This is a genomic window from Nocardiopsis sp. iso_186, assembly GCF_056173365.1.
The window spans coordinates 2239323-2353589 of the sequence record NZ_CM149670.1; the positions used below are offsets into that span (position 1 = coordinate 2239323).

General features: G+C 68.7%; 99 protein-coding genes, 3 pseudogenes and 5 CRISPR repeat arrays (2 of these 107 running past the window's edge). Of the genes and pseudogenes, 72 read left to right on the plus strand and 30 right to left on the minus strand.

Annotated elements, in window-relative coordinates:
* A protein-coding gene (locus AC0VYP_RS09995) for a pyruvate dehydrogenase (protein ID WP_475473644.1) crosses the window boundary here: on the plus strand, positions 1–1125 show its 3' portion. The gene continues 618 nt to the left of window position 1, outside the view; the window shows 1125 of its 1743 coding nt (coding positions 619–1743); its start codon lies beyond the left edge, outside the window; the stop codon is at positions 1123–1125.
* A 90-nt stretch (positions 1126–1215) separates the two neighbouring features.
* Here AC0VYP_RS09995 and AC0VYP_RS10000 read toward each other — a convergent pair whose 3' ends face one another.
* Complete coding sequence (locus tag AC0VYP_RS10000; RefSeq protein ID WP_285760227.1) at positions 1216–1854, minus strand: trimeric intracellular cation channel family protein; 639 nt, start codon at positions 1852–1854, stop codon at positions 1216–1218.
* Between the two features lie 426 nt (positions 1855–2280).
* On the opposite strand from AC0VYP_RS10000, the gene AC0VYP_RS10005 reads away from it, so the two are divergent.
* The 8 genes from AC0VYP_RS10005 (at position 2281) to AC0VYP_RS10040 (ending at position 10664) form a co-directional block, all read left to right on the plus strand.
* Positions 2281–3330: an ABC transporter substrate-binding protein gene (locus AC0VYP_RS10005; protein WP_475473645.1), complete on the plus strand. Its 1050-nt coding sequence runs from the start codon at positions 2281–2283 to the stop codon at positions 3328–3330.
* The gene (locus AC0VYP_RS10010; protein WP_475473646.1) at positions 3330–4178 is read left to right on the plus strand and encodes an ABC transporter ATP-binding protein; all 849 of its coding nucleotides are present in this window, start codon (positions 3330–3332) and stop codon (positions 4176–4178) included. The genes AC0VYP_RS10005 and AC0VYP_RS10010 overlap by 1 nt, the downstream gene beginning before the upstream one ends.
* Positions 4175–4975, plus strand: a complete 801-nt coding sequence (locus AC0VYP_RS10015) for an ABC transporter permease (RefSeq protein ID WP_475473647.1) — start codon at positions 4175–4177, stop codon at positions 4973–4975. The genes AC0VYP_RS10010 and AC0VYP_RS10015 overlap by 4 nt, the downstream gene beginning before the upstream one ends.
* Positions 4976–5036: 61 nt before the next feature.
* A complete protein-coding gene (locus AC0VYP_RS10020) occupies positions 5037–6554 on the plus strand; it encodes an aldehyde dehydrogenase family protein (RefSeq protein ID WP_475473648.1) in 1518 nt (505 codons plus the stop codon).
* 41 nt (positions 6555–6595) lie between these two features.
* Positions 6596–7615, plus strand: a complete 1020-nt coding sequence (locus AC0VYP_RS10025; RefSeq protein WP_475473650.1) for a membrane dipeptidase — start codon at positions 6596–6598, stop codon at positions 7613–7615.
* Position 7616: 1 nt separating this feature from the next.
* Complete coding sequence (locus AC0VYP_RS10030; RefSeq protein WP_475473651.1) at positions 7617–9227, plus strand: phytoene desaturase family protein; 1611 nt, start codon at positions 7617–7619, stop codon at positions 9225–9227.
* A 12-nt stretch (positions 9228–9239) separates the two neighbouring features.
* Positions 9240–9566 carry a muconolactone Delta-isomerase gene (locus AC0VYP_RS10035; protein ID WP_285760220.1) on the plus strand — a complete coding sequence of 109 codons (327 nt, stop codon included), beginning with the start codon at positions 9240–9242 and terminating at the stop codon, positions 9564–9566.
* A gap of 21 nt (positions 9567–9587) precedes the next feature.
* Positions 9588–10664 carry a LacI family DNA-binding transcriptional regulator gene (locus AC0VYP_RS10040; protein ID WP_475473652.1) on the plus strand — a complete coding sequence of 359 codons (1077 nt, stop codon included), beginning with the start codon at positions 9588–9590 and terminating at the stop codon, positions 10662–10664.
* Between the two features lie 2 nt (positions 10665–10666).
* On the opposite strand, the gene AC0VYP_RS10045 is transcribed toward AC0VYP_RS10040, so the two are convergent.
* Positions 10667–11539, minus strand: coding sequence for a LysR family transcriptional regulator (locus AC0VYP_RS10045; RefSeq protein ID WP_475473653.1), 873 nt, complete (start codon positions 11537–11539; stop codon positions 10667–10669).
* Positions 11540–11617: 78 nt separating this feature from the next.
* On the opposite strand from AC0VYP_RS10045, the gene AC0VYP_RS10050 reads away from it, so the two are divergent.
* Together AC0VYP_RS10050 and AC0VYP_RS10055 are read left to right on the plus strand one after the other, a co-directional pair.
* The gene (locus tag AC0VYP_RS10050; protein WP_285760217.1) at positions 11618–12589 is read left to right on the plus strand and encodes an aldo/keto reductase; all 972 of its coding nucleotides are present in this window, start codon (positions 11618–11620) and stop codon (positions 12587–12589) included.
* 72 nt (positions 12590–12661) lie between these two features.
* Positions 12662–13525 (plus strand): aldo/keto reductase, encoded by an 864-nt coding sequence (locus AC0VYP_RS10055; RefSeq protein ID WP_475473655.1) that lies wholly within the window; start codon positions 12662–12664, stop codon positions 13523–13525.
* Between the two features lie 246 nt (positions 13526–13771).
* Here the strand turns inward: AC0VYP_RS10055 and AC0VYP_RS10060 are convergent, their stop codons facing one another.
* Positions 13772–14434, minus strand: coding sequence for an alpha/beta hydrolase (locus AC0VYP_RS10060; protein WP_475473657.1), 663 nt, complete (start codon positions 14432–14434; stop codon positions 13772–13774).
* Between the two features lie 515 nt (positions 14435–14949).
* Between AC0VYP_RS10060 and AC0VYP_RS10065 the strand changes: the two genes are divergently transcribed.
* From AC0VYP_RS10065 to AC0VYP_RS10085, 5 genes are all read left to right on the plus strand, one after another.
* Positions 14950–20748 carry a type I polyketide synthase gene (locus AC0VYP_RS10065; protein ID WP_475473658.1) on the plus strand — a complete coding sequence of 1933 codons (5799 nt, stop codon included), beginning with the start codon at positions 14950–14952 and terminating at the stop codon, positions 20746–20748.
* 3 nt (positions 20749–20751) lie between these two features.
* A complete protein-coding gene (locus AC0VYP_RS10070; RefSeq protein WP_285760213.1) occupies positions 20752–21240 on the plus strand; it encodes an acyl-CoA thioesterase in 489 nt (162 codons plus the stop codon).
* 3 nt (positions 21241–21243) lie between these two features.
* Complete coding sequence (locus AC0VYP_RS10075) at positions 21244–21813, plus strand: flavin reductase family protein (protein ID WP_475473660.1); 570 nt, start codon at positions 21244–21246, stop codon at positions 21811–21813.
* Positions 21814–21858: 45 nt separating this feature from the next.
* A complete protein-coding gene (locus tag AC0VYP_RS10080) occupies positions 21859–22902 on the plus strand; it encodes an NAD-dependent epimerase/dehydratase family protein (RefSeq protein WP_475473662.1) in 1044 nt (347 codons plus the stop codon).
* Positions 22903–22991: 89 nt separating this feature from the next.
* Positions 22992–24536 (plus strand): acyl-CoA carboxylase subunit beta, encoded by a 1545-nt coding sequence (locus AC0VYP_RS10085; RefSeq protein WP_432707496.1) that lies wholly within the window; start codon positions 22992–22994, stop codon positions 24534–24536.
* Between the two features lie 27 nt (positions 24537–24563).
* On the opposite strand, the gene AC0VYP_RS10090 is transcribed toward AC0VYP_RS10085, so the two are convergent.
* Complete coding sequence (locus tag AC0VYP_RS10090) at positions 24564–25220, minus strand: TetR/AcrR family transcriptional regulator (RefSeq protein WP_285760209.1); 657 nt, start codon at positions 25218–25220, stop codon at positions 24564–24566.
* Between the two features lie 788 nt (positions 25221–26008).
* Here AC0VYP_RS10090 and AC0VYP_RS10095 point away from each other — a divergent pair.
* The 12 genes from AC0VYP_RS10095 to AC0VYP_RS10150 all read left to right on the plus strand — a co-directional run bounded on the left by AC0VYP_RS10095 (position 26009) and on the right by AC0VYP_RS10150 (position 39865).
* Complete coding sequence (locus tag AC0VYP_RS10095; RefSeq protein ID WP_285760208.1) at positions 26009–26824, plus strand: helix-turn-helix transcriptional regulator; 816 nt, start codon at positions 26009–26011, stop codon at positions 26822–26824.
* Positions 26825–26902: 78 nt separating this feature from the next.
* A complete protein-coding gene (locus tag AC0VYP_RS10100) occupies positions 26903–27874 on the plus strand; it encodes a DUF1702 family protein (protein WP_475473663.1) in 972 nt (323 codons plus the stop codon).
* Positions 27875–28114: 240 nt separating this feature from the next.
* The gene (locus AC0VYP_RS10105) at positions 28115–29047 is read left to right on the plus strand and encodes a DUF1702 family protein (RefSeq protein ID WP_432707487.1); all 933 of its coding nucleotides are present in this window, start codon (positions 28115–28117) and stop codon (positions 29045–29047) included.
* A 1-nt stretch (position 29048) separates the two neighbouring features.
* The gene (locus AC0VYP_RS10110; RefSeq protein ID WP_285760205.1) at positions 29049–30395 is read left to right on the plus strand and encodes a cytochrome P450; all 1347 of its coding nucleotides are present in this window, start codon (positions 29049–29051) and stop codon (positions 30393–30395) included.
* Positions 30396–30445: 50 nt separating this feature from the next.
* The gene (locus AC0VYP_RS10115) at positions 30446–31015 is read left to right on the plus strand and encodes a DUF5987 family protein (RefSeq protein ID WP_285760204.1); all 570 of its coding nucleotides are present in this window, start codon (positions 30446–30448) and stop codon (positions 31013–31015) included.
* Positions 31012–32667, plus strand: a complete 1656-nt coding sequence (locus AC0VYP_RS10120; protein WP_285760203.1) for an FAD-dependent oxidoreductase — start codon at positions 31012–31014, stop codon at positions 32665–32667. Before AC0VYP_RS10115 ends, AC0VYP_RS10120 begins: the two co-directional genes overlap by 4 nt.
* 44 nt (positions 32668–32711) lie before the next feature.
* Positions 32712–33767 (plus strand): carboxymuconolactone decarboxylase family protein, encoded by a 1056-nt coding sequence (locus AC0VYP_RS10125; protein WP_475473665.1) that lies wholly within the window; start codon positions 32712–32714, stop codon positions 33765–33767.
* A gap of 312 nt (positions 33768–34079) precedes the next feature.
* Positions 34080–34883, plus strand: coding sequence for a TIGR03084 family metal-binding protein (locus tag AC0VYP_RS10130; RefSeq protein ID WP_285760201.1), 804 nt, complete (start codon positions 34080–34082; stop codon positions 34881–34883).
* An 82-nt stretch (positions 34884–34965) separates the two neighbouring features.
* Positions 34966–36288 carry an RNA polymerase sigma factor gene (locus AC0VYP_RS10135; RefSeq protein ID WP_475473666.1) on the plus strand — a complete coding sequence of 441 codons (1323 nt, stop codon included), beginning with the start codon at positions 34966–34968 and terminating at the stop codon, positions 36286–36288.
* A 130-nt stretch (positions 36289–36418) separates the two neighbouring features.
* Positions 36419–37486, plus strand: coding sequence for a glucose-1-phosphate thymidylyltransferase (locus AC0VYP_RS10140; protein WP_285760199.1), 1068 nt, complete (start codon positions 36419–36421; stop codon positions 37484–37486).
* Positions 37483–38478, plus strand: coding sequence for a dTDP-glucose 4,6-dehydratase (gene rfbB / locus AC0VYP_RS10145; protein WP_475473667.1), 996 nt, complete (start codon positions 37483–37485; stop codon positions 38476–38478). Before AC0VYP_RS10140 ends, rfbB begins: the two co-directional genes overlap by 4 nt.
* Positions 38468–39865 (plus strand): NDP-hexose 2,3-dehydratase family protein, encoded by a 1398-nt coding sequence (locus tag AC0VYP_RS10150; RefSeq protein WP_285760197.1) that lies wholly within the window; start codon positions 38468–38470, stop codon positions 39863–39865. The genes rfbB and AC0VYP_RS10150 overlap by 11 nt, the downstream gene beginning before the upstream one ends.
* A gap of 58 nt (positions 39866–39923) precedes the next feature.
* On the opposite strand, the gene AC0VYP_RS10155 is transcribed toward AC0VYP_RS10150, so the two are convergent.
* Both AC0VYP_RS10155 and AC0VYP_RS10160 read right to left on the minus strand, forming a co-directional pair.
* Positions 39924–40556 carry a hypothetical protein gene (locus AC0VYP_RS10155; protein ID WP_475473669.1) on the minus strand — a complete coding sequence of 211 codons (633 nt, stop codon included), beginning with the start codon at positions 40554–40556 and terminating at the stop codon, positions 39924–39926.
* A 69-nt stretch (positions 40557–40625) separates the two neighbouring features.
* Entirely contained in the window at positions 40626–41336 is a 711-nt protein-coding gene (locus tag AC0VYP_RS10160; protein ID WP_285760195.1) for a DUF2306 domain-containing protein, read from the minus strand.
* 216 nt (positions 41337–41552) lie between these two features.
* Between AC0VYP_RS10160 and AC0VYP_RS10165 the strand changes: the two genes are divergently transcribed.
* The 14 genes from AC0VYP_RS10165 (at position 41553) to AC0VYP_RS10230 (ending at position 57400) form a co-directional block, all read left to right on the plus strand.
* Complete coding sequence (locus AC0VYP_RS10165; RefSeq protein ID WP_475473670.1) at positions 41553–42836, plus strand: activator-dependent family glycosyltransferase; 1284 nt, start codon at positions 41553–41555, stop codon at positions 42834–42836.
* A 204-nt stretch (positions 42837–43040) separates the two neighbouring features.
* Entirely contained in the window at positions 43041–43463 is a 423-nt protein-coding gene (locus AC0VYP_RS10170; protein WP_475473671.1) for an SgcJ/EcaC family oxidoreductase, read from the plus strand.
* A 28-nt stretch (positions 43464–43491) separates the two neighbouring features.
* Positions 43492–44901, plus strand: coding sequence for an NAD(P)/FAD-dependent oxidoreductase (locus tag AC0VYP_RS10175; protein WP_285760192.1), 1410 nt, complete (start codon positions 43492–43494; stop codon positions 44899–44901).
* A gap of 10 nt (positions 44902–44911) precedes the next feature.
* Positions 44912–46072: an epoxide hydrolase family protein gene (locus tag AC0VYP_RS10180; RefSeq protein ID WP_285760191.1), complete on the plus strand. Its 1161-nt coding sequence runs from the start codon at positions 44912–44914 to the stop codon at positions 46070–46072.
* A gap of 81 nt (positions 46073–46153) precedes the next feature.
* Positions 46154–47764: an FAD-binding oxidoreductase gene (locus tag AC0VYP_RS10185; protein WP_285760190.1), complete on the plus strand. Its 1611-nt coding sequence runs from the start codon at positions 46154–46156 to the stop codon at positions 47762–47764.
* A gap of 131 nt (positions 47765–47895) precedes the next feature.
* Positions 47896–48258 carry a YciI family protein gene (locus AC0VYP_RS10190; RefSeq protein WP_285760189.1) on the plus strand — a complete coding sequence of 121 codons (363 nt, stop codon included), beginning with the start codon at positions 47896–47898 and terminating at the stop codon, positions 48256–48258.
* A 237-nt stretch (positions 48259–48495) separates the two neighbouring features.
* The gene (locus AC0VYP_RS10195) at positions 48496–49827 is read left to right on the plus strand and encodes an acyl-CoA dehydrogenase family protein (RefSeq protein WP_475473673.1); all 1332 of its coding nucleotides are present in this window, start codon (positions 48496–48498) and stop codon (positions 49825–49827) included.
* A 78-nt stretch (positions 49828–49905) separates the two neighbouring features.
* Positions 49906–51018, plus strand: coding sequence for a DegT/DnrJ/EryC1/StrS family aminotransferase (locus AC0VYP_RS10200; protein WP_475473674.1), 1113 nt, complete (start codon positions 49906–49908; stop codon positions 51016–51018).
* Positions 51019–51067: 49 nt separating this feature from the next.
* Complete coding sequence (locus AC0VYP_RS10205) at positions 51068–52315, plus strand: methyltransferase domain-containing protein (RefSeq protein WP_475473676.1); 1248 nt, start codon at positions 51068–51070, stop codon at positions 52313–52315.
* 92 nt (positions 52316–52407) lie between these two features.
* Positions 52408–53019 carry a dTDP-4-dehydrorhamnose 3,5-epimerase family protein gene (locus AC0VYP_RS10210; RefSeq protein ID WP_285760185.1) on the plus strand — a complete coding sequence of 204 codons (612 nt, stop codon included), beginning with the start codon at positions 52408–52410 and terminating at the stop codon, positions 53017–53019.
* Between the two features lie 20 nt (positions 53020–53039).
* A complete protein-coding gene (locus AC0VYP_RS10215; RefSeq protein ID WP_475473677.1) occupies positions 53040–53957 on the plus strand; it encodes a putative sugar O-methyltransferase in 918 nt (305 codons plus the stop codon).
* Positions 53954–54943, plus strand: a complete 990-nt coding sequence (locus AC0VYP_RS10220) for an NAD-dependent epimerase/dehydratase family protein (RefSeq protein WP_475473678.1) — start codon at positions 53954–53956, stop codon at positions 54941–54943. The genes AC0VYP_RS10215 and AC0VYP_RS10220 overlap by 4 nt, the downstream gene beginning before the upstream one ends.
* A 139-nt stretch (positions 54944–55082) precedes the next feature.
* Complete coding sequence (locus tag AC0VYP_RS10225) at positions 55083–56702, plus strand: MFS transporter (protein ID WP_475473680.1); 1620 nt, start codon at positions 55083–55085, stop codon at positions 56700–56702.
* Positions 56703–56728: 26 nt separating this feature from the next.
* On the plus strand, positions 56729–57400 hold the full coding sequence (locus AC0VYP_RS10230; RefSeq protein WP_475473682.1) for a DUF899 domain-containing protein: 672 nt from the start codon (positions 56729–56731) through the stop codon (positions 57398–57400).
* Between the two features lie 61 nt (positions 57401–57461).
* Here AC0VYP_RS10230 and AC0VYP_RS10235 read toward each other — a convergent pair whose 3' ends face one another.
* Together AC0VYP_RS10235 and AC0VYP_RS10240 are read right to left on the minus strand one after the other, a co-directional pair.
* Positions 57462–58478 (minus strand): alcohol dehydrogenase catalytic domain-containing protein, encoded by a 1017-nt coding sequence (locus AC0VYP_RS10235; RefSeq protein ID WP_285760180.1) that lies wholly within the window; start codon positions 58476–58478, stop codon positions 57462–57464.
* Between the two features lie 64 nt (positions 58479–58542).
* Positions 58543–59781: a cytochrome P450 family protein gene (locus tag AC0VYP_RS10240; RefSeq protein ID WP_475473683.1), complete on the minus strand. Its 1239-nt coding sequence runs from the start codon at positions 59779–59781 to the stop codon at positions 58543–58545.
* A gap of 326 nt (positions 59782–60107) precedes the next feature.
* Between AC0VYP_RS10240 and AC0VYP_RS10245 the strand changes: the two genes are divergently transcribed.
* From AC0VYP_RS10245 to AC0VYP_RS10265, 5 genes are all read left to right on the plus strand, one after another.
* Complete coding sequence (locus AC0VYP_RS10245) at positions 60108–61289, plus strand: acyl-CoA dehydrogenase family protein (RefSeq protein ID WP_475473685.1); 1182 nt, start codon at positions 60108–60110, stop codon at positions 61287–61289.
* A gap of 337 nt (positions 61290–61626) precedes the next feature.
* Positions 61627–63531 (plus strand): FG-GAP repeat domain-containing protein, encoded by a 1905-nt coding sequence (locus AC0VYP_RS10250; protein WP_475473687.1) that lies wholly within the window; start codon positions 61627–61629, stop codon positions 63529–63531.
* Complete coding sequence (locus AC0VYP_RS10255; RefSeq protein WP_475473689.1) at positions 63528–64547, plus strand: enediyne biosynthesis protein UnbU; 1020 nt, start codon at positions 63528–63530, stop codon at positions 64545–64547. The genes AC0VYP_RS10250 and AC0VYP_RS10255 overlap by 4 nt, the downstream gene beginning before the upstream one ends.
* Positions 64548–64604: 57 nt before the next feature.
* Positions 64605–65186, plus strand: a complete 582-nt coding sequence (locus tag AC0VYP_RS10260) for a hypothetical protein (RefSeq protein ID WP_475473691.1) — start codon at positions 64605–64607, stop codon at positions 65184–65186.
* Positions 65183–65722, plus strand: coding sequence for a hypothetical protein (locus AC0VYP_RS10265; protein ID WP_285760174.1), 540 nt, complete (start codon positions 65183–65185; stop codon positions 65720–65722). Before AC0VYP_RS10260 ends, AC0VYP_RS10265 begins: the two co-directional genes overlap by 4 nt.
* A 238-nt stretch (positions 65723–65960) precedes the next feature.
* Here AC0VYP_RS10265 and cas3 read toward each other — a convergent pair whose 3' ends face one another.
* The 3 genes from cas3 to AC0VYP_RS10280 all read right to left on the minus strand — a co-directional run bounded on the left by cas3 (position 65961) and on the right by AC0VYP_RS10280 (position 71685).
* On the minus strand, positions 65961–68867 hold the full coding sequence (gene cas3 / locus AC0VYP_RS10270; RefSeq protein WP_475473693.1) for a CRISPR-associated helicase Cas3': 2907 nt from the start codon (positions 68865–68867) through the stop codon (positions 65961–65963).
* A gap of 177 nt (positions 68868–69044) precedes the next feature.
* Positions 69045–69556: a CRISPR direct-repeat array (repeat unit 29 nt; unit sequence GTGAGCCCCGCGCACGCGGGGATGGACCG).
* 33 nt (positions 69557–69589) lie between these two features.
* Positions 69590–69916: a helix-turn-helix domain-containing protein gene (locus AC0VYP_RS10275; protein ID WP_285761553.1), complete on the minus strand. Its 327-nt coding sequence runs from the start codon at positions 69914–69916 to the stop codon at positions 69590–69592.
* A 1172-nt stretch (positions 69917–71088) separates the two neighbouring features.
* Positions 71089–71685, minus strand: coding sequence for an HDIG domain-containing metalloprotein (locus AC0VYP_RS10280; protein WP_475473694.1), 597 nt, complete (start codon positions 71683–71685; stop codon positions 71089–71091).
* Positions 71686–72439: 754 nt separating this feature from the next.
* On the opposite strand from AC0VYP_RS10280, the gene AC0VYP_RS10285 reads away from it, so the two are divergent.
* On the plus strand, positions 72440–73456 hold the full coding sequence (locus tag AC0VYP_RS10285; RefSeq protein WP_475473695.1) for a hypothetical protein: 1017 nt from the start codon (positions 72440–72442) through the stop codon (positions 73454–73456).
* 129 nt (positions 73457–73585) lie between these two features.
* Here AC0VYP_RS10285 and AC0VYP_RS10290 read toward each other — a convergent pair whose 3' ends face one another.
* Entirely contained in the window at positions 73586–73723 is a 138-nt protein-coding gene (locus AC0VYP_RS10290) for a hypothetical protein (RefSeq protein ID WP_285761549.1), read from the minus strand.
* A gap of 134 nt (positions 73724–73857) precedes the next feature.
* Here AC0VYP_RS10290 and AC0VYP_RS10295 point away from each other — a divergent pair, with 134 nt between their 5' ends.
* From AC0VYP_RS10295 to AC0VYP_RS10310, 4 genes are all read left to right on the plus strand, one after another.
* A complete protein-coding gene (locus AC0VYP_RS10295; protein WP_285761548.1) occupies positions 73858–74007 on the plus strand; it encodes a hypothetical protein in 150 nt (49 codons plus the stop codon).
* Positions 74008–74023: 16 nt separating this feature from the next.
* Positions 74024–75682 carry an NAD-dependent malic enzyme gene (locus tag AC0VYP_RS10300; RefSeq protein WP_475473697.1) on the plus strand — a complete coding sequence of 553 codons (1659 nt, stop codon included), beginning with the start codon at positions 74024–74026 and terminating at the stop codon, positions 75680–75682.
* Positions 75683–75873: 191 nt separating this feature from the next.
* Positions 75874–76635 (plus strand): MerR family transcriptional regulator, encoded by a 762-nt coding sequence (locus AC0VYP_RS10305; protein ID WP_475473699.1) that lies wholly within the window; start codon positions 75874–75876, stop codon positions 76633–76635.
* Positions 76636–76744: 109 nt separating this feature from the next.
* A complete protein-coding gene (locus AC0VYP_RS10310) occupies positions 76745–77722 on the plus strand; it encodes a lysostaphin resistance A-like protein (protein ID WP_475473700.1) in 978 nt (325 codons plus the stop codon).
* Between the two features lie 227 nt (positions 77723–77949).
* Positions 77950–78466: direct repeats of the CRISPR family, unit length 29 nt; unit sequence GTGCTCCCCGCGCACGCGGGGATGGTCCC.
* A 381-nt stretch (positions 78467–78847) separates the two neighbouring features.
* Here the strand turns inward: AC0VYP_RS10310 and AC0VYP_RS10315 are convergent.
* A complete protein-coding gene (locus AC0VYP_RS10315; protein ID WP_475473702.1) occupies positions 78848–79036 on the minus strand; it encodes a DUF397 domain-containing protein in 189 nt (62 codons plus the stop codon).
* Positions 79033–79701, minus strand: coding sequence for a DUF5753 domain-containing protein (locus AC0VYP_RS10320; RefSeq protein WP_475473704.1), 669 nt, complete (start codon positions 79699–79701; stop codon positions 79033–79035). The genes AC0VYP_RS10315 and AC0VYP_RS10320 overlap by 4 nt, the downstream gene beginning before the upstream one ends.
* On the opposite strand from AC0VYP_RS10320, the gene AC0VYP_RS10325 reads away from it, so the two are divergent.
* From AC0VYP_RS10325 to AC0VYP_RS10345, 5 genes are all read left to right on the plus strand, one after another.
* Complete coding sequence (locus AC0VYP_RS10325; protein ID WP_475473706.1) at positions 79589–79825, plus strand: Scr1 family TA system antitoxin-like transcriptional regulator; 237 nt, start codon at positions 79589–79591, stop codon at positions 79823–79825. The genes AC0VYP_RS10320 and AC0VYP_RS10325 overlap by 113 nt on opposite strands.
* Positions 79826–80134: 309 nt before the next feature.
* A CRISPR array of direct repeats spans positions 80135–81384; the repeat unit is 29 nt; unit sequence GTGAGCCCCGCGCACGCGGGGATGGACCG.
* Positions 81385–81832: 448 nt separating this feature from the next.
* Positions 81833–82045, plus strand: a complete 213-nt coding sequence (locus tag AC0VYP_RS10330; protein ID WP_475473707.1) for a hypothetical protein — start codon at positions 81833–81835, stop codon at positions 82043–82045.
* Positions 82046–82120: 75 nt separating this feature from the next.
* A complete protein-coding gene (locus tag AC0VYP_RS10335; RefSeq protein WP_285761543.1) occupies positions 82121–82594 on the plus strand; it encodes a hypothetical protein in 474 nt (157 codons plus the stop codon).
* Between the two features lie 352 nt (positions 82595–82946).
* Positions 82947–84875, plus strand: a complete 1929-nt coding sequence (locus AC0VYP_RS10340; RefSeq protein WP_475473709.1) for a S9 family peptidase — start codon at positions 82947–82949, stop codon at positions 84873–84875.
* Between the two features lie 537 nt (positions 84876–85412).
* Positions 85413–85748: a hypothetical protein gene (locus AC0VYP_RS10345; RefSeq protein WP_475473710.1), complete on the plus strand. Its 336-nt coding sequence runs from the start codon at positions 85413–85415 to the stop codon at positions 85746–85748.
* Between the two features lie 160 nt (positions 85749–85908).
* Here the strand turns inward: AC0VYP_RS10345 and AC0VYP_RS10350 are convergent, their stop codons facing one another.
* Entirely contained in the window at positions 85909–86571 is a 663-nt protein-coding gene (locus AC0VYP_RS10350; RefSeq protein WP_475473712.1) for a class I SAM-dependent methyltransferase, read from the minus strand.
* 332 nt (positions 86572–86903) lie between these two features.
* Here AC0VYP_RS10350 and AC0VYP_RS10355 point away from each other — a divergent pair, with 332 nt between their 5' ends.
* Entirely contained in the window at positions 86904–87578 is a 675-nt protein-coding gene (locus AC0VYP_RS10355) for an ANTAR domain-containing protein (RefSeq protein ID WP_475473713.1), read from the plus strand.
* A gap of 268 nt (positions 87579–87846) precedes the next feature.
* On the opposite strand, the gene AC0VYP_RS10360 is transcribed toward AC0VYP_RS10355, so the two are convergent.
* Positions 87847–88533, minus strand: a complete 687-nt coding sequence (locus AC0VYP_RS10360) for a TetR/AcrR family transcriptional regulator (protein WP_475473715.1) — start codon at positions 88531–88533, stop codon at positions 87847–87849.
* A gap of 208 nt (positions 88534–88741) precedes the next feature.
* On the opposite strand from AC0VYP_RS10360, the gene AC0VYP_RS10365 reads away from it, so the two are divergent.
* A complete protein-coding gene (locus tag AC0VYP_RS10365) occupies positions 88742–89689 on the plus strand; it encodes an NAD(P)-dependent alcohol dehydrogenase (RefSeq protein ID WP_475474215.1) in 948 nt (315 codons plus the stop codon).
* Between the two features lie 115 nt (positions 89690–89804).
* Here the strand turns inward: AC0VYP_RS10365 and AC0VYP_RS10370 are convergent, their stop codons facing one another.
* Positions 89805–90851 carry an alcohol dehydrogenase family protein gene (locus tag AC0VYP_RS10370; protein ID WP_475473716.1) on the minus strand — a complete coding sequence of 349 codons (1047 nt, stop codon included), beginning with the start codon at positions 90849–90851 and terminating at the stop codon, positions 89805–89807.
* Between the two features lie 207 nt (positions 90852–91058).
* On the opposite strand from AC0VYP_RS10370, the gene AC0VYP_RS10375 reads away from it, so the two are divergent.
* From AC0VYP_RS10375 to AC0VYP_RS10385, 3 genes are all read left to right on the plus strand, one after another.
* The gene (locus AC0VYP_RS10375; RefSeq protein ID WP_475473718.1) at positions 91059–91676 is read left to right on the plus strand and encodes a TetR/AcrR family transcriptional regulator; all 618 of its coding nucleotides are present in this window, start codon (positions 91059–91061) and stop codon (positions 91674–91676) included.
* Between the two features lie 28 nt (positions 91677–91704).
* Complete coding sequence (locus AC0VYP_RS10380) at positions 91705–92277, plus strand: hypothetical protein (RefSeq protein ID WP_475473720.1); 573 nt, start codon at positions 91705–91707, stop codon at positions 92275–92277.
* Between the two features lie 178 nt (positions 92278–92455).
* The gene (locus AC0VYP_RS10385) at positions 92456–93052 is read left to right on the plus strand and encodes a TetR/AcrR family transcriptional regulator (protein WP_475473722.1); all 597 of its coding nucleotides are present in this window, start codon (positions 92456–92458) and stop codon (positions 93050–93052) included.
* Positions 93053–93259: 207 nt separating this feature from the next.
* Positions 93260–93715: direct repeats of the CRISPR family, unit length 29 nt; unit sequence GTGAGCCCCGCGCACGCGGGGATGGACCG.
* Between the two features lie 11 nt (positions 93716–93726).
* Here the strand turns inward: AC0VYP_RS10385 and AC0VYP_RS10390 are convergent.
* The 6 genes and pseudogenes from AC0VYP_RS10390 to AC0VYP_RS10415 all read right to left on the minus strand — a co-directional run bounded on the left by AC0VYP_RS10390 (position 93727) and on the right by AC0VYP_RS10415 (position 98544).
* On the minus strand, positions 93727–95247 hold the full coding sequence (locus AC0VYP_RS10390; protein WP_475473723.1) for a tyrosine-type recombinase/integrase: 1521 nt from the start codon (positions 95245–95247) through the stop codon (positions 93727–93729).
* A gap of 2 nt (positions 95248–95249) precedes the next feature.
* Complete coding sequence (locus tag AC0VYP_RS10395; protein ID WP_475474217.1) at positions 95250–95444, minus strand: helix-turn-helix transcriptional regulator; 195 nt, start codon at positions 95442–95444, stop codon at positions 95250–95252.
* A 311-nt stretch (positions 95445–95755) separates the two neighbouring features.
* Entirely contained in the window at positions 95756–97294 is a 1539-nt protein-coding gene (locus AC0VYP_RS10400) for a replication initiator (protein WP_475474218.1), read from the minus strand.
* A 220-nt stretch (positions 97295–97514) separates the two neighbouring features.
* Positions 97515–97703: a DUF397 domain-containing protein gene (locus tag AC0VYP_RS10405; RefSeq protein WP_475473725.1), complete on the minus strand. Its 189-nt coding sequence runs from the start codon at positions 97701–97703 to the stop codon at positions 97515–97517.
* A 170-nt stretch (positions 97704–97873) separates the two neighbouring features.
* Positions 97874–98010: pseudogene (locus AC0VYP_RS10410) on the minus strand (helix-turn-helix domain-containing protein); the annotation flags it as partial.
* Positions 98011–98040: 30 nt separating this feature from the next.
* On the minus strand, positions 98041–98544 hold the full coding sequence (locus AC0VYP_RS10415; RefSeq protein WP_475473726.1) for a hypothetical protein: 504 nt from the start codon (positions 98542–98544) through the stop codon (positions 98041–98043).
* Positions 98545–98674: 130 nt separating this feature from the next.
* Here AC0VYP_RS10415 and AC0VYP_RS10420 point away from each other — a divergent pair, with 130 nt between their 5' ends.
* Together AC0VYP_RS10420 and AC0VYP_RS10425 are read left to right on the plus strand one after the other, a co-directional pair.
* Positions 98675–99625 carry a XamI family restriction endonuclease gene (locus AC0VYP_RS10420; RefSeq protein ID WP_475473727.1) on the plus strand — a complete coding sequence of 317 codons (951 nt, stop codon included), beginning with the start codon at positions 98675–98677 and terminating at the stop codon, positions 99623–99625.
* The gene (locus AC0VYP_RS10425) at positions 99618–101390 is read left to right on the plus strand and encodes an Lsr2 family DNA-binding protein (protein WP_475473728.1); all 1773 of its coding nucleotides are present in this window, start codon (positions 99618–99620) and stop codon (positions 101388–101390) included. The genes AC0VYP_RS10420 and AC0VYP_RS10425 overlap by 8 nt, the downstream gene beginning before the upstream one ends.
* A gap of 55 nt (positions 101391–101445) precedes the next feature.
* On the opposite strand, the pseudogene AC0VYP_RS10430 reads toward AC0VYP_RS10425, so the two are convergent.
* The 4 genes and pseudogenes from AC0VYP_RS10430 to AC0VYP_RS10445 all read right to left on the minus strand — a co-directional run bounded on the left by AC0VYP_RS10430 (position 101446) and on the right by AC0VYP_RS10445 (position 103543).
* Positions 101446–102213: pseudogene (locus tag AC0VYP_RS10430) on the minus strand (transposase family protein).
* 78 nt (positions 102214–102291) lie between these two features.
* Positions 102292–102594 (minus strand): Scr1 family TA system antitoxin-like transcriptional regulator, encoded by a 303-nt coding sequence (locus AC0VYP_RS10435; protein ID WP_475473730.1) that lies wholly within the window; start codon positions 102592–102594, stop codon positions 102292–102294.
* Positions 102552–102737: a DUF397 domain-containing protein gene (locus tag AC0VYP_RS10440; protein ID WP_475473731.1), complete on the minus strand. Its 186-nt coding sequence runs from the start codon at positions 102735–102737 to the stop codon at positions 102552–102554. The genes AC0VYP_RS10435 and AC0VYP_RS10440 overlap by 43 nt, the downstream gene beginning before the upstream one ends.
* Positions 102734–103543: a helix-turn-helix domain-containing protein gene (locus AC0VYP_RS10445; RefSeq protein WP_475473733.1), complete on the minus strand. Its 810-nt coding sequence runs from the start codon at positions 103541–103543 to the stop codon at positions 102734–102736. Before AC0VYP_RS10445 ends, AC0VYP_RS10440 begins: the two co-directional genes overlap by 4 nt.
* A gap of 349 nt (positions 103544–103892) precedes the next feature.
* Here AC0VYP_RS10445 and AC0VYP_RS10450 point away from each other — a divergent pair, with 349 nt between their 5' ends.
* The 7 genes from AC0VYP_RS10450 (at position 103893) to AC0VYP_RS10480 (ending at position 108189) form a co-directional block, all read left to right on the plus strand.
* Positions 103893–104354 carry an ATP-binding protein gene (locus tag AC0VYP_RS10450; protein ID WP_475473735.1) on the plus strand — a complete coding sequence of 154 codons (462 nt, stop codon included), beginning with the start codon at positions 103893–103895 and terminating at the stop codon, positions 104352–104354.
* Complete coding sequence (locus AC0VYP_RS10455; protein ID WP_475473737.1) at positions 104342–104641, plus strand: hypothetical protein; 300 nt, start codon at positions 104342–104344, stop codon at positions 104639–104641. Before AC0VYP_RS10450 ends, AC0VYP_RS10455 begins: the two co-directional genes overlap by 13 nt.
* 251 nt (positions 104642–104892) lie before the next feature.
* Positions 104893–105351, plus strand: a complete 459-nt coding sequence (locus AC0VYP_RS10460; RefSeq protein WP_475473738.1) for a helix-turn-helix domain-containing protein — start codon at positions 104893–104895, stop codon at positions 105349–105351.
* Positions 105348–105575, plus strand: a complete 228-nt coding sequence (locus AC0VYP_RS10465) for a hypothetical protein (protein ID WP_475473739.1) — start codon at positions 105348–105350, stop codon at positions 105573–105575. Before AC0VYP_RS10460 ends, AC0VYP_RS10465 begins: the two co-directional genes overlap by 4 nt.
* A complete protein-coding gene (locus AC0VYP_RS10470) occupies positions 105568–105837 on the plus strand; it encodes a helix-turn-helix domain-containing protein (protein ID WP_475473741.1) in 270 nt (89 codons plus the stop codon). Before AC0VYP_RS10465 ends, AC0VYP_RS10470 begins: the two co-directional genes overlap by 8 nt.
* Positions 105838–106364: 527 nt before the next feature.
* Positions 106365–106544, plus strand: coding sequence for a hypothetical protein (locus tag AC0VYP_RS10475; RefSeq protein ID WP_475473742.1), 180 nt, complete (start codon positions 106365–106367; stop codon positions 106542–106544).
* A gap of 1096 nt (positions 106545–107640) precedes the next feature.
* Entirely contained in the window at positions 107641–108189 is a 549-nt protein-coding gene (locus AC0VYP_RS10480; RefSeq protein ID WP_475473744.1) for an EF-hand domain-containing protein, read from the plus strand.
* 522 nt (positions 108190–108711) lie between these two features.
* On the opposite strand, the gene AC0VYP_RS10485 is transcribed toward AC0VYP_RS10480, so the two are convergent.
* The 3 genes and pseudogenes from AC0VYP_RS10485 to AC0VYP_RS10495 all read right to left on the minus strand — a co-directional run.
* Positions 108712–108909: a hypothetical protein gene (locus AC0VYP_RS10485; RefSeq protein ID WP_285761531.1), complete on the minus strand. Its 198-nt coding sequence runs from the start codon at positions 108907–108909 to the stop codon at positions 108712–108714.
* Positions 108910–109630: 721 nt separating this feature from the next.
* Positions 109631–111784: an RNA polymerase recycling motor ATPase HelR gene (helR, locus tag AC0VYP_RS10490; protein WP_475474220.1), complete on the minus strand. Its 2154-nt coding sequence runs from the start codon at positions 111782–111784 to the stop codon at positions 109631–109633.
* A gap of 943 nt (positions 111785–112727) precedes the next feature.
* Positions 112728–113383: a CRISPR direct-repeat array (repeat unit 29 nt; unit sequence GTGCTCCCCGCGCACGCGGGGATGGTCCC).
* Between the two features lie 33 nt (positions 113384–113416).
* Positions 113417–113647 (minus strand): annotated as a pseudogene (locus AC0VYP_RS10495) (NUDIX domain-containing protein); the annotation flags it as partial.
* Between the two features lie 508 nt (positions 113648–114155).
* Between AC0VYP_RS10495 and AC0VYP_RS10500 the strand changes: the two are divergent.
* Positions 114156–114267: the 5' portion of a substrate-binding domain-containing protein gene (locus tag AC0VYP_RS10500; protein ID WP_475473746.1), read on the plus strand. 875 nt of this gene lie beyond the right edge of the window; 112 of the gene's 987 nt are visible here — the first part of the coding sequence; the start codon lies at positions 114156–114158; its stop codon lies beyond the right edge, outside the window.

Genomic DNA, 114267 nt, shown 5'->3' on the forward strand with positions numbered 1-114267 from the left:
CTGCTGTGCGGGGCCGGGTGCGCCGGCGCACACGACGAGGTCGTGGCGCTCGCCGAACGGTTGTGCGCTCCTGTCGCCCACGCGCTGCGCGGCAAGGAGTACATCCAATGGGGCAACCCCTACGACGTCGGGATGAGCGGCCTTCTGGGCTATGGCGCGGCTTACGAGGCCATGCACGGATGCGATCTGCTGCTCATGCTCGGCACGGACTTCCCCTACGAGGAGTTCCTTCCCACGCGCGCCCGCGTCGCCCAGGTGGACATCCGCCCCGAGCGGTTGGGGCGCCGCTCCCGACTGGACCTCGCGGTGTGGGGAGACGTGGGTGCCACCGCGCGGGCGGTGACCCCCCGGATCGAGCAGCGCACCGACCGCCGCTTCCTGGACCGGATGCTGCGCGCGCACGCCGAAGCCCTGGAAGGGGTGGTGGACGCCTACACCCGTGACGTCGAGCGGCACGTCCCCGTCCACCCCGAGTTCGTCGCCGACCAGTTGGACGCGGTGGCCGCCGACGACACGGTGTTCACCGTGGACACGGGCATGTGCAACGTGTGGGCGGCACGCTACATCACCCCCAACGGCCGGCGCCGCGTCATCGGTTCGTTCAAGCACGGCTCCATGGCCAATGCCCTGCCGCACGCGATCGGCGCCCAACTCGTCAACCGGGAGCGCCAGGTCGTGGCGATGTCGGGCGACGGCGGGTTCGCGATGCTGATGGGCGACTTCCTCACCCTGGTCCAGCACCGCCTCCCGGTGAAGGTGGTGCTCTTCAACAACTCCTCCCTGAGCATGGTGGAGCTGGAGATGATGGTGGCGGGGCTGCCGCCCTACGGTACCGACAACGTCTCCACGGATTTCGCCGCGATCGCCCGCGCCTGCGGGGCCGGCGCCGTCCGGGTCACCGAACCCGCAAAGGTGCGCGGGGCACTGGAAGAAGCGTTCGCGACACCGGGGCCGTTCCTGGTGGACGTGGTCACCGACCCCAACGCGCTGTCGGTGCCCCCCAAGATCACCGGTGCGCAGGTCGGAGGGTTCGCGCTGTCGATGTCCAAGACGGTCCTCACCGGCGGGGTGGGCCGCGCCCTGGACATGGCCCGGTCCAACCTGCGCAACATTCCCCGCCCCTGAGCGGTCGCGCGGCACGGACGGCGCCCGACCGTTCGGGGAACCGCTCGGCGGTCGTCGGACGGGCCGCGGACGATGCTCCGATCCAGAAGGTCATCCCCCGTTGTCGGTGCCGCGCGGTGCGGGCGCGCGCCAGCGGTAGCGCAGCCCCACGGTGCGCAGGGTGAAGCACACCAGGGCGCCGGCGACCGCTCCCACGGGGCCGTACCCGCCCAGTGTCGTGACCGTCCCCACCAGGATGCAAGCCCCGGTCAGGGCCGGGATCGCGTACAGGGTGCTGTCCCGCGACATCACCGCCGGCACCCGGTTGATCAGCACGTCGCGCAGCGTCCCCCCGCCGACCCCCGTGATCGCGCCCAGCAGCGCGGCCTGGAGCGGGCCGAATCCGAACTCCAGTGCCTTGGCCGCACCCGTCACGCAGAACAGGCTCAGCCCGGCGGCGTCCAGGAAGGTGATCGCTCCGCTGAGGCGTTCCAGGTGGCGGCTCAGGAAGAAGGCCAGCAGCGCGCCGACCAGTGCCGTCATGACGTAGCGCCAGTCCTGGAAGGTGGCGGGGGTGGCGCCCAGGAGCAGGTCGCGGATGATGCCGCCGCCCAGTGCGGTGATCACCCCCAGCGTGATCACTCCGACGATGTCGATGCGCGAGGACCGTATACCGACCAGCGCCCCGTCCACGGCGAACGCGAGCACCCCGGCGAGGTCCAGGACGAGCAGGATCGTGGTGGTGGACACCCAGGTACGGTAGACGATTCCCGCTGCCGGGCGACCACCGCCACGGCGGTTGCGGCAGGCCCGCGCCTTCGTTTCCGCGTTCGTCCCCACAGCGCGCAGTACGGCGGGACCGCTGTGGGGGCCGCGCGATCCACGCTGCGCCGTCGGTCGCGTTCGCTCGGTGCGGGGCTGGCGCGCTCCGCCCCTCGTTAATCGATTCTTCACAAAGCCGTCCGATGCCGCTGAAGCCCGTCGGAGAGCCCGGTGCCGTCTCCAACTGGGGTTATGGGTGAGTGCCCAGGCGGCGCGACGGCGGTAGATGAACTCTTGACGTCTGTCGAGAGGCGCCCCTACTCTTCGATGAAGACGTTTTCATAGATCTCTCGCAGCACCGCGCTGAACGATCGCCAAGGCGTCAAGCACCTCCACACACTCTGCGAGGAAGCCATGTCCACACCCAACGCACGCCACATCCCCTGTCGCCGTTCACTGCCGCGCGCACTGGCCGCAGCGGCGCTCGCCACGGGACTGGCCGCCTGCGGCACCGCGGGCGGCGCCGCAGGGACCACCGACGCCGACGGGAACCGGGAAGTGCGCGTCGCGCTCGACTGGAACAGCTACGTGGCCTACCACGCGCCGCTGGTGATCGCACAAGAGAAGGGCTTCTTCGACGAAGAGGGGATCACCACGACACTGCAGCTCACCGCGGGCTCCAAGGACGGTGTGCTGGCAGTTGGCACCGGAAAGGCCGACATCGGCTGGGTCAACCTTTCCACCGCGGCGGCCTCCATGATGTCGGGCCTGCCCGTGGTGTCGGTGGCCACCGTTCAGCACAAGAACGCCACCGGCCTGACCGTCCTGGAGGACTCCGCCATCCAGGAACCCGACGACGTGCGGGGCCTGCGCATCGGCAGCACCCCCGGCGGGTCGGACTCCACCCTCGTCCCGGCCTTCCTCAGCGCCAACGACATCCCCGAGGACGACGTCACCATCGTCAACCTCCCCGCGAACGGAAAGATCGCAGCCCTGCTCGCCGGCAAGGTCGATGCCATCAGCGGCCAGGGATACTACGCCCAGAGCGCCATCGCTGACGCAGGCGAGGAGGCACGCACCCTCCTCTATTCCGACGCCGGGGCCGACGTCCTCGACCACGGATTCGTCGCCGGGAACGCCCTCACCGACGGCGACGGAGAGACGATCACCGCGTTCCTGCGCGCCTATCGCAAGGGCCTGGACTACACAGAGGAGAACCAGGAAGAGGCGTGCGAGGTCCTCGCGGCGGAGTCCGACGGAACCCTGACCGAGTCCTTCTGCACCAGCCAGCTCTCCGGTTGGCTCGAACTGGTCCCCGCCGCCGACACCGACGCCCCCTGGGGCAGCAACAGCGAGTCGGCCTGGGCTGACACCATCGACATCCTGCAGACCTACGGTGGGGTCGAGGGCGACACGGCCGTCGCCGACATGTACACCAACGACTTCCTGCCGGACGGCCAGTGATGGCGGCCCCGGGCCAGGCCGCCGCTCCCGCGTCGGGGCGGGCAGCCCGGATCGGCATCAGCGGTGTCGAGCGGGTGTACGCCTCCACGCGCTCCTCGGTCACCGCGTTGCACGACCTCACCACCGAGGTCCCCGGCGGACAGTTCCTCTCCCTGCTGGGCCCCAGCGGCTGCGGAAAGAGCACCCTGCTGCGCCTCATCGCAGGGCTGGAACACCCCACTTCCGGAACGATCGAGGTCGGCGGCACCACCGTCACCGCCCCGCACCCCGACCTGGGCATGGTCTTCCAGGAAGACCTGCTCATGCCATGGCGCACCGTCATCGACAACATCCTTCTCCAGGCCGATGTCCGGCGCGCCGACCGCAAAGCCATGCGGGACCGCGCCCGCGAGCTGCTGGCGCAGGTGGGACTGGAGGCTTGCGAGAACAAGTACCCGCGGGAACTGTCGGGAGGAATGCGCCAGCGCGTCGGCATCTGCCGGGCGATCCTGCACGACCCCCGGCTGCTGCTGATGGACGAGCCCTTCGCGGCACTGGACGCCATGACCCGCGACCAGATGGCCGTCAACCTGGCTGACATGGCCGCCCAGCGCGACACCACCGTCGTCTTCGTGACCCACTCCATCAGCGAGGCGGTGTTCCTCTCCGACCGGATCCTGGTCATGTCGCCCCGCCCCGGCCGGGTCGTCGCCGACATCACCGTCAACCTGCCCCGGCCCCGGGGACTGCACGTCCGGGAGACCCCCCGGTTCGCCGACTACGTCGGCCAGGTGACCGAGGTCTTCGAGGACCTCGGCATCCTCCGCGACCGCCGCCCCGCCGGCCACCACGAGGGGACGCAGCGATGAGCCACAGCACCGCGCCGACCGGTCGGGCCACCGCGCCCCGCACCGGACTGCGCCGCCTCGCCGGAGCACCGGGGTTCGCACCCCTGGTCATGCTCGTGGGCCTGGTCGCCGTCTGGCAGGTGTGCGTCCGCGTCCTGGACGTGCCCTTCTACCTGCTGCCCGCACCCAGCGACATCTGGACGGCAGGCGTCAACAACTGGGGACTTCTCTGGAGCAATGCCCTGGTCACCCTCGCCGAGACCCTCGTCGGGTTCGCGCTCAGCGCGGTCGTGGGCGTCCTGCTGGCTGTGGTCATGGTCGCCTGGCCGCTTGCCGGGCGCGCGCTCTACCCGGTACTGGTTGCCTCCCAGGTCATCCCCAAGGTCGCCATCGCCCCACTGTTCGTGGTGTGGATCGGCACCGGCGTCACCACGTCGTCGCTCATCGCCTTCGTCATGGCGTTCTTCCCGGTGGTCGTCAACGCCACCCAGGGGCTCAACTCGGTCAGCGAGGGTTCCCTGCACCTCATGCGCTCCATGGGCGCCTCGCAATGGCAGGTTTTTCGCTACCTGCGCCTGCCCAGTGCCCTGCCTTTCATCATCACCGGCCTTCAGCTCGCGATCGCGTTCGCGATCGTGGGCGCCATCGTCGGGGAGTTCGTCGGCAGCGACTCCGGCCTGGGCTATCTCCTGATCGTCACCCAGGGCAACCTCATGACCGACACCCTCTTCGCTGCCCTGGTCGTTCTGACCGCCATGGGCCTGCTCCTCTACTACGGCGTCGAGCTGCTGGGCCGGCTCGTCATCCGCTGGAAGTGACATCCACCCGACCCGTTCCGGCCCGTCAGGGCCGGAACGGGTCGCCGAAACGGGGTTTCTCATGAACACACCGACCACAGCACCGCGTCGCTCGCCGCAACAGCGCGTCTCCTCGACCACGGTGCGCTCCCACATCGCGGGCGAACCCGACCACGAGGACGGCACCGCGGTCCCCCTCGTCAACCCGGCCACCGGCGCCGTATGGGGCGAGGCGGTGGTGAGCCCCGCGGCCGTCCACCGCGCGGTCGCGGCGGCCGAGCAGGCGCGCGCCACCTCTGGCTGGGCCCAGCTCCAGGGCTGGCAGCGAGCCGAGGTCCTGCGCCGCCTCGGTGCGCTGATCGCCCGAGACGCAGCGGACCTCGCCGAGTACGAGACGCTGGCCAACGGCAAGCCGCTGCGTTCCACCACCGCGGAGATGACCGTCCTCCAGCGCTGGTACGACTTCTTCGCCGCGGCGGCCGAGACCCACACCGGGTCCTACCGGTCGCTGTCGCCCACCCGCGACGGCGTCGTCGTCGAGGAGCCCGTCGGTGTCGTCGCGGCGATCACCCCGTTCAACGGTGCGCTGTCGCTGGGCTCGTGGAAGATCGCCCCCGCCCTGGCCGTCGGCAACAGCGTCGTGGTCAAGCCTCCGGTGCACGCGGCAGCCTCCACCGCCCGCCTGGCCGAACTGGCCCTGGAAGCCGGCCTGCCACCGGGCGTGCTCAACGTCGTCGTGGGCGGTGCGGAGGAGGGGGCCGCACTGGCCGCCGATGAACGGGTGGACCTGGTGTCCTTCACCGGCAGCACCGCGGTCGCCCGGCGCCTGGGCGCGGTCGTGGCCGGGCGGCTGGGGCGCTTCGTGTGCGAGGCGGGCGGGAAGTCCGCCCACATCGTCATGGACGACGCCGACCTCGGCTCCGCCGTCATCGCCGTGGCCCAGGGACTGTTCAGCGCTACCGGCCAGACCTGCGTGGCGGGCTCGCGCATCCTCGTCCACGAGGCGATCGCAGCCGAGTTCACCGCTCGGCTGAAGGCGCACGCGGCCCACATCGTGGTGGGCGACCCCTACGAGGGCGGCACCCACTTGGGGCCGGTGGCCTCCTCCGCCCAACTGGAGCGCATCGAAGGCTTCGTCAACGACGCGCTGGCCCGGGGCGCGCAGCCCCTGTTCGGCGGCACGCGCGTCGAACCCGGTGCGGAACTGGCCGGCGGCAACTGGTTCCCGCCCACGGTGCTGGAAGCCACCACCGAGGACATGGCCGTGTGCAGCGAAGAGGTCTTCGGGCCGGTGGGCGTCCTGCACGTCTTCGGCTCCGCCGAGGAGGCACTGGAGATCGCCAACAGCGTGGAGTACGGCCTGGCCGCAGGGGTGTGGTCGGCATCGGCCGACACCGCCCACCGCATGAGCAGGGGACTGGCAGCAGGGACGGTGTGGGTGAACACCTACCGCGCCATCGACTGGCGCATGCCCTTCGGCGGCTACAAGCAGTCGGGCTTGGGCCGAGAGAACGGCCTCGAAGCAATGCGCGAGTTCACCCAGGTCAAATCGGTTGTGCAGGACTACGGGCCGCACCCCGACCCGTTCGCCATCGCCTGACCGACCGCACTGTCCCCATGAAGAGAAACGGAGCCACCATCGTGTCCAGCCCGGTCGCCGACCCGCTGCCCTTCACCGTCAACTGCCTTGAGTACAGCAAACCCGACCGCGCCCGCTTCGAGGAGTGGCGGCGCGGCAGCGTCGGATGCGTGCACGTCACCATCGCGGTGTGGGAGACCGCCCGAGAGACCCTCTCGGTCATCGGCGAGTGGAACGACCTCTTCGCCGCCAACTCCGACCTCATCGAGCAGGCCCACGGCGTCGCGGATATCACCCGCATCAACGCCGCGGGCAAGACCGCCGTCCTCTTCGGGTTCCAGAACACCACCCCGTTGGAGGACGACATCCGGCTGGTCCGGGTCTTCGCCGACCTGGGGGTGCGCATCATGCAGCTCACCTACAACACGCAGAACAGCATCGCCGCCGGTTGCTGGGAGGACGACGACAACGGTGTCTCCAAGCACGTGGGTGCCAACTTCATCAAGGAGATGAACGACGTCGGTGTCCTCATCGACCTCTCACACTGCTCCGAGCGCACCTGCCTGGACACCATCGACATGAGCGCGGCGCCCGTCGCCGTGACGCACGCCAACCCCATCGAGTTCGTCGGCGACGGCGTGGAGCTGAGCCGCCGGCCCAAGTCCACCGAAGTCCTGCGCAAGCTCGCCGGGCGCGGCGGAGTGGTGGGCCTGAGCCCCTATGTGCGGATGCTACGCGACGGTGCCGCCACCACACTCGACAGCTTCGTGGACATGACGCTGTGGACCATCGACCAGTTGGGGGTGGAACACGTCGCCTTCGGCACCGACTTCTACACCGGCTACGACGCCAGCATGGTCAAGTGGTGGCGGGCCGGCCGGTGGGGCCGTGAGAGCCCCATCCCCATCGGCGACGGCCCCGTGGTCGAGTGGCCGTCGTGGTTCAGCTCGCCCGAGGCGTTCCCGGGCGTGCTGGAGGCGCTGGTCAACCGCGGACTGAGCCGCGACGAACTGGCGCTGGTCGCCGGTGGCAACTGGATGCGGCTGTTCGAGCAGGGCTTCCAACCCGCGGTGCGGGCCTGACATGGCCGTTCAGGCAGCGCCGGACCCGCGCGACGTGGTCGTGGTGGGCGGGGGCCACAACGGCCTGGTCTGCGCGGCCTACCTGGCGCGCGCGGGCCTGTCCGTCACGGTGGTGGAGTCCAGGACGGTCCTGGGCGGGCCGGTCGGCACCTACGAGTTCATGCCCGGCTACCGGACCGCTTTCACCAACTCCCCGGGTTCCTTCGAACCCACTGTTCTGCGCGAGCTCGACCTGACCGCCTTCGGGCTGCGTTTCGTTCGTCCCGACCCCACGCTGTTCCACCCTTTCGACGACGGCGCCTTCGTCGGCTGGCGCGATCCAGCGGCGGTGGACCGCCAACTGGAGGGGTACGCGCGGGGCGAGGCGCGGCGCTACCGCGCCCTGGTCGCACGCCTGGACGACTTCGGCCGTGCCCTGGGCGCCTCGGTCTTCGAACCGCCGCCGGACCTGTCCGCGCTGGTGGCCGGGCTCGGAGCGGAGCCGGACCAGGAGATGTTCGCCCGGCTCTTCCTTGGCGGTGTCAAGGAGCTGCTCGACGAGCACCTGCGCTCCGATCAGGCCAAGGCGATCCTGACGATGCTGGCGGTCAACGGCAACCTGTTGGCCCCGGCAGCGGCGGGGTCTGGAATCGGGCTGCTCCTGCGTCCGCTGTCCAAGGCATCGACTGCGACCGAAGACCCGAACGACCCCAACCGGTCCCCGATCCGCGGATCGGTGGGGCTGCCCGTCGGTTCCATGGGCGCGATCATCGACGCGTTGGAGCGCTGCTGCCGCAGCGCCGGGGTCGAGTTCGTGACCGGTGACCCGGTCGCACAGGTTCTGACCGACGGGGACCGCGTGACCGGGGCGGTCACGGAGTCGGGGCGCGCGATCGCCGCGCGCACGGTCGTCTCCGCGGTCAGCCCCGACACCCTGGTCCGCCGGCTGCTGGACGAGCCCGGTCGCGTCGCGCTGTTGGACGGACGGCCTCCTGCGGCCAAGCCCACCGGCTCGGCGTTCAAGATCGTTCTGGGGCTCGACGGGCTTCCGGGCGTGCGCGCCCTCCCGGAAGGGGCAACCGCCGAGCAGATCCTGGGCGTGCAGTTTCGCGTGGGCCCCTCGCCTGAGTACATCGAGCGCTCGATCCTCGACGGGCTGGCCGGCGTCCCTTCGCGGGAACCCATCATGTGGGGTCTGGTGCCGTCACTGACCTCTCCCGGCCTGGCCCCGCCCGGGCGCCACCTGATGAGCATCAACGTCTGGCACGCGCCCTACACGCTGCGCGAAGGCGACTGGGAGACCGAACGCGACGTGTTCGGCCGTCGGTGCCTGGCGGTACTGGACCGCCACTTCCCCGGCCTTTCCGAGCGGGTGGTGGACCACCGGTTCATGGATCCGGTGCAGTTGGAGACGGAGTTGGGTTTGCCCGGCAGCAACATCACCCACGAGGACATGACCCCCGGAAAGCTGTTCGGCTTCCGTGCGCCGACCCCCGGCGGGGGATATCGCAGCCGGATCCCCGGACTTTTCCTCACGGGAGCCGGAACCTGGCCGGGAGGTTATGTCACCGGGGTCCCCGGTCGGAATTCCGCCCGCGCGGTCCTGGCCGAATTCACCGATTCAACGAAGTAGGAAGCAGGGCATATGGAGTTCCTGATCAATATCACGATCAATTGGGGACCGGATATGGACGAGGAGAAGAAGTCGGAGCTGTCGGTCCTGGAACGGCGTATCGCCGCCCAGCACGCCGAGGATGGCCACCTCGTACGAATGTGGCGGGTACCCGGGCGACAGGAGAACTGGGGGTTGTGGCGCGCCTCCGATCCCACGGAGATGCACCGGATCATTTCGTCGTTGCCGGTATGGCCGTGGATGGACGTACGGGTACACTGTCTCGCGGATCATCCGGTTGACCCTGCGGGGGGCACCGGGGGCGGGGCGGTCGCCGCACGAAGAAACGCCGACCAATAAGTGATTGAAAGAGGTCCGGGCGTGCCGAAGCGGGATTTGGGAAAAGACCCCGAAACGCCGCGGTCGAAGTCCACTTCGCCACGCCCGGGGGCGGCCAATATCGTTGACGTCGCCCATAGGGCCGGTGTCTCGGTTGCCACCGTCTCGCGGGTCATGAACCGTCCGGAACTCGTTTCCCCGGCCACCCGCGAGCGCGTCGAGAAGGCCATGGCCGAACTCGACTATCACGTGAACCGTGCCGCCTCCGGGTTGCGCGGCGGTTATTTCCGTACGGTGTCGATCGTGGTGGCCAGCCTGTCCCAGCCCTGGTACGTCATGCTGGTGCGGGCCCTGCGCGTCGAACTGGAGCGGCACGGCTACGCCACGCTCCTCTACGACCTCGACCACGACACCTCCAGCCTGGTGCGCACCCTGGAAAGTCTTGCCAGGCAGGGGTCGGAGGGCGTCATCCTGTCCACCGGCGACCGCCTGGACGATCCCGTCACCGTTGACGCCCTGAGTCGGGCCCGAACCCGTTTTCCCCTGGTGGTGGCCGGCCAACGCGTCGAGAACGCCACCTGGCCGACCGTGCAGTACGACGACCGCACCGGTGCCAGGGAGGCCACCGAGCACCTGTTGGAGGTCGGCGCGGAACCGGTCGCGTTCCTGGGCGGGCTCAGCTGCTCCTACCTGGGAGCCGAACGCTTCGCCGGCTACGCGGACGCTCTCCTGGCCAAGGGGCGCGACCCACAGGAATGGCTCTGGCCCCTCGACGGACTGGGGTTCGCGGCCGGCTACGCCGCTGTCCAGGAACAGGTAGCGGCCGCACGGATTCCCGGGGGGATCCTGGCCGTCAACGACGAGGTCGCGCTGGGGGCGAGCCGCGCGCTCGCCGACCACGAGCTGCGCGTCCCCGACGACGTGTCCATCGTGGGCTTCGGCGACACCGACTTCCTGCCCTACGTCTCTCCGTCGTTGTCCTCGGTACACGGGTCCGTCGAGAAGATCGCGGAGAGCGCCTGCGGCGCCATCTGGGACATGTTCGCCGGACGCGAGCCCGCCGAGATCGAGATCGTCCGGCGCCACCTGGTACGCCGCGAGTCCTCCCGCAAGGGCTGAGGCTACGCGGGAAGCATCTCCAGGAGCGCCTTGGCGGCCACGCTCGGCCCGGTCGCGGGGGTCGCCACCGATACCTGCCACGGGCCCGCCGCCGCCCCGTGCACCGCCACCCGGGCCACGCGCGCCACGGGCTTGGCCGCGATCGGCGCCGGGACCAGTGCCACCCCCAAGCCGTGCCCCACGAGTTCGAGCAGGGTGTGCACGTCGTTGACCTCCAATTCCACCCGATGGCGCACTCCCGCCGCGGCCAGCGCCGCGTCCACGATCGTGCGCGCGCCCCACGAGGGGTCGAACCCCACGAAGGTCTCGCAGCCCAGATCCTCGGGGGTGACATGTGAGCGCTCGGCCAAAGGGTGCTCGGGATGGCACACCAGCAGGATCGGCTCGGTGCGCAGCGCCGTCAGGGTCACCCCCACGACCGGCTCCCCGGCGGAGGAGACCAGCGCCAGGTCCAGGTGGCCGGCGTGCACGTCCTGGAGGAGCCCCACCGACCCCGCCTGCCGCAGCGCCACCTCCACGCCCGGGTGCGCGGTCCGAAACGCGGCCAGCAGGTCGGGGACGTCCACCACCCCGATGCACTGCTCCACCCCCACGGAGAGCCTGCCCCGCAGCAGCCCCTGGACCGCTGCCACCGCGTCGCGCGCGGCCGCGGCACTGGTCAGGGTGCGGCGACATTCGGCCAGCAGGGCGCGACCGGCCTCGGTGAGCTCCACGCTGCGCGTGTGGCGCACGAACAGTTGCGCGCGCAGCTCACGCTCCAGGGCGCGGATGGAGGCGGACAGTCCCGACTGCGAGATCGACAGGTCCTCGGCGGCCCGGGTGAAGTGGCGGCGGTCGGCCACGGCGACGAAATGTTCCAAATGGCGCAGTTCCACGATTGAGAATCCTAGTTGCTGGAATCGATCCAATTCTCCTGTTGGACGGATGGGCGATGCGGGGACAGGCTGGGAGGCATGGACTACACGCATCTGGGGCGCAGCGGCCTCGAAGTCAGTCGGTTGTGCCTGGGCACGATGAACTTCGGCCCGGAGACCGAGGCGCCGTTGGCGCACTCCATCATGGACGCGGCGCACGACTACGGCATCAACTTCCTGGACACCGCCAATGTGTACGGCTGGTCCGCGGGCAAGGGCCGCACCGAGGAGATCATCGGTGAGTGGTTCGCCCAGGGAGGCGGGCGCCGCGAGCGCACCGTCCTGTCCACCAAGGTCTACGGTGCGATGGGGGAGTGGCCCAACGAGGGGCGTCTCTCCGCCCTCAACATCCGGCGTGCGCTGGACGCCAGTCTTGCCCGACTGGGGACCGACCACATCGACCTCTACCAGTTCCACCACGTTGACCGCGACACTCCGTGGGACGAGATCTGGCAGGCCATGGAGGTCGCGGTCGCCCAGGGCAAGGTGCTCTACGTCGGCAGCAGCAACTTCGCCGGGTGGCACATCGCCCAGGCCCAGGAGGCCGCGAACCGGCGCCACTTCACCGGCCTGGTCAGTGAGCAGTCCATCTACAACCTGTTCACCCGTCAGATCGAACTGGAGGTCCTGCCCGCGGCCCAAAACTACGGTCTCGGCGTCCTCCCCTGGTCCCCGCTGCACGGCGGCCTTCTCGGCGGGGTGGTGCGCAAGGAGCGCGAGGGGCGCAGGCGCACCGACGGGCGCGCCGCCCAGGCCCTTGCCGCCCACCGCGAGCAGGTCGAGGCATACGAGGACTTCGCCGCCGAGTTGGGCCACGAGCCCGGTGACATCGCACTGGCATGGCTGCTCACCAGGCCGGGGGTCACCGCACCCATCATCGGCCCCCGTACGACCGAACAGCTCGACGCGGCCGTGCGTGCTCTCCAGGTCCGGCTGGACAGCAGTGCACTGGACCGTCTTGACGAGATCTTTCCCGGCCACCGGACGGCGCCGGAGGACTACGCGTGGTGAGCGGCGGGTAGGTGGCTCCGCGTGTTCCCCGGCCGGACAAGGCCGGCACCCATCGCACACAAAGGACAAGAAATGCACTCTCGCCGTATCGGTTCCGTCGAGGTCGCGGAGATCGGTCTGGGCGCAATGCCCCTGTCGATCGCCGGCCGCCCCGACGAGCAGCGATCCATCGCCACCGTGCACGCCGCCCTGGACGCAGGCGTCACCCTCATCGACACGGCTGACGCCTATTCGCTCAACGGCAGCGACACCGGCCACAACGAGGCGCTGATCGCCCGGGCGCTCGGCACCTACGGCGGCGACACATCAGGCGTGCTGGTGGCCACCAAGGGCGGACACGTGCGCACCGCCGACGGCGGGTGGGAGACCGACGGGCGCCCCGAGCACCTCAAGCGCGCCGCGGAGGAATCGCTCAAGCGCCTGGGGGTCGAGGCGATCGGCCTCTACCAGTTCCACCGTCCCGACCCCGATGTGCCCTACGCCGAATCGGTCGGGGCGATCGCGGAACTGCTGGACGAGGGCAAGATCCGGATGGCCGGGATCTCCAACGCCGACCCCGGCCAGATTCGCCAGGCCGTTGACATCCTGGGCAAACGCCTGGCGTCGGTGCAGAACCAGTTCTCCCCGGCCTTCCGCTCCAGCGAGCCCGAGCTGGCGCTGTGCGACGAGCTGGACATCGCGTTCCTGCCCTGGAGCCCGCTGGGCGGGATCACCTCCGCCGCGCAACTGGGCACCAGGTTCGCGGCCTTCCAGCGCGTGGCCGAGGACCGGGGGGTGAGCCCCCAGGTGGTCTGCCTGGCCTGGGAGCTGGCCAAGTCGCCCCGGGTCATCCCCATTCCGGGTTCCTCGCGGCCCGAGACTATCCGCGATTCGGTGCGTGCCGCCGACCTGCGCCTGAGCGCCGACGAGCTCGCCGCACTGGACGCCGCGGGCTGATCGACCACCGCCCGTCCGTTCGGGGCGGGCGGCCGGTCCGCACGCCCCGCTCGTTCCACCATTCGAGGAGCAATCGCCCATGACCGGCTTCCCAGCCCTGTTCATCGGCGGTACCGGCGTCATCGGTTCCGCCTGGGTACGAAGCGCACCGGTTGACCGGTTGGTTGCGGCCCTGCCCCCCGCCACTGAGCCCCGGTCCCACGGCACCGGGGCCAGGAGTCCGTGCCCGCCGGAAGCGGGAACGGCTCAGTCCAGCCCCAGGGCGGCCCCGGTGAAGTCGGTGACGATGCGGTTCCACGCCCTGAAGCGCAGCATCGGGTGGATGTCCAGCGGGACGTGGGTGAACACCGCGGTCTCGGCAACGCCGCGCACCGACTCGGTGTAGAAGCGCGACGCCCCGGGGCTGGTGGTCATGTCGTGCACCCCATGGGCGACGAGCACGCGCCGTCCGGCGAGCTGCTCGGTCGGTTCGCCCGGCGGCAGCCATGGCGCCAGGGCCGCCACCCCGCGCACGACGGGGTTGCCGGCCGAGCGCAGCGCCGCTCGCCCGCCCAGGGAGTGGCCCACCAGCACGGTCGGTACCGGAGTCGGGCGGTCCTGGACCTCCACCAGGGCCCGGGCGACATCGTCGAGGGCCGAGGCCCCGTTGCCGTTCCAGCCGCGCACCCGGTAGCGCAGACGCCACACCGCCAGCCCCTGTTCGGCGTATCGCCTGCTCAGCGCCGTCGCGAACGGGTTCATCCGGCGCACCGCCAACCGGTTCGGTGCGGTGGGTTCGGTGCTGGTGACCTGGCCGCCGTGCAGCAGCAGGACCACCGCCGTGACCGGTCCCGGTGGTGGCGTCACCACCGCCCAGGGCCCCTGGGGGCCGAGGGCGTACTCGACGTATGCCGATGGAAAAGTACGCATGGTCTCCGCTTTCTGCCGGCCGGTGTCCCGTATCAGGGGGTGAGGTGTCGCCGCGACGCCCCCGACGAATATTCGGAGCGGATCGGATTGCGGATCGGTTCGGTTTCCTGCCGGGTGACCATCCGTTCTCCCGCCTCCCGGCGGCACGGTCACCCATAACCGGTCCCGATATTCGACGGGCCGGCAGAGCCGCCCTGCGGCGCAGGGGGCGCGAGGTGGAAACTCCTACCCCTATCTGTTTCACGTATGCCTCGGATCAGCTGTTCTGTGGCGCAGTGGAGTGCGATTCCCCTGGCTGGGATCGCCTATTAGCATAAAATCACACTGTTATGAAATGGTTCGCGGGCCGGAACGCACAATAGAAGAAGACAACCGAACTCCGTTTTCGCATGCTTGTCCTGAGTGGGTCGGCAACTGGTTGCAGTGATGGTTCACCATCTTTTATGTCCGATGGAGAACCCTGAAATTGCTGATTCTTGTAATGCGAAATGATTTCTCTGGAGTTTGGTGAGAATATGAGCAGCGAGCGGATCGCGATCGTCGGTATCGGTCTTCGCTACCCCGACGCCGGCTCCCCCGGTGAACTGTGGGACAACGTCCTGGCCGGCCGTCGGGCCTTCCGGCGGCTGCCCGACGGGCGAATGAACCGCGCGGACTACTGGTCGCCCGACCCGAAAGACCCCGACCGGTTCTATTCCGACCGGGCGGCCGTGCTGCGTGACTACGCGTTCGACCGGTTGAAGTACCGGGTGGCCGGCAGCACGTACCGCTCGACCGACATGACGCACTGGCTCGCCCTCGACGTCGCCGCCCACGCGTTGGCGGACGCCGGGTTCCCCGACGCCGAGGGGCTCCCGCGGACCTCCACCGGAGTGGTCGTCGGCAACAGCCTCACGGGCGAGTTCTCCAGGGCCAACACCATGAGGCTGCGCTGGCCCTACGTGCGCCGCACCCTCGCCGCCGCCTTCGCTGAGAAAGGCTGGGACGAGGAGGAGACCGCGGCTTTCCTCGGCGAGTTCGAGGCGCGGTACAAGGCCCCGTTCCCAACGATCAACGAGGACACACTGGCCGGCGGGCTCTCCAACACCATCGCCGGTCGCATCTGCAACCACTTCGACTTCGGCGGGGGCGGGTACACGGTGGACGGCGCCTGTTCGTCCTCGCTGCTGTCGGTGGTCACCGCGGCCACGGCCCTGAGCAACGGCGACCTCGACGTCGTCCTCGCGGGGGGAGTGGACCTGTCCATCGACCCGTTCGAGGTCATCGGCTTCGCCAAGACCGGTGCGCTGGCCACGGGGGAGATGAAGGTCTACGACCGCGACTCCAACGGATTCTGGCCCGGTGAGGGCGCCGGACTGCTGGTGCTGATGCGCGAGGCCGACGCCCGGGAGCGCGGGGCACGCGTCTACGCCACGCTCGCCGGGTGGGCGGTCTCCTCGGACGGCAAGGGCGGGATGACCCGCCCAGAGGAGAGCGGGCACCGTCTCGCACTCAGCCGCGCCTACGACCGGGCCGGCTACGGGGTGGAGACCGTCTCCTACTTCGAGGGGCACGGCACCGGCACCGCGCTCGGCGACGCCACCGAGATCGCCGCGCTGTCCGGGGCCCGCCGCGACGCGGCCCCCGACGCGCCCCCGGCCGCGCTCAGCACGGTCAAGGGAAACTTCGGCCACACCAAGGCGGCCGCGGGGGTCGCCGGACTGATCAAAGCCACCCTCGCCGTGCACCACCAGGTGATCCCGCCGGCCACCGGGCACCGCACCCCCCACCCCCTGCTCGCCGAGGACCGGCCGGCCATGTACGTCCCCGACTCCGCGCGGCTGTGGCCCGAGGACCAGCCCGTGCGGGCCGGGGTGTCGGCCATGGGCTTCGGCGGGATCAACACCCACATCGCAGTCGAACAGGCCCGAGGAACCGACCGCCGCACCGACCTCGACGCGCGCACCGCCGCGCTGGTCACGGGCCGTCAGGACGCCGAACTCCTGTTGTTCGACGCCGCCGATCCGGCAGAACTCCGGGAGAAGGCCGCTCGTACCGAAGGGTTCGTGTCCGCACTCGCCCTGGCCGAGCTCGCCGACCTCGCAGGCACCCTCGCGGCCGAACTGTCGGATGCGCCGCTGCGCGCCGCCGTCGTGGCCACCTCCCCCGACGACGCGGAGCGAGCACTGACCAGGCTGCTCGAACTCCTCGACGACGGACGGACCAGCGCGGTCCTCGCCCAGGAGGGGGTGTTCCTGGGCGACCGCGCCACCGCGCCCCGCATCACCTTCCTCTTTCCCGGCCAGGGCTCGGGCAGCGGTGCGGTCGGTGCGCTCCAGCGGCGGTTCCCCGTCGCCCAGGAGACCTTCCGCGCGGCCGGCCTGCCCACCGGCGGCGACCAGGTCGCCACCCAGGTGGCCCAGCCCCGCATCGCCGCGGGCTCGCTGGCCGCGCTGCGTGTGCTCCAGGCCCTGGGAATCGACGCCGACACCGCGGTCGGCCACAGCCTCGGCGAACTGACCGCGCTGCACTGGGGCGGGGCCATGGACGCCGGGCAACTGCTCGAACTCGCCGCCGACCGCGGCCGGGCCATGGCCGGGGCGAGCCACGGCGGAGGGGCGATGGCGGGTCTCGGCGCGGGCCCGGAGCGCGTGGCACGACTCGTCGAGGATTCCGAAGCCGTCATCGCCGGCTACAACGGGCCCGAGCAGACCGTGGTCTCCGGGCCGGCCGGGGCCGTGGACCGCGTCTGCGCCCTGGCCGCCGAGAACGCCATCCACGCGACCCGCGTCAACGTCTCCCACGCCTTCCACTCGCCCCTGGTGGAGCCCGCCGCCACCGCGCTGGCCGAACCCCTGGCCAGGCTGAGGACCGCTCCACTGCACCGCCCCGTCGTCTCCACCGTCACCGGCGGGCTCCTCACCCCCGACACCGACCTCCGAGCGCTGCTGCGCGACCAGGTGGTGCTCCCGGTCCGCTTCCACGAGGCCGCCGCCGCGGCCACCGAACAGGCCGACCTGGCCCTCGAAGTCGGACCGGGCCGGGTGCTCAGCGGGCTGCTCACCGCCATCGCCCCGAACACACCGACCCTGCCCCTGGACACCGACCACGCTTCATTGGCGCCGTTCCTGCGCGCCGTGGGCGCTGCCTACGCCCTGGGCGCCGCAGTGGACACCACCGCGCTGTTCACCGGTCGCGCGCTGCGGCCGATCCCCCTCGACGGGCAGATGGCGTTCCTGGAGAGCCCCTGCGAGGCGGCTCCCGCCATCGACGCCGCGCTGGCGGCGCCGTCACCGGTTGACGCCGGAGAAACAGCGGACACCACCCCAACGGGGGAGCAGGACACCCTCGAACTGCTGCGCCGCTTGGCGGCCGATCGCGTCGAGCTGCCCCTGGAGGTGGTCGGCGCCCGGACCCATCCCATGGACGACCTCCATCTGAGCTCCATCACGGTCGGCCAGATCGTCAACCAGGCCACACGCGAACTGGGGCGACCCACCCTGGAGACCACGTCGAGTTTCGCCACCCTCAACCTCGGCGACCTGGCGCACATGATCGACGACCTCGCCGAGACCGCGGCCGACGGCTCACCGGCCGACGCCGAGGCGGCGGGCATCGGAAGCTGGGTGCGCGCCTTCGGCATCGACCACGTGGAGACGGCCCCCGTCACAGCGGTCGAGACCGGGCAACAACCCTCCGGGCAATGGGAGGTGCACGCCCCGCCCGGCCATCCGCTGGCCGAACCACTGCGCACGGCGCTGTCCACCGCCGGGGTCGGCGACGGCGTGCTGTTGTGCCTGCCGGCCGACGGCCGCGAGCACGTCGGCCTGCTCCTGGCAGCGGGGCGCGCGGCGGCCACGGCCCCGGCCGGTACCCGGTTCGTGGCGGTCCACCACCGCTTCGGCGCGGCCGGTCTGGCCAAGACCCTGCACCTGGAAGCCCCCGCGGTGACCACGACCCTGGTCGGCCTCGCCGACACCGAACCGGCCACCGACGACGGCGTCACGGCTGCGGTGCGCCGGGTCGTGGCGGAGACGGCGGCCACCACCGGGTTCACCGAAGCCGCCTACGACGCGTCGGGCACCCGTACCGTCCCGGTGCTGCGCCCGGCGGCGTCCGGCACCCGGTCCGACGCCGAACCGGCCCTCGGTCCGGGCGACGTGCTGCTGGTGACCGGAGGCGGAAAGGGCATCACCGCCGAGTGCGCCATGGCGATGGCCCAGGACTCCCGGGCCCGGCTGGCGCTCGTGGGCCGCGCCGACCCGGAGCAGGACACCGAACTCGCCGACAACCTCGCACGCATGAGCGCAGCGGGGATCGAGCACCGTTACGAGCGCGCCGACGTCGCCTCGCCGGAGCAGGTGCGGGCGGCCGTCGGGCGGCTGGAACACGCACTCGGTCGCGTCACGGCCATACTGCACGGCGCGGGCCGAAACGAGCCGGCGGCGTTGACGGCGCTGACGGAGGAGGCGTTCCACCAGACCCTGGCCCCCAAGACCGACGGCCTGGCCAACGTCCTCGCGGCCGTCGATCCCGACCGGGTCGGACTGCTGATCACCTTCGGCAGCATCATCGGCCGGGCGGGCCTGCGCGGAGAGGCCCACTACGCCACCGCCAACGCATGGCTCACCGAGATGACCCTGGACTTCCAGCGGGCCCACCCGCACGCACGCGTACTGGCCATGGAGTGGTCGGTGTGGTCCGGAGCCGGGATGGGGGAGCGGCTCGGCGTCGTCGAGGCGCTGTCGCGCGAGGGAATCACCCCCATCTCCGCCGAGGACGGGATCGCGACACTGCGCCGGCTCCTGGCCGACCCCTCGACCCCACCCGCCCTCGTGGTCAGCGGCCGGGCGGCCGGGCTGCCCACGCTGGCCATGGCCGAGCGCGAACTGCCGCTGCTGCGCTTCGTGGACCGCGTCCTGGTCCACTACCCCGAAATCGAACTGGTCACCGAGGTTGACCTCGCCCCGGGCAGCGACCCCTACCTCGACGACCACCGCCTCGAAGGGGACCTGCTGTTTCCCGCGGTGATCGGAATGGAGGCGATGACCCAGGTCGCCGCCGCGCTGACCGGGAACGAGGGGCCACCGCTGCTGGAGGACGCCGAGTTCCTGCGCCCCGTGGTGGTGCGGCCCGGAGGGGCCACGACCATCAGGCTGGCCGCGCTGGCCGAGGACGCGTTGACCGTCCGCATCGCCCTGCGCAGCGAGGAGACCGGGTTCGACGCCGACCACTTCCGGGCCGTACTGCGCTGGCCCCGGTCCCTTCCCCGCGAGGACGTCCTCCCGGAGGGGGTCGCGCTACCCCCGGTGCCGGTTGACCCGGTCGCCGAGCTCTACGGCGGCGTACTGTTCCAGGGCAAGCGGTTCCAGCGGCTGCTGGCCTACCGGCGTACCGCCGCCCGGCACGCCGTCGCCGAGATCGCCACGGCCTCGCCCGGCCCCTGGTTCGCCCCCTACCTGCCCCAGGACCGCCTGCTGGCCGACCCCGGCACCCGCGACGCCATGATGCACGCCCTCCAGTGCTGCGTCCCCGACGCCACCCTGCTGCCCGAGAGCATCGAACGGCTCCACCTCGCCGATCCCGCCGGGCCGGACACCGACTACGTTCTGCTCGACGCCCGCGAACGCTCCCAGGAAGGCGACAGCCACACCTACGACATCCAGGTGCGCACCCCTTCCGGTCGAGTCGTGGAGCACTGGGAAGGGCTTCGGCTGCGTGCGGTGCGCCGCCGTGACGGATCGGGGCCCTGGGTGCCGTCCCTGCTCGGCCCCTACCTCGAACGCGCACTGGAGCGCGTGGTCGGCGGCAGCCGCGCCGTCGTCGTGGAACCCGACCCGGCCGCCGAGCAGGCCGGCGTCACCCCCAGAGGACAGACCGAACTGGCCCTGGGCCGCGCCCTGGGCCGCCCGGCCCAACTGCGCCACCGTCCCGACGGCAAACCCGAGACCGACGGCGCACGGCTCTCGGCGTCGCACGGCGCGGGACTGACTCTGGTGGTGGCCGGCGACGGGCGCCTGGCCTGCGACGTCGAGACCGTCGCGGAGCGTACCGATGCCGACTGGGCCGGGCTGCTGGGCTCCGCGCAGTCCCTGTCCGCACGCATCACGGCGGAGGCCGGCTGTGCGGAGCCGGTGGCCGCCACCCGGGTCTGGGGCGCGCTCGAATGCCTGCGCAAGTCCGGCGACACCGGACGCGCGCTCACCCTCGACACGGTCCACCCCGGAGGCTGGGTGGTCCTCAGGGCGGGGGACGCCGTGATCGCGACCTGGGCGACGACCGTCGAAGGCCGCCCCGAACCGGTGGTCTTCGCCGTACTCCAAGGAAAGGACTGACCCGTGCCCGGCTACTACGAGATCCGCCACACCGTGGGCTTCGAGGAGACCAACCTCGTCGGCAACGTCTATTACGTCAACTACCTGCGCTGGCAGGGCCGTTGCAGGGAGATGTTCCTCAAGGAGAAGGCGCCGGCGGTGCTCGCCGATCTCCGCCGGGACCTGAAGCTGTTCACCCTCAAGGTCGAGTGCGACTTCTTCGCCGAGATCACCGCCTTCGACGAACTGTCGGTGCGGATGCGCCTGGAGGAGCTGACCCAGACCCAGGTCCAGTTCAGCTTCGACTACGTGCACCTCGCGGACGGAGCCCAGAACCTCGTCGCCCGCGGACGCCAGCGCATCGCCTGTATGCGGGGGCCCAACACCGCCACCGCCCCCACCCGGGTCCCCGACGAGCTGCGCCTGGCCCTGGAGCCCTACGCCGAGTCTCCCGTCCGTCCGGGCGCAAACCCTGCGGCGCCACCACTCGCGACCCGTACGGCAAGGGGGTAGGACATGGTCAGCAACGGCCGGGCCGTCCGTACGACGGCCCCCCACCCCCAGGCGCACTCGCCCAAAAGCACTCCGGACGCCGCAGACCACGCGTCGCTGCGCGAGGTCATGGGCCGGTTCGCTACCGGGATCACCGTCCTCACGGTCGGCGGCGAACGCTGCCACGGCATGACCGCCAACGCCTTCACGTCGGTGTCGCTGGACCCGCCACTGGTGCTGTGCTGCATCGCCCACACCGCCCGTATGCACGAGGCGATCACCGTTGAACGGTCGTTCGCGGTGTCGGTGCTCGGCGTGGGCCAGGAGGACACCGCCGGCTATTTCGCGGACAAGCGGCGTCCGGCCGGCCCGGCCCAGTTCGACGCGGTCAACTGGGTCCCGGGCCCCCGCACCGGGGCCCCGCTGCTGCCGGGGTCGTTGGCCTGGTTGGAGTGCGAGGTCGTTGACGTCCACCGGGGAGGCGACCACTCCATGTTCCTGGGTGCCGTCCTGAGTTCGACGCGCGCCGCCGAAGGCCAGCCCCTGCTGTTCTTCGGCGGCGCGTTCCATCGCTGCGCTCCGCATACACACTGACCGCCCGGCCCTGTGACGGCCTTCGCGAAGGGACGTGTTTGCTCCATGTTGGTGAGCGTGACCGGCGGTACCGGTTTCGTGGGCGCCCATTCGGTCGCGGCGGTCGTGGCCGCCGGCCACCGGGTCCGCCTGCTGGTCCGGGACCCCTCGGCGGTTGACCGCGCCCTTGCGCCACTGGGGGTGGGCCGGTCCGCTGTGGAAGTGGTGGTGGGCGACGTCACCGACGTGGCCGACGTGTCCCGGACGGTGCGCGGAGCCGACGCCGTGCTGCACGCGGCCTCGGTCTACTCCTTCGACAGCCGGAACCGTCCGGCACTGCGACGCACCAACGAACGGGGGACCCGACTCGTCCTCGCCGCGGCGCTGCGTGCCGGTGCCGACCGGGTGGTGCACGTGTCCAGTTTCGGGGCGATGGCCCCGACCCCGGGCCGGGTGGTCCGAGCCGGCACCCCCGTGGGCCGCCCCCGCGAGTCCTACATGGCGAGCAAGGCCGCCGCCGAGACGGTTGCGCGCCGCTACCAGGACCAGGGAGCCCCCGTCGTCATCACCTACCCGCCGGCTCTGCTCGGCCCGCACGATCCCCGTATGGGGGACCAGACCGCCCGGCTGCGCGACACCCTGCGCGGGCTGATGCCGATGTGGCCCTCGGGCGGTTTCCCGGTCGGTGACGTCCGCGACACCGCGGCCCTGCACGCGGCGCTGCTCGACGACCACCGCGGCGGCCCCGGGCGCCACTTCGGTCCGGGACGCTACCTCTCCACCCGTGACTACGTGCAGATCCTGCGGGAGGTCACCGGGCGCGCGCTTCCCGCGGTCTTTCTGCCGGCCCCTCTCATGCTGCCGGTGGGCCGCCTCGCCGACGTCCTGCAACGGGTGTGGCCCTGGCACATCCCGGCCGAGTACGGCGCGGTCTACGCCTGTGCGTGCGCCACCCGCGTGGGTGACGGGGAGTTGACCCTGGGCCTCGAACCACGCCCCCTCACCCGGACCTTCGGTGACACGGTCCACTGGCTGCGCCACGCCGGCCACCTGTCCGCGCGTCAGGCAGGGGCAGCAGGGACAGCCCTCTCCCGTCTGGAGGACCGATGAGTATTTTCGAGATCGACCTCGCCCCCGTGGCCCAGCCGCGCGCTGCCCGGCGCGGCGAACCCGAGCCGGTTTCCGGCGCGGTCGATGCCATGTCCCCATTGCGCGCGGAGCGCGCGGCCCTGCGCGAGCGCATCGTCGCCGGAGCGTCGGAGGCGGTCCGGCGCCAGCACGCGCAGGGCAAGCGCACCGCCCGCGAACGCCTGGAGCTTCTCCTGGACCCGGGCTCCTTCACCGAGATCGACATGTACCGCCGCCAGGCTGCCGGGGCCCGGTCCGGTGCGTCCCGCCCGCACACCGACGGTGTCGTCGCGGGCTCGGGGACCGTTCACGGGCGCCGCGTCTTCGTCTACGCCCAGGACTTCACCATCCTCGGCGGGTCCCTCGGCGCCGCGCACGCGGCCAAGATCCACAAGGTGATGGATCTGGCGATCGCCACCGGAGCCCCTCTCATCGGCCTCAACGACAGCGGGGGAGCGCGCATCCAGGAGGGGGTGACGGCCCTGCACGGATACGGCGGGATCTTTCGTCGCAACGTCCAGGCATCGGGCGTCGTCCCCCAGATCAGCGTCGTGATGGGGCCGTGCGCGGGGGGAGCCGCCTACTCGCCGGCCCTCACCGACTTCACCTTCATGGTGCGTGACACCGCCAAGATGTATCTGACCGGCCCCGACGTGGTCGAGGCGGTCAGCGGTGAGCGTGTCAGCCACGCCGACCTGGGCGGTGCGCAGGTGCACGCCGAACGCTCGGGGGTGGCCACCGGCGTCTACGACGACGAGGAGAGCTGCCTGGAGGACGTGCGCTACCTGGTGTCGCTGTTGCCGGCCAACAACCTCGACCCGGCGCCGAGGGCGGCCTGCCCTGCTCCCGACCCCGATGCCGATGTACGGCCCGCGCTGGCCGAGATCGTCCCGGTGGCACCCAACAAGCCCTATGACATGCGCGCGGTCATCGCCGAACTGGTTGACGACGCCGACTTCTTCGAACTGCACGAGGACTGGGCGTCCAACGTGGTCTGCGCACTCGCGCGCATCGGCGGTGAGACGGTCGGTGTGGTCGGCAACCAGCCGATGGTGCTGGCCGGGGTGCTCGACCGACAGGCGTCGCAGAAGGCGGCCCGGTTCGTGCGGTTCTGCGACGCCTTCAACATCTCGCTGGTGACGCTGGTGGACGTTCCGGGTTTCCTGCCCGGCGCCGCCCAGGAGCACGCCGGCATCATCCGTCACGGCGCCCAACTGCTCTACGCCTACTGCGAGGCCACCGTTCCGCGTATCCAGGTCATCGTGCGCAAGGCGTACGGCGGCGCCTACATCGTCATGGACTCGCGCTCGATCGGCGCCGACCTCTCCCTGGCCTGGCCCACCAACGAGATCGCGGTCATGGGAGCCGAGGGCGCGGTCAACGTCATCCATCGCAGGGAGCTGGCGGCGGCGCGCGACCCCGAGCGTCTGCGGGCGGAGCTGGCGGCCGAGTACACCGCGGACCTGATGCATCCCTACTACGCCGCTGAGCGCGGTCTGGTTGACGACGTGATCGATCCGGTTGACACCCGCTCGGCCGTCGCCGCCGGGCTGGCGATGCTCAGGGACAAGCGCACGCCACCGCCCCAGCGCAAGCACGGCAACGTTCCCCTGTAGGTGCCCTGCGCAGGACGCGTATGTCGGTCAGGACGCCAGCTCGTCGGGCAGGCGGTCGCGTGACAGCGCCACCGATTGTGCTGCGCTTTGGGGGTTGTCGCCCGCCCCCACCACCAGCCCGACGAGCTGGTCCTCGAAGCAACGATCGGCGGGATAGGGCTCGACCAGGTATCCGCCGAGCTCCAGGGTGACCAGCCCGTGCAGCGTTCCCCACATCCGGTGGGCGACCAGCTCCGCGTCGGCGGGGCGAAAGCGTCCCATGCCCATGCAGCGCGTCGTGCACTCCACGACGTTGTGCAGGGTGTAGCGCCCGTGCTGGCGGTCGTCGTCGGTCAGGGAGAACCCCGCGATCGAGCAGCCGCCGAACATGACGGCGTAGAGGTGGGGATTGGCCAGCGCGTTGCGGCGGTAGGCGCGGCCCAGCATGGCGATGTCGGCCACGGGGTCGTCGGTCGGCTTCACGCAGGTCAGGTGTTCCTGCAGGCGGACGAATCCCTCGCGCACCATCGCGCGGACCAATCCGCTCATGCCGTCGAAATGGGTGTAAACCGCCATTGTCGAGCTTCCCGCCCGGCCGGCGATCCGCCGGGTCGAAAGGGCCTGCGGGCCCTCTTCGGCGAGTAGTCGCGCGGCAATATCGATGAGGGAGGAGCGGGTGGCGCTGTTCGACGGGCGAGGGCTCATTGCGGAAGTTTCGCACGGGCTGCGCCGTTGTCTTCTTTTGGCCGGGTGATTTTTCGACTCCTGGTCCGCCCTTGCTGTGATCGGCTGTCGAAGCTGGCAGGGAGGAGTCTTTCCGGTTCGCCACACTTTCGTATAGCATTCGGCGCCGTCTCGTGGTTTGAGGTTGACTTTGTTTGGTTCTTTGTTATGTTTTGTTTCTTTCTTGTTGCCGGAGAGGGTCAATTCTCTTTCCGGCAGATTTCTTCTCCGGAAGAAGTTGAAGTCAGTTCATCTGTGAACTGCGAGCATGATGTTCCTTCTGATGCCTGGTTCATGAGCAGCGGGTGGCTGTCCGACTCGCTTGGGTGCATCTTCGGGTAACTTTTTGCGCTCCCCCTGATCGGGGCATGTGTTCGTTGCTTGCGTCGCGGTTGGCGGGCATGGTCGGCTGCGCTCCCGGCGCTCTTCTTTGTGGTGGGGATTTTGCCCACCTGACCCGGTGGTATTACAAGCAGTTAGTAATTTCCCGAGATAATTGCGAGTAGTTACGTCTTCTCGATTTTTGCTCCCCGGTGTGGCGTGCTGTTTACTCGCGAGCGGGGTGTGCGCTATCGTTCTTCTGGTATTCGAGTGGATTGCCCGTTCATGGGTTTCTAATTAATCTGCTCTTTGGAATTCGAGTGGCGGGGTTCGATTTTTAGCATCTTTTCTGGGAGTGGTGATTGTGTCTTTACATTCTTCCTGGAGCAGTTGAAAGCCCCCTTGGTTAGATGCTTTCGTTTGCATTCTGATTTATTTGGGGGGTTCTTGTGCGAGAGGCCGTTCGGCAAGCCGTCTCATCCATCCATGCCAGATACTATGATCCAATTACGCTCAATGGTTTGGCATCCGAGGTTTTTGTCAGCCCCTACCATTTCTCGCGTATCTTTTCGAGGGCCACCGGAGTCACGCCCGGACAGTACCTCGCCTCGGTGCGACTGTTCGAGGCCAAACGCCTGCTGCTGACCACCTCCCTGACGGTCTCCGACATCGTCTGCAGCGTCGGGTACAACAGCGTCGGAACGTTCACCAGTCGTTTCACCAAGGCGGTCGGGATGTCACCCACCCAGTACCGCCATCCCGAGGTCAGCAAGCTGCTCATCGCGGCGGCTCCCGGTTTTCAGCACCTCCCCTCGTTCGATCTCGTGTGCGAGATGAAAAAACAGCGAGGGACCGCGCAGCCCGCCGGCGGCTCGATCGTCGGACGGCTGGATCTTCCCGCGGGGGCGGCCGACGCAAACGCACTCGTCGGCGTCTTCGCCGATCCCATCCCCCAATGCGCCCCTGTCGCCTGTCAGGCCCTGACGGTTCCCGGGACGGCCGAACTCGACCTCGACGGTGTTCCCGCCGGCAGGTGGACGGCGATAGCGGTCGCGGAGTACACGAGCACCGAATCCTCCAAACGCAAGATCCTGGTCGGTGCGTCCCGCCTCCCCATCACGATCACTCCCGGACGTGCGGCCTTCGTCAATCTCCGAATGCGCGAACCACTTCCGACCGACCCGCCGATCGCTATCACCCTGGCCTCGCGCGTCTCGTTGCAGAGCCAGAACGCGCGGTCCTTCCACACCGGGTTCGCCGCCTGAGCAAACGTGGCCCGGTTCCGTGCGCGGCACCTCTTGCGCTCCGACGGGCAGTCCAACCGACCTGTAGGAGGAAAGGCCATGCCGACCGCTCTCGGATCGCTGCGCCGACTGCTGCTGACGCCGCGGCTCACCGACGTCACCTTCGCCAAGCGCGGTTTCCCGGCCGGCGCCCCCGACGTCGTCCGAAGACTTGAGGCGATCCCCCAGTCCGTTGTCTGTGGTTTCGAATGGGGGATCGACGCCCGAGGACTGTGGGAAGTCGAACGCAGGCTCGACCTGGTGGAACCCGAGTTGCGCGGATTCGCCTATGAGGGCGCCACGATGGCCCTCACCGTTCGCGACGCCATGGCCGGAGGCCGCGGAACGCTGACCCGGGAACTGCTCCGCGGCCCGGGGCGCCCGCATATCTTCCTCGCCTACATCGGCATCGGATTCGCGATGGCCCGGTTGCCCCGCCCGCTGTGGCGTACCGTCATCCCGGCACTCGACGACGTCCAGTACCACCCGACGATGAGTTGGCTGGCCGTTGACGGCTACGGTTTCGACCGCGCCTATTTCGACACCCCGCGTTGGGTTGACGAGCAACGGATACCCGCCGCCTACCCCTGGGAGGGTAATCCGGCCTACTTCCTGCGTGCCGTGGACCAGGGGATCGGTCGAGCCCTGTGGTTCATCCACGCGGCGGACGCCGACAACGTCGCGACCGCGGTCGAACGCTTCGCGCCCAGTCGGCACCCGGACCTGTGGAGCGGGGTGGGGCTCGCGGCCACGTTCGCGGGCGGCTGCGACGACGCCGATCTGACCAGCTTGCGCGGTCGATCCGGCGAGCACCGTGCCCACCTTGCCCAAGGGGCGGTGTTCGCGACCAAGGCCCGGCACTTCTCCGGGTTCGTCGCCCCGCACACCCACGGCGCGATCGGTGCACTCGCCGACCTGGACGTCACCGGGGCCGTGGCACTCGCGGACGGCACCGCCGTGGAACCGGGAACGGTCAACGGGGTGCCTGCCTACGAGCTGTGGCGCGAGAAAATCCGCGCCCACTTCGCCTGACCACCCGCCCTCTCAGCGTCCCCCGGCTGCCCGGGGCATGGACGGGAAATGGGGGTCAATTTCGAGCGGGATCATTCTTCGGCCATTCGGCGGGAAACGCAGGTTTGAAGTAGACGGCCGCCGGTGTGCGCTGTGAGAATCGAAAAAGTAATGGTCAGATCACTGTTGAACCCGATGAGGGTAGTTGCGTTGACCAATTTATTCAGAGCGATAAGACGTCAGATCATCACGCCGAACGTCGTGGAGACCAGCCTGGAAAAACGCGGGTTCCAGGAAAAGAACGCCGAATCCAGAGAAGTGCTCGAAACGGTCGGCAGGACGTTTCTGGCGGGGTACGCCTACGCCGCCGAGGCACGCCGCCCCGATGACGCGAAGGACCGACTGGAGCGCATCCCCACGCGGTTCCGCGGATTCGCCTACGAGGGGGCGGCCATGGGGTTCACCATGGTTGACGGGCTCGCCCCATTGCGCCGCGACCGCGTTGACACCTTCCTCACGGGCATCGGAGCCCCCCACGTCTACATGGCCTACGTCGGTATCGGCTGGGGAATGGCGAGGCTCCCGGTGTTTCGCTGGCCCGACCCCTCGGGCTACGATCCGCTGCTGCGCTGGCTCATCCTCGACGGCTACGGCTTCCACCAGGCGTACTTCCACACCGATCGCTACGTTCACGGGCAGGCCGACGACCACCGTTTCCCCTGGCCCGAGCAGCGTCACCAGTGGTACGTCGGCAACAGTGCCGACCAGGGGATCGGCCGCGCGCTGTGGTTCGTCTGCGGCACCGACGTGGAGCGGGTGGCCACCACCATCGACAAGTTCCCCCAGTCGCGCCACGCCGACCTCTACGCCGGCGCGGGCCTGGCCGCCGCCTACGCGGGCGGCGCCGAGGAGCGCGAACTGCGCGCCTTCTGGGACCGCGCCGGACAGTACCGGCCCCAGGTGGCCCAAGGGGCCGCGTTCGCCGCCCAGGCCAGGGTCCGGGCCGGGCTGGTCGTGCCCCACAACGAACTCGCCCTGCAGGTGCTGTGCGACAGCACCCCCGAAGCGGCCGCGCTGGTCACCGAGCGGCTCCGCCCGCCCGAACCGGTCCGTGAGGAAGCGGGCGACACCCCCGCCTACGAACTCTGGCGCAGGCGGGTGGCCGAGGACTTCGCCGCGAGAGGTCGGTGCTGACATGGCGCTCAACCAGGCCCGTCGCCGGGTGCCGCCCGGCCCCTCCCAAGCGGCAGCCCCGGGACTGTTCCGCAAGCTCATCACCGACCGGTTGGGCCTGATGACGACCGCGACCCGCTACGGCGACGCCGCTCGGCTGGCCATCGGCCCCAAGGCGCTGTACTTCTTCAACCACCCCGACCACGCCAAGCACGTGCTGGCTGACAACAGCGGTAATTACCACAAGGGAGTCGGCCAGGTCCAAGCCCGCCGGGCCCTGGGCAACGGGCTGCTCACCAGCGAGGGCGAGCTGTGGCGCGAACAGCGCAGGCTCATCCAGCCCACGTTCCAGCACAAACGGATCGTCGGCCAGGCCGACGCCGTGGCCGAGGAGGCCGCCGCCCTGGTCGCGCGGCTGCGCTCGCACAGCGGCGGCGGACCGGTGGACGTGGTGGGGGAGATGACCGGGCTCACCCTGGGGGTGCTGGGCCGGACCCTGCTCGACGCCGACCTCGGCGCCTTCGACTCCATCGGCCACTCCTTCGAGGCCGTGCAGGACCAGGCGATGTTCGAGATGGTCACCATGGGCGTGGTGCCCATGTGGGTCCCCCTCGCCCATCAACGGCGCTTCCGCCGGGCCCGCCACGACCTCCAGCGCATCGTGGACAAGCTCCTGGCCGACCGTCTGGCGCGCGGCGGCGACGGCGACGACGCGCTCTCGCGCCTCGTCGGACTGGCCGACAGCGGCCCCCAGGGCCGCCAGCGCGTGCGCGACGAACTGGTCACCCTGCTGTTGGCCGGGCACGAGACCACGGCCAGCACCCTGAGCTGGACCTTCCACCTTCTCGACCGCAACCCCGAGGTGTGGGAGCGGCTGCGCGCCGAAGCCCGGACGGTTCTGGGCGAGCGGACTCCCGTGCACGAGGACCTGCGCAGTCTCACCTACACCACGATGGTGATCCAGGAGGCCATGCGCCTCTACCCGCCGGTGTGGATCCTGCCCAGGGAGGCCCAGGACGACGACGAGGTCGGCGGCTACCACGTCCCGGCCGGCGCCGACGTGCTGATCTGCCCCTACACCCTGCACCGCCACCCCGACTACTGGGACGACCCCGAACGGTTCGACCCCGAGCGCTTCGATCCCGGTCGTCCCGCCGAGCGTCCCCGTTACGCCTACATCCCCTTCGGCGCCGGCCCCCGCTTCTGCATCGGGAGCAATCTCGGAATGATGGAAGCCGCCTTCGTGGTCGCCATGGTCGCCAGGGAGATGCGCCTGGCGACCGTGCCCGGCCACGAGGTCGTGCCCGAGCCGATGCTCTCCCTGCGCGTGCGCGGCGGTCTGCCCATGACCGTGCACCCCGCGCGCTGACGGGGCCACCCGAGGCAACCGTCCCTCCCGAGCCGACCAGAAGGAGCCCCGTGGCAGCCGGTACCCCAGAGGCCGAAGACGACCGGACGATCACCCTGGAGGCGTTCGCCGACACCATCATCCCCGGTGAGAAGCGCTCGCCCGGCGACCGTTCGGTCGCCGGGGCGGCACCGGACGGCGGCGCGGTCGCCGCCGGCGCCATCGAACTGCTGGAGACGTCCGCGACCGGCCTCACCGACGGACTGGACAACTTCGCCGGCGACCTGGACGCGCACGCGCGCGCCTATGCCGACCAGCACGCCCTCGTCCTGGACGATTCGCTTCCGCCCTTCGCGGCGCTGCCCTTCACCGACCGGACCGCGCTGGTGCGCGCCCTCACCGCACCGGGCCACCCCGAGAAGGTCTTCTGGGTGATGCTCTCGCTGTTCTGCAACATGGCCTACGACAGCGCCGCCCACCTGCACACCGCCGACGCCATCGCCGCGGGGCACCCGGGCCTGACCGCGATGGGCTTCGCCGTCCCCGACGCCGACGGGCTCTGGCGCTTCACCGAGCACTCCTACGGCCGCAAACTGGCCGACCTGCACCCCGACACCACGCCTTCAGGGAGCCCGGCATGACCACACCCGAAAGCACCGACGTCCTCGTCGTCGGCAGTGGCTTCGGCGGCGCGATCACCGCCTATCATCTCGCGGCGGGCGGCGCCAAGGTCACCATCCTCGAACGCGGTCCGTGGCTGTCGGGCACCGACTTCGACCACGACTTCCTGCTCGGGTCGTCCTACACCCGCGCCTTCGACTTCGTCGTCGGCGACGGCATGAGCGTCCTGGGCGGCAACTGCGTGGGCGGCGGCAGCGTGGTCTACTTCGCGGCCCTGCCCCGCGCCCCGGGCTTCGTCTTCGAGCGCCGGGGCAGCATCGGCCGGCGCATGTGGCCCGCCGCCATCAGCCGCGACACGCTCGACCCCTGGTACGACCGCATTGCCGAGGCCATGCCGGTGCGCACCCAGGACTGGGACGATGTCACCTACGCGGGCGGACTGTGGGCCGCGGCCTGCAACCACTCCGGGCGTACCGCCAACCCGGTGCCCAACGGCGTTGACAACGACAAGTGCGTCAACTGCAACTGGATGATGTCGGGGTGCCGGTTCGACGCCAAACGCTCCCTGCTGTTCAACTACCTGCCCGCGGCCCTCGCGCACGGGGCCCGGATCCGCCCCCTGCACGAGGTGCAGCGTCTGGAACGCACCGACGACGGCGGCTACCGGGTCCACTACAACGTGGTGCACGACGAGGACTACCGGCTCCAGTCGGGCAGCGGGGCCATCGACGCCAAGATCGTCGTCCTGGCAGCCGGCGCCGGTGCCACCCCGGTCATCCTGCAGCGCTCCGAACCGACCCTGGGGGCAATGCCGCACGCCGTCGGCCGCTACTTCTCCGGCAACGGGGAACGCCTCAACACCGCGGTCCTCGACGAGGAGCGGGTCCGCGACGTGCTCGGCCTCAGCCGCGGTGCCGACCTGGCCTACGAGGCCAACCAGATCGGCAAGGGCCCGTGCGTGGCCAACTGGGACCGGTTGGACGGTTCGCTGCCCGAGTACTCCCGCTACTCCCTCGAACAGCTCTACTTCCCGCCCGGTCTGGGCACGATCCTCGCGCAGGTCCCCGGGGCCACCACCCCCAGCTGGTTCGGTGTGGACAAGAAGGAGATGCTGCGTCGCTGGCGCTCCTGGCTGATCATCTTCACCATGATCGAGGACGACAACGAGGGCGTCTTCGGCCCGCCGCCGCCCACCGGCAACGCCAACCGCATCTCCCAGCAGATGCTGGGCCACGGCCCACTGAGCTACCACCCCACCGCCAACACCCAGCGGGCCTGGGCCGAGTCCGACGCCGACGTCAAGGACATCCTCGAACGCGACGGCCTGGCGAAGGTCGCGCCCTGGACCAACGACCTGGTCGGCGCCTACACCGTGCACCCGCTCGCCTCCTGCCGGATCGGCGACGACCCGTCAACCTCGGCCCTGGACGACCGGCACGAACTGCGCGGGCACCCGGGGGTGTTCGTCACCGACGGCTCGGCCGTTCCCGGCGCGCTCACGGTGAACCCCGCGATGACCATTGCCGCCCTGGCCGAGCGCGCGGTGCCCGGCATCGTGCGCGCCGCCCGGGAACGCGGGGTGGACGTCGTCTACGGCGCGCCCTCGCCCGACGGCCAGACCAGCGGGCGCCGCGCCACCCTGCCGCTGGCGTCCGACCTCCTCCGACGCTAGCGGGCCCTCCCACCCCCTCGGCAACCCCACGACGGAGGTCCCTGATGTCCGCCCCCCTGATGCGTCTCGCTCTGCACCGGACCCTGGACCAGATCCGCCACGTCGAGGCGGTGCGGCCCGGTGCCGCGCCGGCCCCGGTTGCCCGGGTCTACGACCAGGTCGAACGCGACTTCGGGATGCTCGCCCCGCCGGTGGCCCTGCACGCGCCGGCCCCGGACCTGCTGGCCGCCACCTGGGTGATGCTGCGCGAGACCCTGGTCGTGCAGCATCACGTTGACCGTGCGGCCAAGGAGGTCCTGGCCACCGCGGTCTCGCTGGGCAACACCTGTCCGTACTGCGTGGACGTCCACGGTGCGGCGTCGGGGAGCCTGGGCGTGCGCCAGGCGAACGCATCCGGTGCCCGCTGGGCGGAGTCGGTGGCCGACCCCCGCCTGCGCGCCGTCGCCGAATGGGGGCTGGCCATCGCCACCAGCAGCGGGGCAGCCGGGTACCGGCGCCCGTTCCCCGAGGGGCAACTGCCCGAGTACGGGGGAGTGGCCGTCGCCTTCCACTACCTCAACCGCATGGTCAACGTGTTCCTGGGGGAGTCGCCCCTCCCGCAGGCGATGCCCTCCGCCGCGCGACCGGGCGCGCTCCGGGTCCTGGGCCGTTTCCTGCGGCCCGGCGCCCAGCAGGCCCACCGGCCGGGGGATTCCCTCGGCCTGCTGCCCGCCGCCCCACTGCCGGACGAGTTGTCCTGGGCGAAGGGGACGCACGCCGTCGCCGAGGCGCTGGGCCGGACCTGTGCCGCCGTGGACGCGTCGGGGGCGCGTCGGGTTCCTGAGCGGGTGCGCTCCCTCGTCCTCGACCGCGTGGCGGGCTGGGACGGCGCACCGGTGGGGCCGAGCCGGGCATGGGTCGAGGAGGCGATCGCGGCGCTGCCCGAGGCCGACCGCGCCCACGCCAGGCTCGCGCTGCTCACGGCGTTGGCCGCCTACCAGGTTGACGACGAGGTCGTTGCCGGGGTGTACGCCGCCGGTGCCGACGACGCCGTTCTGGTGGCGACCGCGTCGTGGGCGGCCATGGCGGCGGCGCGCCGGTCAGGCGCGTGGCTCGCCTGACCCGACCGGCGCCCTGTTCGTTCCGGCGGCGGACCGGTCTTCTTCCCAAGCACGAACGGAGAAGACAGCACAGCGGTGTTCCGGCATTCTGAAAACAGCTCGGATCAATTTTTCCGGTTCTGTTCGATTGTGATGCGGCCGTGGCCTCCGGCGCCTTTCCCCGCTCGTGGCGAGTGATTTCCTGGCCGGGGGTCGATGCGTATCTCCTCCTGCCCGGTCGTTTTCGGTGCGTCGAAGAACCGACTCCTCGGAAGAATTTCCCGGCGTGAGGAATTTCGTGAAGAATTTCCACCGTGTGAGAGGACAGAAAACGTGAAAGACCTCCAAGGCGTCGTCTCCGACCTCATCGCGGAAGGCGACCGCCTCGACGGGCTGCTCGCCGGCCTCGACGCCGAACAGTGGTCGCTGCCCACCCCCGCCCCCGGGTGGACGATCGCGCACCAGGTCGCGCACCTGTCGTTCATCTTCCACCTGGCGGGCAAGGCGGCCTCCGACGCCGAGGCGTTCGCGGCGATCACCGCCGGAGCGGCGAACGACTTCGACGGCGCGATCAACGCGGCACTCGGCCTCTTCCTCAACGACTCCCCGGACAAGATGCTCGCCCAATGGCGGGCCGAGCGGGATACCACCGTCGCCGCGCTGGCCGCGGCCCCGCCCGACCAACTGCTTCCCTGGCTGGTCCGGCCGATCCCCCCGGCGGTCCTGGCCTGTGCAGGCATCATGGAGCTGTTCGCGCACGGCCAGGACATCGCCGACGCGCTCGGCATCGAACCCACGCACACCGACCGTCTGCGGCACCTGGTGGGCTTCGCGGTGCTGACCAAGGACTTCGGGTACCAGTCGCGCGGTTTGCCCACGCCGCCCGACGAGTTCCGCTTCGAGATCACCACGCCCTCCGGCGAACTGTGGGGATTTGGACCCGAGGACGCCGAGCAGCGCGTGAGCGGTCCGGCCGTTGACTTCTGCCTCCTGGTCACCCGGCGCCGCCACCGCGACGACCTCGCCATCACCGCGTCCGGTGCGGTGGCCGAGCAGTGGCTGGACATCGCCCAGGCATATCGGGGCCCGGCCGGTCCGGGCCGCTCGCCCGGCCAGTTCTCCGCACCGGCCGGCTGATCGGGCCGGGCGGACGCCATCGGGACCCGGGGCCGGGAGAGTCGTTGTCCGCCCGCCCCGCGCTGCTCTAGCCTCATCCGTGATGAGTGCATCCGCGCAGGGCCCCGAGAGCCACCGCGAACCGGCCGTCGCGGGGGAGGACGCCGTCTCCGAGGACCTGTTGCGCCGCCTGGCCCCCCAGGTCCTCGGAGCGCTCATCCGCCGGTACGGCGTCTTCGACGCCGCAGAGGACGCCGTCCAGGAAGCGTTGATCGCGGCGTCGGTCCAATGGCCCCGGCAGGGGCGCCCCGACGACCCCCGCGGCTGGCTCATCACCGTCGCCTCGCGCAGGCTGACCGACCAGTTCCGCGGAGAGACCGCCAGACAACGGCGCGAGGCCACCGCCGCGGCCCTCGCCCAGGACCAGCAGATTTCTCCCGGTCCCGACGCCGACCGTTGTGCGGACCAGGACGACACCCTCGTCCTGCTCGTCCTGTGCTGCCACCCGGTGCTGTCGCCGTCCTCGCAGGTGGCGTTGACCTTGCGGGCCGTCGGCGGCTTGAGCACGGCCCAGATCGCCCGCGCGTTCCTCGTCCCCGAAGCGACCATGGCCCAGCGCATCAGCCGCGCCAAACAGCGCATCAGGGAAGCCGGGGCCGGGTTCCACCTGTCGTCGGGGAGCGAGCGGCAACGCCAGTTGAACGCCGCCCTGCACGTTTTGTACCTCATCTTCAACGAGGGGTACACCGCGACTTCGGGCCCGGCCCTACAGCGCAGCGAACTCACGGGTGAAGCCATCAGGCTCGCCAGGATGGTCCGCCGGCTCCTTCCCGAGGACGGGGAGGTCGCGGGTCTGTTGGCGCTCATGCTGCTCACCGACGCCCGGCGTCCCGCCCGCACGGGTGCCGGCGGGGCACTGGTGCCGCTCGCCGAACAGGACCGCGGCAAATGGGATCCCGACGCCATCGGTGAGGGAATCCGTCTGATCACCGACTCGTTGGCCCGTTCCCCCATCGGCCCGTACCAGTTGCAGGCGGCCATCGCCGCGGTCCACGCGGAGGCCACCAGCGCCGAGGACACTGACTGGCCGCAGATCCTCGCCCTCTACCAGCTGCTCGAAAACCGGTCCTCCGGCCCCGTGGTCACCCTCAACCACGCGGTGGCCGTCGCCATGGTCCACGGCCCCGGTCCCGGACTGGCGATGGTCAACGCCCTGGCGGCCGACCCCAGGATGTCCGACCACCATCGGCTGCACGCGGTCCGCGCCCACCTCCTGGAGATGGCCGGGGACGCCGCCGGGGCCCGTTCCAGCTACCAGACCGCCGCACGCCGGACCACCAGCCTCCCCGAACAGCAGTACCTGGAGGCCAGAGCGGCGCGGCTCCTTCCCGCAGAGAAAAGCGCGAGGGGTTCCTCAGCAATCTGAGAGAAGAGAATAAAGCGACAATTGCGTTACGTTGAAAATAGCAATCTCTTTCGAGTTGGGTCGCGATTTTATTGTGAAAATCAACGGCCGACTTCTTCTGAGGCAACGCCCCAGACGCAAGGGGAAACCTATGAAAGCGCTGGTCGCATCGGGCGGATGGGGAACTCGTCTCCGCCCTTTTAGTTTTTCCACCCCCAAACAACTCGTACCGGTTGCGAACCGGCCGATTCTTGAGCATGTGCTCGGCAACATCCGCGACCTCGGCGTAGAAGACGTGGGAATCGTCGTCGGAGAAAGAGAAGACGAGATCGCGTCGGCGATCGGCACCGGCTCCCGTTTCGGATTGAAAATCACCTATATCGGCCAGGAGCAGCCGCTGGGCCTCGCCCACTGTGTCACCGTCGCCCGGCCTTTTCTCGGCGACGACGACTTCGTCATGTACCTGGGCGACAACGTGCTTCCGGAAGGGGTGGCCGGTATCGCCGACGACTTCCGGGCGCTGCGCCCCGACGCGCAGGTCGCGGTGTGTGAGGTCGCCGACCCGAGGGCGTTCGGAGTGGCCGAGGTCAACGCCGACGGCACCGTCCGGCGGTTGGCGGAAAAACCTGCCGAGCCTCTCAGCAGGCTCGCCCTCATGGGCGTCTATTTCTTCACGCCCGCCGTCTACGAGGCGATCGCCGCCATCGCGCCCAGCGCACGCGGAGAACTGGAGATCACCGATGCCCTCCAATGGCTGGTGACCCACGGTGCCAAGGTCAGGGCGAGCGAGTACCGGGGCTACTGGAGGGACGCGGGCGCGCCCGAGACGGTCCTCGACTGCAACCACCGGTTGCTGGCCGGCCTGCGCTCCACGACGGCCGGCGAGGTGGACGCGGCCAGCGTGATCTCCGGGACCGTTGTCGTCGAAACCGGAGCCCGGGTGAGACGGTCAACGATCCACGGTCCGGTGATCATCGGAGCCGGTTCCCTCGTGCAGGACAGCCTGGTCGGCCCCGGAACCTCCATCGGCCGGGACTGCGTTCTCCACGCCACTGAGCTGCGTAATTCCATACTGTTCGACGAGGTCCGCCTCTCCGGCGCGTCCGGGGTGGAGGACTCCATCATCGGGCGCGGATCGGTGGTCGCCCTGGGCACGGACAGCGGACACCGGCGCCGGCTGCTCGTCGGCGACCAGACACGAATCGAGTTGGCCTCATGAGACTCCTGGTGACCGGAGGAGCCGGTTTCATCGGTTCGCACTACGTCCGGACCATGTTGGCCGGACGCTACCCGGGCTACGCTGACGCCCGGATCACGGTCGTCGACAACCTCACCTACGCGGGGGACCGCGACAACCTCCCCGTCGACCCCCGTCTGGACTTCGTCGAAGGCGACGTGTGCGACCGCCCGCTGATGCTGGACCTGCTCCCCGGACATGACGCCGTCGTGCACTTCGCCGCTGAGTCGCACGTCAACCGCTCCCTCCGGTCGGCCGACGCCTTCATCCGGACCAACGTCGAGGGAACCCAGCGCCTGTTGAGCGCCTGCGTACAGGTGGGCGTCGAGAGGATCGTGCACGTCTCCACCGACGAGGTCTATGGCGCAGTGGACAGGGGGACGTGGACGGAGGACCACCCGCTGCTGCCCAATTCCCCCTATGCGGCCTCGAAAGCCGCCTCGGACCTGATCGCCCGCTCCTACTGGCACACCCACGGCCTCGACCTGTCGGTCACCCGGTGCAGCAACAACTACGGTCCGCACCAGTACCCGGAGAAACTCATGCCGCTGTTCATCACCAACCTCCTGGAGGGAGAACCGGTTCCGCTCTACGGTGACGGCAGGCAGGTCAGGGAGTGGTTGCACGTGGACGATCACTGCCAGGCGGTGCACCTGGTCCTCACCGGCGGGGGAGCCGGAGAGGTATACAACATCGGCGGTGGAACGGAGCTGACGAACCTGGCCGTCACCGAGCGGCTGCTCGAACTGTGCGGCGCGGACTGGTCCAGGGTCCACCACGTCGCCGACCGGAAAGGCCACGATCGGCGTTACGCCTTGGACACCACCAAGATCCGCGAGCAGTTGGGGTACGCGCCACGGGTGGCCTTCGACCACGGTATCGCCGAGACCGTCGAGTGGTACCGCGCCAATCCGCACTGGTGGAAAGCGGCGAAGGCCCGCTCCTCGGCCCCCGGGGAAGACGATGGGCGCTAGCCCCCGGCCCCCGGCCCCGTCGTTGCGGCAGAGGGACGAGCCGGCAACGGCGCGACGGTTCGCCCGATCGGCGGCCACGCTCTCGGGAACCCGGGTCGAAACAGCCGACTGCCTGGCGTGGCTGGAGCAGCGTCGCCGGGCCCACCCGTTCCTGATCCGGCAGATCCCTTTCTCTGAGCTCGACGGTTGGTCGTTCGCGCCGGACACCGGAAACCTGGTCCACCGCAGCGGCGGATTCTTCAGCGTCGAGGGGCTGAGCGTCAGCATCGACGGAGAAACCCCCCGCGCCTGGCAACAGCCCGTCATCGTGCAACCGGAGATCGGGGTCCTGGGTTTCCTGGCCAAGGAGTTCGACGGAGTGCTGCACCTACTGGTGCAGGCCAAGATGGAGCCGGGCAACCCCGGAACCGTTCAGCTCTCGCCGACGGTCCAAGCCACGCGCAGCAACTACAGCGGTGCCCACTCCGGAAAGGGCGTCCGCTACATCGACTATTTCCTCTCGCCCGACCGCGGACGGGTCCTCGCCGACGTACTGCAGTCCGAGCACGGGTCGTGGTTCTTTCGGAAGATGAACCGCAACATGGTCGTCGAGGTCCACGACGACGTTCCCCCGCACGAGGACTTCCGCTGGCTGACATTGGGACAGTTGGGGGAACTGCTGAGGATGGACAACGTCGTCAACATGGACGCGCGCACCGTACTGGCCTGTGTCCCCACCGCGTCCACCGATACGCGCGCCCTGCTCTCCGACACCGCGCTGCGGTCCTGGTTCGTCGCCGAACGAAGCCGCTACACCATGCGGGCCGCGCTCGTCCCGCTCGCCCGCACGGCGGGCTGGAGCCGTGACGGCCTCGCGATCAGCCGGCCGGACGGCAGGTACTTCACGGTGACGGCGGTGGCCGTCGAAGCACCGAACCGTGAGGTGACCGGCTGGAGCCAACCCCTCCTGGCGCCGACCGGCACCGGAGTGACGGCCTTCGTGGTCCGCCGCTTCGGCGGGGTCCCCCACCTGCTCGCACATGCCCGAGCCGAGGGCGGACTGCACGACGTCATCGAACTCGGCCCGACGGTTCAGCGCACCCCCCGCAACTACCCGTCGGGACGAGGCGCTGTCCGGCCGCCCTTTCTCGACCTCGTCCTCGGCGCCGGTCCCGACAGCATCCGCTACGATGCCGTCCACTCCGAGGAAGGAGGACGGTTCCGCGATGCCCGGAGCCGTTGCCTCTTCGTGGAGGCGACCGAGGGCGAGGCTCCCACCGCAGCGCCCCCCGGCTACGTGTGGGTCACGCCGGACCAGATGAACTCCCTGGTCCGACACAGCCGTTACGTCAACGTCCAGGCGCGCACGCTCCTGGCCGCCGTCACCACCGGTGCCGTCGTGCTCTGAGGGGGACCACCCGATACGACCGCCGGCCGGGGCACCCCCGGCCGGCGTGTTCGTGCCGCTAGAACACGTCGAAGTAGTCGCCGATCCACAGTCCGCGCTTCGCGTTGACCGTTGACAGCTCCGAGGGCCGGTAGTCCGTCAGCCGGATGCAGCGGAAGTCGAAGCTCACCCGGGTGCTCTCCGTTTCGTTGACCTTGTTGCCATGGCTCCAGTTCACCGCGTCGAAGACGAGTACCTGCCCGGGGTCCAGCGACACCGGCCGGTAGTCCTTGGAACCGAGTTCCTCTTCGATCCAGACGGCATTGGACCCCCAAGTCGGGGTGAACGGAACCCAGAAGTTCACCTCGCCCTGACCATGGTTGTAGTCGCCGTCGGTGTGGAAGTTGCCCACGGCGACGTTTCCGGGGAAGTGCACGCGGAAGGTCGGTACCCGCTGGAAGCAGAACTCCGTCGTGCCGAGCACCCCCGGTACGAACGAGGCGAGGAAACCGCGGTACAGGTCCTGGACCTTCGCCTCGAAGGCGTCGTAGAACTTCGCGTGGAACCGGGTGGCCTGGTCGGTCTTCCAGGTGAGCCGCTCCATGGGGGTACCGGGGACCAGCCGGGACAGCTCGTCAACTCCGTAGATGTCGCTCATGACACTCACGAAGTCGAACTCGGTCGTGTCGTAGTCGTGGATCGTCGGACGCATTCTCGCTCTCCTCTGCGGATTGGGCACTGCACTTGGTATCGGGAAGCGGGTGCCCGGTGGCCCCTGCGCTCAGGCCGCCTGCCGCGGACGGGACGGCGACGTCCGGTCCAGCCACCACTGCACGATGATGAGGTTGAGCACCCAGCCGCCCCAGCGGGCAACCTCGAAGATGTAGTTCACGTCGATGGCCGGCCAGATGATCGGCAGTACGATGCGTCCGCTCAACCCCCACAGGATGCCCATGGTCAGGGCGAAGCTGTAGAGCATCCAGCGGCGGTGTTCGGCGTAGCGGCGCTGCCGCGCCATACGCAGTCCCACCACGGTCGTGGTCATCCACAGCAGCGCGTGCATCGTGATGCCCACCTGGCCGCCCCACCCGGGCATCAGCAGCATGATCGCCAGGCTCAGCAGCGCGGAGGGCAGCACGCCGGCGAAGACGTAGAGCCTGCCGCTTATCCGGTGGATCCGGGGACGGCGCTGTCTCAGCCACGGCCATACCTGTAGACAGGCGGTGACCATGGCCACCGTGCCGGTCGCGATGTGCACTATGAGCAGCGGATAGTGCAGCGGGAAGCCCTCGTTCAGCACGATCACCGCCCGGCTGGGGTCCAGGGCCAGATACGGGGGCAGTTCGTAGGCCAGGAAAGCGGTGACCGCGACCACCAGCAGGGTCATCCAGACGCGGCGCTGCCATCGGGTGCGCCGTTTCTTCAGGGGGCGCGCCGAGCGTGGTGGGCCGGTGGAAACGGGAGAGCCGGCTCTCTCTGCGTTCTGCGTCACGGTTCTCTTCCATCCTCGACGAGGGGCGGGCGTGCGGCCGCCGCGGCGGCCCCACGCGTGGCGTTGCTGCGCCCGGAATCCGGCGCCATCAGCGTCACAGTGCCTTCCGGCGTCGCGCGTCTCCTGGATTGCGCTATCAAGAGCACAATCCAGGAGACGCGCGACGCCGCCCTCAGGACGCACCATCGCAGGTGACCCTCGACCGTAAGGACACCGATGCGAATCCTGTTCACCCCGGCCCCGTTCAAGGCGCACCTCTATGTCCAGGTCCCGTTGGCCTGGGCCTTGCGCACGGCCGGGCACGATGTGCGTGTCGCCGCCTCCCCGGACCTCGCAGAGGACATCGCCCGCACCGGCCTGGTCGGTGTGTCGGTAGGGCAGCCGGTCCACCTGGACCGGCAGATGGCCGGCGCCGAACCGCCCAGGCCCCTGGTCAACCCGACGGCGCGTCCCGAGCCGAAGTCGGTGCAGACCGACTTCGGCCGCGACGATCCCCACGGGGAACTGGAGTCCAACGTCATGGGCTGGAAGACCCTGTTCAACCCGCCTTCCGCGTTCGACGACCTCGTCAACTTCGCCCAGGACTGGCGCCCCGACCTGGTGGTGTCGGACACGTTCGTCTTCACCGGCGCGGTCGCGGCACGGGTCAGCGGCGCCGCGCACGCCCGAATGCTCTTCGGGGCAGACGGCCTCGCCCAACTGCGTTCCGCCTGTCGGGCGCACGGAGGCCCCACAGCAGAACGGCAAGACCCCATTCGCGACTGGCTGCACCCGATCCTGGACCGGTTCGGGCACGGCTTCGACGAGGAGGTCGTGATCGGGCAATGGACCGTCTTCCCCATGCCGTCGTGGATCTGGCGGCCCGCGGGGGTCAACTACCTCCCGATGAGGCACCTTCCCTTCAACGGCCCCGCCCGCACGCCGGAATGGCTGCGCGAGAAACCCCGACGCCCGCGGGTCTGCATGACCTTCGGGCTGTCACACCGTGACGGCGGATTCGGGGTGACGGCTTCGGCGCAGGAACTCTTCGCCGCGGTGGCCGACCTCGACGTCGAGGTCGTCGCCACGTTCAACAACAAGCAGTTGGAGACCGTCACGGAGGTGCCCGACAACGTCCGCCTCGTCAACTTCGTGCCGTTGAACCTGCTGTTGCCCAGCTGCTCCGCCGTCGTGCACAGCGGCGGCGCGGGCACCTTCGCCGCAGCGCTGGAGAACGGCGTCCCCCAGCTCATCATCCCCAACGTCTACTGGAGCGAGAAGTGGTGGGGCCCCGTCGTCATGGCCAACGGCGTCGAGAGCCGAGGTGCCGGGGTCTACGTGTCCGACGCCGACCAGCTCACCGCTGACGGACTGCGCAAACACCTCGTCCGGGTAATGGAAGACCCCTCCTACGCCGACAACGCCGCCCAGTTGCGCAGGGAGGTCACGGGGATGCCCACGCCCAATGACGTCGTCCCCCTCCTGGAGCGGATGACCGTGGCCCACCGGCCCGCCCGGTGATCGCTCCTCCACCGGCGCGGACGGCGGCAGCGCAATCCAGGAGACGCCGAACCGGTGCGGCGGGGACGACGATGCAAGAAGTGCCGGGGGATTCGCATCGCGAAGGGTCAGCCCCGTAACCGGAAACGGCCCGGGGGCCGTGCGGCCGTCGTCGAGGTCCGGTCCCCACCGCCCGCCCGTCCGGAAGACGAAGAGAGGAAACCGATGACCACCGAAAGCACGAAGACCACGTCGCCCGAGGAGATGGCCGCCCTGAAGAGCGTGCCGGCCCGGATCGTCGAGGCATGGGAGAAGAACGACGCGGACTCGTTCGCCGCCGTTTTCACCGAGGACGCCAGCCTGATCCTGCCCGGAGACGTCTACCTGGTCGGTCGGGAGCAGATCCGCTCCTTCATGGCTAACGCCTATGCCGGCCCCTTCAAGGGAACGCGGGTCGTGGGGGACCCCCTCCTGGTCAAGCGGTTGGACGACAACGCCGCGCTGTTGGTCACCCAGGGCGGAATACTCGCGCCGGGCGATGAGCAGGTGACACCCGAACGCGCCATCAGAGCCAGCTGGGTGCTGGTCAAGAGCGGTGCGGGATGGCTCATCACCGGATACCAGAACACGCCGATCGGTGCCGTCTGACCCACCCGGGACTGAGGAGAGGTCTGCGATGGCGAACCGAATCGGAAATCGCGCCGTGGTACTCGGCGGCAGTATGGCGGGCCTGCTCGCGGCCCGGGCGCTCGCCGACGTGTTCGACGAAGTGGTGGTCGTGGACCGCGACGAATTGACCGGTGTCCGCGGTCCCCGCCGGGGGGTCCCGCATGGCCGCCACGCCCATGGCCTGGTGGCCCGCGGACACCAGATCCTGGAAGCGCAGTTCCCGGGCCTGACCGACGAACTGGTCGCCGGGGGCGTCCGACCGGGGGACTTCAGCGGCGACATCCGCTGGTATTTCAACGGACGGCGTCTTTCCTCGGTCCGATCGGGGCTGCTGTCCGTGCCGGCCACCAGGCCGGTCCTGGAGCACCACGTGCGATCGCGGGTGCGGGAACTGTCCCGGGTGCGTTTCCTGGAGCTCCACGACATCCTCGGGCTGAGGAGCACGAACGACAACAGCGCGATCACCGGCGTACGCGTCCGGCCGAGCACCGACGGCGGGGCCTCGGAGGTCGTGGCCGCCGATCTCGTGGTTGACACCACCGGCCGCGGGTCGAGGACCCCACTGTGGCTGGAGGAACTCGGCTACCAGCGCCCCGAGGCGCAGCGCGTCAAGATCGGGCTCGCCTACACCACCCGCCACTACCGCCTGGACACCGATCCTTTCGGGGACGAGTTGGCGATCATCCCGGCAGCCACACCGGGGCATCCCAGAGGCGCCTTTTTCTACCGGCTCCCCGGAGACGGTGGCGCGGTGGAGCTGTCGCTCACCGGAATGCTCGGCGACCATCCGCCGACCGATCCGGAGGGGTTCGCGGAATTCGCCCGCTCGGTTCCGGTGCCCGACGTCTACGCCGCCATCCGCGACGCCGAACCCCTCGACGACCCGGTGACCTTCCGGTTTCCCGCGAGCGTGTGGCACCACTACGAACGACTGTCCCGTTTTCCACGCAACCTGCTGGTCATGGGCGACGCCGTGTGCAGTTTCAACCCGATCTACGCCCAGGGCATGACGGTCGCCGCGATGGGGTCGCTCACGTTGGGCCGGCACGTCGGCCGCGACCCCCAACCGGACCCGCTCGCCTTCTTCCGGGACCTCGCCCAGGACATCGAATCCCCTTGGGAGTTCTCGGCGGGCGCGGACCTGGGCTACCCCGGAGTCGAAGGGCGCCGCACGGTCAAGACCCGCCTGGCCAACGCCTACGTCTCCCGGCTCCAACGCGCCGCTGTGCACGATCCCGCGCTGACCAACGCCTTCATCCGGGCCGCGGGCCTTATCGACCCTCCGCAGGCGCTGATGCGCCCGGGCAACCTCGTGCGCGTGCTCCGACATTCCGGGCGCCGCGCGCCGGCCCCGAACGTCCCCGGTGAGGGCAGGGACCCGGTTCCGGGAACCGGCCGCGTCCGCCGAGACCCCTGAAAGGCACCCGATGCGTCCCTTCCGTATCGACATCCCCCAGGCCGAACTCGACGATCTTCACCGCAGGCTCGCCACCGCCCGCTGGCCCGACGGGTCACTGGGAGCCGGTTGGGAACGCGGAACCCCGCTGGAGTATGCCAAGGAGCTGGCCGAATACTGGCGCAGCGGTTTCGACTGGCGGGCGGCCGAGCGCAGACTCAACGCGTTTCCCCAGTTCACCACCGAGATCGACGGGGAGAACGTGCACCTGCTGCACGTCCGTTCCCCCGAACCCGACGCCATGCCGGTGATCCTCACCCACGGTTGGCCCGGCTCGGTCGCGGAGTTCCTCTCGGTGATCGGTCCACTGGTTGACCCGAGGGCCCACGGCGGGGATCCCGCCGACGCCTTCCACGTGGTCGTCCCCGCCATCCCCGGTTACGGTTTCTCCGGCCCCACCGTCCAAGCCGGCTGGGACGTGCGGCGGGTCGCCCGCGCGTGGGCCGCGCTCATGAGCCGTCTGGGCTATGAACGCTACGTCGCCCAGGGCGGCGACTGGGGCTCGGTGATCTCCCTGGAACTCGGACTGGCCGACCCCGAGCACGTCGCCGGAGTGCACGTCAACATGCTGGCGGCGTTTCCGCCCGACGACTCCGCGGCCCTGGCCGGCCTCAGCGGCGCCGACCAGGAACGGCTCGGCTTCACGGCCCGGTTCGTCCAGGACGGCATGGGGTGGCAGAAGATCCAGTCCACCCGGCCGCAGACCCTCGCCTACGGCCTCACCGACTCCCCGATCGGCCAGCTCGCCTGGATCGTCGAGAAGTTCTGGGAGTGGACCGACTCCGCCAAGTCCCCCGAGGACGCGGTGGACCGCGACCACCTGCTGACCAACGTCGCGATCTACTGGTTCACCAAGACGGCCGGCCCCAGCGCGCAGCTGTACTACGAGTCCGCCCGCGGGGACGCCGCTTTCGCGCGAACGTGGGGAGGGCCCTGGCCGCTGGCCATGCCGGTCGGGGTCGCGTCCTACCCCTTCGACGCGGTGCGCCCGGTCCGCAGGTTCGCCGAGCAGATCCTCCCTTCGCTGACCCGCTGGACCGAGTTCGACCGGGGCGGGCACTTCGCCGCGATGGAGCGCCCCGAGTCCCTGGTCGACGACCTTCGCGCGTTCACCCGCTCCCTGCGTGGCTAGCCCGGCCGTTTACCGCCCCGACACCGTGCTCTCTCCCGTGCCGTTCGGCACCGATCCCCCCACAGCCCAGGAGGCAGGCAAGTGACCGATGTGCAACGCCGAGGGTTTCTCACCGGAGCGCTCGTGGGAGGGGCGGCGCTGGGAGCGACCGCGTTCGCTCCGGCCGTCGCCGCCCAGCCCGTCCGCTCGGGCGCGGCCTGCGGCCCGGTGTTCGGCCCGGTCGCGATCACTCCCGACGACCCCCGTTACGAGAGCCTGCTGGGCGGCCACAACTACCGTTTCGCGGGCCGTCCCGAATCCGTCCACATGGTCGGCACGACCCAGCAGGTGGTGGACGCGGTCACCACCGCGGTGGCGGGCGGGAAGCGGATCGTCGTGCGCAGCGGGGGGCACTGCTTCGAGGACTTCACCACCTCGTCCGATGTCCAGGTCGTCGTGGACGTCTCCCCGATGGCCGATGTCTTCTACGACAAGAAGGTCGGGGCCTTCGCCGTGGGCGCGGGCGCGACCCTGGGGCACGTGTACCGGACGCTGTTCACGGGATGGGGGGTCACCGTTCCGGGAGGGGCGTGCTTCGAGGTCGGCGCGGGCGGGCACGTGCTGGGCGGGGGATACGGGCACCTGTCGCGACGCTACGGCCTGGTCGCCGACCATCTGTACGCGGTCGAGGTCGTGGTCGTCGACGAGACGGGCCGTGCCGGCGCCGTCATCGCGACCCGGGAGGAGAACGACCCGCACAGGGATCTGTGGTGGGCGCACGTCGGCGGAGGCGGCGGCAACTTCGGTGTGGTGACGCGGTTCTGGCTGCGCACGCCGGGAGTGAACTCCTCGGCCCCCGCCCGGCTGCTGCCGAAAGCCCCCGCGCGTATGCGCAGGCACACGATCATGTGGCCGTGGGACGACATGGACGAGACGTCCTTCACCGCCCTGTTCCGCGACTTCTGCACCTGGGCCGAGGACAACAGCGCCCCTGACTCGCCCTTCACCCCGCTGTGGAGCATCCTGCTCGCCAGCCACCGCTCCGCCGGCACCATGGGAATGATCGCGGTCATCGACGACGCCCTCCCCGACGCCGAGGCGCTGCTCGCCGAGCACGTCGAGGCGGTCACCGCCAGGGTCGGCGTCACCCCCGTTGTGGACAGCCGCCAGGTCATCGCCTGGTTGAGTCCGCAGAACTGGCCGGAGGAGCCGGGGGGACGCTACAAGCACAAGGCCGCCGAGCTGCGCAAGGGCTACACCTCCGCGCAGATCGCCGCGATCTGGCGGCACCTCAGCGACGGGGACTACACCAATCCGGCCGCCCACCTCAGTCTTGCGGGATACGGCGGGCAGGTGAACGCCGTATCCGCCACGGCCAGCGCGGTGGCCCAGCGCGATTCGATCCTCAAGGCCGTTTACAGCACGGGGAACTGGCAGGACGCCGACGAGGACGACACCCACATCGCCTGGCTCCGCGACTTCTATCGCGACGTCTACGCGGAGACGGGCGGGGTCCCTGTTCCCGGCGAGGTCAACGCCGGCTGCTACATCAACTACCCCGACATCGATGTCGCCGACCCCGACTGGAACACCTCGGGGGTCTCCTGGCCGCAGATCTACTACAACGACAACTATCCCCGGTTGCAGAAGATCAAGAAGCGCTACGATCCCGGGAACGTCTTCCGGCACGCCATGTCCATCCGGCTTCCGTAGCCGTCCCTGCGGCGATCGCGGTCCACCGCCTCGCCCGGTGGACCGGGACCGGGCACGTCGAACGCGTGGCGTCCGGTTCGACTCCTGACATGGGGCTTCGCCCGGAGGCCCCACGACCGCTAGGGGACGCCATGAAGTACATGTTGCTCATCTACAGCAACCCCGCGACCTGGGAGGCGCTGTCACCGGAGGAGCGGGACCGCCTCGGTCCCGAGCACGCCGAACTGATCAGAGAACTCACCGAGTCCGGTGAATGGCTGGGGGGATCGGTCCTCGCGGACCCCTCGAACACCAAGACGGTCCAGGTCCGAGACGGTGCCCCCATCACCACCGACGGTCCGTTCGGTGAGTCCAAGGAGCACCTGGCCGGCTACGACCTCGTCGCCTGCGACAGCCTGGAGCGCGCCGTCGAAGTGGCCGCCCGCATCCCCGACGCCCGGCTCGCCAGAGTGGAGGTCCGTCCGCTCATGGACGGTTCCGGCCTGGAGATGTGACGCGCCTCCCCGCTGCTCGGCCCGACCGCCGTTGCTCCTGTGTCCGCCCGCCACCTGCTGCGACGGCCGTGAGCCCTCCGCTTTCCACGGCATCGCAATCGGGGAGACGCGGCCGCCGGGACGGCCGTGCGACTCTCGGTGATGAGCCGACGAAGCGCGGTCGCCGAGGGGGTCGGCCTTTTGGCCCGGCCCCCTCGTAAGGCGCGGGATTGCCGCGAGAGGAAGGCGGAGTACACGATGCCGACACCCACCGCACGGCCGACGGCCCCCGCAGGGACGGGCGCACCGGTCACGCCGGAAGGCAAAGCACTGCTCGCCCTGATCGACGGCGTCCTCCCGCAGATCCGGGACAGCGCACAGCACAACGACCACCACGGTTCTTTTCCCTTCGACACCTTCGACACGTTCAGGCGCAACGGAGTGATGGGCGCGACCGTGCCCGCGCAACTCGGAGGTCTGGGGGTCGGCCTGCTCGGCGACGTCGCCCTCGCGCTCCTGGCGGTCGCGCACGCCGACGCCTCGACCGCACTCGCCCTCCACGTCCAGTTCAGCCGCGGCCTCACCCTGGCCTACGAATGGCGGCACGGGACGGCTCCCGCGCGAATGGCCGCCGAACGCCTCCTGCGTTCGATGGCCACCGGAGAGGCGGTCGTGTGCGGAGCGGTCAAGGACCATCCGTCCGCCGTCACCAGGCTGGTTCCCGACGGATCAGGCGGATGGCTGCTGTCCGGCCGCAAGACGCTGGTGACCCTCGCCCCGATCGGCACCCACTTCGTCATCCACGCCCAGCGGCAGGTGGAGGGTGAGCCGACGGCACTCGCCGCCCCCGTCCTCACCCGCGACACCCCCGGGTTCTCCGTCATCGACACCTGGGACGGACTGGGGATGCGGGCCTCCGGCACGGTGGACGTCGCCTTCGACCGCTGTCCGGTGCCAGACGAGCGGGTCGTGGTCCGTACCGCGGTCGGCGCACGCGACGACGCGGTCCTGGCCGGGCAGACCGTCAGTTCCATCACGATGCTGGGGATCTACGTCGGAGTCGCCCAGGCCGCGCGCGACATCGCGGTGGCCGAGTGCCGCGGCAGGAGAGCACATCCGCCGGCGGCCGTGCGCACCCTCGTCGCGGAGATCGAAGCCCGCCTGTACGCACTGCGCGTCACCGCCGCCTCCGCCCTCGCCGAGGCCGACGCGGTCGCCGAGGGGATCGTCAACGACCCCGCCGAACGCGGCAGGCGCATGATGACCCCGTTCCAGTGCGCCAAGATGACGGTCAACCACATGGCGCTGGCCATCGTCAACGACTGCCTCACCGTGGTCGGCGGGGCCGCCTATTCGGGGGGCCACCCCCTCGCGCGGCTCTACCGCGACGTACGCGCCGGCTGGTTCATGCAGCCCTACACCTATGTCAACGGCGTCGACTACCTCAGCGGCCAGGCCCTGGGGCTGGACCACGACAACGACTACGTCAGCGCACGGGCCTCCCGTCCGGTGGGTGAGCGGTCCGTGCCCGCAACGGCGCGACGCAGCAATCCACGAGACGCGGCCCCGTCGGGCCGGCTGCAACCCTGAAAGAAGCAGGCAGCGGAGCAGCGCGAAGAGCCTCCCGGTGCCGTTTCGCCCCGTCATTCATGCGGTGGGAAGGTGAACATGGTTATACGTGTGTGGGACTACCTGGCCGAGTACAAGCGGGAACGCGCGGACCTGCTCGACGCGGTCGAAACGGTTTTCGAGTCCGGGCAACTGGTGCTCGGCAAGAGTGTGCGCTCCTTCGAGGAGGACTTCGCGGCCTACCACGGAGCCACTCACTGCGTAGGCGTCAACAACGGGACCAACGCCATCAAACTCGGTCTGCAGGCGTTGGGGGTCGGCGAGGGGGACGAGGTCGTCACGGTCTCCAACACGGCAGCGCCCACCGTCGTCGCGATCGACGCCACCGGGGCCACCCCCGTGTTCGTCGATGTGCGCGAAGACGACTACCTCATGGACACCGCCCAGGTCGCCGACGCGATCACGCCGCGCACGAAGGCCCTCGTACCGGTGCACCTGTACGGGCAGTGCGTCGAGATGCAGCCGTTGCGCTCCCTCGCGGCCGAGCACGGCCTCGCGATCCTGGAGGACTGCGCCCAGGCCCATGGCGCCCGCCATCACGGCCGTATGGCCGGAAGCATGGGGGACGCGGCCGCTTTCTCCTTCTACCCCACCAAGGTGCTGGGCGCCTACGGCGACGGCGGGGCAGTCGTCACCGACGACGACGCCACCGACGCCGCGCTGCGCCGGCTCCGCTACTACGGCATGGAGGACCAATACTACGTGGTCCGCACCCCCGGGCACAACAGCAGGCTGGACGAACTACAGGCGGAGATCCTGCGCCGCAAGCTCGGCAGGTTGGACGACTACATCGCGGGGCGCCGCGCGGTCGCCCGCCGCTACGCCGAGGGCCTCGGCGACCAGGAGGGCCTGGTGCTGCCCGCCACGGCCGACGGCAACGACCACGTCCACTACGTCTACGTGGTGCGCCACCCCCAGCGGGACACCGTCATCGAACGGCTCAGAGAGCACGACATCGCGCTCAATATCAGCTACCCCTGGCCGGTCCACACCATGAGCGGTTTCGACCACCTCGGTTACGCGAAGGGATCGCTTCCGGTGACGGAGCGCCTCGCCGGTGAGATCTTCTCGCTCCCCATGTACCCCGGGCTGTCGCGGGACCGGCAGGACGCGGTGATCAGCGCCCTGAGAGAGGTGCTCGCCGGCCTGTGACCCACAGGCCGCCTTTTTCGATCCAACCCGAGAGCAAGGGGAAACGAGCATGGCTGAACAGTCCGGTCCCGGAGTCGAGCACGTCCTCTGCCACGTGTGTGGCGGGCAGGTCACCAGCTTCCTCGACCTGGGGCGTCAGCCTCTCTCCGACTGTTTTTTGGCCCCCGGGGCAACCGAGGACGAGTACTTCTACCGGTTGGCGGTCGGGGTGTGCGGATCGTGCACCATGGTGCAGCTGATCGAGCCGGTCAACCGGGAGAAGATGTTCCACGAGGACTACCCGTACTACTCGTCCGGCTCCTCGGTGATGCGCTCCCACTTCGAGGACACGGCACGGCGTCTTCTCGAACACACGGCCACCCGGACCGACCCCTTCGTCGTCGAGATCGGCTGCAACGACGGCGTCATGCTGCGGACGATCCACGACGCGGGTGTCCGCCACCTGGGATTCGAACCGTCGGGCAAGGTCGCCCAGGCCGCCCGGGACAAGGGGCTCCGGGTGAGCACCGAGTTCTTCGAGGAGCGCACAGCAGTGCAGGTCCGTTCCACGGAGGGGCCGGCCGACGTCGTCTACGCCGCCAACACCATCTGCCACATCCCCTACATCGAATCGATCTTCAGGGGAATCGACGCCCTGCTCGGCGAGCACGGGGTGTTCGTCTTCGAAGACCCCTACCTGGGCGACATCGTCGAGAAGACCTCCTTCGACCAGATCTACGACGAGCATTTCTTCTTCTTCACGGCCCGCTCCGTCCAGGCCATGGCCGCGGCCTTCGGATTCGAGCTGGTCAACGTCGAACGCCTCCCCGTCCACGGAGGGGAACTCCGCTACACCATCGCCCGGGCGGGAAAGCGGGAGCCCGACGCGGCCGTCGCCAGACTGATCGACGAGGAGCGCGTACGCGGCCTCGCCGACCCGATCGTCCTGCGGGACTTCGCCGACCGGGTCGAGCGGGTGCGCGCCGACCTCCGCACCGTGCTCCACGATCTGCGCGACCAGGGGCGTTCGGTGGTCGCCTACGGTGCCACGGCCAAGAGCGCCACCGTCGCCAACTTCTGCGGCATCGGCCCCGAACTGGTCTCCTACGTCTGCGACACGACTCCGGCCAAACAGGGCCGGGTGACGCCGGGGACCCACATCCCGGTACGGCCGGTCGAGGCGTTTCGCGACTCCTACCCCGACTACGCGCTGTTGTTCGCGTGGAACCACGCGGAGGAGATCATGCGCAAGGAGCAGGGTTTCCGCGGTGCGGGGGGCCGCTGGATCCTCTACGTCCCGCACGTGCACGTGGTGTGAGCAGCAACCCCACGGCACCGCACCCCGTCGCCGGCACCGGTGCGGCGTCGTCCACGGCCGAAGAGAGCATGGAGTGAGGACGGGGAAAGAGTATGCGCGTACGAGAACTGCGGGTCGAGGGCGCTTTCGAGTTCACCCCCGATGAGTTTCCCGACGACCGCGGCCTTTTCGTCTCACCGTTCCAGGAATCGGTCTTCGCCTCCGCACTGGGACACCCCCTGTTTCCCGTCGCCCAGACGAGTTACAGCGTCTCCCGGCGGGGGGTCGTACGCGGAGTGCACTACACCGCGACCCCGCCGGGATCGGCGAAGTACGTGCACTGCCCCCAGGGCAGGGCACTCGACATGGTGGTGGATCTGCGGGTCGGGTCCCCCACGTTCGGCCTCTGGGATTCGGTGGTCCTCGACCGGCGCGACCACCGTGCGGTCTTCCTGCCGGTGGGGGTCGGGCACGCCTTCGCCGCGCTGGAGGACGACACCCTGATGGCCTACATCCTTTCCGGCGAGTACCGGCCGCAGCACGAACTGGCGCTTGCGCCCGTGGACCCCGGTCTCGGACTTCCGATCCCCGACGGCATCGACCCGGTTCTGTCCCAACGGGACTCGGTCGCGCCCACCCTCGCCGAGGCCCTGTCGGCCGGGTTGCTTCCGCAGTACGCGAAATGCCGTACAGAACAGCAGCGGCTCTCCCCACGGGCGGGCTGACGGTGCAAGGACGGGACACAGTGAACGACAAGTACGGACGCAGCCTCCTCTGGGAGTTCAACAACGAGACCCGCGTGACCGACAGCGCCGTGACCGACCTCGCGCGGTTCAAGTCCAGCGCCGTCAACTTCAAGCTGGCGCTGTGGGACCCGAGCGTCAACGGGGTCCGCTACCTCAAGAGCCTGATCTACGACCTGGCCATGCGGTTGAGCCCGGAGAACCGGGAACGCCTGGACAGGGTCCGCAACCGCGAAGTCGGCGACCCCATCACGGTGAGGTGCAACGGCCAGACGGTCTGCATGGACTACCTCCAGGCGGTCCTCGAACTCGACTTCATCGCCGGCCGCGTGCGGATGGACGGGCTGCGCGTCCTCGAAATCGGGGCCGGCTACGGCCGGACCTGCCACACCATCATGTCCAACCACGACATAGCCGACTACACCATCGTCAACCTGGACAATTCCTTGGCGCTGGCCAGAGCGTACCTGCGCAGCGTGCTCGACGACGGGCAGTACGAGAAGATCGTCTTCGTGCCGGTGGACACCGTTGAGGAGGCCCTGAGCCATACCCGGTTCGACCTGTGCCTCAACATCGACTCGTTCGCCGAGATGGACGCCTCCACGGTGCGCAACTACCTCGCGCTCGTCAACGCCCACTGCGACCACCTCTACGTCAACAACCCCGTCGGCAAATACCTGGACAAGAGCCTGGACGGGCATGCCCAGGGTGAGGACGTGGTCAAGCTCGCCCTGAGCACGGGACTGCTCCGCGACGTGATCGACATCTACGACAGCCAGGCCGTGGCGGCGCGGTCGGTCGCGTTCACCGCCGCCTACCGGCCGGGTACGGGGTGGCGCTGCCTCGCCGACGACCGTGCCGTTCCATGGAGCTACTACTGGCAGGCGCTCTACCGCAACGAGACCCTTCCCGGCCGATGAGCGCCCCCGGGGACACCCTGCCGCTGATCACCGTGCTCGGTGCCTCAGGCATGGTCGGCTCCGCGATCACCGCGGTACTGGCCCGACGCCGCGTCCGGTTGCGGGTCGTCGCGCGTCGGCCCGTCGCACCGGTCCCCACCGGACCGGCCGAGATCGAGACACGCACCGCGGACCTTTCCGCACCCGGTGCCCTCGCCGACGTCCTCCACGGGTCGGACGTGGTGATCCACCTCGTCGCCCACGACGGCGGCTGGCGTGCCCTCGACACCGACGCCGAGAGCGAGCGGATCAACGTCGGCGTCCTGCGGGAGACCCTCGACTTCTGGCGCGGTGCCGACGGTGCGCGACCGGTCGTGGTCTTCGCCGGCTCCACCTCCCAGGTCGGCCCGGTGGCCAAGGAGCGCATCGACGGAACCGAGCCGGACCACCCGGAGACCAGGTACGACCGTCAGAAACAGCAGGCGGAACGCCTCCTCAAAGCGGCTACGGCAGACGGTCGCGTCCGGGGCGTCTCCCTGCGCCTGCCCACCGTCTTCGGGCCTGCCCCGATCCCTCCGGGGGACAAGGGGGTGCTGGCCACCATGGCCCGACGCGCACTGACGGGAGAGCCGCTCACCCTGTGGCACGGCAGCGAGGTGCGGCGCGACTTCCTTTTCGTGGACGACGTCGCGGACGCCTTCGCCGCAGCCGTCGAGCACGCGGACGTGCTGGCCGGCGGGCACTGGCTGCTCGGTACGGGGCGCGGGGTCCCGCTTCGCGGCGCCTTCGAGACCGTTGCAAAGATCGTGGGGGAGTGCACGGGGTCGCCACCGGTGCCCGTGACCGACGTCCCCCCGCCGGCCCACGTCGTCCCTGGGGACAACCGCAGCGCGGCAGCGGACCCTTCGCGGTTTCGTTCCCTGACGGGGTGGTCCCCCCGTGTCTCCCTGCACGACGGTCTTGAACGCACCGTCGCCTCCCTCGTGAGGACCGCCCCCCGGGTGTGACCCCTCGGGACGTGCCCCGACACCCGGCGCGAAGAAAACGCCGGCGGTGTTCGCCGGGATGTAGAGACCCCCGTTCCGGTTCCGACGTATCTGTAGGGGGCCCGTTACGGGGCCGCCATACGACGAGACAAGGAACCGCATGGACAAGCACGCCGCGACCGAACCGCCCCCCAGGGCCGGCCGCAAAGAGTGGATCGGGTTGGCGGTGCTGGCCCTGCCCACGCTGCTGCTCGCCCTGGACCTCAGCGTGATCTACCTGGCGTTGCCGCACTTGAGCGCGGACATCGGTGCCAGCAGCCTCCAACAGTTGTGGATCAGCGATATCTACGGCTTCATGATGGCCGGCTTCCTGGTCACGATGGGCACCCTGGGAGACCGGATCGGACGGCGCAGGCTGGTGCTGATCGGCGGGGCCGCGTTCGGCGCGGTCTCGGTCCTGGCCGCCTATTCGGTCAACGCCGAGATGCTGATCGTGTCCAGGGCGCTGATGGGGGTGGCCGGAGCCACCCTGATGCCCTCGACGCTCGCCCTGATCAGCAACATGTTCCGCGACTCCAAGCAGCGGACCGTGGCCATCTCCGTGTGGATGAGCTGTTTCATGGGGGGCGCCGCGATCGGCCCGGTCATCGGAGGGGCACTCCTCGAAGCCTTCTGGTGGGGATCGGTCTTCCTGCTCGGTGTGCCCGTCATGGCGCTGCTCCTGGTGGCCGCCCCGATCCTGCTGCCCGAGTACCGCGACAAGGACGCCGGGTCCCTGGACCTGATCAGTGTCGTGCTCTCACTGGGCACCGTCCTGCTGTTGATCTATGCGATGAAGGAGACCGCTCAGAGCGGACCGTCACCGGTGTCCCTTGCCGCGGCCCTCGTGGGTCTGCTCGTCGGTGTGCTGTTCGTGCGGCGGCAGCGCAGGCTGACCAGTCCGCTGATCGACCTGCGCCTTTTCGCCAGCCTCGCGTTCAGCGCCGCCCTCGTGATCCTGATGATCAGCGTGGCGACGCAGGGCGGCAACATGCTCCTGGTGACGCAGTACCTGCAGATGGTGGAGGGACTGTCCCCGTTGTGGGCGGGGATGTGGCTGGTCCCGTCGTCCCTCGCCATGGTCGCCGGCTCGCTGCTGGCACCGGCGTTCGCGCAGCGGATCCCCAGGGCTTTCGTCATCGCGGGCGGAATGGCGTTGGCCACGGTCGGCTACGTGCTGCTCGCCCTGGTGCCCAGCACCGGCGGCCTCCCCCTGCTGATCACCGGCGCCTCCCTCGTCTTCTTCGGCATCGGGCTGGTCGGTGCGCTGATCACCGACCTGGTCGTCGGTGCGGCTCCGCCCGCGAAGGCGGGAGCGGCGGCGTCCCTGTCCCAGACCAGCGGGGACTTCGGGATCGCCCTGGGGGTGGCGGTGTTCGGCAGCGTCGGCGCGGCCGTCTACCGGAGCCAAATGGTGGAGGGGGTGCCGGCGGGGGTCTCCGCCGGTGACGCCGACGCCGCACGCGAGAGCATCGCCGGTGCCGTGGCCACGGCCGGCGAGCTGTCCGGGCCGCTCGGCGGCCAGTTGTCCGACGCCGCGCGGGAAGCCTTCACGAGCGGCCTCAACACCTCCGCTGCCGTGAGCGGGGTCCTGGCCGTCGTGCTCGCCGTTCTCGCACTCGTGGCGCTGCGCAAGGTCACCCCGCCGGGCGCCCCCGCGCCGCAGCCGGCCGGGGAGGACCGCCATGACGACACGCACCGGCTCGAACAGGACGTCAACTCCACGACGCCGCAGCCGTGACCAACCAAGGGAGAGGGGACAGCACGATGACCGCACGTCCGAAGGTCGTTTCGCGGGAGGAGTGGCTCAGCAGCCGAAAGGAGCTGCTCGCAGCCGAGAAGGAACTCACCGAGGCCAGGGACGCCCTGAGCGCCCGCCGCCGAGAACTGCCGATGGTCAGGATCGACAAGGACTACGTCTTCGAGGGGCCGAACGGGGCGGCGGGACTCCTCGACCTCTTCGAGGGGCGGCGACAGTTGATCGTCCACCACCTGATGTGGATCCCGGACCGGGACGGTGCCTGCCCCAGCTGCACCTTCCACGTCAACGACCTGGGTGATGCCTCCCACCTGTGGGAGCGCGACACCACCCTGGCCCTGGTCTCCCGGGGCCCCTACGACCGCGTCAACTCCTACCGGCGCCGCATGGGGTGGGAGCTGCCGTACTACTCCTCCCTCGGAAGCGATTTCAACTACGACTTCCACGTGACGCTCGACGAATCCGTCGCGCCCCTGCTCATCAACTTCCGGACCAGGGCCGAGCACGAGAAGGCGGTCGGCGCGTGGGACGTCTGGGGCGACGAACTCCCGGGCGTCAGCGTCTTCCTCCGGGAGGACGACACCGTCTTCCACACCTATTCGACGTATTCACGGGGACTGGACAACCTGTTGTTCACCCTCAACTACCTCGACCTCACTCCGCTGGGCCGACAGACCTGATAAAGCGTCGCGCCCACCGCTACCCGGTAGCGGTGGACGCGACGGTTCGCGGGGGCTGGTTTCAGTAGGTGACCACGGCGCGAAAACGCACCTCGCCCTTTGCGACCCTCTCCACGGCGTCGGCCACCTGGTCCATGGCGAAGACCTCCACCACGGGGGTGACCTTGCCGGACTCCACGAAGTCGAGGGCTTCGACGAGATGGTCGAGGCCCTCGTGCGTGGCACCGAGCACGCGTTGCCCCTGGGCGAAGAACGGCACATCCGGGGGGATGGTGAACGCCTCCGAAGGGTCGAGACCGGCGAGCACCATGCGGCCGTTCACCCGCAACCCCCGCATGGCGTCGGCCGCGGCCCGGTGCGACTTGCCGGTCGCGAGGATGACGTCCGCGCCACCGGCCGCACGGAGCTCCTCGCCGTTGCCCACCACCATGGAGGCGCCGAGCTGGCGCGCCAGGTCGTGCTTGTCCGGTGAGCCGGTGACGGCGATGGTCTCGAAGCCGCACGCGTCGGAGAACTGCACGGCCAGGTGTCCGAGGCCACCGATCCCCAGGACGGCGACCCGGTCGCTCGGCGTGGGCGCCCCCACCCGAAGCGCACTCCACGCGGTGTACCCCGCGCACATCATGGGGGCCGCGAGTTCGTAGGGGACCCCGTCGGGGATGCGGACGGTCGCCTCGGCCGGGACCGTCATGTATTCGGCGTGTCCGCCGGGGACGGTGATCCCGGTCAGCACCGGTGCGGCGCAGTTCATCGCGGCCTGCCCGCCAACCGGAAGACGACGCAGACAGTAGTCGCACCGTTCGCAGGTGCCCTGCACCCACGTCGTGCCGACGCGGTCACCGATCGAACGGGAGTCAACCCCCGCGCCCAGTGCGACGACCTCCCCCACCGGTTCGTGCCCGGTGATCGACGGTGTGGCACTGGGAAAGTCGAAGACACCGCGGGTCAACCAGACGTCGTTGGCGCACACCCCGCAGGCGCGCACCCTGATCAGCACCTCCCCAGGGCCCGGGGAGGGGGTGGGCACCTCGCTGATGCCCCAGGGGGCGTTGACACCGGGGACGACTGCTGCCTTCATGACTGTCCACCTTTCGCGCGTTGGGTGAGGTGCGGGGCCGTGTCCCGCACGGGGCGGCGGCGCCTCAGGACCCGACCGCGCCCGCCGGGGTGAGCCGCACCGGCAGGGAGTTGACCCCGTTCATGATGAACGTTCCCTGCGGTTCGATCTCTTCGGCGGGGACGGCCAGCGTTATCTCGGGGAAGCGTTCGAACAGGGCCGAGAGCGCGGTCTCGGCCTCCAACCAGGCCAAAGACATACCGATGCAGTGATGGGGCCCGTGCCCGAAGGAGAGGTGTCGCTTGTCGGTGCGGGTCGCGTCGAAACTGTCGGCGGTGTCGCCGTGCAGTTCGGGGTCGCGGCCCGCGGCGGCGAAGCCGATGAGGACGGGTTCGCCCTTGGGGATCGTCACCCCCTCGATCTCGACGTCCTCCACGGCGAAGCGGAACGGCAGGTGGGCCACCGGTGCCTCGACGCGCAGCGTCTCCTCGATCACCTCGCGCCAGGTGAGGCGTCCGTCCTTGACCATTGCGCGCTGGTCGGGGCGGGTCAGCAGGGCGAGGACGGCGTTGGCCACCAGGTTCATGACCGGTTCGGTGCCCGTCGCCAGCAACAGGTGCAGCGTTCCGACCATCTCGGAGTCGTTCAGGCGGGAACCGCCCTCCTGGGCCTCGATGAGGTCGCTGGTCAGGTCGTCACCGGGGGACAGTCGCTTGGCCTCGACGAACTCGTGCATCTCCTGATGCCACTGCTCGACGTTGGCGGCGGCCTCCTCCGGGGTGAGGGTGGTGTCGATGTTCGCCTCGCCACCGCGCAGCACGGTGGCCCGCGACTCGGCCGGCACCCCGAACAGGTCGCAGATGACCTGGGCGGGAAGGGGACGGGCGAACGCCGATTTGATGTCCACGACCTGGCCCGGCGCGATCTCCGCCAACCCGTCCAGCAGTTCGGCCGTCGCCTTCTCCACATCGGACCTGATGGTCTCGACGCGGCGCGGGGTGAAGGCCTTGGAGGTCAGTCCGCGCAACCGCGTGTGGTCCTCCCCGTAGGCGGTCGTCAGATTGTCCATCAGGACCCAGCCGATCAGCGGGAACTCCTCGCCGATCTCGCCGTTGGTGAAAGCCGTCCAGTGCTTGCGCGGGTCCTTGGACAATCGTCTGTCGCCCAGAGCCTGGCGGACGGCCCGGTGGCCGGTCACCGACCAGGCCCGTACCCCGCCGGGAAGTTCCACGGCGGCCACCGGCCCCTGGGCGCGGATTCGCGCCCCCTCGGCGTGGATGTCCCTTCCGGTGCGATCGATGGCGATCGGGCAGCGCGTCGTCAAAACAACCTCCGAATGGTGGCGGCCGGCACCGGCCTCCGGTTTGCTCCTGCGAAACACCCGGATTTCCCCGGAGGGTCGAAAAGTCCTCGAAGAACGGATTCGACAGGAGGGACGTGGAAAGAAGGCGCTGTTTTCGCCGATCGTACCCCCCGAACGACGGGGTTCCCTTCTTCACGATTGCCTCATTCTTTTCTTCCGTCAGCGCCCCGTTTAAGTTCGCCGGATGCGATTTCGCAATTAGGAAGATGAGTTGCCTCGGGAAGCCGTGTCAGGGTCATGTGATGGGGCCGGGGAGCTTCCCGAGGCTCGTTTCCCAGGAGGATTACATGGAGAGCACCGAAGCGCCGTCGCGGGGCGAACTCCTCCGCCGCGCCACAGAACTGGTGCCGTTGCTGAGCAAGCACGCGAATTGGTCGGAGGACAACAGGCGCCTTTCCGAGGAGGTCATCAACGCGCTCACCGAGCAGGGACTGCTGAAGATGCGCGTGCCCAAGCGTTACGGGGGGTACGAGTCCGATGCCGGCACGGTCGTCGAAGTCCTCGCGGAACTCGCGAGAGGAGACGGCTCGACCTCGTGGACAGCCGGGGTCTGGGCAATCAGTACCTGGGCGATCGCCATGTTCCCCGACGAGGTGCAGGACGAGGTCTTCTCGACCCCGGACGTGCGCATCTGCGGGATCCTCAGTCCCAGCGCCGTCGCGGTCCCCACCGACGGGGGCGTCGTACTCAACGGCAAGTGGTCCTTCAACACCGGCGCCCAACAGAGCCACTGGAACACCAACGCCGCCGTCCGTGCCACCCCCGACGGCGGATACGAACCCGTCATGGTCGCGCTTCCCGTCAGCGACCTGGAGATCGTCAACGACTGGTACACCTCCGGTCTGCGGGGTTCGGGAAGCGTGACCACGATCGCCAAGGACGTCTTCGTCCCCGAACAGCGCGTCCTGTCGATGGGACCGGTGCTCCAGGGGCAGAGCCTCTCCCCGGCCAACGCCGAATCCCAGGTCTTCTCCTCGCCGTTCCTGCCGATCGCGTGTACGACGGTCGGCGCCACCGTGCTGGGGCTGGCCAAAGCGGCGAAGGACGCCTTCTTCGAACGGCTTCCGGAGCGCAAGATCACCTACACCTCCTACGAGAAGCAGAGCGAGGCGCCCATCACGCACCTGCAGGTCGCCGAAGCCACCGTCAAGATCGACGAGGCGGAGTTCCACGCGCGCCGGGCGGCGTCGCTCGTGGACGCCAAAACCGGGGCGGGGGAGGAGTGGACGATCGAGGAGCGGGCCCGGATCCGGCTCGACCTGGGCGCGGCCTGCCAGCGCGCGAAGGAGGCCGTCAACATCCTCAACACCGCCAGCGGGGGCTCCTCGATCTACAGCTCGGTTCCCATCCAGCGCATCGAGCGTGACGTGCAGACCCTGAACCTGCACGCCATCATGCACCCCAACACCAACATGGAGCTCTACGGCCGTGTGCTCTGCGGCCTGGAGCCCAACACCCTCTACATCTGAGGCAGGGCCCGGCCGCCCGCTGACCGGGAGAAGCCATCGGGCGGCCGGACACCCTTTCAGCGGGTTTGTCGGACCTGTTCGTCCTGCAATTTTTATCGCGGTGCAATTGTGCGGCTCCCGGCCATTGGTGTCGTTCTTCCTTCATCGGCCTCCTGGCTGATCCAGTCGATCGATCGAGATCAGGCCGGGGTCATCGCCGACGCAAGCCGAAAAGATTCCCCCTCTTCGTCAAGAGTGCCTCCCGTGGGCTGCCCAAAAAGCGATCCTCGCCATTTTCGGGGAGACGGGTTCTGCGGGGCGATCGTTGACCACTACACGCGACTACGTTCTAGGAATAATGATGCGGCTATTGTTCCGAGGTGCCACGGTCATCGTGGCGCTCGCCGTCATAACCACGATGGGGCTGATGACCATCCGGCCGTCACTCAGTGAGGCCGAGCAGACGACGCGCGCCGCCCCTTACGGTTTCGACGTCCTCGACCTCAACTCCGAGCCGCCCGGGGCCCGCTCGGAGCGCGAGGTCGCCCCGGCCCTGAATCACTTCCGCGGCTGGATCTCGGCAGTGGGCGCCGGAGTCGCCCTGACCGACCTGCGCGACATGGGCCGCCCCACCGACGCCTGCCTCATCGACCCGCGCGACGACAGTGTCACCCTGCGCTCGGTCCCCGGCAGCGGCGCCCCCGACTACCCGGTGGTCGAACTCCTGCCCGAAGGGCTGCCCTACGACCACACCATGGCGCCCATGGGGTGTGTGCCCGCCGACTACGACGAGGACGGCGACACCGACCTCCTCGTCTACTACTGGGGCCGCTCACCGGTGCTGTTCATGAACACCGAGGGTCCCGGCGCGACCCCCGACGCCGCGAACTTCACCCCCCACGAGCTGGTCGAGCCCGTGCAGGTGTGGAACTCCACGGCCGCCAACGTCGGCGACCTCGACGGAGACGGCCACCTCGACATCCTGATCGGCAACTACTTCCCCGACGGCGCCCGCGTCCTCGACCCCGAGGCCGACGACGACACCCGCATGGAGATGCAGCAGAGCATGGGCCTGGCCCGCAACGCCGGCACCAACAAGGTCTATCTGACCGAGCCCACCGGCGAGGCCGACGAAGTCCCGGTACTGGTGGACGCCAGCGACGCACTGCCGGAGAAGGCGTCCACCGCCTGGACGCTGGCCATCGGGTTCCAGGACCTCACCGACGACGCGCTGCCCGAGATCTACCTCGGCAACGACTTCGGCAACGACAGCTTCCTGGTCAACCATTCGAGCCCCGGCCAGCTGCGCCTGAAGCTCCTCAAGGGCGAACGCGACATCACCGTGCCCAAGTCCAAGGTGGTGGGCAACGGGTCGTTCAAGGGGATGGGGGTGGCCTTCACCTACACCGACGGCGCCGAACTGCCCACCATCGTGGTCAGCAACATCACCTCCCCCTACGCCCTGCACGAGAGCAACTTCGCGTTCGTGCCCACCGGGGACGGCTCCGAGCTCCTCGACGACACCATCCCCTACCACGACGAGAGCGAGTCGTTGGGGCTGTCCCGCAGCGGCTGGTCCTGGGACGTCAAGGCCGGGGACTTCAACAACGACGGCGTTGACGAGCTCTTCCAGGCCACCGGCTTTTTGTCGGGGGACACCGACCGCTGGCCAGAGCTCCAGGAGATCGCCATGGGCAACGACGAGCTCCTGAAGTACCCGTGGGCCTGGACCAACTTCCAGACCGGCGACGACGTCTCCGGAAGCGAGACCAACCCCTTCTGGGTGCGCGGTCCCGAGGGTCGCTACGCCGACCTCGCCGCCCCTCTGGGACTGGCCGAGCCCGACGTCAGCCGCGCCTACGCCTTCGGCGACGTCAACGGCGACGGACTGCTCGACGCGGTCCTGGCCAACCAGTGGCAGGACTCCCGGGTTCTCATCAACGAGGCCCCCGACGCGGCCCCCGGCATCTGTCTGCGCCTGCTGCGCCCGGCCGCGGTCGGCGACGCCCACCGTCCCGCCCTCGGGGCGCGGGTCGTCTCCGCCGGGGACGACGTACCCGTCCAGACCCGCCAGCTCTACCCCGCCAACGGCCACGTGGGGGTCTCCGACGACATCCTCTACCTCGCCGCACCCGCCACGGGCGACCTCCCGGTCACCGTCGAGTGGCTGACCGAGGGCGGTATCCGCTCGGCCGAACTCGAACTGAGCCCCGGTCCGAGCACGGTCGAACTCAACGATGACGGAACGGCGGTCCTGCGATGACGACGACTCAACCGGGCGGGATCCAGCACGCCACCGAACGTCCGGATGATCCTGCCGCCCGGCCCGCCCCTCCCGGCCAGGAGCCACCCGCGGCCGCCGCGCCGCCCAAGGACAAGCGCATCATGGCGCTGCGCATGTTCGCGACCTCCATCACCGTCTTCACGGTGATCGGCCACCTCTTCCTCGGCTTCGAGCAGTCCCCGATCACTCCCATCGTGGCCGTGCTCGTGGGCTACGCCCTCGACCTGATCCTGGAGACCCTGGACGCCAAGGCCGCCGGCCGCACCCCCGGTTACGCGGGCGGCCGACAGCGCCTCATCGACCACCTGCTGCCCACGCACATCGCGGGCCTGGCCTGCGCGCTGCTGCTGTGGGGCAACGAGTCGCTGTGGCCCTACCTGTTCGCGGTCACCATCGCGGTCAGCAGCAAGTACCTCTTCCGGCTCACGGTGCGCGGCAAGAAACGGCACTTCCTCAACCCCTCCAACCTCGGCATCGCCGTCACGCTGGCGATGTTCCCGTGGGTGGGCATCTCCCCGCCCTACCACTTCACCAACAACTCCACCGGCACCATCGACTGGCTCATCCCGCTGGGCATCCTCATGGCCGGCACCATGCTCAACGCCCGGCTCACCGGCCGCTGGCCGCTCATCATGGCCTGGGTCACCGGGTTCGCCGCCCAGGCCGTCCTGCGCTGGCTGATCCTGGACCACGCCCTCGTCGCCGCGCTGCTGCCGATGAGCGGGGTGGCCTTCATCCTGTTCACCAACTACATGATCACCGACCCCGGCACGACCCCCTCCAAGCACCGCAACCAAATGGTCTTCGGCTTCACCACAGCCGCCGTCTACGGACTGCTCGTGTCGTTCCACGTGGTGTTCGGCCTGTTCTTCGCGCTGGTCATCACCTGCATGCTGCGCGGCCTGGTCCTGCTGGTCACCCCGTGGTTCGCCTCCCGAGGCGGGGGAGCGGACGCCCCGGCGGAACCCGCGGCGCCCGCGCCCTCCACCTCATAACCCGCCCGGCCCCCACCTCCGCAACCGACGGACCGACGAACCGAGGAGTCCAGCCCCATGGCGACACGTACTCCCTCCTCCACCCCGGGCCGCTACCGCCGCGGCCTGAACCGGATCAACTCCAGCGGCCACCGCGTTGCCCTGCAACTGTTCATGGTGATCGTGGTGGCCCACTGGGCCGAACACATCGTCCAGGCGGTCCAGGTCTACGTCCTCGACTGGCCGATCCCCGAGGCCCGCGGTGTCCTCGGCATCCCCTTCCCGTGGCTGGTCACCTCCGAGTGGATGCACTACGGCTACGCGCTCATCATGCTCATCGGGTTGTTCATGCTGCTTCCCGGGTTCACCGGCCGTTCGCGGACCTGGTGGAAGATCTCCACCGGAATCCAGGTGTGGCACCACTTCGAGCACCTGCTCCTGCTTTTGCAGGCACTGGTCGGCCGCAACCTCGGCGGCGGCGACGCCCCCATGAGCATCCTCCAGATGGTCATCCCGCGGGTGGAACTTCACCTCTTCTACAACGCGATCGTGTTCGCCCCGATGGTCGTGGCCATGTACCTGCACACCCGTCCCAACAAGGCCGAACGGGAGTCGGCCACCTGCGGATGCGGCGACCGCTCCGAGGCGCTGACACGATGACCGGGCAGCGCGCGGGCGCCGGCAGCCGACGGAGAGGCCCTTCCCCGGCCTTCAACCTCGCCCTGTTGACGCTCGCGCTGCTCCTGGTGTACCTGGCCGTCTCCAACCTCGACCGCGGAATCCGTGCCGCCACCGCCGACGGGGCGCCCGGCACCTTCACCGCCGCCAGCCTCGCCTGCATCCAGCACCCCGGACACGAGTCCTGCACCTGCTACGGCACCTACACCGCGGACGACGGCGCCGCCCCGCGCGACGACGTCTACCTCTACGGCGCCGACCGCGCCACCTGCGTGATCGACCAGGACACCCGGGCCGTGGACATCGGCGCACCCAACCGCGTCTACGGCCCGGAGGGCTCCCGCGAGTGGATGTTCACCGCCGGGCTGCTCCTCGCGGGGCTCGCCCTGGCGACCGCGTCCACGACCAACCTGGTGCGGGCCCGGCTGCTCCGGGGTGGCGGCCGACCCCCCGAGAACGACACCGTCCACCACTACGGCCCCGGGAAGGAGGGACCCACAGCCGAGGAAGGACGGTGATCCTCGTGCCCGGAGCACTCCACGTCGCCCCCCACGACCGCGACGCCTGACCCGCGGGCAGCCGTGGTGCGGATCGAGCAGACACGATCCGCACCATGGCTGCCCGGAGTGCGCACTGCCGCCCGACCTTCTCGGACCGTTCCGATTCCGTGCAAGGCGCCCGGGGCATCGCCAGGAGAGCAGCCGGGTACCGACTCTCCGGCGTCGAGACTCCTCGCCCCGGCCAGGCCGGAGCCGTTCACTTCTCGACGACCAGACCCTTGAGCGGGTCCAGCAGCCACGACCGGCCGCCCAACTCGGCGGGCTCGACGCTGCCGTCGGGGTTCACCCGGTGTGGCAACAGCACCAGGTCGCGCAGGTGGAAGGACTCCGCCCACGCGTCCGGGGGACGGTTGCCCTCGGGCAGGGCCTGCCCGTACCAGGAGTCCGCGCGCACCGGGATGGTCTGCGCCATCACCGCGCGCAGTTGCTTCCTGGAGAACGAGCCGTCCTTCTCCTCCCCGACCTCCGGCAGCGGCTGCGCGCCGCACCCGCGATCGAGCCAGCGTCCGCCCCGCGTGTCCACGTAACAGCACAGCACCCGGACCGAACCCGCGCCGAAGCGCGTGGCCAGCAGGTGCTCGCTGAGGTCGATCTCGAACTTCGTCATACCGATGAGGTCGCGGCCCATGTCCCTCGGCTCGGGCACCACGACGTTCTTGGCCAGGGTGCGCAGCGCCATCTCCGCGCCCAGCCGCGCGACGTCGTCGGCCGCCACGTCGGCCTCCACGTCCGCGGCCAGCGTCTCGTCGTCGTAGACGTCGTCCACCAGCGCCTGCACGTCCTCGGGGATGCGCACGGGATCGGTGCCGCGGCGCCGCAGCATCGCGCGGGTGCGTTTCAGCAGCGACACCGGGTAGACCGCGCGCCACCCCATGGGGAAGGCGCCGTCTTCGGCGTCCTCCCGCCCGGCGGCCGAGGCTTTCTCGGGCACCAGCACCACCATCCGCGGCCGGTCCGCCCACGCAGGGCGGGTGACGGTCCCCAGGTGCTGGTGGCGCCAGCACCGCCCGGCCCGCTGCAACAGCAGGGAGATCGGGGCGATGTCGGTGATGAGCAGGTCCAGATCGAGGTCCAGTGACTGCTCGACGACCTGGGTGGCGACCAGGACGTAGCCGCGCGGCTGGCCGGGCAGCCCCGGACGCAGGCCCTTGGCCGGACCGTTCTTGCCGAACCGGCCGGTGATCTCCTCGGTGATGGCGGTGCGCTGCTGGTTGGGGAAGCGCGCGTGCAGCAGCCGCAGCTCGGGTGCCCGCGCGCCCAGTCCGGCGAACCATTCGGCGAGCGCGTCAACGGTGGCCTGGGAGTCGGCCACCGTCGTGCACACGACGGCAGCACAGCCGCCCTGCTCCACCAGACCCGCCAACCGCGCCTTCAGGACGCCGATGCGGTCCGCGCGCCCGTTGCGCACGGGGACGCCCGCGAGCTCCACGGTCAGCGGTTCGCGTTCGGTGGCGGGAATGGGCCCCGGCTCCAGTTCCCCGCTGGTGGTGACCACGCGCGACGGTGCGGCGTGCAGCCACCCGGGATAGGACAGCGCCGTCACCGGCGCAGGGTCGCTCCTGCGCCACTTCTTGCCGGGGCACCCCGACAGGTACGCCTTGACCAGGGAGTTGGCCGTGCGGTGGTGCAGCGTCGCCGACAGCAGCACCACGGGGACCCCCAACCGGCCCAGCCAGTGCAGCAACCGCTCCAGCAGCACCTGCATGTAGGGGTCAACGGCGTGCGCCTCGTCAACGATCACCACCTTCTGCGCCAGGCCGAACAGGCGCAGCATGGTGTGTTTGGCGCGCAGGGCCGCCATCAGGGCCTGGTCAACGGTGCCCACCGACCACGACGCGAGGAGGCCGCGTTTGGGGCCCAACAGCCAGTCGGTGGCCGCGAACCGGTCGGCGCTTCCCGGCCCGGACGAGGAGAGGACCGTGGACACCTGGAGTTCGTGGTCGGGAACGTATTCGGGGTTCAGCCAGGCCATGGCGTGCAGCAGCGCGAGGGTGGAGGGTCGGCCCGGTGGTGTCGGTTCGGCCCGCGCGTTCGCGTACTCCTTCAACCGGCCGTACATCTGGTCGGCGGTGGCCATCGTGGGCAGCGCGAGGTAGCGGCCCGGGCGGCCGGTGGCCGCGCCCAGCAGGTCGGCCGCGTGCAGGGCCGCCTCGGTCTTGCCCTCGCCCATGGGGGCGGTCACCAGCACCAGGCCGCCCTGCCCGCACAGGGCGGGCAGGTGCTCGGCGAGTGACCGTTGGAGGCCGTTGGGGGTGGTGATGAACGGGAAGGATTCCGCGAACGTCGCGGGTGCGACGGTGATGGGACGCAGCCCCGCCTCGTCCAGGAGCCGCGGCACCCGCTGTAGCGACGCCGCGAAGTGCGCGGCCGGCGAGGGCGGGCCGTCGGCACCGGCCGTGTCGGCGAGGCGTGCCAGGACGAAACCGCGCTGGCTCACCAGCCAGTCGGCGAGGATCACCAGGCCGCAGATGACGGTGGCTTCCGGGGCGGGCAGCGCGTCGGGCTGTCCGGGGCGGTCGAGTGCCGCGAAGACGGTCTCCAGCAGGGCCTGTCGCTGTTCCTCCCACGGGCCGGGGGCGAACCCGAGAGAGGCGAGCGGGTCGGTGGCGTGGATCGTGGGGTGTTCGGCGAACCGGCCGTGGTGGCCGCTCAGCAGTTGGGCCACGAGCGGGGCGGGATCGCGGTGCCCCGTGCCGTAGCCGAGGGTTTTTAGAGCCACCGCCAGCCAGTGCCCGCTCACGGTGGCGTGGGGACGGGCCTCGCCGCCGTCCGGCTCGGGAGGGTACCCCGACAGGTCAACGCCCTTGGCCTGGCTCTGGAAGGAATGGGTCAGTTTGCCGAGGTCGTGCAGCCCGGCCCAGAAGGCGATGGTCCGTCCCGCGCGGTCCTCGTCGGGGGCCGCCGGGTCGGTCAGCGCTGCGGCGAGGTTCGCGCGCATGCCGGGGGAGAGGTACTCCCGCCACAGCACCAGGGCGGCAGCGGCGGTGTCCAGGCAGTGGTGCAGCAGCGGATAACGGGCGCCGTCGAGGCCGCGTTCCTTGCCCCAGAGAGCCAGGTCCACTGCCTGCCCGGGTTCCCCGCCGAAACAGTCGTCCGCCGCCATCCGATGGCCCCCGAATCCCCCGTACACCGACCGTGCGTCAACGCTAGGCTTTCCGGGGACAAGGCCGTAGGCACTTTCCCTACGGTGGCCCGATCCGGCCATCTGACGCGACCGGCCGGGTTCCGAAACCACAGATCTCATTACGATAACGCGCCGCAAAGTGCCAGGTCATTAACTGTGAGCCCCGCGCACGCGGGGATGGACCGGCCGTTGACGAGGACCTGCCAGCCCTGATCGAGTGAGCCCCGCGCACGCGGGGATGGACCGCCGTTTTTTTGGGCGGCGCTCTTTTGTCGTGGGTGAGCCCCGCGCACGCGGGGATGGACCGAACTGGACGTTGAACCGGCTTCAACGTCCAGGGTGAGCCCCGCGCACGCGGGGATGGACCGGTCGTCGTGCGTACTGCCCAACGCGTACCCGTGTGAGCCCCGCGCACGCGGGGATGGACCGCCCCCGCCCGGGGCTCTGCCCGGCGTGCCCTGAGTGAGCCCCGCGCACGCGGGGATGGACCGGTCTTCGCCAGGCCGGTCGAGGCGGTTGACGGGTGAGCCCCGTGCACGCGGGGATGGACCGAGGGCCCCGGGGTGCATCCCGGGGCCGGTGACGTGAGCCCCGCGCACGCGGGGATGGACCGACCCCCGACACCGCCCTGGCCGTGGAGTGAGCCCCGCGCACGCGGGGATGGACCCTCGGGCCGCTGGGACAAAAGCGTCAGCGCACCCTCACGACTGCGCGGGCGGGTCGTCGGCGCGTTGTGCCTCGTTGATCCGCAACGCCTCTTCCAACTGGTCCTCCAAGATGATGATCTTGCAGGCCGCCTCGATCGGCATACCCTCGTCAACGAGATCGCGGGCACGAGAGGCGACTTTGAGCTGATAGCGCGAGTAGCGGCGGTGGCCGCCCTCAGAGCGCAGAGGCTCGATCAGCCGGGCATCGCCCAGAGCGCGCAGAAACGCCGGTGTGGTGCCGGTCATCTCCGCCGCGCGGCCCATGGTGTAGGCGGGATAGTCATCATCGTCGAACCGGTCACCGGTATTGGGACGGGACAAGCGCTTCTCTTCCTTCTTCTCTTTTCCTGAGCGCACGTCGAGGGCCCCAGCGCCGTTTGGCGCTGGGGCCCGAGAGTTCAATACCACCTACCGGCTGCTGCCGGTCTTCCGCATTCCGAGGTACAGCTAGGAAGGAATCGCGGGGATCGCGGTTGTGTGACCGTGGACCACCTTCTTCCAATCCGGGGCCTGCGGTACCCGAGTCGAACATTCCCGAACCCGGGCGATCCTGATGGCATCTGCTCCTCTCGATCTCAAATTTCACGCGCTTCTTGCAACTTCGTTCCTACCGGCTCCCGGTGTCTTGGAGCACGTGCACACCGGTCGAGCCGACCTGCTCTACTGCTGCGGCATCCCCATGTCCGAGCGAGACACCGGTCCTACGGTCGTGCTGTCCTACCGGCTCCCGGCGCCGTCCAGCGATGCGCGTCGGTCGAGCCTTGTTGCGTCCTTCCTCCTGCTGCGGAGTCCCCCGTAAAGGCGGAACGTCCGGGTCCTGCTGTCCTACCGGCTCCCGGTGTCTTGGAGCACGTGCACACCGGTCGAGCCGACCTGCTCTACTGCTGCGGTATCCCCATGTCCGAGCGAGACACCGGTTCTGCGTTTCCACCGGCCCATCCGGTGGCCCTGCCGTGGATCTCTGTGGCTACGACAGAAAATGTAGCAACACCTCTGACGGATGTCTACTCCGGTCACTATAGATTTTCGCGTGTCTTCCATGAAGGTAATCCGGACGTGGACGGCTTGGGTGAGCGTGGGACGGTGTCCACGGTCATTGTGTGGCGGAGTCCCGTTCAGGAGCGCTGTCGAGACGAAACGTGCCGTCGGCCCCTTGTGGGGGAAGGGCGGTCCGCCGCCTCGTCGTCGAGCGCAGGCCCACGTCCGCGCGACACTCGGCGTGATCATCCTTCGGCGGTTGACGCTCCCGTGCCGGCGACTCGAACCGGTGACGCGGTGGGCGGGCTGCGCAGCGGGCCTCGTCGGCGACATTCGGCTCTACGCGCTTGGCGTCGGGGTGCTCCTCGTCGGCGCGGTGCACGAAGCTCTTGAGCTCGTCTACCTCGTTCCGCTCTTCCACCGACTCCGGCCGTTCGCGATACGGGCGCGTCCGGTGCCCGGACAATCGTCCGGGCACCGGACGGCTCGTCACCACGGCGGGCCGACCACGGGCGTCAGGTCAAAGGATGCCCGTAGGTCCTCACCAGCGGGTCGAGGCGGGGTTCGCCGAACCTGTCGGCCATGCGGTCGAACACCGCCACCTTGTCCTCCCCGAAGCGTCGGAGGCGTTTTTCGCAGGATGTCCGCGAAACAAATACCGGCGGTTCCGTCTTGCTGTGGAAATTGTCCGCGAACATGACCAGTTCCTCCTCCGGCGACTCCGCCAGGTAGTCGTTGACCGGGATCGGGAGCCCCTGGGTGCGGACGTCCAGGCGGCTCAGGCCGACGCCCGTGTGGTGGGAGCAGAAACGGCAGATCTCTTCGGGGAGCCCCTCTCCGGAAAGAATCGCGTGCCCCAGTATTCCGTGGCGGAGATAGTTCGCGTGGTCGATCTTTCCGGAGGAGTCGTAGAGCGAGTACACGCCGATGTCGTGGAGAAGGCTCCCGGCGCGCACGAGATCGGCGTCCACGTTGACCAGGCCGCGTCCGAGCAGCTGCTCCGCGATGGCGCGGACGATCTCGCAGTGCCGGTAGACGAGTTCGAACGCTTCGGGGGAGGGGGCGTACTTCTCATGCAGGTCGCGGATCTCGGCGTCCGTCGGAATGCGCATGCGCACGACACTAGTGGGACTCCACGGCGGCGAGGGTGCTTTCAAAAGCGACGAGAGTCGGTGGAACTGCACTTGACGACACGCAAGTGGCCATCGTTCGGGCAGCTCTGAATTTGCGTCGCCAAAAAAATGGCTTTCGATGTCCCGGGGGCTCGCTTTGCAGAGTGAAGAGTCTCGCCAGTCAATTCTTTTCCGGCTTTCTTGTTGGATCAAAGAACTTGTGGATTGAAAATGATGAAAACGGAGTGGGGGTGGTTGCTCAAGTGCTTCTCGGGGTGTCTGATGCCTGCGGGGCTAATGGTTTCCTTGAGGAAAAAGTCGCGTGACGTTTCCTTTTCTGGTGCAGTCCTCTTCGTTGAAAGAGAATTTTTGTTGATTCTTGGGTGTTCCTGCTCGTTCCTGAATACTCTCTTCCTTGGAGCTGCGAGTTCATTGAAGCGTGGGGGATGTCTTGTCTGGGTTGGAAAAAATCCTGCGAGGGCTTGTCGAGCCGTCATCGGTTGCGTTGAGCTCGGGGGAAGGGCTCGCCGGAAAGGTCGAATCGGCGGTTGCCAAAGATGACGTTCGGTACAAGGAGAAGAGACAGGATCCGCCGCGCCGGAAACCACGACTCCTGTCTCTTCCCGCGACGCAAAGTTCTCCTTCGGGCGTGGCGCCTCTGAGTGTTCTCCACGCTTTGGGGAGGTCGATCTCCCTCGACAAGCAGGGGTCGGCCCGGGGGCTTGCTGAGCACTGGGGCTGTTTGAAGTACGCTTTGGCCCTCGAAGCACGAGGGGAAGACGGCTACAGCGTCCTTTCGGAAGAAGGGCGGTCCACCCAGCGCCAACACAAGACGGTCCAAGCTCATGAATTGGGTGTGGGTTTCGGGGTCGTGGCGGCCGAGCACATCCTTCGGGAGCGCTATCGAGGCCACCGTGTCTCCGTCGTGCCTGTGGAAACGGTTCTGCGTGCAGGATGGCCCTTGACCGGCAACCGGTACCGTCCCCGTTTCTTTGCCGAAGTATGGAAGCCGGGCGAGCAGGCCATCGTGTTCCCCATCGTCTGCAAGGGTCACCACGGCCGCAGTTCCTCTTCATATCCACAGCTGGCCTCTGCTTCCGCCCATGTGGAAGCGGTGCACATCGGACCATGGAACAAGACTCCGAGCCTGGTCTTCAGCACGGAACTGAGTATGAAGGGGCCGGTGGTCGTGCACGCCCTTCATGCGGACGGAGACGGAGGAATCCTCCCGGTACAGGAGGAGGAAATGAACGTGAGATTGCGTTATCGCCCAATGCCGCCGCAGATCATGAAACCTGCTGAAGGTCCTCACCCTGAAGAGGGGATGCTCGGATTCCACGTCCTTCCTCGGGACGCTGAGTGGTTCCGGTGTGTCCTCGCCCGCGTGGACGCTGCCGGAGCGGTGGCTTTCACCGGGGACAACCAGGCGACAGCTCCCTACCTCATCAAGCAACAGGGAGGCCACAACTACACGCGGCAGTCACATGCTGTCACCAGCAGTGTCCGGGATATGGAACACACGCTCCTCGGCATTCATTGCGTCGGTACAGAACACATTTTCCGCCTCAACGGCGAACGCGTCGAGGCATTCTCCGGTCTGGCCTCGGACCTCTTCGAACTCCTTTCCGGGCTGCGAGTGAACAAGTACAGGCGTGAAGTCGATGCCCGGCAAGAGCAAAACCCTTATGCGAAGTGGGACGAATCCTGGGGTGGGGCCGTCTCGGTACGGCCAGACGGATCCGTCCTGGCGATCCGCAGACTCCGGGCCTGACGAAAATCTGCTGCCATCTGGCCCTCGCCTGAGGAGATGACCGGTACCGAGAAGCTGTGAGGACCTCCCTGAAGTTCCTCGGTTGTCCTCCCGACCGGTGTTTCCGTGGCGCACGCGAGAAGATCCGCGTCATTCCAAGGCGACCTCTTCGACGACGGCGTCCAGCGACGCGCCGAAACGCCGCGGGAGTTCCGCCGCGTTGACGGAGCACCGGCGCATCTGCGCGCCCGTGTTGCCGAAATCGGTGACCGTCCCGTCCTCGTTCACCGGGGCGGGGTGCGGGAACGGGTGTACGCCTCCACGTCGTCCAAGCCGTTTTCGGAACCAATGGCGCGGACGGTGGGGCGAAGGACGTCGTCTTCTCCTCCGCCCGCGGTGCGCACGAGCCGCAGTACACGGACGTGCCAGCCCATTTCCGGGCCGATCTGCCCGCGCCCCGGGAATGGGCGCTCGACAGCATCGGCTCGTCGATCACCGCGCAGCAGATGGCGGACCGGGGAATCTGGGCAGTGGCCCCCGCAGGAGCACCCGCCACGAACAACCACGCCTGAGGGGAACGGGGACACCATGGACACCGCACAGACGACACTGCGAGACGCCGCCCGCAACCGGGGGACCGCGTTCACCCGGGCCGAACGCGCCGGACTCGGCCTGACCGGGCGGCTGCCCTCGGCCGTCGAGACCCTCGACGAGCAGGCGGCGCGCGCCTACGCGCAGTTGACGAAGAAGCCGGACGACCTCGCCAAGTACATCTACCTCGACGCCCTGCACGACCGCAACGAGGTCCTCTACTTCAAGCTGCTCCTCGACCACCTGGCCGAACTTCTCCCCGTGGTCTACGACCCCACCATCGGCGACGCCATCGAACAGTGGAGCACCGACTACCGGCAATCACGCGCCGTCTACCTCTCCATCGACCGGATCGAGGACGTGCGCGCCTCCTTCGAAAGCCTCGACCTCGGCCCCGACGACGTCAACCTCGTCGTCGTCTCCGACGCGCAGGAAATCCTCGGCATCGGCGACTGGGGCGTCAACGGAACCGACATCGCCGTCGGCAAGCTCGCCGTCTACACCGCCGCCGCCGGCGTGCACCCCGGCCGGGTCGTCGCGGTGAACCTCGACGTCGGCACCGACAACGAAGCCCTCCTCAACGACCCCGCCTACCTGGGCAACCGCCACGCGCGCGTCACCGGTGCGGCCTACGACCGGCTCATCGACACCTACCTGTCCACCGTCTCCGACCTGTTCCCCAAGGCACTGCTGCACTTCGAGGACTTCGGGCCGTCCAACGCCCGCCGCATCCTCGTCAACAACGCCCACACGTACCGCGTCTTCAACGACGACATGCAGGGCACCGGCGCCATCGTCCTCGCGTCGGTCATCTCGGCGCTGAAGGTCACCGGCGGCACGTTCGCCGACCAGAGGCTTGTGGTCTTCGGCGCGGGAACCGCCGGTACGGGCATGGCCGACCAGATCGCCGCCGCAATGGTGCGGGCCGGTGCGAGCGAGGAGAAGGCCAGGTCACAGGTCTGGCTGATCGATCGGGACGGTCTCGTCACCGACGACATGGACGGCCTCCCCGATTACCAGGCGGCCTACGCGCGTCCCGCGGCCGAGGTGAAGGACTGGGGCGGCGGGACCGTCAACCTGCTCACCACCGTCCGGCACGTGAGGCCGACCATCCTCATCGGCACGTCAACGGTGCACGGCGCATTCACCCGGGACGTCGTCGAGGCCCTCGCCGCGGGTGTCAACCGGCCGATCCTGCTCCCGTTGTCGAACCCGACAAGCCGCATCGAGGTGATGCCGGGCGACGCGCTCGACTGGTCCAAGGGCGCGGCCCTGGTCGCCGTCGGGATTCCCGTTGACCCTGTCGAACGCGACGGCACGACCTGCACCATCGGACAGGCCAACAACGCCCTGCTGTACCCGGGCCTCGGCCTGGGCGTCATCGTCTCCGGCGCGGCCCGCGTCACCGACGGGATGCTCTTCGCCGCGGCCGACGCCGTCGCCGGACAGGTTGACGTCAGCAGCCCCGGAGCCTCGCTCCTGCCGCCGGTCGAGAACCTCCGGGCGTCGTCGGCCACGGTCGCCGTCGCCGTGGCCAGGGCCGCGGCCGACGAAGGGGTGGCCACCGTACGGCACGACAACCTCGTCCAGGCCGTCCAGGACGCCATGTGGCAACCCGAGTACGGTCGGGACACCGCCGCGTCCGGCAGGCGCTGACGGCACGCGCCGTGTTCTGTTCCACCCCGGCCGGCAGGGCGCCTCCCTCGCGTTTCGTGTCCCGGAACTTGCCTGTGACGTAACGTCATAGGTTTCACTGGGGCTATGCGACAGACACGCGGCCGTTGGTCGCACCCGGTGCGAAGCGACCACGAGACCCCGATCGTCCCGCTGGCGCGGGGAGGCGCGCGGTGAGGACGGCGGAGCTCGCGAGACTCGCCGGGGTGACGGTCCGCACGGTGCGGCACTACCACCAGATCGGTATCCTCGCCGAGCCGCGACGGCAGGAGAACGGCCACCGCTCCTACGACATGCACGACCTGATCAGGGTCCTCCGGATCAAGAACCTCGGCGCGGCCGGGATTCCGCTGGTGGAGACGGCCGGCATCCTCGACGGCCAGGACAGCACCGACGACATCGACGCGATGCTGGCGGCCCTGGACCACGAGTTCGCGCAGAAGGTCGAACGGCTCACCGCGCAAAGAGAACTCATCGCCGCCGCGCGGGCCGCGCGCACGGCCCCGGACTTCCCGCCGCAGCTCGGCCGCATCGCCGCGCTCCTGGGCGCCGACCCCTCCGAGCTGTCGGAGTCGACGCGCGGCCAGGTCGTCCTGCTGGGGCAGGTGATGGGCGCCGCCGACCGGACCAGGATGATGGCCTTCTTCGAGGAACTCGACGACCCGCGCATCCTGCCGCGACTGCTCGCCGTCAACCAGCGGTTCGAGGAACTGTCCGCCACCAGCGACGAGGACACGATCACCGCCCTCGTCAACGACTTCGCCGCGGTCCTGGCCTCCCTGGCCGAGCCGCTCGATTCCTTGGCGGACACGATCCTGCTCGACGGCACCGCGCAGGCGCTCCTGGACGCCTACCGGCGCAAGATGTTGAACGCGGCGCAGCAGACCGTACTGGCCAGACTCGCCGGCGACGAGGACCCCGGAGCCACCCGCTAGCAGAGGCCCCCGCCCCACCCGTACCCGTCGGCCTCTTCCCGGCCGGCTGTTTTCCGTCCCGCGCGAAACCGATCCCGGGCGCGCCCGTCACCATGAATCGAGTCCACCCGTGTCCGTCGGTCCTTCCGTCCCCGCCCCGCCGCTCGGCCCCACCGACAGCGGTCAACAGACGCGGGTCGAGTACCATCAGGCGCTTCGCGCAGCCCCGGGAGCGTGGCGCGGTGTCCTCGCGCTTCTCGTGTTCCTCGCCGTGGCGTTCCTCCTCCTGGTGCTCGCCGTCCTGCCGGTCGCGAACCTGATCGACGCCGCCACCGGTGCTTCCGCTCCACAGGACCCCGCTGACGGGACCCTCACCATGACACCGGGGCTGATGCTGGCGAACAACCTCATGCTCGCGTCGCTCGTCCCGGTCTCCATGCTGGTGCAGTGGGCGGTGTTCGGGGTGCGCCCGCGCTGGATGTCCTCCGTCGAAGGGGGGTTCCGCTGGCGGTGGTCGGGGCGCCTCGCCCTCGTGGTCGTCCCGGTCTGGATCGTGTACGTGGGCCTGGTCCAACTGCTCCAGCCGGTTGACGGCATTCGCCTCGACGGCACGGCGGTCGCGATGGTCGCGATCGTCCTCCTCACCTCCCCCTTGCAGTCGGCGGGGGAGGAGTACGGCTTTCGCGGACTCGTCCAGCGTTCCACGGGGTCATGGCTGCGCGACCCCACGGCGGCGTTCGTGCTCTCCACCGCGTTCACCGCGCTTCCCTTCGCCCTCATCCACCTGTCCGGCGACCCGTGGTCGATCGCGGCCTACCTGGCCGCTGGGATCGCGATGTCGCTCATGGTGCGCTTCTCCGGCGGGCTTGAGGCGAGTGTGCTCGTGCACGCGGTCAACAACGTCCTCGTGCTGCTGCCCGTCATGCTCGCGGGGGAGGCCGACTCGATCCTCGACCGGGGCAACGGCACGGGCGGCCCCATCATGCTCCTCGCCGTGGCCATGATGCTCGCGGTGCCGTTCCTCGTCCGCTGGATGGCCCGCCGCCACGGCGTCACGGTCACCGCCCCGCTGCCGCCGACGCGAACGGGGAACGCCCGCTCGCGCTGACGACGCACCGTCCCGGGGTGCAAGTGACGACGAGAACGTTCCCGTGACGCTTCGCCGTGCAGCAGCCGACTGCTTTCGAGCGTTGCTGCAACGGGACCGGCGAGCATGGAGAAGTGACGACGAAGAGCATCATTTGAGAAGAAAAAGGCTTTTCGCGCCTGATGTTCTTTTCTCGACAAGTGAATGAAACAAGGGTTACCCGCTGGTAGAGTCCCAGGTCAACAAGAGTGCTCCCCGCGCACGCGGGGATGGTCCCAGCCAGGTTCGGCAGTACTTCCCCCAGTACCGGTGCTCCCCGCGCACGCGGGGATGGTCCCGAGGGCGGCATCCCGCACCTTTTCATCGCTGAGTGCTCCCCGCGCACGCGGGGATGGTCCCGTGACCCTCTGTCCCAGTCGGGACTGTGCCGAGTGCTCCCCGCGCACGCGGGGATGGTCCCGTCCCGACGTTGCCGATCGGCGTGAACACCGCGTGCTCCCCGCGCACGCGGGGATGGTCCCTGCCAGCGAGAGAGGCGAAGCTAACCGCGGCGGTGCTCCCCGCGCACGCGGGGATGGTCCCGATCAACGGGCTCAGCTCAGTCAGGATGAACGGTGCTCCCCGCGCACGCGGGGATGGTACCGAGATCTTGCACCGCCAGGCCCTGCAGATCCCGTGCTCCCCGCGCACGCGGGGATGGTCCCGTCGCCAAGCGCATGGTCGAGCTGGAACCGGAGTGCTCCCCGCGCACGCGGGGATGGTCCCTTCGGCGTCGGTGCGGCGCTGGTCGCCCTTCAGTGACGCCTACCGTTACCTGTTGGAAGCGCTGCCGTGCGTGCAGGGAAAACCCTTTTGTGTAACCGTGCTGTCTTGAGCTGCGGTTTCCCAGTTTTTTGGAAGACATTTCGTTGGCTTGGCTTGTGAGGAGATCGTGTTTCTCAATTGCCTGGCCGGTTCGAAATGCTGATCTGATTATGGGTTGGTGAAATTATCGGGGTGCCTTGAAGTCTGGCTGCGCATGTCTGCGAGTAAACTCGGATGGAAAACTATTTCGGAGTGAATGAACCCCCTTCCGTTTCATGAAAGGGGGCTGGGTCTGCGTGGCGAAACGGTTTAAGGTGAAGAGTTTTGCTGCGTTTCGTCAGATTATAGAATATTCTTGGCTATGCCTAAGATGAATGCCTTCCATTCATTGGATGGAAAGCCAAGATGTCCGAGGTCTCTGTTTTTTGTATCTCGAATTGCAATACTGTCGTGCATGTAGCCGGCTTCGACGCAGTTCGCCTCTCCTTTGCTGTAGCTGGATTTTTTCCATTCTCGGTAATTATTGTTCATGAGTATTCTTCTCTTATTTTCTGGATGAGATCTCGTGATTGATCTGGAGGAAGGGCGACGGTGCGCAGGTCTCCCATGAGGGCGACGTGCTCGTCAATGATCTCAGGGTTAATGATCACGTCTCCAGTCGCCCCTGTCTCGCGAAAAAGAACCATGGCTTCTGGCACTCTGGTCAGTCGGAATGATCCATCGACACCAGGTGGGTCCCACGTTGTAGCGGGAACGATTACCACTTCGGCTCGTTCCCAGGTGGAGACTTTGGCGAGATGTTCCATCTGGTCGCACATTATTTGTGGGCTTCCAAGGCGGCGGCGCAATACGTGCTCGTCGATCACCGCAACGAGATAGGGCGCATCGGGTTCGGTGAGTACGGAGTGTCGCGCCACTCGATCGCTCACCTGTGATTCCAAATGCGATCTTCTGGCGGTTCGATTTCCGGCGCGGAAAGTCGCGCGTGCGTAGCTTTCGGTTTGAAGAAGTCCGGTAATTACCAGGCTTTGGTAGTCCAAGATCTGAGATGCGCGCCGTTCCATCTCTGATACTCGGGAGACCATGACCGAACAACACCTGCTGCTCCTGGCGTTGGCCGAGCTGCCACATGTCACCCTGCGTGTCCTGCCCGAGAGACACGATCCTCCGGTGATCTGGTCGTGCGGGTTCACCATCACCGACAACGCCACCACCGTGGAAGCCATCCCCTTCCCCCTGGCGCTACCGATCAAAGACACCCGCCACTACCTCGCCCACTTCCAGGACCTCCTCCACGCCGCCCACCCCTACCGGCTCTGAGCGAGTTCAGGGGAGCGGAAGGAGTGTCGTATCGGTTCAACGCAGGTGATCGACAAGTCGCGAAGGGCAATGCGGACGATTTCCTTCCGCGATCGCTTCCGCCTTTCCCGCGCAGTGGGGGTGTGGCATCTGTTGGAGGTCCCTGCTGTGAAGCCCTGTTTGGTCGCGTGTCGTGGGCGTAGTGCCTGGTCGGGGGTGGGGGAGTGGTTGGTCTGACAGGGGGCGGGAGCTAGTGGATAATAGGGATGCTGGACGTCTCACCGAAGGTCTCATAATGGTAACGGCTCGCAAAGTGCCAGGTCATTAACTGTGAGCCCCGCGCACGCGGGGATGGACCGTCCGTGTAGGGGTGGTTCATGTCAGTTCTCCTGTGAGCCCCGCGCACGCGGGGATGGACCGGTCCTGGACGTCACCCCTGAGCAGATGGGGGTGTGAGCCCCGCGCACGCGGGGATGGACCGGCGCCGTCGTCGTTGACGCCGACCGCGCGCTGGTGAGCCCCGCGCACGCGGGGATGGACCGGTTGACGACACCCACACCGTTGCCCTGCGCGAGTGAGCCCCGCGCACGCGGGGATGGACCGTCCTCGATGACGGGTCCGGGCGGTGTGCCGCGGTGAGCCCCGCGCACGCGGGGATGGACCGGACTGCGCGGGGATGGTCAGGGACCGGCGCACGTGAGCCCCGCGCACGCGGGGATGGACCGTCCACGCGGATGCGGCCCTGGCGGATCTGGCCGTGAGCCCCGCGCACGCGGGGATGGACCGTCGCCGTCGGTTCCCCATCGGATCTTGAGGAAGTGAGCCCCGCGCACGCGGGGATGGACCGGTCTCGGAGTTCTGGCTCGTCAACCAGGAGTCGTGAGCCCCGCGCACGCGGGGATGGACCGTGGACCTCAACCCGCATCAGGACCCGATCAACGTGAGCCCCGCGCACGCGGGGATGGACCGGTCGCGAACGTCGCCGCGGCCGACAACGCCGTGTGAGCCCCGCGCACGCGGGGATGGACCGTCAGCCACCATTTCCGAGACTTTATGGGCAGCCGTGAGCCCCGCGCACGCGGGGATGGACCGCGACCCGTATTCAGACTTACGAGCTGGCCCGCGTGAGCCCCGCGCACGCGGGGATGGACCGCCGAGCGTGATGACGGCGGCGATGGCGACGGCGTGAGCCCCGCGCACGCGGGGATGGACCCTGGTGGGACCCCGATAGCACAGACCTGAAGGGGTGAGCCCCGCGCACGCGGGGATGGACCGAACCGGCAGGGGTGCGCCCAAGCCGGTGAGGGGTGAGCCCCGCGCACGCGGGGATGGACCGGACGGGCGGCCCGCCGACGCCACACCCTCCAGGTGAGCCCCGCGCACGCGGGGATGGACCGGCGCTTGGCCGCTACGGAGGAGTCGCGGCAGGGTGAGCCCCGCGCACGCGGGGATGGACCGAACGGCGGGCACCTCGGTCGGGTTGGGTTCGCGTGAGCCCCGCGCACGCGGGGATGGACCGGCGTCCCGGTGTCGCTCCGCCCACGTGTCTACGTGAGCCCCGCACACGCGGGGATGGTCCTGCTGCCCCCCTGAAACCGGGAGGGGCCGGGCAGCGGTCGGGTGTTCGTCCGACTCGGTCCCGGGGCTTCCTCGTCTCCGAGCCCGATCGGCCGACGGGTCGAATTCCCCTGGCCGGGTACCGTTACCGGTCGTGTCCCTGACAGCCCGTGCGCAAGGCGGCCGTACCGCCCGCCCCTGTCGGTACGGCCCCGCCTGCTGAGCGGGATCGCCGGATTCCGTCACCGCGCGACCGGCCGCATCGTGCCGTGCCGGCGTCCTCGTTCGGGTTTCGGCGCACGGACGGGGAACCAGCCGGTTCCCCCACCGCTTCGTCGGTGTGGCGAACGCCATCGACCTGGTACGAGATGCGGTCCCCAACGGAGTTGACCATGCCCCGACGGCATAGTTTGCAATGGCAGATACCAACACGGGACGCAGCGTTTCGGGGAACGGAGGGGAGCGGCAGCCATGGCGTGGAGCACGCGTCAACCCGCGGAACCCGCCGAGGCCACGTTCGAGGGCGTGCGGCACCATCACGGGACCGGTCTACCGGAGGGGCCCGAGCGCTCCGCCAACGACGACAAGCGCTCCACCACCGGGCACCGGGTGCGTTTGCCGCGCATCCGACACCCGGCCGTGTCCGAGGCCGAAAGAGCGGAGGACCGGTTCGCGGCGTCCTAGCACCGCCCCCGACCCGAACCCCTACGCGTGTCCGTGCAGCCGAGACCGGACACCACCTCGAAGAAAGCAGTGCCGATGTTCGAGCAGTTGCAGAGTTTCACCGAGTCCTTGTCACCCGCTTTGCAGTGGATCGCCGTGATCCTGCTCGGGGTGATCCCCTTCGTCGAGTCGTACCTGGGCTCGGTGATCGGCGTGGTGGCGGGGCTCTCGCCCTTCGTCGCGATCCCGGCCGCGATCCTCGGCAACCTCGTGTCGATGCTGGTCGCCGTGTACGCGGCCCACAGCTTGCGCTCGCGGGTCCGGGGGGACCGGCCGCAGGCCGAGCTCTCGCCGCGTCGCGCGAAACTCAAGGCGCGGTTCGACCGGTACGGGGTCGCCGGGGTGAGCCTGCTGGGGCCGCTGGTGCTGGCCAGTCAGATCACGTCGGCGGCGACCATCTCCTTCGGCGCGTCCCGGAACTCGGTGATCTTCTGGCAGTCGGTGGCGATCGTCCTGTGGGGCGTCGGCTTCGGCGGGCTGGCCGCGCTCGGCGTCGATCTCGCCGGCTGACCCGGACCCGTGCGCCTGGTCGCGCCGGTCTCCGGGGTGACCACGCATCGCGGTGCTCCATCGGCGGGCATCCGCGCGCCGGCACCGAACGACCGACGCGTTCGCATCTGTACGGCCCGGGCCGCCCGGGGATCCCGGGCAGGCCACAGGCGGGCCGCTTGCGGGGCGACCGGGACACCCAGTTTGCCCCCCCAGGGGCGCCGGACCCGCCGAGGGTTGACTGTGCCGTTACGTCATGGTGTTCCATCAGGCTCATGCGGCGGCCCGTCCGCCGGATGGAACGCGTCATCGGTGCGCCCGACGCCGGGCGCACCGACCGGATACGCGACACCGACCCTGATTGGAGCATTGGATGACCGAGGTACCGAGTCGATATTCCCTTCCGAAGTTGATCGAGGTCGAGGAGTTCTTCGCGGATCCGGTGTTCTCCGGTGCGTCGCTCTCGCCGGACGGGACGAGGATCGCCTACCTGGCGCCCAAGTACGGCCGCACGAACGTCTGGGTCCGCGGGGTTGACGAGGAGCACGAGGACGCGGTGTGCGTCACGCACGACTCCCGGCGCGGCATCAAGGCCTACCACTGGACCGACGATCCGCGCTGGCTGCTGTATACGCAGGACACCGACGGCAACGAGGACTGGCACCTCTTCCGTGTTGACCTCGACGCACCCGACGAGCCCGCGGTTGACCTGACGCCCCTGGAGCCGGGGTCCCGCGTGTTCGGTGTCGAACCCCTGAAGTCGGTGCCCGGGAGCGTGCTGGTCTGGATGAACCAGCGCCCCATGTTCATCGACGTGTTCCGGATCGACGTCGCCACCGGTGAGACGGCACTGCACCTGGAACAGCCCGAGCCGACCACCACCATCCTGGTTGACCGTGACGGCGAGGCGTCGTTCCACTCGGTGCTGGCCGACGACGGCACCTACGAGTTCTCTGCGATCGACCCCGGGACGGGGGAGCGGCGCTTCCTCGGGAAGCACGGCGGCCCGGAGCACCCGATGGGGCTGCCCCTGCAGATCGTGACGCCCGACGGCAAGGGCCTGCTGGTCGGTTCCTACCAGGACTCCGACGACCTTCGGCTCGTCCGTATCGACCGGGGGACCGGCGAGGAGACCGTGGTCGCCGCCGTGGAGGGGCACAGCCTGTGCACGATGGGTCTGATTGCCTCCGGGCTGCCCCCCGTGGTGTTCACCAGCCGGCGCACCGGCGAGGTGATCGCGGCCCGTTTCGTGGGCGACCGGCCCAGGATCGAGGTGTTGGACCCGGACTTCGCCGAGGTGTACGCCGCGCTGTCCGCGCTCTCCGACGGCGTGCTGGGCACGGTGTCCTCGGACGAGAGCGAGCAGCGATGGATCGCGACCTTCATCCACGACCGTGAACCGGGAGCGACCTGGTTCTACGACCACGGGACAGGGCGGAGCAGGCTGCTGTTCAGCCCGTACCCGCAGCTGGACCCGGCCGACCTGGCCCCGATGACAGCGGTCCGTTTCCCGGCCCGCGACGGCCTGCCGCTGCACGGTTTCCTCACCCTGCCGGTGGGCGTGGACCACGAAGGGCTGCCGCTGGTCCTGCTCGTGCACGGCGGACCGTGGGCCCATGACTCGTGGGGCTACGATCCGGAGGCGCAGTTCCTGGCCAACCGCGGTTACGCGGTGTTGCAGGTCAACTTCCGCGGTTCCTCGGGCTACGGCAAGCGCCACGTCACCGCCGCGATCGGGGAGTTCGCCGGGAAGATGCACGACGACCTCATCGACGCCGCCACCTGGGTGGTGGAGCAGGGTTACGCCGACCCGGCCCGTATCGGTATCTACGGCGGCTCCTACGGCGGCTACGCGGCACTCGTCGGCGTCACGGTCACCCCGGACTACTTCGCCGCCGCGGTGGACTACGTGGGTATCTCGGACCTGGCGAACTTCATGCGGACCCTGCCGCCGTTCCTCAGGCCCCACCTGGCCAACAACTGGTACCACTACGTCGGCGACCCCGACGACTCCGCCCAGGAAGCCGACATGCTGGCCCGCTCGCCGATCACCATGGTCAACCGGATCCGCACCCCGCTGCTGGTGGCCCAGGGCGCCAACGACGCCCGCGTCGTCCAGCAGGAGTCCGACAACATCGTCGCCTCCCTGCGCGAACGCGGCGTCCCCGTGGAGTACCTCCTCGCCGAGGACGAAGGCCACGGGTTCTCCAACCCCGAGAACCAGTTCCGGCTCTACCGTGCGATCGAACAGCACTTCGCCGAGCACCTCGGCGGCCGCCGTAGCACCCCGTCCCCGGAGTAGCGGCCGGCGTGTGAGGGTCCGGCCGGCGCCGCCGGCCGGACCCGGCCAGGAGGGGCGCCTCGCACAGGTGACTCAGGGCCCGTGCCCGCACCGGCACGGCGGTTCACGGAGGCGATCATCGAAGACGCCGGCGTCTGCACGGTGTCGGGGGTGGTGGCCACCGGTGTCCACGGTCGGACGGTGCCCCTGCACCGGCCCGATCGTGCCCTGCGCCCGGCCATCGCCGTTTACGGCCCGCCCACGGTCGGGGAGCTGGCCCAACCCGCCCCCGACCAGAATGGCTGGGCACCCCCGCGACGAACCCGTCGAAGCGGTCCAGTGCCATCGCCTCCAGGGGCTTTTCGTTTCTCCGCGGTTGTTGACGCAGCCGACCGACTTTTCCCGATCTTTGCCCCACCTGTGTGGAGAGGGCGCCGTGTCCGCGCAGGTCATCGGCCATCGGTGGATTACCTTCGGCAGTCAACAGCAGCCCGAAGCCAATGGCGCCGACGGACACCACCCGTCCCCCGCCGTGCACGCCGACAACGAGGACCGCCCATGAACCGCACGCTTGGCATCTGCACGGTCGCCGCTGTCCTGACCCTGACCGGCGCCGCCTCGGTCCAGGCCACCCAGGGCGAAATCCTGCTCCGGAACTCCTTCGACCAGGACAGTCCCGACATCGTCATCGCCGACCTCGAAGACGGCAACTGCTACAACCAGAGCGAGGACCAGATAGCGGTCAAGGCCACCGGGGTCACGAACCGGACCGACCGCCCCGTCGAGGTGCATTCGGGGCACAGCTGCGAGAGCCGCCTGGGCGTCGTGGCGCCGGGGGAGACCTACGAGAGGCAGACGCCCGACATCGAATCGGTCCTCGTCGCCCTTGAGTAGCGCACGCGTGGGGCGGACCGGAGAACTCCGGCGCGAAACCGTGTCCGAAAAGGGCACCCGGGCGGGGCGACGTCGCCGGCGGGCGGACGTGGTGCGGGGCAGCGCGGTGGCCGCGCCGTCCGCCGTCTCGGCGGACACCCCGCGCTCCGGCGGCGCGCGGTCACCCGGGCCGCTCGTCCGCGCGCATCAAGAGATGGCCCCGGCGGTGTCGTTCCCCCGGGAGCGGCTCGCGCAGCATTCGGCCGATTTCGACGAATCCCGCTTCGCCGGCGAGTTCCGCGAGGCCGTTGACCGGCCACCGGTAGGCCGTCGCCACCGCGTGGTCGAACGCCGTGACCGGCCCGCCCTCCGACTCGAAGAAAGCGAGCACGAGGTGTCCGCCGGACGCCAGCACCCGCCGGAACTCGGCGAAGTACGCGGGAAGGTCCCGCGGTGGGGCGTGAATGACCGAGTACCAGGACACGATGCCGCTCAGTGTGCCGTCGGCCAGGTCCAGGGCGTCCATGGAGCCGACCTCGAACCGGATGCCGGGGTAGGCCTCGCGGGCGAGATCGACCATCACCGGCGACAGGTTGACGCCGAAGACGTCCAGCCCGAGGTCCCGCAGGTGCGCGGCCACCCGTCCCGGGCCGCACCCCAGCTCCGCGACCGGCCCCGCAGTGGTTGACCGGGCGAGGTCGGCGAACGCGGCGAGCACCGCGCGATCCAGTGGAAGGGCGTCGAGCTCGTTGCGGGCGAACGCGGCGTAACGGACGGCCACGGCATCGTAGGCGTCCGCTGTCGCAGCCAGGGACGGGGAAGGTTCGGTCACACGCCAGGACATTAGGGCCTTTCCTGCCGTGCCGGGGACAGCCCTACCGGATGAGTACGGGAAACGACGATCGGCGAATACTGCTCCCCACGTACCCGAAAAGGGAGCTGTGCTGCGCACATGGCCGTCCAACTTGCCGTTTAGGGGGGCGAGTGGCCCCTATCGCGAGTCTTTTTTGCGCCAGGACACAACCCGTCCGTAATTTCCGCCAGTCATAGTGGGAGATGTGGAAAGCCCCGTTCGGCCCACCCGGTCGGACGGGAAGAGCATCCACACCGACACCCAACGGTGGGCCATCGGGTTCGTGACCAACGGACCCCGGCGCACCGCAGGGGGAGGGGCACATGGCTGCAGACGCCACACCCGAAACAGCAGCCGACGTGGTTGCCGACGAGCAGGCCCGCATCCACCAGCTGGAAACCCAGGTCCACCACCTCACCGCCGCGCTGGAGACACGCGGGGTGATCGGGCGGGGGCTCGGCATCATCATGGGACTTCACCGATGCGACTCCGACGAGGCGTTCCGGCTTCTCCGCCACGCGTCCCAGGACACCAACACCAAGGTGCACGACATCGCCGCCGGCCTGGAGGCCGTCACCGGCGACCCGCTCCACGACATGACGCCGACCCTGCGCCGGGCGCTGGAGATCGTCGTCCGGAAGCAGCGAGCCGTTCTCGACCCGGTGGCCGGGCAGCCGTCGCCCTCGGCGCGGCAGTGGACGACCGCCGCCCACCCACCAGGGCGGTCGCCCGATGGGTCGCCACGTGCCGATGCCCCTTCGGGCGAGGGCCGGGCCAAAGGAACGACCACGTGCCACACCCCCCGCGTTCCTCCCGCCAGTGGCCCGTGGCAGCCCGAGCGGTCGCCCGGGCTCGACGCCGGGACCGGCAGCGCCAAGAGCACACCCAAAGAACCGAGCGCGCCGAAGCACGCGCCCAGCTCCTCACGGACGCCTTCCGCGACAACCAGGACCCCGGCGGGCCGGCAGGCTCCCGGAACCAGGCCGGGGCCCGGATGACGGAACCGGTTCCGGGCCTGCCCAAGGGAGTGAACGAGGCCCGGCCCTGATCGGCCGTCGTCCCCGCACCGTGTGGGGCGGGGGCGTGCGGCGGCAACGGGACTTGAGCGGTCGCGCGCCCCGCCGGGGGCCGCTGGCCTGAGACCCCGTGCACGCGGGCTCCCGCGTGCACGGGGCCCGAGGAAGCCGCGCGTAGCCGTACGGCGTCTCCGCACCGCCCCGGGGACGACCGGCGAACCGGGACGGTCCCGGGCCCGGCCGTGCCGGCCTATGCCGTCGGCGGGCAGTACACCTGTTCCAGGTCCAGGGAGGGCACCGGCGGAAGGTCCGCGTGCGGGGCGGCACGGTCGGCCCGGAACGCTTCGAGCAGGTAGGCGACCAGGCGGCGCGACGCCTCCGGTGCCTTCGCCGTCGATCCGGTCGCGACCCCCCCGTTGGCCAGGAGCAGCAGGATGAGGTCCTCGTAGGCGAAGTCGGCGCGCAGCCCGCCTGCGTCCTTGGCCCGCTGGATCAGCCGGGCGAAGCTGTGCTCGGCGTCGGCGCGTTTCTTCTCGAAGGCGGCCGCGTCGGGGAACGCCGAGAGGAAGGCCATGGTGAACCCCCGGTCCACGGCCTGCATGGCGCACACCTTCTCCACGACCCAGCAGAACCCGTGCCAGGGGTCGGGGTGGGCCAGGGCGTCGTCGACCACCGAGACGCACTCCGCGAACTGATCGGAGAACGCCTCGGTGACCAGTGCCTCTTTGGTGGGGAAGCGCCGGTAGAGCGTTGCGATGCCGACGCCGGAGCGTCGGGCGATCTCGGCCATCGACACGTCGAGGCCCGTGGTGGAGAACGCCTCGCGGGCGGTCTCCAGGATGCGGGTGCGGTTGTGCAGGGCGTCGGCGCGCAGCCCCGGTGTTCCGGCGGGGGACTCACCGGGTGGGTCGGTTATCCGAGAGTGCTCAGTGCGCATACCTCTCACTTTACCTCAAATGGAGAGGGTGCTCCGGTTTGCGTGCTAGCGTGGAAAACAAGTGGAGAGGGTTCTCCGCTTGGTGTCGCCGCCTCTCGGTCGGACCGTCCGTGGCTTTGCCGTGCCCGGTGCCGCCGCAGGCGGTCCACATTCCACCGGTGAGTCGGCACGCCGTTGACGGATGATGGGATCGAGAACAGTGAACGAGATGCGCGCGGCCCTCTACGACAGCTACGGGCCGCCGGACGTGCTCTACGAGGGCACGCTGCCGGTTCCGGTCCCCAAACCGGGGGAGGCGCTGGTGCGCGTGCACGCCATCAGCGTCAACGGTGGAGAGGCCGTCCTGCGGGAGGGGAAACTCGGCAACGTTTTCGGCCGACGCTTCCCGAAGCAGACGGGTATCGACTTCGTCGGCGAGGTCGTCGAGCCGGCCGCGCAAGGACCGGGCCCCCGGGCGGGCGCCATGGTGTGGGGGGTGACGCCGCGCCTGCGGCAGGAGAGTGCGGCCGAGTTCGTCGCGGTCTCCCCCCGGCGGATGGCCCTCAGCCCGGCCGGTCTCGACCCCGTGCAGGCCGTCAGCCTGCCCGTGGGCACGACCGCGATCACCGCCCTGCGCGACAAGGCCCGCCTCGGGAAGGGCGAGCGGTTGCTCGTGCGCGGCGGCAGCGGCGGGGTCGGCAGCATCGCCGTGCAGCTCGGCCGCGCGATGGGGGCGCACGTCACCGCGCTCGCCGGCGCGAAGAACCTTGACTTCGTGCGCGGCCTCGGCGCGGACGAGGTCTTCGACTACCGCACGACGTCCCCGGGCGACCTCGGTGCCTTCGACGTCGTCCTCGACACCGCCGGCACCGAACTCCCCGCCTACCACGGCCTTCTCGCCCCCGGCGGTCGCATGGTGGGCATCACGCCCGACGCCGACCGGATCCTGGCCTCCGCCGCCTTCATCCTCGCCTCCGCCGTCTTCGGGTCGCGGCGGGTCCGGTTCTTCAGCGGCAACCCCGGGACGCGCCTCTTCGACGACCTGACCGCATACGTGGAGCGCGGGGAGATCCGGCCGGTCGTGGACACCGTGTACCCGCTGGCGCGCATCGCCGACGCCCACCGTGCGCTGGAGGCGGGCGGCGTCCGCGGCAAGTACGTCGTCCAGGTGCGCTGAGCCCCAGCGGCAGAGGAGGGCCCGGGAGCGGGAGCCGCGACGCGGCGGGCCCGCCGCTCTCCCCGGGCGCGGCGGCACCGCTCCCCGGGAAGCGGTGCCGCCGCCGCGGTGCCGGTCACTCCCCGGGGCGCACCACGAGCTTGCCGAAGAACTCCTTGGCCGCGAACGCCTCCTGCGCGGCGGCCAGTTCGCCCAGCGGGTAGCTGCCGGCCAGCAGCGGACGCAGTTCGCCGGCCTCGATGTGGGCGACGAGGCGGGCGAAGTCGTCGTGGGTACCGAACGACGATCCGATGAGACTGAGCTGGCGCAGGTAGACGGTGCGCAGGTCCGCGCTGACGATCGCGCCGGCCATCGCCCCGGCCACCACGTAGCGCCCGAGGGGGGCGAGCAGGCCGATCAGCGCGGGAAACATCGGGCCGGCGACCACATCGGCCACCACCTCGACGGGGCGGCCCGCCGCCGCGACGCGGACCCGCGCCGCCAGGTCCTCGGCCTCGCGGGCCACGGTGGCATCGGCGCCCAGTTCGATCGCCCGGTCGCGCTTCGCGGCCCCCACGACCGCGATCACCCTGGCGCCCCGGGCCGAGGCGAGCTGGACCAGCGCGGAACCGACCCCACCGGAAGCACCGGTGACCAGTACGGTTTCCCCTGCCGAGAGCCCGGACCGGTTCAGCATCCGCATGGCCGTGGCGTAGGCGGTGGGGAAGGTGGCCAGCTCCTCGTCGGACAGCGCGGAGTCGATCCGGTGCGCGTTGCCGGCCGGGACGGTGACGAGTTCGGCGAACCCGCCGTCCCGCTCGCTGCCCAGGTAGGCGGTGTCCACGAGTTCGACCTCGCCACCGCTGTAGAGCATGGGGTCCACCAACACCCGTTCGCCGATCCGGGATCGTGCTACCCCCGCGCCGACGCGGTCGATCCTTCCGGCGACGTCGGCGCCTTGGATCCGGGGGAAGGCCAGGGGCTCGCGCCGCCAGCCGGCGCTCGCACCGGGATCGCCGGGGACGCCGTAGGCACCCTGGCGGGTCCAGATATCGGTGTTGTTCATGCCCGCCGCACCCACCCGCACACGGACCTCGCCGGGGCCCGGGAGGGGATCGGCGTGCTCGGTACGGTATTCGAGTTTTTCGGGGCCGCCGAATCCGGTGAGGACCATTGCGTGCATCGGGTCTTCTCCTTTCGTGGTCGATCACCATGCGAGGTATACCGACCGGTGGGGTTACTTGTGGAGTCACGGAACCATGCCGGTCGCGGCAATGTCAACTCACCGGTCGGTATACCTTGAACGCAAGGACGCTCCATGTCCGGGGCTTGATGGGGGAAGTGTCGGATCGTAATATGACTGACTAGTCAGTCATGAAAGGGGCGGGGCATGAAACCGCGCAGAGCCGACCGGCGGACCCGGCGGGAGGAGATCCTCGCAGCCGCGATCCGCGTGTTCGCCCGACGCGGTTACGCCGCCAGCCGCATCGACGACATCGCCCAGGAAGCCGGGGTGGCCAAAGGCAGCGTCTACCTCTACTTCGACAGCAGGGAGCAGCTCCTCCACGTCGCGGCCGAGGCGTTCACCGCGCGTTCCGCCGCGGTCCTCGCCGAGGCCGCGGCAGGGCGAGGCGGTGCACGCGAACGCCTCGAACGTTTGGTGCGCGGGGTCGTCGCGATGCTGACCGCCGAACCCGACCTCGCCCGCGTGCTCCTGGACCTGTGGGCGGCGAGCAGAGGGGGGCCGCAATCGCCGCTCGACCTCGCCGCCACCTACCGGGAGTACCGCGCGGCCATCGCGGCGCTGCTCGAAGAGGCAACGGCGCAAGGGTGCCCCGGAGCGGTCAACGCCCACGCGCACGCCACCGTCCTCGTCGGCGCCATCGAGGGATGCGTGCTCCAGTGGCTCATCGACCCCGAGGTCAACCCGGCCGCGCTCGTCAACCCCCTCGTGCGCCTGCTCCTCCCCGAACCCGCCCCGACGACCCGACCGGACCCGAGTCGGTGAGGCCGGCCCGCCCGGTGGGGAGAACCCCGTGAGCACACCGACGGGCCCCAGGCCCGGCCTCGCCGGGATCGCCGACCGGCTCCTGGGGCCCGACGCCACCACCGGGGAGCAGGCCGTCACGTACGCGACGGCCGTCCTCGGTACCGCCGGAGTCGTCGCCATCGGGCTGCTCCACCACCAGCAGTGGGCGCTCTGGCACTACGCCCTGGTCGCGGTGGTCGGGTTCGACCTGATCGGCGGTGCCGCGGCCAACGCCACCGACACCGCCCGCCGACTGTGGCACCGCCCGGGCCGGGAGGCACGCCACCATCTCGGCTTCGTGCTGGCGCACCTGCACCCCTTCGTCCTGGCCGCGCTCGTCCCCGGTTACGGCTGGACCGCAGCCGCCACCACCTACGCCCTCATCGTGTTGGGCGCCCTGGCCGTCGTCACGGTGCCGGCGGGCCTGCGCCGCCCCACGGCGTTCGCGGCGGCGGCGCTGACGGTCACGGTCGTCACGAGCCTGCCGGGGACGGCCGTCGCACTGGCCTGGTTCGGCCCCGTGCTCGTCGTCAAACTGCTGCTCGCCCACCTGCCGGCCGACGGGCGGGCGAGCAGGTGACCCATCCGGGCAGGCCGTTCGCAGGGGCGGGGTGATCGGTGTTCCGGGTGCCGGTGGTGGTGTACCGGACCGGCCTGGGCCGACCGATGGGGGCGGTTCGTGCTGATCGCCCCTGCCGACCGGATCAGCCCTGGTAAGCTCACCGGTCCGTATACTCCAGGCGGAAGGGTGGTGTTCCATGACCGACGATTCCGTCGCTACGACCGGCCGCACCGTGCCCCCGCTGACCCCTGCGGGGCGCCGGGTGCTGGACGCCGCGTCGGGGCTGTTCTACCGCGAGGGCATCCACGCCGTCGGTGTCAACGCCATCGCCGCCGCGGCTGGGGTCACGAAGAAGACCCTCTACGCCTGCTTCGGTTCCAAGGACCGCCTGGTGGCCGCGTACCTGGCCGAGCGCGACGACCGCTGGCGCGACTGGCTCACCTCCTGGGTGCGGGAGCACGCGCCCGCTCCGGCCGAGCGGCTGCCCGCCACCCTCGACGCGCTCGCACACTGGTTGGACCGCGAGGCCCCGCGTGGCTGCGCGTTCGTCAACGCGCTCGCCGAACTCCCGTCCCCCGACCACCCGGGCCACGCCGTCGTCGTGGCGCAGAAGCGGTGGATGCTCGACTACTTCACCGGCCTCGCCGCCGACGCCGGGCATCCCGACCCCGACGAGGCCGCCGCCGGATTCATGCTGCTGCACGAGGGCGTCTCCACCGTCGCGGGCACCGGCGTGCTCCCCGACGCGGCCGGACACGCCCACCGGATGGCGGCCGGACTGCTCACCGCCTGATCCACCGGCGGCGCCGCGTACGCTTCCGGAACGGATGACGGCTTCCCGTGCCCCGAAAGCAGGGGCGGGGCGGCTGCGACGCCCGCATAATGGGATTCCTCCCGGTGCGCCGTCGGCATGTGGCGCGGCGGGGGCAGGACTTCACAAATGGGACAAAGTCAAAAATCTCATTATGATAACGAGCCACAAAGTGCCAGGTCATTAACTGTGAGCCCAGCGCACGCGGGGATGGACCGTCGGCCCCCACGGTTCGAAGACTTCGAGGGTCGTGAGCCCCGCGCACGCGGGGATGGACCGTCGGCCCCCACGGTTCGAAGACTTCGAGGGTCGTGAGCCCCGCGCACGCGGGGATGGACCGGACCGCCGCGCCCACACCCTCGCCAAACTCACGTGAGCCCCGCGCACGCGGGGATGGACCGCCCGTGACGATCGACGCCATGCAGCTCCCGTTGTGAGCCCCGCGCACGCGGGGATGGACCGTCGTAGGTCTCCTCCCTGTCAGGGCCGGGCGCGTGAGCCCCGCGCACGCGGGGATGGACCGATATGGACGTCCGCGCGGTGCGTCGCCTGCGAGTGAGCCCCGCGCACGCGGGGATGGACCGCATCCGAGGTGCGCACATCCCAGGAGGCGACGGTGAGCCCCGCGCACGCGGGGATAGCCCGTTTTCGCGGTTCTACCGCTCTGACCTGGGGTTTCGCGGTTTTTCGGGCGCGTTTTTGAGGGCTTGGCCCGTGATAGGCCCATGTTTTTGAAATGCCTGGTCAATGAGCTTGTTCGCTTCGTTGGTCTGGTTTTCGAACCAGTGCGTGTAGGTGGTGGACAGCACTTCCACGGAGTGCCCCATACGTTGGGCGACCTCGGGGCTTGGAACCCCTACGTAGAGCAGGTGGGAGGCGCACCCGTGGCGCAGGTCGTAGGGGCGAGCGGCCAGCCCCGCTTTCTTCTCGGCGTCACTCAGGACCGCACGGCGCGCACGCGCCCAGGAGCGCCGATACACCTTGCCCGGCAGGGTGGCGTAGGGGTCATCAGCCGTGGCGTACCAGAACAGCCGCCCATCTGGCGTGGTGCCATAAGTCGCGATGTGGTCGCGCAGCGTGGCCACCAGCTCAGGCGGCAGCGGGATGAGCCGCACATCCCCTTTCGTGCGCTGTTTCAACTCCCGTGCTTCGCCGTGCGTACCGCTGTCGGTGAAGCTTGCCGCGACTTCGGTACGTGACCCGGCGGCGGTGAGCAGACCCCATCCCGGCACGGCGTCGGGGTGGGTGATCTCCTCAGGCCACGTGATATCGCCTTTGGCGACCGCACGCGTTTCCCCGGGCCGGGTTCCGGCCATGTAGCCCGTGGCGAAGAACGCCGACAAGAACCGGTCGGTCGGATTGGGGCTGTTGGTGACCCAGGTCAGCAGCCGAGTCGCCTGCCCCACGTCGGGCACGCTGCGCGGGTTGACCGCATCGGTGACCCGCGCCCGCTTGGCGGTCTTGACCCCCAACAGCGGGTTGGAGCTGATCAGACCCCGCTTGACCGCGTGATTCAACAAGGCGCCCAGTATCCCGCGCCGACGCCGCACGGTCCCCGCAGCCGAGCCCCCCGACCCGTCCACCTTGAGACAGGCCCGGTCCAGCAGTTCCAGCGCCATATCCAGGTCCGCGAAATCGCTCACGGGGCGCGACACCGACGCCACCCACGCCAGGCACGCCGTCTCTTCCTCAGAGGCCCCGCTCAGCGGCACGACCCGTTCATCCCGGGTCTTGCCCCCAGGCGCGATAGCGAACGACAGCGCCCACCGGACCAGTACCGAGCGCAGCACCCGATCCGAGGCCGGGGCAGGGGAGCGCTTGAGGGCCTTGTCATCGACCGCCGCCAACACCAAGCGCACCAAGTTGTCAGCGACCGTGCGCCTGGTGTTGCCCGAATCCGTGGACCCCCACGCCAGGCGCGCATACGACACCGCGTGGTCGTAAACCGTCTCGGCGCGCACCGCCCACACGTGGGGCTCACCCGTCATTGTGCAGAAACGCAAGCCCCCTTTCGCCGCCCGGTGCAGCCCGGCCCGATAATTCTCCGCAAGCGATTTCGTCAGGAACGATTTCGACTTAGGCTTGTCGTCGATGCGCCACCGAACTTCGAACGGCTTACGCCGCCCTGCCCGCTTACGCACTTCCCAAAACTGGATATCCTGCCCGCGCTCATCCATACTCAAATCTCCTTTTCATCGAAACCGACTCTGCAACACCATTCTATGAAATCAGAACGCCGAATCCGAATAGCGCCACCCGGCGACCGAAACACCTTAGGGCCCTTGCCGAGATGAATCCACCGATAAACCGTCGAACGATCAAATCCCAGCTCAAGAGCCACGTCAGCGGGCGACAATACCTTTTTCTCCACCATTGCCAAAATCCCTTCCCGACCATTCCCACGGGCCACCCACGGGCCAGCAAAAACCCCACGTATCCGCGACCGGATGTGGACAACACTTTCAACCGCAATCCGCGAAAATCCCTTGACAAGAAACGCTGAGGTCGGCGGCGGCCCCTTCGCCCCCGGCCCGCCCCTGTCGCCGCTCCACGTGCGACCAATCGACGCGCTTCGCGCGCAATTCTTCTCTTCCAATGGCGCACGCAGGAATGCGGCCACCGGCCACTGATTGAATCGCCGCACATTCGCGCGAAAGACTTTTCTTTATGCTACCGCGTTGGGGTTTACGCGGTGAGCGCCCAATAGGAGATCTCTTTCTCCCGCCGCAACAAATCCCGGTATTCCTCGATGGCGGTAGCGCGTTCGCGCGCCATCATCTCCACCAACAAGGTGTCGGCCGAGCGCGCGTAACCTCGGCCCGCATACCGCCACGCCGACACGATGACCGTTGAGGCGTTCTCGGTGTCTTCGCCCTCCACCGGCACCCCCAGAGCCCACACGTCGGCCTCACCGGCGTCGGCGCGCTGCTGCGCACGCCAGGTCCGCCGCGCCCGGCGAAGCGCACCCAGCGTGAGGCTGTAAACCTTGCTCTTGGTCGCGAAATGCCCTTGGAAACCGAGGGTGTGCGCCCACGAACGCAGCTTCAAATCCGCCAGCTCCGCACGCCCACCCAGATCCCAGGCGGTTTCCACCAGCCGCGCCAGATGCGGCCCCACCTGCGCGCGCAACGCGTCCATACGCAACTCGCGCAACCGCCGCGCAAGCGCGATCGACGACCCCACCGAATCACTGGCCGTCTTCGTCGAGTACTTCGCCAGATACGCCGCCACCCGCCGCGAGTCGCCCACCGGTCCCCCTTCGGAGACATCGGTCAGATCCCGCTGAACACCCCACTCCGCGACACGAAGCCGCCCATCCGGAGACGGCAACGCCAAAGACGCCGATGTCACCGCGGATTCCACCGCCGCCGACAGCACGTCTGTGGTGGCCCAAGCCGGGGGAACCGCCAACCGTGACCGGTCACTTGGGTCAACCCCGTCCAGGCGGATGACCACGTGCAGATGAACCACGCCGCGCCGCTGGAATTCGGCCACCTTCACATACGACGCGCGGATCACGTCGCGCGCGGCGCGCACCGACACATGCCGCCCCAACACCATCGAGGCGGCCGGAGCCAGCGCCCGATCAATGGCGATCCGGGTCCGCCGCCACAACTCACTCACCGAAGAGTTCCACAGGACTTGGCCGGTGTAGTCGTAGCAGTCCGCGCAGATGGGCGAGCCCACCACCGGGTGATCCTGGGCGTGGACCAGACCGCAGCCAGCCGGCCGCCCATGAACACAGGAACGAGCCCTACCGGAGCGCGGCCGGCAGGCCGCTCCCCGCGCACCATGCACCGCCCCAAAACTCGGAGCCGTCAACGTCACGAACAAACGCGGATGCGTGCGCACCGACTCCGGCACCACCCCCGCCTGACGCGAACCACCCTCTTTCGAATCGGCCGAGGACGACGGCCCCAACCGCCCCGCCAGCCCCGAGGCCACCAGGTGCCACATGTCGCGCCGGTACACCTCCGCACACGGACCACACACCGAAGCGCGCCGATCCCCACACGCCAGCAGAAGCGTCCCGTCGGGCTGATCAGCCGTTGCGAACCGGGCCTTGACCTCACCCGTGGCGTTGTCCAGTGCTGCCGCCGACCCGCTCACCCGCACCGGACGGGTACAAAACCGCGCCCGCTCCACCTGGGATCGCCACTGGCCATAGTCGGCCCCGCCTACCCGATCGAACAACGCCGCTTCCACCGAATCCACACACACCACCCGTCCCAAAACGAACAAACGTCCGGAACAAGTCTGAAGGAAAACGACGAAACTGCGAGATTATTTTGTGACCAAATCACGCAAGGGTGTGTCATCCGTGCGCATCCGTGTCCATCCTTAGTCATCCGTGCCTCAAAAAGAGCGCACCCAACCGGCTCCAGGCATGAACAAACCCCCTCCCGGCACGCGAAAGGGGGTGACCGAAACCTAGGGGAGAAGGCTACAGACGACCGGACTTCACCTCGGCGAGGAACGCGCCCCACGCCTCAACCGAAACCCCCACATGCCCAAGGCCCCGGTTCTGCGTGTCACGCACGAACACCGCATCCGCAGTCTCCGCGACCGCCACACACTCGCCGCCAGTCTGATTGCTGTAGCTGGACTTGTGCCAGGACAGGTCGGTGCTCATGAAAACTCTCCTTGAATGAGCCTTTTCCAATCTCACGCTGACGCGTGGTGAAGGACGAGGATGGCCTGGATGATGGCTGTGATGCGGGTGGTGCTGCAGTGGAGCTTCCGTGGGAGACGCGAGCCCTTCAGGGGGCAATGGCCTGTTCGCCGGGGCGGCGGGTCTTGGCGTATGTAGTGGTATGGGGTCGCGATACCGATTTCGAACCCGGCGGCGAGTTGGGCGTAGGTGTCACCGCATCGCAGGTGGGCCAGGACGGGGAGAGCCTGAGGGCCGGGCGCCGCCACCGGGTCCCGGTCTCCCCACGCTGGCACTTGTGGTATCGCCGCCTTGCCAGTCACTGCTTGCCGGTAGGCAGGTGCTCGTAACTGCCAATAGCTTCGGTATAGGGCCGGAGGTACGGTTGAAGTTCCTTCTGCAGCAGCCCCGCGTCCTGAGGAGGAAGCGCAAGTGTGGTACGCCGGAGCGTTATGGCCCACCCGCGAGAATTTGGAAAGACATCAAGTTGTGGCACCAGCTGTCGAAGGTCTAGCCCGTGCCGGTAGGGGGCAAGACCTTGCATTTCGAACTGGAAACCCGCAGTGAACTCGCGCTCGCCGAACCGTACCGGGTCCTGTAGGACGCCTACCGAGGTCGTCACTCGCCCAAGACCGATGACACGACCAACATCGCGCGTAGGGTTTGCGAAGCATCCCCGCGTCGTGTATAGCATCACTTGATCATCCTGGCGTACCGGTTGAGCTTTCGGTGTCCGTCCTGCGGGGAAGGCCATCCGCTGCTCGGTCAGGACCCAGCGCAAAGCGGTGCGCTCACCGAGGATGACGAGATGTGTCGTGACCATGGAATCACCATAGCTCCAGCTGGTGTTGCTTCTAGGGCCCAAGCGGCACACACGCCAAGGCTGCTTCCGTAAGCTATGCCTGCAACTGGTAGCCGCAACTGCTCAAAAATACCCAAAAGGTGCATTCTGCGTGATCAATGCCGACAAGCCGTACCGCTGGAGCGAGGACACTCAGGCTTCCGTTCGTCTCTACAACGAGTGGTTTCTCGATGCGGCCCCCAAAGCGTATCGCGACACACGCCAACATACCATTGACGAAGTCGAGAAAGCATTCGACTGGACGGCTAATATGGCCGCCATTACGCCTGATTTGCTGAAGGCGCACCCAAAAATTATTTCTGCCCTGCGTATGAGTACGTCTCCCCCTCTCGCGAAAGACCGGCTAGTCGGGCTATCTGACGGGAATAAGACTCTTCTGGAGAAGATGGAGAAGGAGGGAAAATTCCCTTCCAAGATGAAACCAGAAGAGGCGAACGCGTATCTGTCCAGGATGTGCTCCGTAATCAGTGACCTTCTGGACTTGGACCTGTTTAAGTGGTGCCGAATCGGCGGAGAAGCCACCCCGGGTCAGCGGGAGCTCGCAGCTACGGTCGTCGCAGACCGCCTTTGTGGCTCCATTGCAGACCCTATTGTTCGGAATGCGCAGGAGCGAAGGCAGCTGGCCCTGATTGAGGATTGGCTCAGCGCTCGCGGGTATACTAAGAAACAGCATCCCTTGGCGCTGCATATTACGGACATGGAGCCGGGAACTTTTTCCTTCCGTCAGATTCTGGTTGTTGGTGAGGACTATTCGGTTAAGATCCCGGTAGACGTCGTCATTCAGCCACATTCCCCCAAGAGTCACCGCTTGCCTGTTCTGATAGAGGCAAAATCGGCTGGCGACTTCACGAACACGAATAAGCGGAGAAAAGAAGAATCTCATAAAATTCGGCAGCTCCAGCAGCGATATGGAAATGACGCTTCTCTGTTGCTTTTCCTTTGCGGATATTTCAATGCAGGGTATCTGGGGTACTCTGCCGCTGAGGGTCTAGATTGGGTATGGGAGCACAGGATTGACGACTTGGAGGCTGCGGGTGTATAGCCAGTGGGGTGAAAAAGAGGATAGTAGGATTGGCCTGCAAATCTCCCTCGACGGAGAGCGGACGCTTCTCGACCGCAATCAATGGGGCCAATTTGCTACCCCGCCGTCTCTGGCATCTGAGATTATTCGGTACGTGCTTCAGTTGCATGAAGGGGAAGATATTTCCTTCCTGGAGCCATCCTGTGGCTCTGGCTCCTTCTTTTCTGCCTTGGTGCGAGATATTGGCGAAAAGCGCCTGCAGCAGGCGGTGGGCGTCGAACTGGATCCGCGCTTTGCGAAGGCCGCTTCTCAGCTCTGGGGTGATTATGGGCTGCAGGTAATTGAGGGAGATTTCACCTCTCCCCACACGGTCCGTGACTATGCAGCCTCGCTTCTCGTAGCGAATCCACCCTATGTGCGACACCATCACATCGCTTCGGATAGGAAGCGTGAACTGGTTGAAGCCTGCGCTGCACAGGTCGGCATCAAGCCTTCTGGCTTGTCTGGCCTTTACCTGCACTTCGTAATGCTCAGCCACAGGTTGCTGGCGCCAGGTGCGGTCTCGGCTTGGCTCATTCCGAGTGAATTCATGGACGTTAATTACGGGAAGGCGCTTAAGGAGTACCTGACGAAGAAGGTGCAGTTGCTCAGGGTCCATCAGTATGGCGCCTCCGAGGTGCAATTTGATGATGCGCTTGTGACTTCCACTATCGTCGTTTTCCGAAACGCACCCCCCAACTCTGAAACTGTGGCCGAGTTTTCTTTCGGAGGGCCGCTTGCCAGTCCGAAAATATCCCACAGTATTGACGTTTCTAGCTTGAGTGTGACGGGTAAGTGGTCGCGCCAAATTAACGGCGCTACGGTAAGCCGACGGTCAGGGCCGACGCTATCCGACTTCTTTAAGATCCGTAGAGGGCTTGCAACCGGGTCGAACACATTCTTCATCATGCCGCGTGAGGATGCGGAGCTGATCGGCATCCAGAATAGGTTTCTTCGTCCCATTCTGCCCAGCCCTCGAAAGCTCAAAGTGGACGCCGTTGAAGACGATGACTGCGGCTGGCCGGAGCTCCCGGAACAGCTGGCACTCCTGGATTGTCCGCTCCCTCTGGATCGACTGCATGACGAGAATCCTGCATTGGCGAAATACCTAGAGAGTGCAGACGATAAGGTCACTGGAGGTTACCTCGTTAGTAAGAGGTCTCCTTGGTATAAGCAGGAGCAGCGCGAAGCAGCGCCATTTCTCCTGACATACATGGGGCGTGGAAAGGATGAGAAGCATCCGCTTCGTTTCATTCGAAATCACTCCAAGGCTGTCGCTACCAACATGTATCTCATGCTGTATCCGACCGGGCCTCTGGAGGAATACCTGGCCGAGGATCCGGAACGAATCAAGCTGGTACATGAAGCCCTTCTGGCTCTGACCGCTGAGGAGTTGCGGGGGGGCGGAAGGGTCTATGGTGGCGGGCTCCACAAGATGGAGCCCAAGGAGCTTGCTGCCCTTCCAGCAGACACGATTGCTGCCCTCCATCCGAGTTTGCGTGTTGTCAGCACGACGACATGTGAAACCACAGGGAAAGCGTCTGTTCAACGCCCCAAGGTGCCGGGTTCATCCACTGGAGAAATTCGCGCTTGGGCCCGAGCGAATGGCCTTGAAGTCCCGCCCCGAGGCCGTCTCGCTTCTGAGGTGTTGGATGCGTGGCAGCGAGCGCATTCCGGCACCAACCAGGCTGAAGCTTCAACGGCTTCGGGAGCCACCCAGGCCGAGCCGCTGCACACGCTGTGGTGAGTCTCCAGTCGCCTGAGTGTCGGCAAAGTGTGGGATCACGGAGCCTTTTCCAATCTCACGTTGACGCGTGATGAAGGACGAGGATGGCCTGGATGATGGCTGTGATGCGGGTGGTGCTGCAGTGGAGCTTCCGTGGGAGACGCGAGCCCTTCAGGGGGCCATGGCCTGTTCGCCGGGGTGTCGGGTCTTGGCGTGTGTGCTGTTGTTTCGGCGCGGCCTCCGCTTAAGGCGGCGGTATAGGAAGGGCACCCGGATGGGGCCGCTGGCACCCTGGTACGCCTTGTCGGCCCAGCACGTGAGGTCGGCGTCGGTGAGTGCGTTGACGATGCCGTGGGTGCGGGCGGCGATCGGGGGCGTGGGTGGATCCGAAAAGCGCGGGCGAGGTCCGCAGCAGGCGGCCGGACGGGTCGGTGAGGGCCTGGACGTTCATGCCGTGACGTTTGTGCTTGCCTGAGTGGTGCGGGGGGTCGGCGGCGATCCGGTCGATCGGCAGCGGAGTGCCGTGCAGGATCACGAACGCCTTGGTCTTCGCGATGTGTATCGCCTCGGCCGGGGTGGGCGTGAGGGCGGCCGGCAGGTTGAGGGCTTGGCGTATGTAGTGGTATGGGGTCGCGATACCGATTTCGAACCCGGCGGCGAGTTGGGCGTAGGTGTCACCGCACCGCAGGTGGACCAGGGCGGGGAGAGTCTGAGGGCCGGGGGGAGGCGCTGCCACCGGGTCCTGGTCTCTCCACGGCCGCACAGCGAGTCGTCCGGTCAGGTAACGCAGGGTGTGACCGGACAGGTCGGTGACGGGTAGACAAGCACGCGAAGCTCCTGGCAGGCGGCGGATCTTGGTCGTGAACCCGTCTACCGGGAGCTTCGTCGTTCCGTGGATCCGTCCAACACGCGGCCAGCGCCATCAGGTTGGAAACGGCTCAATCTCTTCGATCAACTTCCGCGATGCCACCGCAGGCAGTGTCACCCCGAGGAGGCCACCGGACACCTGGGTGTAGTCGTCTACTGTGTCAACGTCGTCGATAGCGGTACCCTCGCTTAGTGTCTCTATGTAAAAATGGGCTCTTTTATGAAATTCTGAAAAATTAGCCGACACCCCTACAGGCCCTGCATGCGATAACCCCCGGAGAAAAACCCCGAGGGTTATCGTTACCCGCCATGCGGCTACACGCGTCCGGCCTTCACCTCGGCGAGGAACGCGCCCCACGCCTCAACCGAAACCCCCACATGCCCAAGGCTCCGATTCTGTGTATCGCGCATCAATATACAATCGGCGTTTCCGGAGAACTCAACGCAATTTGCTTCTCCCTTGCTATAGCTGGATTTCTTCCATTCTTGGTAAAAATTCACTGGTATTCTTCCTTTATTTGTTGGATCAGGTTTCGTGATTGGTCTGGTGGGAGTGCGACGGTACGAAGGTCGCCCATGAGTGCAACGTGCTCGTCAATGATCTCAGGGTCAATGATCACATCTCCACTTGCCCCGGTTTCGCGAAAAAGCACCATAGCTTCCGGTACTCTGATCAGCCGAAACGATCCATCGACGCCGGGCGGGTTCCATACGGTAGCAGGCACGATCACGACTTCGGCCCGCTCCCAGGTAGAGACCTTGGCAAGGTGGTCTAGTTGATCACGCATTATTTCCGGGCTGCCAAAGCGACCGCGAAGTACGTGCTCGTCAATCACCGCAACAAGATATGGCGCATCGGTTTCAGCAAGAATGGAATGGCGTGCCATTCGATCGCTCACCTGTGATTCGAGGTGAGATTTTCGAGCGGTTCGATTTCCCGCGCGGAAGGTAGCGCGTGCGTAGTTTTCGGTCTGGAGGAGTCCGGTTACTACCAGGCTTTGGTAGTCCAAGATCTGATATGCGCGACGCTCCATCTCAGATACGCGCCTGTACCCTTCGGGCGGTTGCCAGCCCTCATAAAGGCTTTTCCATAGATTTGCGAGTTTTTCCCCAGTGCCCAGAACTTCGTCCATGCCCCGGGCTTGATGTTCGGATATCCGAACTTTCCCCAGTTCTGCATCGCTGATCGCACCCTGTCTCATTCGTACAGGAGTGCCGAGCATGGCTTGTGAAATCCCAGCTTGGCGACGCAGCCGACGAACAGTTTCCCCGAACTGACTATCCCTGCCATCAGGTTCTACCGTCATGCATCTGACTGTATCCAATTTTTATCGCTTATGTATAGGGCGATAACTAAGTTAACGCAGATCATGGGGATAGTTGGAATCGAAGCCTTGTGCGATGCAACGATGAAGTGCGCCCGAAATATTCAGATGTTATCGGCCGCAAAGTGTTTGCAGGTTATGAATTTTTGAACGCAAACGGCCCTGACCAGCGCTTCCGACGCCAGGCAGGGCCTTAAGCCCCCACGACTGGATAGGCCAGGTGGAGACTCATGGACAAGGTTAGTGCCCGACTCACCCCCCAACGTCCGTATGCGCGAACAGCGGGCCGGGTGCGCCCGTATGTGCGTCGGGTGAATGGCGGGGTGTTGTGATGACGGTGTGCGCGGCGGCGTTTCCCGGGATTCCCGGCAGTGTGGCCGAGGTGCGGCGCTTCGTCGTCGCGGCCCTGGCCATCGCCCCTGAGGCGGTGGTTCCTCGTGAGGTGGGTCAGACCGCTGAGTTGTTGGTCAGTGAGCTGGCGACCAACGCGATTTGCCACACCCACAGCGGCGATCCGGGTTCGTCCTACGGGGTCGAGGTGCGCGTGGACGCGGGCAGGGTGCGGGTGGAGGTGAAGAACCGCAGTCCGCGTGATGTGTTGAACCGCCCCCGGGTACGCACCCCCGTTGAGGACGCCGAGCACGGACGCGGGTTGTTCCTGGTCGCGGCGATGTCCACCGACTGGGGCACCATGTCCCATAAGCAAGGTGTGTTCTTCACCCTGGAATGGGTGGTCGGAGCCCCCGAAACCGAGGCGTTGATCCTGGCCCGGGGGCGGCCGTGTACAGCCTGACCCCTACCGCCGATCTCTGTCTGGCACGCGCGGAGTTCCCCGCCTACGAGATCTGCGAACTCCACGCGGCGGTGGGTGTGCCCGAGGTGGTCGCGGTGCTGAAGGAAACCCACTGGCCGAGCGGGTTGGCGTACCTGGTGTGCGCGGGATCGGTCGAGGAACTGTGCGCGGAACTGCGTACCCAGGCCCAGACCCCGCGCCCGCGTCCGGCGTTGCCCCAGCGCGACCGTGAGTGGCGCTACTGGAAGCCCACCGTCCCCCCATACGCCCCTCTGAACCCCCGGTAGCGGTCGCAAGCACACCGTGAGGGTTTGGGGAGGGACAAGCCCCCACGGTGGTACCGCACCGGGAAGGGGTCCCGCGCGAGCAGCCCACAGCGCAGATGTGCGAGCGCCGCGCGGGACCCACCACTACCCCCGGTGAGAAGGCACTGATGTCCGGGCGGACGCCGTTGCTGCCTTCTCACCGGGACACCCAGCACTACACCCCGTGCCGTGCTGGATTTTCCGTTGCCCCCTGATTCATAGAAAGCCGTGTTTTGTCGTTTCTTCCCCACAGCCCCCCACGCCCCCGCACCCATCCTGATTTCCGCGATTGGTTCGGGGCGGAGCTGCGCCACTGGCGAGAGCGCGCCGACCTGAGCAGGCGTGATCTGTCGGTCATGGCCGTGATCCGCGTGGAGACCATCGCCGCCATCGAGGAGGGGCACGCCCACTGTCCCGCCGACGTGGCCACCTGCCTTGACGAAGCGTTGGCCACCGGCGGAGCGCTGGCACGGGCTTTGCCCTATCTCACCCGCAGCGCCGATCCTGCCCCCGGTGTGGCCGAACTCCTCAGCGCCTACACCCCCCGAGCGGTCATCGCCACCACCCAGGCGGGCAAAACCGTGCTCATGCACTGGCCAGCGGCGTCCTTGCGTCATGTCATCGCCGCGTTGGGAGCCCCCGACATTGACGAGATCCCCCTGCCCATCCACCACGAGGTCAGGGCAACATGAGCGACCAAGCAGCGTATCCTCGCGCCTCAGACTCACCCGGCACACCACGCAAGTGGTACCGCGCGGGGTGGAGCGTGGCCGACCTCATGGCCGTGACCGGGCTGACCTACCAGGAGGTCCGCGCGAAGCTCGATGCCGTCCGTACTCCGTTGAGGACGCCCCGCCAGAGCGCGAAGCTCTACGCCATGCGCGACACCGTAGAACAGGACAGCCCCGATGAATGACATCACCGACGACGCGCGACGCGCGGTTTCTGACTCCGTTTGTCTCCAGTTGGGTGCGGCCATCCGGCGGGTACGCACCGACAAGAAGCTGAGCCTGTACTACCTCAGCGCCGCCATAGGCACCAAGAACTCTCACTTGAGCAGCATTGAACGCGGCCAGGTCGTCCCGTCGTTCGTCATGGTCGTGCGCATCGCCCGAGCACTGGACGTGACGGTGCGGGAGCTGTGGAACGAGGAGGACGCCACCGGCGACACCGCATAGGGGACACGTCACGCATCCGACGCCGAGGCCGGTGGGGTTTGGGTGTGTGAGGGGATTCCCTAACAGGTCAAGACCGACACGGCCCGCCCGCGCTACGCGCGGACGGGCCGCGCCGTTGCGTGCACCCACCGGGACGCAAGTCGGCCCCGCTCCCCGGACACAGCGCGCTGCGCGCCCGACTTCGTCGGGTGCTCGCGCTCGGCCCGGTCGCGTGACCTCCGCGCCCTCCCGTGCCGCGCCCGGCTCACCCTCCGCGCGTGGCCGGGGCCCGCGCCGCCCGCCCGCGCGTGAACCCCTCGTACCCTCAAGCGCCGACCCGCCCCACCGGTGGTCGCGCCGCTCCTGCCCCCGTCGTGGACCCCGTTCGCCCGCGCCCCCCGCCCGGCCCCGGCTGACTCATGAATGCCTAACCCTTTGGGGGTGCGGGGGTCAAGGTCGTTCAGTCGTGGAGTGCTCCACCTTGCCCCCCGCACCCCCAAAGGGTTCGAGACGGCCCCGCCAGCCCGAACCTACAGCGGGGAGCCCCAATGCCCACGAACGCCTTCTACTTCGACGCCGCCGACGAAGCCGCGTGGCTGCTCACCTCCGAGGACCCCGCCGAGGTCATCCGGGGCCTCAAGCGCTACGCCGCCCTGCCCACCTGGGTCCGCCCCCACGTCGAGCGCTTCATCGAGGACCACCTCACCCCCCACGCCCAGGCCGCTTAGCCCCCAGGGGCGGCCCCTGCGGGGGTCGCCCAGCTTCTTGCCCCGCACCGCCCGGAGCGGATGACGGCCTGCGCCACGCCCCACACCTCCAGCCCCGCCAAGGGCCCATCCCGATTCCGCGGGAGCACCACCGCGTGGCCGGCACCCGCCCCGACCCGCAGCCCAGCACGGTCGGGTGGCCGGATCTGTCCACTCGCACACGTCGCGGCGGGGCCCTAAGGATCGGGGGCCAGGGCTCAAATACCGGGGCAGGGGGCACGCCCCCGCCCTTGCGCCAACCAGCTTGCGGCCCCCGATCCTCCCGCCACGACGCGCGCGCCCGTCCAGATCCCGCCACCCTCACCGCCGCCACCGCACCACCCCAGCCGGTGACCGGGGAATGCCCGGACGACCCCAACCGGCCCGAGGCGGTATCGAATCGCCACGGGCCAATATCCCCGAACGTCGCGTTACCAGCGCTCAAAGCCCGGATGGTAGGCCGGTTCGGGCCCGGGTCGTGGCCCGTGCATGGCCCGGGAAAAATGACTCTGGATGTCTCACGCTGACTTTCGGTGTCTTTCGGTGTCGTCAGATGTCACACCGCAACCCCCAGCCCGCCCAACTCGCCCGATCGGTGCAGGTCACGGCCAGGGGGTCTGACATGCGAAGAGGCGACGCCCGCGATGGACGCCGCCCCTGATTAAGGTCTCTCACACGCGGGGATGGACCGGAGCGGGGGGCGGCGGAGGTGGTTGCTGCGGCGTGAGCCCCGCGCACGCGGGGATGGACCGTTTTTCATTGGCGGCTTTGACTTCTGACGGGGGTGAGCCCCGCGCACGCGGGGATGGACCGGACCTCGATCAGGCCGAGCGCGTCCTCAAGCAGTGAGCCCCGCGAACGCGAGGACGGGCCGGGAGCCGATTCCGCCTCGGAGTGAGTCGAGGACATTCCGCGGGTTCCGCCTTTGTCGCGACGCGGACCGAATAGGGCGTCATGGTCGTCCATGACCATGACGCGCCGTGCGTAGGAAAACCCCTGGTCATGGTCATGGGCCATTGAATAATCGCTCACTGTGAGTGAACGGGGACGGCCCGTTCCGAATCCGACGGGATGCACCATGACCACAGCCTCCATCGACCCGGCCGCCGTCAAGTACGGTCGCCTCTTCGACGCCTTCGACACCGACGGCGACGGATACGTCGAGTGGGCCGACTACCAGCGCCTCACCGACCGCTACCTCTCCGACCAGGGCATCGGCAAGAACGATCGTCGGGCCCGGGCGCTCACCGCCTGCTACCAGATGCTGTGGATGGAGCTGCTGCGTCACGCGGACGGCGCCGAGCGCCTGACCCGGGAGCAGTTCATCGCCGCCCTGCGCGCGGCCTCGTTCGACACCAGCCGGTTCAACATGATCGAGGGCCTGCCGCACGCCGTCTTCGACATTCTCGACTCCGACGGCGACAACGAGATCGACAGGAACGAGTTCGCTCAGCTCCTGAAGCGCCTCGGAGCCGAGACGCCCGACGCGATGGAGCGGTTCACGGTCATGGACACCGACGGCGACGGCCGCATCAGCCGCCAGGAGTTCATCCGCTCGGCCCGGGAGTTCATCTACGGCCACGACCTCCAGCACTCGCCGGGCAGTGTGGCCTTCGGCGCGGTCTGAACGGTCCCCACCACACGGTCCCGGGCCGATGCGGGGCATCGAGGGTGACCGGGGCCCTGACGGCGGACCGTCGGGGCCCCGCCCGCAGAGTCCGTCCGGTGCTCGTGGGGAGGTCGGGCCACCGCCCGGTCAGGCGTTGACAGGGGCGCTTCGGTTCTCCGGTGCCCGAGGAGGAGGCAGGAGAACAGGCCGGACCGGGGTTGCGCGGGAGAGGGCAAAGCGGCCTGCCGGGGTATTCTCCGGCGGCAGAGCGGGCGACGGGTGTTTTCCCGTCGGTGCGTTGTGGCGGCCGCCCTGTTCGCAGAGGCGGCTGCACGGACCGATCAACAGCCGGACCCTGGGCGGGGCCGCAGTGAGCGGACCACCGGTGGCGTCCGGTTCTTCGTCGCTGCGGGGTGCGTCGGTCGAAGGCGCCAATGGGGTCTGCCGTCGCGGGTCCCGGGACCCGCTCGGAAAGTGACGCGTGCGTACCGGCCCGTGGCCGGCACCGAACCCCATCGGCGAATATCGGTAAGCAGAGGACTACGCCACCAGTTCCACGGTGAGTGCGCCGACACCGATGGAGAGGAGGTCCTCCACCGTCCACGACGCTCCCGCAGGATCGACCTCGTGTGCGGGCACGACTGCGAACGCGCCGCCACGGTGGACGAGTGCGGCGCGGGGACCGGCTGATATCAACATCAACCGGTAGGCCAGCGGGACGGACAACAGCGGATGCACGAGAACCCTTTCTTGTGTGTGCGGGGGAGTGGCCCCCCGGTTCGTCGGTGTGCTCCTGGACGGACTTCTCCACGGGATACGGCGACAACGACAACGGCAGGAGCAGCCGTTGCCACGTCGTTGACCCGCGAAGCCCCAGAACCGGGTTTCTCGCCGACCGGGTAGAAAGCCGGCATGGCTGAGAACAGCGTCGGCATGTGCGGTGGATCCCGGAAGCGGCGGGAGTCCGTCAGCGGCGCCCTTCACCTCAACCGTGGAAGCCGTTCGGGAACAGGGCTTCGCGGATGGACGGGGGCGGCGCTTTCCCATGCCTCGGTGGACGAGTCTGAGGAGGAGAAGATCCAGAAGTATCCATAGCATACTTTCCGCGAGGGAGTGAAGTTTGTTCATTTCTCTGTTTCGCGGTGGAGCCGCCGAAATCATCCGGATCGGGGCCGCCCGCGCCCGGACAAGAGCGGGTCTTGAGCCGCCCCCTGGAGACGGGGCATCGCCGCCGGCCGAGGGCGGGCGGCCCCTCCCAGTGGCGGTGGCGCGTCCTTTTCGGGAAGGGGACGCGCACACGATTCACGGCCGGAACCGCCCCGCCCTTTCCGATCGGCGCGGCGGAACGGGGAATTTCCTTTTGTCGTGAGGAAATGCGTTCTCGCGTTGCGGGCGTTTTCCGGGCCGGATGATTTCCGGCAGAAAAACGGGACCGGCGATCACGGTGTCGCGGCCGACGTCAGGAACTCGTGAGGACGACGAGCTGCCGGGTCGCCCGGGTCATCGCGACATAACGGTCCACCGCCCCTTCGACACCCCCGCCGAACGCCTCCGGGTCCACGAGGACGACCAGATCGAACTCCAACCCCTTCGCCAGGCCCGGGGTCAGCGACCGGACACGAGGCGTCGCCCGGAACGCGGGATCACCGATGACGCAGGCTGTCCCGTCGGTGTGCTCGGCGAGCCAGGCGTCGAGGACCGCGCCCAGTTCAAAGGCGCGTCCGTGCACGACGGGGACGCCGCTGCTGCGGATGGAGGTCGGCACGTTGGCGTCGGGGAGGACCGCCCGGATGACCGGTTCGGCCCGGGCCATGACCTCCGACGGCGTCCGGTAGTTGATGCTCAGGGAGGCCGACGCGATCCGGTCGAGGCCGATCCGCCGGAGCCGCTCCTCCCACGACTCCGTGAACCCGTGCCTGGCCTGGGCGCGGTCCCCGACGATCGTGAAGCTCCGGGACGGGCAGCGCAGCAGCAGCATCTGCCACTCCGCGTCGGTCAGTTCCTGGGCCTCGTCCACGACGATGTGCGCGAACGGGCCGGCGAGCAGGTCCGGATCGGTGCCGGGCAGCGCGCTCTCGTTGACCAGGCTGTCGCGCAGGTCCTGTCCGTGCAGCATCGTCACCACCCCTTCGCCGTCGTCGTCGGCCTGGAGCAGGTTGTCGATGACGCCCGACATCCGCTCGCGTTCGGCTGCTGCGGAGGCGTTGTACCGACGCCTGCGTCGTGCCGCGTGCGGGTCGCCGAGGCGCTGGTGCGCCGCGTCCAGGAGCGGCAGGTCGGACACCGTCCACGCCTGGGCGTCCTCGCGCTGGAGTTTCCCGATGTCGTCGATGCCGAGCCAAGGGGCGCACTTGCGCAGGTAGGCGGGGACCGACCACAGGTCCCCGACGAGGTCGGTCGCCTCGATCAGCGGCCACGCGCGGTTGAGCGCCGTGACCAGTTCCGTGTCCCGCAGCAGCGACCTCCGGATCAGGTCGGGTCGGATCTCGTCGTCGCCGTCGTGCTTGTCCACCAGGATCGTGAGCAGCTCCTCCAGGAGCTGTTCGCGCGCCTCGTTGTGCGCGATGCCGGGGTCGAGTGCGTCGAACGCCTCGGCCCAGTCCTCGGCGCCCAGCCAGATGTCGGCCCAGTCCGTCGTGACCGTCATCCCCTCGGTGGGCGGCTGTTCGTAGAACCTGACGGCCTCCTCGATCGCCTTCACCAGGTCCCCGGACGACTTCAGCAGGGCCACGTCCGGGTCGGTCTCGACCGCTGCGGAGGCCCCCTCGGGGACGAGGTCCCGCAGGGTGCAGGTCTGCACGCCCTCCTCCCCGAGGCTGGGGAGGACGTCGGAGACGTAGGCCAGGTAGGGCTGGTGCGGGCCGACGAACAGCACGCCGCTTCGCTGGTGGCGGAGGCGGGGGTCGGAGTAGAGGAGGTGGGCGGTGCGGTGCAGGGCGACGACGGTCTTGCCCGTCCCCGGGCCGCCGTCGACGACGAGAGCGCCCCGGGAGCCCGCACGGATGATGGCGTCCTGGTCGGCCTGGATGGTGCCGAGCACGTCGCGCATCCGGGCCGACCGGTTGCCGCCGAGGCTCGCGATGAAGGCGGACTGGTCGTCGAGGGCGGCGTGCCCCTCGAACCCGTCCGTGGTGAACACCTCGTCCCAGTAGTCGCTGATCCGGCCGCGCGTCCAGCGGTACCTGCGGCGGCTCGTCAGCCCCATCGGGTTGGCGTGAGTGGCCGCGAAGAACGGTTCGGCCGCCGGGGAGCGCCAGTCGAGGAGCAGCCGGCGCCCCTCGCCGTCGGTGAGACCGAGCCGTCCGATGTATACGGGTTCGGGGTCGTCCGCGCCGACGATGCGTCCCAGGCACAGGTCCAGGCCGAAGCGGCGCAGCGCGCGCAGGCGGCCGGCCATCCGGTGGATCTCCATGTCCCGGTCCATGACCTCCCGGCCCTTGCCGACGGGCGCGCTGCGTCTGGCGTCGAGACGTTCGGACAGGTCGGTGATCGCCTGTTCGAGGCTCGCCGCGATGGCCGCGAAGTGCTGCTGGTCGCCGGCGATCAGGGCCGGGGCGGCCTTGGGCGAGAGGTGGTCGGGAAGGTCGAACGCGCTGGTGGCGAGGGTGTTCACGTCGTTTCCCGTCTCGTGGGTTCTGGTCACGATCGACGATTGTGCGCCCTGCCCCGGGTCTTGCCGCAAGCCCCCGGGTGCGCTATAAGTTGAGAGTGGAGAGAGGTGGCTGGAACCCTCCTCCCGTGGTCGTCCGCTCTGGACGGTCCCCCTTTGCGAAGCGCGGTGCGCCGCCTGCGGCGACCCCCTCGGGCACGGAAGTCCCCCTCGACCGCACGGCCGGGCTGCTGATCGCTCGCCCCGGCCCTGAGAGGCGACGGCCTGGCAGTGGCCGACCTCTCCCGACGCCAACCATCCGGCCTCAGGGGCGCAACGCGTGATCGACGGCCCTTGGGCGGGTGTTTTTTGGGAAAATCGTCTTCGGGCAATGGCCCCGCAGCGGCCGATGAAATTCCGGAGCGGTCCTGGCGGCGGTTCGGGGAACGGCATTTCCGTATTGGTGCACCACGTGCGTTTCGCCGCGGAATTCTTTTCCTCCGGTCAATTCGGGCCCGTTTTCTCGGGATGGCCGAGGCGCTTCGGGGCAGTACGCGGGGTCGTTCCGAGGTGAGCGGCTGCGGTGGCCCCCGTCGTCCCGGGCTGCGCGGAACGCGCCCGGCCGTCCCGTCGGGCCGCTGTGGGCCGTTTTTTCGGGTTCACGATCATCCGGTTCGGCGCCGACCTCAATTCGCTTGGGAAACCGCTGTCCTGGTGGTTCGCGAAGGCCGTCGGCGCGCTTGGGGAGCGCCCCGGTTCCGGCCAAAGGGAATCTATGCGGCAGCTGCCCCGAAGGCGCCCTGGCCGCTTCGCCCGCCTCGCTCCGGGGGCGCTGACGGCGCGGTCTGGTCGGTCTGTTGCTGTATGCGGCCGATAGGTGCGATAAGGCTTTTTGGGTGAAAGGTTCTTTTCTCGACAAGTGAATGAAAAGACGGTTACCCACTGGTAGAGTCCCAGGTCAACAAGAGTGCTCCCCGCGCACGCGGGGATGGTCCTCGGACATGAATTCCACGGGGGCGATTGCGGACGTGCTCCCCGCGCACGCGGGGATGGTCCCGCGGCGGGAAACCTGCCCTGACCCTCACGCAGGTGCTCCCCGCGCACGCGGGGATGGTCCCCGGGCGCCAGCTCCGGGATCTGGATCGCGGTCGTGCTCCCCGCGCACGCGGGGATGGTCCCCCGGCCAGGATCTGGGCCAGGTCGCGGGCCGCGGCGGGGGCGCGGTGGGTGCTCCCCGCGCACGCGGGGATGGTCCCGCGTGCGCCGGTGTAGGGGGCGTGGATCAGTTGGTGCTCCCCGCGCACGCGGGGATGGTCCCGCCGACACCGGCCAGAGCTGGGCTTTCGATGAGTGCTCCCCGCGCACGCGGGGATGGTCCGTTCGGGGGAGGGTCGCGGCCTGTGGTCAGGCCGTGCTCCCCGCGCACGCGGGGATGGTCCCCCAACCACAAACTGCTCGCCGTGCCTGCCAGGGTGCTCCCCGCGCACGCGGGGATGGTCCCAGTCAAGCCCGCTGGGCGAAAATCGGAAAGAAGTGCTCCCCGCGCACGCGGGGATGGTCCCCTGATCACGTCGAAGGGGTCGCCTGCGACCCAGTGCTCCCCGCGCACGCGGGGCTGGTTATGCCGACGCGGGCAAGGTCCTCGCGCTGTCGGCGGTGCACGACGGCGATCAGGGACAGGTCGGCCGGGTCGATATCCACCCCGACCTCTTCCCGGACCTCCCTGGCCGCGCCGTGCGGGATCGGCTCGCTCTCGTCGAGGTGGCCGGAGGGCAGGTGCAGCATTTTGTCGCAGTGGCCGGTGTGCTGCCGCTCCAGCAGGAGGATCTCGTCTCCTCGCGGCAGGATCACGTGGGCGTCGATGATGCTGCGGTAGCGCTCCGGCACAAGGTCACCCCATCAGGCGGTTTCGCGGTGTCGTCGCGACCGTGGCCCCCGATGGCGGCGGTGGGTTCGAAAAGCAGCGATTCGATTGCCTCCGCGGCTTGCGAGGTGTCGGCGGCCAGGGTCCGCACGCCGGCGTCCTCGGAGGTGGCGGCGCCCCTCGTTGCAGCTCGACCGCGCGGCCGGGAAGGGGTGGGCCGTCCTCGAAGCGGCCATGCGGGCCGCGCACGTCGAGCCGCTTGCGCGGTACGTCAGGCGTGGCGGTGAGGACGAGCTGTGGATTCGATGGATCGGCTCCCGCCGTCCCGGTCCGGGACTCCAAAGGTGTGACCAATGTGCTGCGATCTCCGCCGGGGCGGTCGTGCGGGGCCGCAGCCTGCCGCCAATCGTCGTATTAATTCATTAATTAGTATTTAATATTGACGTAACGCGCATCACAGTGGCATGCTCTCTGTCAGTCATCGAGGTCGTCCGCACAGGTCAGCCGGTCGGCACGGGTCAAGGAGGTTCGATGGGGACACGTTCGCGGCGCGCCGTCGCCGCGCTCGCGGCGGCCATGTGCGCGGTACTGATCGCGGGCTGCGACGCCAAGCTCGGTGAGGACGGACGCATCGGCGTCGTCT

Excerpts from the sequence above, each read along its gene's own strand:
- AC0VYP_RS10005 (WP_475473645.1), top strand. The coding sequence starts at position 2,281 with ATGTCCACACCCAACGCACGCCACATCCCCTGTCGCCGTTCACTGCCG.
- AC0VYP_RS10010 (WP_475473646.1), top strand. The coding sequence starts at position 3,330 with ATGGCGGCCCCGGGCCAGGCCGCCGCTCCCGCGTCGGGGCGGGCAGCC.
- AC0VYP_RS10015 (WP_475473647.1), top strand. The coding sequence starts at position 4,175 with ATGAGCCACAGCACCGCGCCGACCGGTCGGGCCACCGCGCCCCGCACC.
- AC0VYP_RS10020 (WP_475473648.1), top strand. The coding sequence starts at position 5,037 with ATGAACACACCGACCACAGCACCGCGTCGCTCGCCGCAACAGCGCGTC.
- AC0VYP_RS10030 (WP_475473651.1), top strand. The coding sequence starts at position 7,617 with ATGGCCGTTCAGGCAGCGCCGGACCCGCGCGACGTGGTCGTGGTGGGC.
- AC0VYP_RS10035 (WP_285760220.1), top strand. The coding sequence starts at position 9,240 with ATGGAGTTCCTGATCAATATCACGATCAATTGGGGACCGGATATGGAC.
- AC0VYP_RS10050 (WP_285760217.1), top strand. The coding sequence starts at position 11,618 with ATGGACTACACGCATCTGGGGCGCAGCGGCCTCGAAGTCAGTCGGTTG.
- AC0VYP_RS10055 (WP_475473655.1), top strand. The coding sequence starts at position 12,662 with ATGCACTCTCGCCGTATCGGTTCCGTCGAGGTCGCGGAGATCGGTCTG.
- AC0VYP_RS10060 (WP_475473657.1), bottom strand. The coding sequence starts at position 14,434 with ATGCGTACTTTTCCATCGGCATACGTCGAGTACGCCCTCGGCCCCCAG.
- AC0VYP_RS10065 (WP_475473658.1), top strand. The coding sequence starts at position 14,950 with ATGAGCAGCGAGCGGATCGCGATCGTCGGTATCGGTCTTCGCTACCCC.
- AC0VYP_RS10075 (WP_475473660.1), top strand. The coding sequence starts at position 21,244 with ATGGTCAGCAACGGCCGGGCCGTCCGTACGACGGCCCCCCACCCCCAG.
- AC0VYP_RS10080 (WP_475473662.1), top strand. The coding sequence starts at position 21,859 with ATGTTGGTGAGCGTGACCGGCGGTACCGGTTTCGTGGGCGCCCATTCG.
- AC0VYP_RS10085 (WP_432707496.1), top strand. The coding sequence starts at position 22,992 with ATGTCCCCATTGCGCGCGGAGCGCGCGGCCCTGCGCGAGCGCATCGTC.
- AC0VYP_RS10090 (WP_285760209.1), bottom strand. The coding sequence starts at position 25,220 with ATGAGCCCTCGCCCGTCGAACAGCGCCACCCGCTCCTCCCTCATCGAT.
- AC0VYP_RS10100 (WP_475473663.1), top strand. The coding sequence starts at position 26,903 with ATGCCGACCGCTCTCGGATCGCTGCGCCGACTGCTGCTGACGCCGCGG.
- AC0VYP_RS10110 (WP_285760205.1), top strand. The coding sequence starts at position 29,049 with ATGGCGCTCAACCAGGCCCGTCGCCGGGTGCCGCCCGGCCCCTCCCAA.
- AC0VYP_RS10120 (WP_285760203.1), top strand. The coding sequence starts at position 31,012 with ATGACCACACCCGAAAGCACCGACGTCCTCGTCGTCGGCAGTGGCTTC.
- AC0VYP_RS10125 (WP_475473665.1), top strand. The coding sequence starts at position 32,712 with ATGTCCGCCCCCCTGATGCGTCTCGCTCTGCACCGGACCCTGGACCAG.
- AC0VYP_RS10135 (WP_475473666.1), top strand. The coding sequence starts at position 34,966 with ATGAGTGCATCCGCGCAGGGCCCCGAGAGCCACCGCGAACCGGCCGTC.
- AC0VYP_RS10140 (WP_285760199.1), top strand. The coding sequence starts at position 36,419 with ATGAAAGCGCTGGTCGCATCGGGCGGATGGGGAACTCGTCTCCGCCCT.
- rfbB (WP_475473667.1), top strand. The coding sequence starts at position 37,483 with ATGAGACTCCTGGTGACCGGAGGAGCCGGTTTCATCGGTTCGCACTAC.
- AC0VYP_RS10150 (WP_285760197.1), top strand. The coding sequence starts at position 38,468 with ATGGGCGCTAGCCCCCGGCCCCCGGCCCCGTCGTTGCGGCAGAGGGAC.
- AC0VYP_RS10155 (WP_475473669.1), bottom strand. The coding sequence starts at position 40,556 with ATGCGTCCGACGATCCACGACTACGACACGACCGAGTTCGACTTCGTG.
- AC0VYP_RS10165 (WP_475473670.1), top strand. The coding sequence starts at position 41,553 with ATGCGAATCCTGTTCACCCCGGCCCCGTTCAAGGCGCACCTCTATGTC.
- AC0VYP_RS10170 (WP_475473671.1), top strand. The coding sequence starts at position 43,041 with ATGACCACCGAAAGCACGAAGACCACGTCGCCCGAGGAGATGGCCGCC.
- AC0VYP_RS10175 (WP_285760192.1), top strand. The coding sequence starts at position 43,492 with ATGGCGAACCGAATCGGAAATCGCGCCGTGGTACTCGGCGGCAGTATG.
- AC0VYP_RS10180 (WP_285760191.1), top strand. The coding sequence starts at position 44,912 with ATGCGTCCCTTCCGTATCGACATCCCCCAGGCCGAACTCGACGATCTT.
- AC0VYP_RS10190 (WP_285760189.1), top strand. The coding sequence starts at position 47,896 with ATGAAGTACATGTTGCTCATCTACAGCAACCCCGCGACCTGGGAGGCG.
- AC0VYP_RS10195 (WP_475473673.1), top strand. The coding sequence starts at position 48,496 with ATGCCGACACCCACCGCACGGCCGACGGCCCCCGCAGGGACGGGCGCA.
- AC0VYP_RS10200 (WP_475473674.1), top strand. The coding sequence starts at position 49,906 with ATGGTTATACGTGTGTGGGACTACCTGGCCGAGTACAAGCGGGAACGC.
- AC0VYP_RS10205 (WP_475473676.1), top strand. The coding sequence starts at position 51,068 with ATGGCTGAACAGTCCGGTCCCGGAGTCGAGCACGTCCTCTGCCACGTG.
- AC0VYP_RS10210 (WP_285760185.1), top strand. The coding sequence starts at position 52,408 with ATGCGCGTACGAGAACTGCGGGTCGAGGGCGCTTTCGAGTTCACCCCC.
- AC0VYP_RS10220 (WP_475473678.1), top strand. The coding sequence starts at position 53,954 with ATGAGCGCCCCCGGGGACACCCTGCCGCTGATCACCGTGCTCGGTGCC.
- AC0VYP_RS10225 (WP_475473680.1), top strand. The coding sequence starts at position 55,083 with ATGGACAAGCACGCCGCGACCGAACCGCCCCCCAGGGCCGGCCGCAAA.
- AC0VYP_RS10230 (WP_475473682.1), top strand. The coding sequence starts at position 56,729 with ATGACCGCACGTCCGAAGGTCGTTTCGCGGGAGGAGTGGCTCAGCAGC.
- AC0VYP_RS10235 (WP_285760180.1), bottom strand. The coding sequence starts at position 58,478 with ATGAAGGCAGCAGTCGTCCCCGGTGTCAACGCCCCCTGGGGCATCAGC.
- AC0VYP_RS10245 (WP_475473685.1), top strand. The coding sequence starts at position 60,108 with ATGGAGAGCACCGAAGCGCCGTCGCGGGGCGAACTCCTCCGCCGCGCC.
- AC0VYP_RS10250 (WP_475473687.1), top strand. The coding sequence starts at position 61,627 with ATGATGCGGCTATTGTTCCGAGGTGCCACGGTCATCGTGGCGCTCGCC.
- AC0VYP_RS10255 (WP_475473689.1), top strand. The coding sequence starts at position 63,528 with ATGACGACGACTCAACCGGGCGGGATCCAGCACGCCACCGAACGTCCG.
- AC0VYP_RS10260 (WP_475473691.1), top strand. The coding sequence starts at position 64,605 with ATGGCGACACGTACTCCCTCCTCCACCCCGGGCCGCTACCGCCGCGGC.
- AC0VYP_RS10265 (WP_285760174.1), top strand. The coding sequence starts at position 65,183 with ATGACCGGGCAGCGCGCGGGCGCCGGCAGCCGACGGAGAGGCCCTTCC.
- cas3 (WP_475473693.1), bottom strand. The coding sequence starts at position 68,867 with ATGGCGGCGGACGACTGTTTCGGCGGGGAACCCGGGCAGGCAGTGGAC.
- AC0VYP_RS10280 (WP_475473694.1), bottom strand. The coding sequence starts at position 71,685 with ATGCGCATTCCGACGGACGCCGAGATCCGCGACCTGCATGAGAAGTAC.
- AC0VYP_RS10300 (WP_475473697.1), top strand. The coding sequence starts at position 74,024 with ATGGACACCGCACAGACGACACTGCGAGACGCCGCCCGCAACCGGGGG.
- AC0VYP_RS10315 (WP_475473702.1), bottom strand. The coding sequence starts at position 79,036 with ATGAACAATAATTACCGAGAATGGAAAAAATCCAGCTACAGCAAAGGA.
- AC0VYP_RS10325 (WP_475473706.1), top strand. The coding sequence starts at position 79,589 with ATGACCGAACAACACCTGCTGCTCCTGGCGTTGGCCGAGCTGCCACAT.
- AC0VYP_RS10320 (WP_475473704.1), bottom strand. The coding sequence starts at position 79,701 with ATGGTGAACCCGCACGACCAGATCACCGGAGGATCGTGTCTCTCGGGC.
- AC0VYP_RS10330 (WP_475473707.1), top strand. The coding sequence starts at position 81,833 with ATGGCGTGGAGCACGCGTCAACCCGCGGAACCCGCCGAGGCCACGTTC.
- AC0VYP_RS10335 (WP_285761543.1), top strand. The coding sequence starts at position 82,121 with ATGTTCGAGCAGTTGCAGAGTTTCACCGAGTCCTTGTCACCCGCTTTG.
- AC0VYP_RS10340 (WP_475473709.1), top strand. The coding sequence starts at position 82,947 with ATGACCGAGGTACCGAGTCGATATTCCCTTCCGAAGTTGATCGAGGTC.
- AC0VYP_RS10345 (WP_475473710.1), top strand. The coding sequence starts at position 85,413 with ATGAACCGCACGCTTGGCATCTGCACGGTCGCCGCTGTCCTGACCCTG.
- AC0VYP_RS10350 (WP_475473712.1), bottom strand. The coding sequence starts at position 86,571 with ATGTCCTGGCGTGTGACCGAACCTTCCCCGTCCCTGGCTGCGACAGCG.
- AC0VYP_RS10355 (WP_475473713.1), top strand. The coding sequence starts at position 86,904 with ATGGCTGCAGACGCCACACCCGAAACAGCAGCCGACGTGGTTGCCGAC.
- AC0VYP_RS10360 (WP_475473715.1), bottom strand. The coding sequence starts at position 88,533 with ATGCGCACTGAGCACTCTCGGATAACCGACCCACCCGGTGAGTCCCCC.
- AC0VYP_RS10365 (WP_475474215.1), top strand. The coding sequence starts at position 88,742 with ATGCGCGCGGCCCTCTACGACAGCTACGGGCCGCCGGACGTGCTCTAC.
- AC0VYP_RS10370 (WP_475473716.1), bottom strand. The coding sequence starts at position 90,851 with ATGCACGCAATGGTCCTCACCGGATTCGGCGGCCCCGAAAAACTCGAA.
- AC0VYP_RS10375 (WP_475473718.1), top strand. The coding sequence starts at position 91,059 with ATGAAACCGCGCAGAGCCGACCGGCGGACCCGGCGGGAGGAGATCCTC.
- AC0VYP_RS10385 (WP_475473722.1), top strand. The coding sequence starts at position 92,456 with ATGACCGACGATTCCGTCGCTACGACCGGCCGCACCGTGCCCCCGCTG.
- AC0VYP_RS10390 (WP_475473723.1), bottom strand. The coding sequence starts at position 95,247 with ATGGATGAGCGCGGGCAGGATATCCAGTTTTGGGAAGTGCGTAAGCGG.
- AC0VYP_RS10395 (WP_475474217.1), bottom strand. The coding sequence starts at position 95,444 with ATGGTGGAGAAAAAGGTATTGTCGCCCGCTGACGTGGCTCTTGAGCTG.
- AC0VYP_RS10405 (WP_475473725.1), bottom strand. The coding sequence starts at position 97,703 with ATGAGCACCGACCTGTCCTGGCACAAGTCCAGCTACAGCAATCAGACT.
- AC0VYP_RS10415 (WP_475473726.1), bottom strand. The coding sequence starts at position 98,544 with ATGGTCACGACACATCTCGTCATCCTCGGTGAGCGCACCGCTTTGCGC.
- AC0VYP_RS10445 (WP_475473733.1), bottom strand. The coding sequence starts at position 103,543 with ATGACGGTAGAACCTGATGGCAGGGATAGTCAGTTCGGGGAAACTGTT.
- AC0VYP_RS10450 (WP_475473735.1), top strand. The coding sequence starts at position 103,893 with ATGACGGTGTGCGCGGCGGCGTTTCCCGGGATTCCCGGCAGTGTGGCC.
- AC0VYP_RS10465 (WP_475473739.1), top strand. The coding sequence starts at position 105,348 with ATGAGCGACCAAGCAGCGTATCCTCGCGCCTCAGACTCACCCGGCACA.
- AC0VYP_RS10470 (WP_475473741.1), top strand. The coding sequence starts at position 105,568 with ATGAATGACATCACCGACGACGCGCGACGCGCGGTTTCTGACTCCGTT.
- AC0VYP_RS10475 (WP_475473742.1), top strand. The coding sequence starts at position 106,365 with ATGCCCACGAACGCCTTCTACTTCGACGCCGCCGACGAAGCCGCGTGG.
- AC0VYP_RS10480 (WP_475473744.1), top strand. The coding sequence starts at position 107,641 with ATGACCACAGCCTCCATCGACCCGGCCGCCGTCAAGTACGGTCGCCTC.